106 protein-coding genes, 1 tRNA gene, 1 pseudogene and 1 riboswitch (2 of these 109 cut by a window edge) are annotated in these 110911 nt (G+C 71.7%); of the genes and pseudogenes, 51 read left to right on the plus strand and 57 right to left on the minus strand.

The features are described 5' to 3' along the window. Positions 1-1406, plus strand: the 3' portion of a protein-coding gene (locus tag ACFYPN_RS04315) for a tetratricopeptide repeat protein (protein WP_358762221.1). The gene continues 694 nt to the left of window position 1, outside the view; 1406 of the gene's 2100 nt are visible here — the last part of the coding sequence; the start codon falls outside the window, past its left edge; the stop codon is at positions 1404-1406. 95 nt (positions 1407-1501) lie between these two features. Next, positions 1502-1575: transfer RNA gene (locus ACFYPN_RS04320), tRNA-Met, on the plus strand. A 141-nt stretch (positions 1576-1716) separates the two neighbouring features. Here the strand turns inward: ACFYPN_RS04320 and ACFYPN_RS04325 are convergent. Continuing rightward, positions 1717-2139 carry a transcriptional repressor gene (locus tag ACFYPN_RS04325; RefSeq protein WP_358762223.1) on the minus strand — a complete coding sequence of 141 codons (423 nt, stop codon included), beginning with the start codon at positions 2137-2139 and terminating at the stop codon, positions 1717-1719. Between the two features lie 156 nt (positions 2140-2295). Here ACFYPN_RS04325 and ACFYPN_RS04330 point away from each other — a divergent pair, with 156 nt between their 5' ends. Continuing rightward, positions 2296-3765: a catalase gene (locus tag ACFYPN_RS04330; protein WP_358762279.1), complete on the plus strand. Its 1470-nt coding sequence runs from the start codon at positions 2296-2298 to the stop codon at positions 3763-3765. 85 nt (positions 3766-3850) lie between these two features. On the opposite strand, the gene ACFYPN_RS04335 is transcribed toward ACFYPN_RS04330, so the two are convergent. The 6 genes from ACFYPN_RS04335 to ACFYPN_RS04360 form a co-directional block, all read right to left on the minus strand. Next, positions 3851-4255, minus strand: a complete 405-nt coding sequence (locus tag ACFYPN_RS04335) for a CBS domain-containing protein (protein ID WP_358762225.1) — start codon at positions 4253-4255, stop codon at positions 3851-3853. Positions 4256-4461: 206 nt separating this feature from the next. Then, entirely contained in the window at positions 4462-5262 is an 801-nt protein-coding gene (gene hisN, locus ACFYPN_RS04340; protein ID WP_358762227.1) for a histidinol-phosphatase, read from the minus strand. Between the two features lie 98 nt (positions 5263-5360). Then, entirely contained in the window at positions 5361-5684 is a 324-nt protein-coding gene (locus ACFYPN_RS04345) for a multidrug efflux SMR transporter (RefSeq protein ID WP_358762229.1), read from the minus strand. A gap of 125 nt (positions 5685-5809) precedes the next feature. Beyond that, entirely contained in the window at positions 5810-6826 is a 1017-nt protein-coding gene (gene rsgA, locus ACFYPN_RS04350) for a ribosome small subunit-dependent GTPase A (RefSeq protein WP_358762231.1), read from the minus strand. Between the two features lie 3 nt (positions 6827-6829). Beyond that, entirely contained in the window at positions 6830-8161 is a 1332-nt protein-coding gene (gene aroA, locus ACFYPN_RS04355) for a 3-phosphoshikimate 1-carboxyvinyltransferase (protein WP_358762233.1), read from the minus strand. A gap of 140 nt (positions 8162-8301) precedes the next feature. Continuing rightward, positions 8302-9015 (minus strand): M50 family metallopeptidase, encoded by a 714-nt coding sequence (locus ACFYPN_RS04360; protein WP_358762235.1) that lies wholly within the window; start codon positions 9013-9015, stop codon positions 8302-8304. Positions 9016-9067: 52 nt separating this feature from the next. On the opposite strand from ACFYPN_RS04360, the gene ACFYPN_RS04365 reads away from it, so the two are divergent. The 9 genes from ACFYPN_RS04365 to ACFYPN_RS04405 all read left to right on the plus strand — a co-directional run bounded on the left by ACFYPN_RS04365 (position 9068) and on the right by ACFYPN_RS04405 (position 17612). Then, positions 9068-9883: an SOS response-associated peptidase gene (locus tag ACFYPN_RS04365; protein WP_358762237.1), complete on the plus strand. Its 816-nt coding sequence runs from the start codon at positions 9068-9070 to the stop codon at positions 9881-9883. A gap of 30 nt (positions 9884-9913) precedes the next feature. Then, positions 9914-10573 carry an alpha/beta family hydrolase gene (locus ACFYPN_RS04370; protein WP_358762239.1) on the plus strand — a complete coding sequence of 220 codons (660 nt, stop codon included), beginning with the start codon at positions 9914-9916 and terminating at the stop codon, positions 10571-10573. A gap of 371 nt (positions 10574-10944) precedes the next feature. Further along, positions 10945-11601: a sigma-70 family RNA polymerase sigma factor gene (locus ACFYPN_RS04375; RefSeq protein WP_358762241.1), complete on the plus strand. Its 657-nt coding sequence runs from the start codon at positions 10945-10947 to the stop codon at positions 11599-11601. Beyond that, a complete protein-coding gene (gene rsrA, locus ACFYPN_RS04380; RefSeq protein ID WP_266708917.1) occupies positions 11598-11918 on the plus strand; it encodes a mycothiol system anti-sigma-R factor in 321 nt (106 codons plus the stop codon). Before ACFYPN_RS04375 ends, rsrA begins: the two co-directional genes overlap by 4 nt. A gap of 186 nt (positions 11919-12104) precedes the next feature. Further along, positions 12105-13556 carry an HD-GYP domain-containing protein gene (locus ACFYPN_RS04385; RefSeq protein ID WP_389296648.1) on the plus strand — a complete coding sequence of 484 codons (1452 nt, stop codon included), beginning with the start codon at positions 12105-12107 and terminating at the stop codon, positions 13554-13556. 44 nt (positions 13557-13600) lie between these two features. Beyond that, the gene (locus tag ACFYPN_RS04390; RefSeq protein WP_389296944.1) at positions 13601-14818 is read left to right on the plus strand and encodes an HD-GYP domain-containing protein; all 1218 of its coding nucleotides are present in this window, start codon (positions 13601-13603) and stop codon (positions 14816-14818) included. Between the two features lie 81 nt (positions 14819-14899). Then, positions 14900-15892, plus strand: coding sequence for a hypothetical protein (locus ACFYPN_RS04395; RefSeq protein ID WP_358762245.1), 993 nt, complete (start codon positions 14900-14902; stop codon positions 15890-15892). Positions 15893-16011: 119 nt separating this feature from the next. Further along, entirely contained in the window at positions 16012-16650 is a 639-nt protein-coding gene (gene def / locus ACFYPN_RS04400) for a peptide deformylase (protein ID WP_358762247.1), read from the plus strand. A 224-nt stretch (positions 16651-16874) separates the two neighbouring features. Next, positions 16875-17612 carry a D-Ala-D-Ala carboxypeptidase family metallohydrolase gene (locus tag ACFYPN_RS04405; RefSeq protein WP_358762249.1) on the plus strand — a complete coding sequence of 246 codons (738 nt, stop codon included), beginning with the start codon at positions 16875-16877 and terminating at the stop codon, positions 17610-17612. 28 nt (positions 17613-17640) lie between these two features. Here the strand turns inward: ACFYPN_RS04405 and ACFYPN_RS04410 are convergent, their stop codons facing one another. Continuing rightward, positions 17641-18615, minus strand: coding sequence for a helix-turn-helix domain-containing protein (locus ACFYPN_RS04410; RefSeq protein WP_358762251.1), 975 nt, complete (start codon positions 18613-18615; stop codon positions 17641-17643). 81 nt (positions 18616-18696) lie between these two features. On the opposite strand from ACFYPN_RS04410, the gene ACFYPN_RS04415 reads away from it, so the two are divergent. Together ACFYPN_RS04415 and ACFYPN_RS04420 are read left to right on the plus strand one after the other, a co-directional pair. Next, positions 18697-18906, plus strand: a complete 210-nt coding sequence (locus ACFYPN_RS04415) for a hypothetical protein (RefSeq protein ID WP_358762253.1) — start codon at positions 18697-18699, stop codon at positions 18904-18906. A 96-nt stretch (positions 18907-19002) separates the two neighbouring features. After that, positions 19003-19677 (plus strand): 1,4-alpha-glucan branching protein, encoded by a 675-nt coding sequence (locus tag ACFYPN_RS04420; protein ID WP_389296649.1) that lies wholly within the window; start codon positions 19003-19005, stop codon positions 19675-19677. 66 nt (positions 19678-19743) lie between these two features. On the opposite strand, the gene ACFYPN_RS04425 is transcribed toward ACFYPN_RS04420, so the two are convergent. Next, positions 19744-20760 (minus strand): ribonucleotide-diphosphate reductase subunit beta, encoded by a 1017-nt coding sequence (locus ACFYPN_RS04425; protein WP_389296650.1) that lies wholly within the window; start codon positions 20758-20760, stop codon positions 19744-19746. Beyond that, positions 20760-23177: a ribonucleoside-diphosphate reductase subunit alpha gene (locus tag ACFYPN_RS04430; protein ID WP_358762259.1), complete on the minus strand. Its 2418-nt coding sequence runs from the start codon at positions 23175-23177 to the stop codon at positions 20760-20762. Before ACFYPN_RS04430 ends, ACFYPN_RS04425 begins: the two co-directional genes overlap by 1 nt. 140 nt (positions 23178-23317) lie before the next feature. Next, a riboswitch (cobalamin riboswitch) is annotated at positions 23318-23457 on the minus strand. Between the two features lie 317 nt (positions 23458-23774). Between ACFYPN_RS04430 and ACFYPN_RS04435 the strand changes: the two genes are divergently transcribed. Together ACFYPN_RS04435 and ACFYPN_RS04440 are read left to right on the plus strand one after the other, a co-directional pair. Then, the gene (locus ACFYPN_RS04435; RefSeq protein WP_389296651.1) at positions 23775-24005 is read left to right on the plus strand and encodes a hypothetical protein; all 231 of its coding nucleotides are present in this window, start codon (positions 23775-23777) and stop codon (positions 24003-24005) included. Between the two features lie 37 nt (positions 24006-24042). Further along, positions 24043-24549, plus strand: coding sequence for a hypothetical protein (locus tag ACFYPN_RS04440; protein WP_358762262.1), 507 nt, complete (start codon positions 24043-24045; stop codon positions 24547-24549). Positions 24550-24608: 59 nt separating this feature from the next. Here ACFYPN_RS04440 and ACFYPN_RS04445 read toward each other — a convergent pair whose 3' ends face one another. From ACFYPN_RS04445 to ACFYPN_RS04465, 5 genes are all read right to left on the minus strand, one after another. Then, a complete protein-coding gene (locus tag ACFYPN_RS04445; RefSeq protein ID WP_389296652.1) occupies positions 24609-25160 on the minus strand; it encodes a GNAT family N-acetyltransferase in 552 nt (183 codons plus the stop codon). A gap of 61 nt (positions 25161-25221) precedes the next feature. Further along, on the minus strand, positions 25222-25863 hold the full coding sequence (locus tag ACFYPN_RS04450) for a hypothetical protein (protein ID WP_389296653.1): 642 nt from the start codon (positions 25861-25863) through the stop codon (positions 25222-25224). Positions 25864-26002: 139 nt separating this feature from the next. Then, positions 26003-27637 carry a monocarboxylate uptake permease MctP gene (gene mctP, locus ACFYPN_RS04455; protein ID WP_358762268.1) on the minus strand — a complete coding sequence of 545 codons (1635 nt, stop codon included), beginning with the start codon at positions 27635-27637 and terminating at the stop codon, positions 26003-26005. Continuing rightward, positions 27634-27891, minus strand: a complete 258-nt coding sequence (locus tag ACFYPN_RS04460; protein WP_358762269.1) for a DUF3311 domain-containing protein — start codon at positions 27889-27891, stop codon at positions 27634-27636. Before ACFYPN_RS04460 ends, mctP begins: the two co-directional genes overlap by 4 nt. A 266-nt stretch (positions 27892-28157) precedes the next feature. Then, the gene (locus ACFYPN_RS04465; RefSeq protein WP_358762271.1) at positions 28158-28922 is read right to left on the minus strand and encodes a GntR family transcriptional regulator; all 765 of its coding nucleotides are present in this window, start codon (positions 28920-28922) and stop codon (positions 28158-28160) included. Positions 28923-29268: 346 nt separating this feature from the next. Between ACFYPN_RS04465 and ACFYPN_RS04470 the strand changes: the two genes are divergently transcribed. From ACFYPN_RS04470 to ACFYPN_RS04485, 4 genes are all read left to right on the plus strand, one after another. Beyond that, positions 29269-30555 carry an extracellular solute-binding protein gene (locus ACFYPN_RS04470; protein WP_358762273.1) on the plus strand — a complete coding sequence of 429 codons (1287 nt, stop codon included), beginning with the start codon at positions 29269-29271 and terminating at the stop codon, positions 30553-30555. A gap of 87 nt (positions 30556-30642) precedes the next feature. Further along, on the plus strand, positions 30643-31623 hold the full coding sequence (locus ACFYPN_RS04475; RefSeq protein ID WP_389296654.1) for a carbohydrate ABC transporter permease: 981 nt from the start codon (positions 30643-30645) through the stop codon (positions 31621-31623). 56 nt (positions 31624-31679) lie between these two features. Next, the gene (locus tag ACFYPN_RS04480) at positions 31680-32459 is read left to right on the plus strand and encodes a carbohydrate ABC transporter permease (protein WP_389296946.1); all 780 of its coding nucleotides are present in this window, start codon (positions 31680-31682) and stop codon (positions 32457-32459) included. Between the two features lie 10 nt (positions 32460-32469). Beyond that, positions 32470-34011, plus strand: a complete 1542-nt coding sequence (locus ACFYPN_RS04485) for a glycoside hydrolase family 3 protein (RefSeq protein ID WP_358766196.1) — start codon at positions 32470-32472, stop codon at positions 34009-34011. Between the two features lie 100 nt (positions 34012-34111). On the opposite strand, the gene nagB is transcribed toward ACFYPN_RS04485, so the two are convergent. Then, on the minus strand, positions 34112-34897 hold the full coding sequence (nagB, locus tag ACFYPN_RS04490) for a glucosamine-6-phosphate deaminase (RefSeq protein ID WP_358766201.1): 786 nt from the start codon (positions 34895-34897) through the stop codon (positions 34112-34114). 710 nt (positions 34898-35607) lie between these two features. Between nagB and ACFYPN_RS04495 the strand changes: the two genes are divergently transcribed. After that, the gene (locus tag ACFYPN_RS04495; protein ID WP_358766199.1) at positions 35608-37074 is read left to right on the plus strand and encodes a PAS domain-containing sensor histidine kinase; all 1467 of its coding nucleotides are present in this window, start codon (positions 35608-35610) and stop codon (positions 37072-37074) included. 236 nt (positions 37075-37310) lie between these two features. Here the strand turns inward: ACFYPN_RS04495 and ACFYPN_RS04500 are convergent, their stop codons facing one another. Both ACFYPN_RS04500 and ACFYPN_RS04505 read right to left on the minus strand, forming a co-directional pair. Then, positions 37311-37568 (minus strand): WhiB family transcriptional regulator, encoded by a 258-nt coding sequence (locus ACFYPN_RS04500; protein WP_003953983.1) that lies wholly within the window; start codon positions 37566-37568, stop codon positions 37311-37313. Between the two features lie 316 nt (positions 37569-37884). Then, a complete protein-coding gene (locus ACFYPN_RS04505; protein ID WP_358764467.1) occupies positions 37885-38850 on the minus strand; it encodes a diacylglycerol kinase family protein in 966 nt (321 codons plus the stop codon). Between the two features lie 168 nt (positions 38851-39018). Here ACFYPN_RS04505 and ACFYPN_RS04510 point away from each other — a divergent pair, with 168 nt between their 5' ends. After that, a complete protein-coding gene (locus tag ACFYPN_RS04510; RefSeq protein WP_358764469.1) occupies positions 39019-39516 on the plus strand; it encodes a hypothetical protein in 498 nt (165 codons plus the stop codon). Between the two features lie 88 nt (positions 39517-39604). Here ACFYPN_RS04510 and ACFYPN_RS04515 read toward each other — a convergent pair whose 3' ends face one another. The 3 genes from ACFYPN_RS04515 to ACFYPN_RS04525 form a co-directional block, all read right to left on the minus strand. Continuing rightward, on the minus strand, positions 39605-40561 hold the full coding sequence (locus ACFYPN_RS04515; RefSeq protein WP_389296655.1) for an RNA polymerase sigma factor SigF: 957 nt from the start codon (positions 40559-40561) through the stop codon (positions 39605-39607). After that, complete coding sequence (locus ACFYPN_RS04520) at positions 40558-40971, minus strand: anti-sigma regulatory factor (protein ID WP_266708962.1); 414 nt, start codon at positions 40969-40971, stop codon at positions 40558-40560. The genes ACFYPN_RS04515 and ACFYPN_RS04520 overlap by 4 nt, the downstream gene beginning before the upstream one ends. Before the next feature lie 290 nt (positions 40972-41261). After that, positions 41262-41522 (minus strand): UBP-type zinc finger domain-containing protein, encoded by a 261-nt coding sequence (locus ACFYPN_RS04525; RefSeq protein WP_358764473.1) that lies wholly within the window; start codon positions 41520-41522, stop codon positions 41262-41264. Between the two features lie 35 nt (positions 41523-41557). Between ACFYPN_RS04525 and ACFYPN_RS04530 the strand changes: the two genes are divergently transcribed. Then, positions 41558-43159, plus strand: a complete 1602-nt coding sequence (locus tag ACFYPN_RS04530) for a Na+/H+ antiporter (RefSeq protein ID WP_389296656.1) — start codon at positions 41558-41560, stop codon at positions 43157-43159. A 46-nt stretch (positions 43160-43205) separates the two neighbouring features. On the opposite strand, the gene ACFYPN_RS04535 is transcribed toward ACFYPN_RS04530, so the two are convergent. The 3 genes from ACFYPN_RS04535 to ACFYPN_RS04545 all read right to left on the minus strand — a co-directional run bounded on the left by ACFYPN_RS04535 (position 43206) and on the right by ACFYPN_RS04545 (position 46078). Continuing rightward, positions 43206-44105 carry a 1-aminocyclopropane-1-carboxylate deaminase/D-cysteine desulfhydrase gene (locus ACFYPN_RS04535; RefSeq protein WP_389296948.1) on the minus strand — a complete coding sequence of 300 codons (900 nt, stop codon included), beginning with the start codon at positions 44103-44105 and terminating at the stop codon, positions 43206-43208. A gap of 216 nt (positions 44106-44321) precedes the next feature. Further along, positions 44322-45530: a globin domain-containing protein gene (locus ACFYPN_RS04540; protein WP_389296657.1), complete on the minus strand. Its 1209-nt coding sequence runs from the start codon at positions 45528-45530 to the stop codon at positions 44322-44324. Positions 45531-45628: 98 nt separating this feature from the next. Further along, positions 45629-46078, minus strand: a complete 450-nt coding sequence (locus tag ACFYPN_RS04545) for an Rrf2 family transcriptional regulator (protein ID WP_389296658.1) — start codon at positions 46076-46078, stop codon at positions 45629-45631. Positions 46079-46259: 181 nt separating this feature from the next. Here ACFYPN_RS04545 and ACFYPN_RS04550 point away from each other — a divergent pair, with 181 nt between their 5' ends. Further along, positions 46260-47666: a family 2B encapsulin nanocompartment shell protein gene (locus ACFYPN_RS04550; RefSeq protein ID WP_358764481.1), complete on the plus strand. Its 1407-nt coding sequence runs from the start codon at positions 46260-46262 to the stop codon at positions 47664-47666. 282 nt (positions 47667-47948) lie between these two features. Beyond that, entirely contained in the window at positions 47949-49001 is a 1053-nt protein-coding gene (locus ACFYPN_RS04555) for a family 2 encapsulin nanocompartment cargo protein polyprenyl transferase (RefSeq protein WP_389296950.1), read from the plus strand. Positions 49002-49197: 196 nt separating this feature from the next. Here the strand turns inward: ACFYPN_RS04555 and ACFYPN_RS04560 are convergent, their stop codons facing one another. Continuing rightward, complete coding sequence (locus ACFYPN_RS04560; RefSeq protein ID WP_389296659.1) at positions 49198-50427, minus strand: NADP-dependent malic enzyme; 1230 nt, start codon at positions 50425-50427, stop codon at positions 49198-49200. A gap of 552 nt (positions 50428-50979) precedes the next feature. On the opposite strand from ACFYPN_RS04560, the gene ACFYPN_RS04565 reads away from it, so the two are divergent. Genes ACFYPN_RS04565 through ACFYPN_RS04575 form a run of 3 tightly spaced genes read left to right on the plus strand, consistent with a single transcriptional unit; the run spans position 50980 to position 53662 of the window. Beyond that, a complete protein-coding gene (locus ACFYPN_RS04565; protein ID WP_358764485.1) occupies positions 50980-51933 on the plus strand; it encodes an ABC transporter substrate-binding protein in 954 nt (317 codons plus the stop codon). A gap of 29 nt (positions 51934-51962) precedes the next feature. Further along, positions 51963-52904 (plus strand): amino acid ABC transporter permease, encoded by a 942-nt coding sequence (locus ACFYPN_RS04570; protein ID WP_358764486.1) that lies wholly within the window; start codon positions 51963-51965, stop codon positions 52902-52904. Beyond that, on the plus strand, positions 52901-53662 hold the full coding sequence (locus ACFYPN_RS04575) for an amino acid ABC transporter ATP-binding protein (RefSeq protein ID WP_358764488.1): 762 nt from the start codon (positions 52901-52903) through the stop codon (positions 53660-53662). The genes ACFYPN_RS04570 and ACFYPN_RS04575 overlap by 4 nt, the downstream gene beginning before the upstream one ends. A 149-nt stretch (positions 53663-53811) precedes the next feature. Here the strand turns inward: ACFYPN_RS04575 and ACFYPN_RS04580 are convergent, their stop codons facing one another. Next, entirely contained in the window at positions 53812-54594 is a 783-nt protein-coding gene (locus ACFYPN_RS04580; RefSeq protein WP_389296660.1) for a hypothetical protein, read from the minus strand. Then, on the minus strand, positions 54591-55079 hold the full coding sequence (locus tag ACFYPN_RS04585) for a SigE family RNA polymerase sigma factor (RefSeq protein ID WP_389296661.1): 489 nt from the start codon (positions 55077-55079) through the stop codon (positions 54591-54593). The genes ACFYPN_RS04580 and ACFYPN_RS04585 overlap by 4 nt, the downstream gene beginning before the upstream one ends. Positions 55080-55513: 434 nt before the next feature. On the opposite strand from ACFYPN_RS04585, the gene ACFYPN_RS04590 reads away from it, so the two are divergent. Then, positions 55514-56143 (plus strand): CGNR zinc finger domain-containing protein, encoded by a 630-nt coding sequence (locus ACFYPN_RS04590; RefSeq protein ID WP_389296662.1) that lies wholly within the window; start codon positions 55514-55516, stop codon positions 56141-56143. Here ACFYPN_RS04590 and sodX read toward each other — a convergent pair. After that, positions 56047-56484, minus strand: a complete 438-nt coding sequence (sodX, locus tag ACFYPN_RS04595) for a nickel-type superoxide dismutase maturation protease (protein WP_389296663.1) — start codon at positions 56482-56484, stop codon at positions 56047-56049. The genes ACFYPN_RS04590 and sodX overlap by 97 nt on opposite strands. Positions 56485-56673: 189 nt before the next feature. On the opposite strand from sodX, the gene sodN reads away from it, so the two are divergent. Then, positions 56674-57069, plus strand: coding sequence for a superoxide dismutase, Ni (sodN, locus tag ACFYPN_RS04600; RefSeq protein WP_275492127.1), 396 nt, complete (start codon positions 56674-56676; stop codon positions 57067-57069). Positions 57070-57449: 380 nt separating this feature from the next. Here the strand turns inward: sodN and ACFYPN_RS04605 are convergent, their stop codons facing one another. Continuing rightward, positions 57450-58286, minus strand: coding sequence for an SDR family oxidoreductase (locus tag ACFYPN_RS04605; RefSeq protein ID WP_358764498.1), 837 nt, complete (start codon positions 58284-58286; stop codon positions 57450-57452). 71 nt (positions 58287-58357) lie between these two features. Between ACFYPN_RS04605 and ACFYPN_RS04610 the strand changes: the two genes are divergently transcribed. Next, positions 58358-58984 (plus strand): TetR/AcrR family transcriptional regulator, encoded by a 627-nt coding sequence (locus tag ACFYPN_RS04610; RefSeq protein WP_358764500.1) that lies wholly within the window; start codon positions 58358-58360, stop codon positions 58982-58984. Here ACFYPN_RS04610 and ACFYPN_RS04615 read toward each other — a convergent pair. The 4 genes from ACFYPN_RS04615 to ACFYPN_RS04630 form a co-directional block, all read right to left on the minus strand. Beyond that, the gene (locus tag ACFYPN_RS04615) at positions 58976-59320 is read right to left on the minus strand and encodes a DUF952 domain-containing protein (protein WP_389296664.1); all 345 of its coding nucleotides are present in this window, start codon (positions 59318-59320) and stop codon (positions 58976-58978) included. The genes ACFYPN_RS04610 and ACFYPN_RS04615 overlap by 9 nt on opposite strands. A gap of 38 nt (positions 59321-59358) precedes the next feature. Further along, positions 59359-60354: an NAD-dependent epimerase/dehydratase family protein gene (locus ACFYPN_RS04620; RefSeq protein ID WP_389296666.1), complete on the minus strand. Its 996-nt coding sequence runs from the start codon at positions 60352-60354 to the stop codon at positions 59359-59361. Between the two features lie 165 nt (positions 60355-60519). Further along, positions 60520-60996 (minus strand): DUF6304 family protein, encoded by a 477-nt coding sequence (locus tag ACFYPN_RS04625; RefSeq protein ID WP_389296667.1) that lies wholly within the window; start codon positions 60994-60996, stop codon positions 60520-60522. Between the two features lie 65 nt (positions 60997-61061). Further along, positions 61062-62027: a zinc-binding dehydrogenase gene (locus tag ACFYPN_RS04630; RefSeq protein ID WP_389296669.1), complete on the minus strand. Its 966-nt coding sequence runs from the start codon at positions 62025-62027 to the stop codon at positions 61062-61064. Between the two features lie 148 nt (positions 62028-62175). Here ACFYPN_RS04630 and ACFYPN_RS04635 point away from each other — a divergent pair, with 148 nt between their 5' ends. Together ACFYPN_RS04635 and ACFYPN_RS04640 are read left to right on the plus strand one after the other, a co-directional pair. After that, complete coding sequence (locus tag ACFYPN_RS04635) at positions 62176-62385, plus strand: helix-turn-helix domain-containing protein (RefSeq protein ID WP_266709022.1); 210 nt, start codon at positions 62176-62178, stop codon at positions 62383-62385. Next, positions 62385-62972: a Clp protease N-terminal domain-containing protein gene (locus ACFYPN_RS04640; RefSeq protein ID WP_358764509.1), complete on the plus strand. Its 588-nt coding sequence runs from the start codon at positions 62385-62387 to the stop codon at positions 62970-62972. The genes ACFYPN_RS04635 and ACFYPN_RS04640 overlap by 1 nt, the downstream gene beginning before the upstream one ends. Before the next feature lie 119 nt (positions 62973-63091). On the opposite strand, the gene ACFYPN_RS04645 is transcribed toward ACFYPN_RS04640, so the two are convergent. Both ACFYPN_RS04645 and ACFYPN_RS04650 read right to left on the minus strand, forming a co-directional pair. Next, a complete protein-coding gene (locus ACFYPN_RS04645) occupies positions 63092-64216 on the minus strand; it encodes a helix-turn-helix transcriptional regulator (protein ID WP_389296671.1) in 1125 nt (374 codons plus the stop codon). Between the two features lies 1 nt (position 64217). Continuing rightward, positions 64218-65075, minus strand: coding sequence for a DUF4097 domain-containing protein (locus ACFYPN_RS04650; protein WP_389296673.1), 858 nt, complete (start codon positions 65073-65075; stop codon positions 64218-64220). A 160-nt stretch (positions 65076-65235) separates the two neighbouring features. Here ACFYPN_RS04650 and ACFYPN_RS04655 point away from each other — a divergent pair, with 160 nt between their 5' ends. Further along, the gene (locus tag ACFYPN_RS04655) at positions 65236-66123 is read left to right on the plus strand and encodes a hypothetical protein (protein ID WP_389296675.1); all 888 of its coding nucleotides are present in this window, start codon (positions 65236-65238) and stop codon (positions 66121-66123) included. Positions 66124-66245: 122 nt separating this feature from the next. Here the strand turns inward: ACFYPN_RS04655 and ACFYPN_RS04660 are convergent, their stop codons facing one another. The 5 genes from ACFYPN_RS04660 to ACFYPN_RS04680 all read right to left on the minus strand — a co-directional run bounded on the left by ACFYPN_RS04660 (position 66246) and on the right by ACFYPN_RS04680 (position 73419). After that, positions 66246-66428: a DUF6104 family protein gene (locus tag ACFYPN_RS04660; protein WP_358764517.1), complete on the minus strand. Its 183-nt coding sequence runs from the start codon at positions 66426-66428 to the stop codon at positions 66246-66248. Positions 66429-66604: 176 nt separating this feature from the next. Next, positions 66605-70423 carry a multifunctional oxoglutarate decarboxylase/oxoglutarate dehydrogenase thiamine pyrophosphate-binding subunit/dihydrolipoyllysine-residue succinyltransferase subunit gene (locus tag ACFYPN_RS04665; protein WP_389296677.1) on the minus strand — a complete coding sequence of 1273 codons (3819 nt, stop codon included), beginning with the start codon at positions 70421-70423 and terminating at the stop codon, positions 66605-66607. A gap of 258 nt (positions 70424-70681) precedes the next feature. Further along, entirely contained in the window at positions 70682-71758 is a 1077-nt protein-coding gene (locus ACFYPN_RS04670) for an ATP-binding protein (protein WP_358764521.1), read from the minus strand. After that, positions 71755-72492, minus strand: a complete 738-nt coding sequence (locus ACFYPN_RS04675; RefSeq protein WP_358764523.1) for a response regulator transcription factor — start codon at positions 72490-72492, stop codon at positions 71755-71757. Before ACFYPN_RS04675 ends, ACFYPN_RS04670 begins: the two co-directional genes overlap by 4 nt. A gap of 225 nt (positions 72493-72717) precedes the next feature. Then, on the minus strand, positions 72718-73419 hold the full coding sequence (locus tag ACFYPN_RS04680) for a spermidine synthase (RefSeq protein ID WP_389296679.1): 702 nt from the start codon (positions 73417-73419) through the stop codon (positions 72718-72720). A 501-nt stretch (positions 73420-73920) separates the two neighbouring features. On the opposite strand from ACFYPN_RS04680, the gene ACFYPN_RS04685 reads away from it, so the two are divergent. The 3 genes from ACFYPN_RS04685 to ACFYPN_RS04695 all read left to right on the plus strand — a co-directional run bounded on the left by ACFYPN_RS04685 (position 73921) and on the right by ACFYPN_RS04695 (position 75983). Further along, positions 73921-74682 (plus strand): SDR family NAD(P)-dependent oxidoreductase, encoded by a 762-nt coding sequence (locus ACFYPN_RS04685; RefSeq protein WP_389296681.1) that lies wholly within the window; start codon positions 73921-73923, stop codon positions 74680-74682. Positions 74683-74874: 192 nt separating this feature from the next. Further along, a complete protein-coding gene (locus ACFYPN_RS04690; RefSeq protein ID WP_389296683.1) occupies positions 74875-75474 on the plus strand; it encodes a TetR/AcrR family transcriptional regulator in 600 nt (199 codons plus the stop codon). A 17-nt stretch (positions 75475-75491) separates the two neighbouring features. Beyond that, entirely contained in the window at positions 75492-75983 is a 492-nt protein-coding gene (locus ACFYPN_RS04695) for a nucleotidyltransferase domain-containing protein (RefSeq protein WP_389296952.1), read from the plus strand. Between the two features lie 84 nt (positions 75984-76067). Here the strand turns inward: ACFYPN_RS04695 and ACFYPN_RS04700 are convergent, their stop codons facing one another. From ACFYPN_RS04700 to ACFYPN_RS04710, 3 genes and pseudogenes are all read right to left on the minus strand, one after another. After that, on the minus strand, positions 76068-76373 hold the full coding sequence (locus ACFYPN_RS04700; protein ID WP_358764322.1) for an SCO5918 family protein: 306 nt from the start codon (positions 76371-76373) through the stop codon (positions 76068-76070). Positions 76374-76469: 96 nt separating this feature from the next. Then, positions 76470-76691: pseudogene (locus ACFYPN_RS04705) on the minus strand (hypothetical protein); the annotation flags it as partial. A 325-nt stretch (positions 76692-77016) separates the two neighbouring features. Continuing rightward, a complete protein-coding gene (locus ACFYPN_RS04710; RefSeq protein ID WP_389296684.1) occupies positions 77017-77220 on the minus strand; it encodes a cold-shock protein in 204 nt (67 codons plus the stop codon). Positions 77221-78125: 905 nt separating this feature from the next. Between ACFYPN_RS04710 and ACFYPN_RS04715 the strand changes: the two genes are divergently transcribed. Next, a complete protein-coding gene (locus ACFYPN_RS04715; RefSeq protein WP_389296686.1) occupies positions 78126-78671 on the plus strand; it encodes a GNAT family N-acetyltransferase in 546 nt (181 codons plus the stop codon). A gap of 533 nt (positions 78672-79204) precedes the next feature. After that, the gene (gene lon, locus ACFYPN_RS04720) at positions 79205-81625 is read left to right on the plus strand and encodes an endopeptidase La (RefSeq protein WP_358764316.1); all 2421 of its coding nucleotides are present in this window, start codon (positions 79205-79207) and stop codon (positions 81623-81625) included. 113 nt (positions 81626-81738) lie between these two features. On the opposite strand, the gene ACFYPN_RS04725 is transcribed toward lon, so the two are convergent. Continuing rightward, positions 81739-82491, minus strand: a complete 753-nt coding sequence (locus tag ACFYPN_RS04725) for a polysaccharide deacetylase family protein (RefSeq protein ID WP_389296954.1) — start codon at positions 82489-82491, stop codon at positions 81739-81741. Between the two features lie 222 nt (positions 82492-82713). Next, on the minus strand, positions 82714-83538 hold the full coding sequence (locus tag ACFYPN_RS04730) for a lysozyme (RefSeq protein WP_389296688.1): 825 nt from the start codon (positions 83536-83538) through the stop codon (positions 82714-82716). Between the two features lie 235 nt (positions 83539-83773). Between ACFYPN_RS04730 and ACFYPN_RS04735 the strand changes: the two genes are divergently transcribed. Continuing rightward, positions 83774-84271 (plus strand): MarR family transcriptional regulator, encoded by a 498-nt coding sequence (locus ACFYPN_RS04735; RefSeq protein ID WP_358764310.1) that lies wholly within the window; start codon positions 83774-83776, stop codon positions 84269-84271. A gap of 41 nt (positions 84272-84312) precedes the next feature. On the opposite strand, the gene ACFYPN_RS04740 is transcribed toward ACFYPN_RS04735, so the two are convergent. Beyond that, entirely contained in the window at positions 84313-85098 is a 786-nt protein-coding gene (locus ACFYPN_RS04740) for a hypothetical protein (RefSeq protein WP_389296690.1), read from the minus strand. Positions 85099-85463: 365 nt separating this feature from the next. Between ACFYPN_RS04740 and ACFYPN_RS04745 the strand changes: the two genes are divergently transcribed. The 8 genes from ACFYPN_RS04745 to ACFYPN_RS04780 all read left to right on the plus strand — a co-directional run bounded on the left by ACFYPN_RS04745 (position 85464) and on the right by ACFYPN_RS04780 (position 93036). Continuing rightward, positions 85464-88490 (plus strand): nitrate- and nitrite sensing domain-containing protein, encoded by a 3027-nt coding sequence (locus ACFYPN_RS04745; RefSeq protein ID WP_389296692.1) that lies wholly within the window; start codon positions 85464-85466, stop codon positions 88488-88490. Beyond that, positions 88487-88966: a roadblock/LC7 domain-containing protein gene (locus ACFYPN_RS04750; RefSeq protein ID WP_358764306.1), complete on the plus strand. Its 480-nt coding sequence runs from the start codon at positions 88487-88489 to the stop codon at positions 88964-88966. Before ACFYPN_RS04745 ends, ACFYPN_RS04750 begins: the two co-directional genes overlap by 4 nt. Continuing rightward, positions 88963-89376 (plus strand): DUF742 domain-containing protein, encoded by a 414-nt coding sequence (locus ACFYPN_RS04755; RefSeq protein WP_328719442.1) that lies wholly within the window; start codon positions 88963-88965, stop codon positions 89374-89376. The genes ACFYPN_RS04750 and ACFYPN_RS04755 overlap by 4 nt, the downstream gene beginning before the upstream one ends. Further along, positions 89357-90094, plus strand: a complete 738-nt coding sequence (locus tag ACFYPN_RS04760) for an ATP/GTP-binding protein (protein ID WP_389296694.1) — start codon at positions 89357-89359, stop codon at positions 90092-90094. The genes ACFYPN_RS04755 and ACFYPN_RS04760 overlap by 20 nt, the downstream gene beginning before the upstream one ends. Before the next feature lie 45 nt (positions 90095-90139). Then, positions 90140-91375 (plus strand): styrene monooxygenase/indole monooxygenase family protein, encoded by a 1236-nt coding sequence (locus ACFYPN_RS04765; RefSeq protein ID WP_389296696.1) that lies wholly within the window; start codon positions 90140-90142, stop codon positions 91373-91375. Positions 91376-91640: 265 nt separating this feature from the next. Beyond that, entirely contained in the window at positions 91641-92234 is a 594-nt protein-coding gene (locus ACFYPN_RS04770) for a hypothetical protein (protein WP_389296698.1), read from the plus strand. A 48-nt stretch (positions 92235-92282) separates the two neighbouring features. Beyond that, positions 92283-92513 (plus strand): hypothetical protein, encoded by a 231-nt coding sequence (locus ACFYPN_RS04775; RefSeq protein ID WP_389296699.1) that lies wholly within the window; start codon positions 92283-92285, stop codon positions 92511-92513. A 1-nt stretch (position 92514) separates the two neighbouring features. Further along, on the plus strand, positions 92515-93036 hold the full coding sequence (locus tag ACFYPN_RS04780; protein ID WP_389296700.1) for a hypothetical protein: 522 nt from the start codon (positions 92515-92517) through the stop codon (positions 93034-93036). An 85-nt stretch (positions 93037-93121) separates the two neighbouring features. Here the strand turns inward: ACFYPN_RS04780 and ACFYPN_RS04785 are convergent, their stop codons facing one another. After that, complete coding sequence (locus ACFYPN_RS04785; protein WP_389296702.1) at positions 93122-94324, minus strand: NlpC/P60 family protein; 1203 nt, start codon at positions 94322-94324, stop codon at positions 93122-93124. Positions 94325-94988: 664 nt separating this feature from the next. On the opposite strand from ACFYPN_RS04785, the gene ACFYPN_RS04790 reads away from it, so the two are divergent. Then, the gene (locus ACFYPN_RS04790; RefSeq protein ID WP_389296703.1) at positions 94989-95285 is read left to right on the plus strand and encodes a hypothetical protein; all 297 of its coding nucleotides are present in this window, start codon (positions 94989-94991) and stop codon (positions 95283-95285) included. A gap of 97 nt (positions 95286-95382) precedes the next feature. Here the strand turns inward: ACFYPN_RS04790 and ACFYPN_RS04795 are convergent, their stop codons facing one another. The 3 genes from ACFYPN_RS04795 to ACFYPN_RS04805 form a co-directional block, all read right to left on the minus strand. Then, a complete protein-coding gene (locus tag ACFYPN_RS04795) occupies positions 95383-98133 on the minus strand; it encodes a PQQ-binding-like beta-propeller repeat protein (RefSeq protein ID WP_389296704.1) in 2751 nt (916 codons plus the stop codon). A gap of 99 nt (positions 98134-98232) precedes the next feature. Next, positions 98233-98508 (minus strand): hypothetical protein, encoded by a 276-nt coding sequence (locus ACFYPN_RS04800; RefSeq protein ID WP_358764291.1) that lies wholly within the window; start codon positions 98506-98508, stop codon positions 98233-98235. A gap of 119 nt (positions 98509-98627) precedes the next feature. Continuing rightward, a complete protein-coding gene (locus tag ACFYPN_RS04805) occupies positions 98628-99563 on the minus strand; it encodes a diiron oxygenase (protein ID WP_358764289.1) in 936 nt (311 codons plus the stop codon). 351 nt (positions 99564-99914) lie between these two features. On the opposite strand from ACFYPN_RS04805, the gene ACFYPN_RS04810 reads away from it, so the two are divergent. Then, a complete protein-coding gene (locus ACFYPN_RS04810) occupies positions 99915-100841 on the plus strand; it encodes a hypothetical protein (protein WP_389296706.1) in 927 nt (308 codons plus the stop codon). 108 nt (positions 100842-100949) lie between these two features. Here the strand turns inward: ACFYPN_RS04810 and ACFYPN_RS04815 are convergent, their stop codons facing one another. From ACFYPN_RS04815 to ligD, 7 genes are all read right to left on the minus strand, one after another. Then, positions 100950-102008, minus strand: coding sequence for an amidase family protein (locus ACFYPN_RS04815; protein ID WP_389296956.1), 1059 nt, complete (start codon positions 102006-102008; stop codon positions 100950-100952). 66 nt (positions 102009-102074) lie between these two features. Continuing rightward, positions 102075-103553, minus strand: a complete 1479-nt coding sequence (locus ACFYPN_RS04820; RefSeq protein WP_358764285.1) for a penicillin-binding transpeptidase domain-containing protein — start codon at positions 103551-103553, stop codon at positions 102075-102077. Further along, entirely contained in the window at positions 103550-104929 is a 1380-nt protein-coding gene (locus tag ACFYPN_RS04825) for an FtsW/RodA/SpoVE family cell cycle protein (RefSeq protein WP_358764283.1), read from the minus strand. The genes ACFYPN_RS04820 and ACFYPN_RS04825 overlap by 4 nt, the downstream gene beginning before the upstream one ends. Positions 104930-105175: 246 nt before the next feature. After that, positions 105176-105676, minus strand: coding sequence for an SH3 domain-containing protein (locus tag ACFYPN_RS04830; RefSeq protein ID WP_358764281.1), 501 nt, complete (start codon positions 105674-105676; stop codon positions 105176-105178). A 276-nt stretch (positions 105677-105952) separates the two neighbouring features. After that, positions 105953-106294: a zinc-ribbon domain-containing protein gene (locus ACFYPN_RS04835; RefSeq protein WP_358764279.1), complete on the minus strand. Its 342-nt coding sequence runs from the start codon at positions 106292-106294 to the stop codon at positions 105953-105955. Between the two features lie 133 nt (positions 106295-106427). Beyond that, positions 106428-108533 (minus strand): PBS lyase, encoded by a 2106-nt coding sequence (locus ACFYPN_RS04840; RefSeq protein ID WP_389296958.1) that lies wholly within the window; start codon positions 108531-108533, stop codon positions 106428-106430. A 254-nt stretch (positions 108534-108787) separates the two neighbouring features. Then, on the minus strand, positions 108788-109705 hold the full coding sequence (gene ligD, locus ACFYPN_RS04845) for a non-homologous end-joining DNA ligase (RefSeq protein WP_389296709.1): 918 nt from the start codon (positions 109703-109705) through the stop codon (positions 108788-108790). A gap of 127 nt (positions 109706-109832) precedes the next feature. Here ligD and ACFYPN_RS04850 point away from each other — a divergent pair, with 127 nt between their 5' ends. Further along, positions 109833-110911, plus strand: partial view of a Ku protein gene (locus ACFYPN_RS04850; protein ID WP_389296960.1) — the 5' portion only. Its footprint extends 190 nt past the window's final position; the window shows 1079 of its 1269 coding nt (coding positions 1-1079); it begins with the start codon at positions 109833-109835; the stop codon falls past the right edge of the window.

A 110911-nucleotide genomic window follows, 5' to 3' on the forward strand; every position in this document is an offset into this window, starting at 1 on the left:
AGCGCTGGCTGCGCGCCGCCGCCGAGCAGGGTCACCGGGAGGCCGCGTACCGGCTGGCCAGGACCATCGAACGCAACGCCGTCGAGGACCCGCACCAGGCATTCGGGCTCGGGCGGATGCCCGTCGAGCCCGTCGAGCCCGCGGTGAACGTCGTCGGCGCCCCCGGCGACGGCCCGGTCGCGGGCCCCGCCGAGGGCCGCGTCGGCGAGGCCGAGCAGTGGTACCGGCAGGCGGCGGCGCGAGGTCACGCCCGCGCCGCTCTGCACCTCGGCGCCATCCTGGAGCGGCGTGGCGAGCTCAAGGAGGCCGGCCGCTGGTACCTCACCTCGGCGCGGGCCGGTGAGGCGCGCGCTGCCTGCGCCCTCGCCTTCCTGCTGCGCGATGTCGGCGACGTGGAGAGCGCGGCCGTGTGGTGGCTCCGCGCCGCCCAGGACGGCGACGGCAACGCCGCCAACGCGCTCGGAGCCCTGCACGCCGACCGGGGCGAGCCGCAGACCGCCGAGCGCTGGTACCGGGCCGCCCTGGACGCGGGCGACGTGAACGGTGCGTACAACCTAGGGCTGCTCTGCGCCGCCCAGGACCGCACCCCGCAGGCCGAGCAGTGGTACCGCCGGGCCGCCTACGCGGGCCACCGCGAGGCGTCCAACGCGCTCGCGGTGCTCCTCCTCCAGGCCGGCGACGCGACCGGAGCCGAACCCTGGTTCTCCAAGGCGGCCGAGGCGGGCAGCGTGGACGCCGCCTTCAACCTCGGCATCCTGCACGCCGGCCGGGACGAGGAGCTGGCGGCCCTGGGCTGGTACAAGCGCGCCGCGTCCGCCGGGCACACCGACGCGGCGCTCCAGGTCGCCATGGCGCTGCTCCGGCAGGGTGAGGACCAGGAGGCCGAACGCCATCTGCGCACCGCCGCCGGCGGGGGCAGCGCCGAGGCCGCCTTCCGGCTGGCCGGGGTCCTCGACGCCCGCCGCCCGCCGCGTGCGACGCCGGTCCTCGGCGAGCCGATGCCGGAGAAGACGGAGTGCGAGGAGTGGTACGAGCGCGCCGCCGAGCAGGGACACCGCCGTGCCCAGGTCCGGGTCGGCATGCTCTGCGCCGCGCGGGGGGACGTGGAGAGCGCCGCGCGCTGGTACCGCGAGGCCGCCGAGGCGGGCAGCCGCAACGGTGCCTTCAACCTGGGACTGCTGCTCGCCCGCGAGGGCAGTGAGCGGGAGGCGGCCCTGTGGTGGAGCCGCGCCGCCAACGAGGGCCACGGCCGGGCGGCGCTCCGCCTCGCGCTGCTCGCCGCTCGCCGGGGCGAACTCACCGAGGGGCAGCGCTGGTGCGCCCGCGCGGTCGAGCTGGGCCCCGCCGAGGTCGCGGAGCGCGCCGCCCGTCTCCAGGAGGCGCTGCACCAGGAACTCACGGCGTGAGCGGATGCCTGCCGGGGCCCCCGGTGTGCCTCGGCGGGCACCCGCTGAATGGATTTGCCACGGCCGACCGGGTGACGTAATGTTGCATTCAACGGCGCGGGGTGGAGCAGCTCGGTAGCTCGCTGGGCTCATAACCCAGAGGTCGCAGGTTCAAATCCTGTCCCCGCTACTCAGTACGAAGGCCCGGATCCAATGGATCCGGGCCTTCGTCGTGTTCGCGCACGTGTGGCTCGTTCCGAGCGTCAGCGCACGTGACGCCAACGACCGGCCGGTGAGGAACCCCGGCCGGTCGTTGGCGCGTGCGGGTGGATCAGGCGGTCGTTGTCGCGCAGTTCGGGCAGATTCCGCGGTACGTCACCTCGACGCCCGAGACCGTGAAGCCAAAGCGCTCCTCGTCGGGCAGATCCGCCAGTGGGTTGCCGGTGGGGTGGACGTCCCGGATGGCTCCGCAGTTCGCGCAGACCAAGTGGTGGTGCGGCCGACGGGCGTTCGGGTCGTACCGCTTGGCGCGGCGGTCCGTGGAGACCTCCAGCACCTCGCCCAGCGACACCATTTCGCCCAGGGTGTTGTAGACGGTGGCCCGTGAGATCTCGGGCAGTCGGCCAACGGCCCGCGCGTGCACCTCGTCAGCCGTCAGGTGCACGTGTTCGCCGTCGAGGACCTCGGCCACCACGCGGCGCTGCGCCGTCATGCGCCAGCCGCGTCCCCGGAGTCGTTCCAGCAGGTCGCTCATGGCACCAGCTTAACAGTGAGTGTCACTAGTCTCGAACGAATGTGACTTTGGATGATCGCTTGACTTAGACAAAGTCCATTGTAGGATCGAGCTTGGCAGAAGCCGAGGGAACATCGGTCGTGCGCGCCGCCGGGAGACGGGGGGTGCGCGGCTCACATCACGCAGGAGGCGCACGTGACGCAGGGACCGCTCACCACGGAGGCCGGAGCGCCGGTCGCCGACAACCAGAACAGCGAGACGGCGGGCGTCGGCGGTCCGGTGCTCGTGCAGGATCAGGCGCTGCTGGAGAAGCTCGCCCACTTCAACCGGGAGCGCATCCCGGAGCGCGTGGTGCACGCCCGTGGCGCCGGCGCGTACGGCACCTTCACCCTGACCCGGGACGTCTCGCGGTGGACCCGCGCCGCGTTCCTCTCCGAGGTCGGCAAGGAGACGGAGACCTTCCTCCGCTTCTCGACCGTCGCCGGGAACCTCGGCTCCGCCGACGCCGTGCGCGACCCCCGCGGCTTCGCGTTGAAGTTCTACACCGAGGAGGGCAATTACGACCTCGTCGGCAACAACACCCCGGTGTTCTTCATCAGGGACGCCATCAAGTTCCCCGACTTCATCCACACCCAGAAGCGCGACCCGTACACCGGCTCGCAGGAGGCGGACAACGTCTGGGACTTCTGGGGTCTGTCACCCGAGTCGACCCACCAGGTCACCTGGCTCTTCGGCGACCGCGGCATCCCGGCCACCCTGCGCCACATGAACGGGTACGGCTCGCACACGTACCAGTGGAACAACGAGGCCGGCGAGGTCTTCTGGGTCAAGTACCACTTCAAGACCGACCAGGGCATCAAGAACCTCACCACCGACGAGGCCAACCGCCTCTCCGGTGTGGACCCGGACAGCCACCAGCGCGACCTGCGCGAGTCCATCGAGCGCGGTGACTTCCCGTCCTGGACCGTGCAGGTGCAGATCATGCCTGCGGCGGACGCGGCGACCTACCGCTTCAACCCGTTCGACCTGACCAAGGTGTGGCCGCACGCGGACTACCCGCCGGTCGAGATCGGGAAGCTGGAGCTCAACCGCAACCCCGAGAACATCTTCGCCGAAGTCGAGCAGTCCATCTTCAGCCCGGCGCACTTCGTGCCCGGCATCGGCCCGTCCCCGGACAAGATGCTCCAGGGCCGCCTCTTCGCGTACGGTGACGCGCACCGCTACCGCGTGGGCATCAACGCCGACCACCTGCCGGTGAACCGCCCGCACGCCACCGAGGCGCGGACCAACAGCCGCGACGGCCACCTCTACGACGGCCGTCACGCCGGCGCGAAGAACTACGAGCCGAACAGCTTCGGCGGTCCCGTCCAGACCGGCCGGCCGCTCTGGCAGCCGGCCCCGGTCGACGGTGCCACCGGCAACCACGTGACGCCGGTCCACGCCGAGGACGACGACTTCGTCCAGGCGGGAAACCTCTACCGCCTGCTCTCGGAGGACGAGAAGGGGCGTCTGGTCGAGAACCTCGCCCAGTTCATCGCCAAGGTCTCGCGTGACGCGATCGCCGAGCGCGCGGTGGACAACTTCCGTCAGGCCGACGGCGACTTCGGCAAGCGGCTGGAGGAGGCGGTCCGGGCCCTGCGCGCCTGATCGCCGGTCAGCCGTCACGAGGACGGGCCGGACGCCACGGGTGTGGTGTCCGGCCCGTCCCGCTGCTCCGGCGCCCCGGTCGGCGTCAGCCGGCGACTTCGGCCGGATGCCGGCGCCGCACCGGAGACCAGCAGCGGATGATGTCGCGAACCGAGACCAGGCCCACCGGGCCGTCGTCGTTCAGCACGATCAGGTGACGGAACCCGCCGTGCGTCATGGCCTCGGCGGCCTCTTCCAGGGTCCAGGCGGGGGCGGCGAAGACCACGTCCGTGGTGGTGTGGCCGGACACGGTCTCCTGGTCGGGATCCTGGCCGAGCCCGACCGCGTCGAGGATGTCGCGTTCGGTGATGATGCCGAATCCGCAGGTGTCCGGGTCGTGGACGACGGCGGCCCCGACGCGGCGGGCCGACATCAGTGCGGCTGCCTGACGGAGTGTGTGGGTGGGGCCGATGGTGAGCACCACAGTGGTCATGGCGTCTCTGACCAGCATGAAGGGGCACCTCCTTGGTGGACCGGCCGGAAGGCGAGCCGATTCACAAGTTCACAAGCGGGGCTTTCAGGATGGCACCCCCCTCCTGACCCGACAAGAGGTGCAGAGGGTGGCCACAGGGCGTGTACGCGCACGCCCCACGGCCCCCGGGCGCCCCTGGCGCTCCGCCGAACGGGGCGCAGGCGCCGAGGCGGGCGGCGCCGACGTCAGTAGCGCTGGTTGAGGTACCCCAGCAGTTCGTCGTGGAGCAGGCCGTTCGATGCCGCCGCGTTGCCGCCGCCCGGGCCGGGGACGCCGTCCAGGCCGGTGAAGCTGCCGCCGGCCTCCTGCACCACGATCGCGGTGGCGGCCATGTCCCAGAGCGAGAGTTCGGGCTCCGCGCACATGTCCACGGAGCCCTCGGCGACCATCATGTACGACCAGAAATCGCCGTATCCCCGCGTCCGCCAGCAGGCCCGCGACAGGTCGAGGAAGCCGTCCAGCCGCCCTTGCTCCTCCCAGCCGGTCAGCGAGGAGTAGGCGAAGGAGGCGTCCGCGATCCGGCCGACCCGCGAGACTCGGAGGGGGGTCGCGGAGGTGAGGCTGCGTCCCGAGTAGGCGCCCGAGCCCTTCGCCGCCCACCAGCGCCGGCTCAGCGCGGGGGCGGAGACCACCCCGACCACCGGCTGGAAGCCGTTCTCTCCCGCCTCCATCAGCGAGATCAGGGTCGCCCAGACCGGCACCCCGCGCACGTAGTTCTTCGTACCGTCGATGGGGTCGATCACCCAGCGCCGGGGACCGGTGCCCTCCAGCCCGTACTCCTCGCCGAGGATCGCGTCGCGCGGGCGGGCCCGGTGCAGGTGACCCCGGATCAGCTCCTCGGTGGCCGTGTCGGCCTCACTCACCGGAGTCATGTCCGGTTTGGTCTCCACCTTGAGGTCGAGGGCCTTGAACCGGTCCATCGTCGCCGCGTCGGCGGCGTCCGCCAGTACGTGGGCGAGACGCAGATCATCGTGGTAGTCGGACATGGCGTCACAGTATCCAGCCCGGTCCGCGCGGAGCCACACGCCCCGGCGCCACGGTCGGCGGGCGGCCTTCCGGTGATCCGGTCTCCGGGGTGGTCCGCTCAGTGCGAGGAACCGGACAGCTGGAGGCCGATCACGCCGATGATCACCAGCGAGATCGAGATGAGCTTCAGGGTGTTCACCACGTCGTCGAAGAAGACCATGCCGTAGATCGCCGTACCGGCGGCCCCGATGCCGGTCCACACCGCGTAGGCGGGGCCCACGTCGAGCTTCCGCAGGGACAGGGTCAGCAGGCCGAAACTCCCGAGGGCGAACGCCGCGAACGCGATCGTCGGCCAGAGCCGTGTGAAACCGTGCGACAGCTTCAGACACACGGCGAAGCCGGTCTCCAGCAGCCCCGCGACCACGACCAGCAGCCACGCCATCGTCCGTAGTCCTCCGCCTCGGTCACCGGTCCGCCTGCTCGCTGCGATTATGCCCCCACCACGGTCGCAGGGTCGCAAACGTGCGCGAGTCGCGGTGGACGGACCGGCCCCGTGCCGGGTCCCGGTCAGTCGCCCTCGCGCCGCTCGCGCGTCGCCAGCAGCCGGCGCAGGGAGTAGAGCCGCGCCGGATCGGCGTGTCCGCCGGCCACCCACGCGTCGAGCGCGCACTCCGGCGCGTTGTCGTCGTGGGTGCAACCGCGCGGGCACTCCTCGGTGCCGGGCTGGAGGTCGGGGAAGGCGTTGATGACCCGGGACGGGTCGATGTGGTGCAAGCCGAAGGAGCGCACGCCGGGGGTGTCGACCACCCAGCCCAAGCCGTCGGGCAACGGCAGCGCCAGCGCGGAGGTGGTGGTGTGCCGCCCCCGCCCGGTGACCGCGTTGACATGGCCCGTCGTGCGCCGGCGGTCTTCCGGCACCAGGGCGTTGACCAGCGTGGTCTTGCCGACCCCGGAGTGCCCGACGAAGGCGGTGATCTTCCCGTTCAACTGCTCGCGCACCCGGTCCGCCGCATCGCCGTTGGCCAGCTCGTCGCGATTGGTGACGATGAACGGCACGCCCAGCGGGGTGTACGCCTCCAGGAGCTTGTCCGGGGAAGCCAGGTCGGACTTGGTCAGCACCAGCAGCGGGGTCAGCCCGCCGTCGTACGCGGCGACGAGGCACCGGTCGATCATGCGCGGGCGCGGTTCCGGGTCGGCGAGAGCCGTGACGATGGCGAGCTGGTCGGCGTTGGCCACCACCACCCGCTCGAAGGGGTCGTCGTCGTCGGCGGTGCGCCGCAGCACCGAGCGGCGCTCGCCGATGCGGACGATGCGGGCCAGGGTGTCCTTGTCGCCGGAGAGGTCCCCGACGATCGACACGGTGTCGCCGACCACGGCGGCCTTGCGGCCCAGCTCGCGGGCCTTCATCGCGACGACCGTGCGCCCCTCGACGAGGCAGGTCAGCCGGCCGCGGTCGACCGTGAGGACCATGCCGTCCTCGGCGTCCTCGTGCTTGGGCCGGGTGTGGGTGCGAGGGCGGTTGCCCTTGCGGTTCGGACGGACGCGGATGTCGTCCTCGTCGGGGTTCTTTCCGTAACGGCGCATCTTCTAGGCTCCGAGCATCCCGGTCCACATGTCCGGGAAGTCCGGAAGGGTCTTCGCGGTCGTCCCCACGTTCTCGATCTCCACTCCGGGCACCGCCAGGCCGATGATCGCCCCCGCAGTCGCCATCCGGTGGTCGTCGTAGGTGTGGAAGACCCCGGCGCGCAGCGGCCGCGGCCGGATGTGCAGTCCGTCCGCCGTCTCCGTGACGTCACCGCCGAGTTCGTTGATCTCCTTGGTGAGCGCGGCCAGCCGGTCCGTCTCGTGCAACCGCAGATGGGCGACCCCGCTCAGCGTGGAGGGGGAGTCGGCGAGCGCCGCGACGGCCGCGATGCCCGGGGTCAGCTCGCCGACCTCGCTCAGGTCCGCGTCGATGCCGTGGATGCGGCCCGAACCGGTGAACGTGAGGCCCTGCGGCGTCAGCTCGCACGAACCGCCCATCGCCGTGAACAGCTCGCGCAGCGCGTCCCCGGGCTGCGTGGTGCGCTCCGGCCAGTCGCGTACGGTGACGCGCCCGCCGGTCACCAGCGCGGCGGCCAGGAACGGCTGGGCGTTGGAGAGGTCGGGCTCGATCGTCAGGTCCCGGCCGAGCAGCGCGGAGGGGGAGACCCGCCAGACGTCCGGCTCGCCGCCCGTCTCGGGCTCGTCCACCTGGGCGCCGACCGCGCGCAGCATCTCCACCGTCATCCGGATGTGCGGCATCGACGGCAGGGCCGAACCCACGTGCCGTACCTCCACGCCCTGGTTGAACCGGGGGGCGGAGAGCAGCAGCGCGGAGACGAACTGGGAGGAGGCGGAGGCGTCGATGCGTACCGGACCGCCCTCCAGCGCGCCCGCGCCGTGCACGGTCAGCGGGAGCGAGCCGCGCTCGCCGTCCTCGATCCGGGCGCCGAGCGCGCGCAGGGCGTCGATGACGCCGTGCAGCGGGCGCTCGTGGGAGCGCGGGTCGCCGTCGAAGTGGACCGGCCCGTCCGCGAGGGTCGCGACGGGGGGCAGGAAGCGCATGACCGTACCGGCGTTGCCGACGTCGACCGTGACCGGGCCGTGCAGCCCGGCCGGGATGACCCGCCACGCCTCGCCCGTGACGTCGGTGGCCGCCGAACTGGACGAGACCGTCTCCTCGATGCCGACGCCCATCGCGCGCAGCGCCTGGGCCATCAGCAAGGTGTCGCGCGAGCGCAACGGCCTGCGGAGCCAGCCCGGCTCGGCGGCGAGGGCGGCCAGGATCAGCGCACGGTTGGTGACCGACTTGGAACCGGGCACGGTGACGGTCGCGTCGACGGGGCCGCTCGCGTGGGGAGCGGGCCAGAGGGCGGGGCGCACGGGACTTTCGGTCATGCCCTCACTTTAGGGCCTTTCGTTCGACCCGGACGAAAGGCCCCGAGGGCCTCCGCGTCGCGCCGGGCCGGGCGCCGGGCCGTGTCTGCGCGGGGCACCCGCGGCACCCCGGGGACGCCTCAGCCCCTCGCGTGTGCCGGTCAGATCCCCAGCAGCCAGCGTCCACCGCCGATCAGTGAGCAGAGCGACACCGCGTGGAAGAGGAAGAGCCAGAGCCAGGCCGGGGCGTCCGTCAGCCGGGCCAGCTGGTCCGCGTCGGAGTCGGGAGCACCGCCGTGCCGCCGCTTGGACTGGAGCTCGAAGACCGGGCGCACCCCGCCCATCAGCAGGAACCAGACCACCGCGTAGGCGAAGGCCGACTGCACGGCGGCCGAGGTGAGCCAGGAGACCAGCAGGAAGAGGGAGCCCGTGAAGATCACGGTCAGCGCCCCGAACAGGTTGCGGATCATCACCAGCATCACCGCGAGCAGCCCGGTGGCCAGCCAGAGCAGCAGGGTGATGCGGCCGTCCGCCAGCAGCCAGGCGCCGCCGAGTCCGAGCAGGGAAGGCGCGGTGTAGCCGGCGGCCGCGGTGAGGATCATGCCCATCCCGGTCGGCTTGCCCCGGCTGACGGTGAGCCCGCTGGTGTCCGAGTGCAGCCGGATGCCGGAGAGCTGCCGACCGGTGAGCAGGGCGATCAGCCCGTGGCCGCCCTCGTGCGCGATGGTGATGGTGTTACGGGTCAGCCGCCACAGCATGTCGGGGACGACGGCGACGAGTGCGGCGGTCGCGGTCACCACCACCAGCCACTGCTCCGGCGCGGGCTGGGTGCCGAACACCCGGTCCCACAGGGCACCCAGTTCGGTGCTGTCCATTCGGCAGGAACTCCTTGCGGTGAGGGCGGGGTGCCGTGGCAGGCTGGCAGGCATGTGCGGACGTTATGCGGCGAGCCGGCGGCCCGAGGACCTCACCGGACTCTTCCAGGTGGAGCGGTGGGACCCGGACGAGACCCTGGCCCCTGACTGGAACGTGGCGCCGACCAAGGAGGTCTATGCCGTACTGGAACGTCCTGTGAGAGACGCCGCCGACCGCCGTCCGGTTCGCCAGCTCCGTACCCTCAAGTGGGGCCTCGTACCCTCCTGGTCCAAGACGCCGGAGGGTGCCGCGCGGATGATCAACGCCCGCGCCGAGACCGTCCACGAGAAGCCCTCCTTCCGCAAGGCATTCCTCCAGCGCCGCTGCATCCTGCCCGCCGACGGCTATTACGAGTGGGTGACGGGCGCCGACGAGCGGCAGCTGGAGGAGGCGGGCAGGAAGAAGCGGGCCCGCAAGCAGCCGTACTTCGTGACCCCCGCCGACGGGTCCGTCTTCGTGATGGCCGGGCTCTACGAGTTCTGGCGCGACGCCACCCTCCCGCCCGACCACCCGCAGGCGTGGTGGGCGACCTGCTCGGTGATCACCACCGAGGCGGAGACCACCCCGCTCGCCGTCGCCCCGGCCCAGGGCCCCTCCGCGCTCGCCGACATCCACCCCCGGATGCCCGTGATGCTGACGCCCGACCGCTGGGACGCCTGGCTCGACCCGGAGCGCACCGACAGCGAGGAGCTGCGCGCCCTGGTTGCCCCGCCCGAGGGCGGACTGATGCGCGCCTACCCCGTCGCCACCGCCGTCAGCAACGTCCGCAACAACGGGCCCGAACTCCAGGAGGAGCTGGCCGCGCCGGAGGAGACCACGCTGTTCTGACGGGGAGCCCGGCACGGGCAGGATGGGCCCATGAGCAGCGAGCGAAGCACCCCGGGCGGGCAGCCTGTCCGCGTCGACACCCCGGCGGGAGAGGCCAGGATCACCTGGTTCCCCGCCGCCGGCGCCCGGCTGGTGCTGGCGCTGGGCCACGGCGCGGGCGGCGGCATCGAGGCGCGGGACCTGGCGGCCCTGGCCGCCGCCGCACCCCGGCACCGGGTGAGCGTCGCCCTGGTGGAGCAGCCCTGGCGGGTCGCGGGGAAGAAGGTCGCGCCCGCCCCGAAGACCCTGGACACCGGCTGGCGCGGGCTCTGGCCCCAGCTGGCGGCGCCCGGCCTGCCGGTCGTCGCGGGCGGCCGCAGTGCCGGGGCGCGGGTCGCCTGCCGCACGGCCGGGGAGCTCGGCGCCCGTGCCGTCCTCGCCCTGAGCTTTCCGCTGCACCCGCCGGGCAGGCCCGAGAAGTCCCGCGTCGACGAGCTGCTGGGCACCGGGGTCCCCACCCTGGTGGTGCAGGGCGGCAACGACCCCTTCGGCCACCCCGCCGAATTCCCCTCCGGTACGTACGAGATGGCCGAGGTCCCGCACGGCGACCACGGTTTCGCGGTGCCCAAGCGGTCGGGCCTGACGGAGGCCCAGGCAATGGAGATCCTGACCGGCGCGGTCACCGGCTGGCTGGGCCGTCTCCCCTCCTGAGTCCCGGGCACCCCTGTCGGAGGTGGTCTCCCTCACACCCGCCGCGACCCCCACGGGCGGGGGAATGCGGGCCGCGGAGCCGCTGTTGTTCGGTACATCGGCGCCCGGTACGCCGACGCGATCGGTAGGCCGGCACCTCCGGTACACCGGCACAAGTCTCTGGCTGTGGAGAGGGAGTCCGTCGCATGGGTTCGACCATCTGCCCGCGTCGCTCGAGCGCCGCGGATCTGGAGTGGACGGTGCTGCATGCGCCGAAGATCACTCCTGAACGCGCGCCGGGCGGAAGCGGTCGACCGCACGCGCGTCACCAAGGTCGACTATTCTCCGAGGCGAGCGGGTCCGGTTTCGGCCCCGCAACAGCGTTGGAGGAGGTGGGTCCGGTCACTGGTAACGACACAGGGACCGACGACGGCCGCCCGGAGGAGACGACGGACGAGCGGAACACACGTTTCGAGCGGGACGCGCTCGTCTTTCTCGACCAGATGTACTCCGCGGCGCTGCGCATGACGCGCAACCCCGCGGACGCCGAGGACCTGGTCCAGGAGACCTACGCGAAGGCGTACGGCTCCTTCCACCAGTTCCGTGAGGGCACCAACCTCAAGGCGTGGATGTACCGCATTCTCACCAATACCTTCATCAACTCGTACCGCAAGAAGCAGCGCGAGCCCCAGCGGAGCGCCGCCGAGGAGATCGAGGACTGGCAGCTGGCACGGGCCGAGTCGCACATGTCGACCGGTCTGCGATCGGCGGAGTCCCAGGCCCTCGACCACCTGCCGGACTCCGACGTGAAGTCGGCGCTCCAGGCGATCCCCGAGGAATTCCGCATAGCGGTCTACCTCGCGGACGTCGAGGGGTTTGCCTACAAGGAGATCGCGGACATCATGGGGACTCCCATCGGTACGGTGATGTCCCGACTGCACCGCGGACGCCGTCAGTTGCGCGGCATGCTGGAGGACTACGCCCGCGAGCGCGGGCTCGTCCCCGCCGGCGCCGGTGAGTCGGACGATCGGAAAGGCTCGGCCTCATGAGCTGCGGAGAGCCGCACGAGACGGACTGCTCAGAGGTTCTCGACCATCTCTACGAGTTCCTCGACCACGAGATGCCCGAGGGCGACTGCACCAAGTTCGAGACGCACTTCGGCGAGTGCTCCCCGTGCCTGGAGAAGTACGGCCTGGAGCAGGCCGTGAAGAAGCTGGTGAAGCGTTGCTGCGGTCAGGACGACGTCCCGACCGACCTGCGCTCGAAGGTGATGGGACGGATCGACCTGATCCGTTCCGGCCAGGCCGTGCCGGACCAGGACGTGTCGCTGGGCGACACGGGCCGGCCGGCGGCCACGGCCGAGTAGGTCCGTAGCGACGGACCGGTTGCCGAACCGGCTGCCGACCGACAGAGAGGCGCACCGCGCGGGACGCGGTGTGCCTCTCTGCTGTCCGCATCACCCGAACGCGCTAATCGGGATCGTTGCGGCACCTGCGCTCCGACTACTCGCTAGCGTGACGCGTCCATCGATGACGCGGGGGCGGGTGCACACATGAGCAGAACACCGGTCGCGGCACGGACGTTCATCGCGGTGGTGGCGGTCTGCGCCGCCGGCTGTCTCGGCCCCCTGCTCGCGCAGGTCCCCTTGCGGGGGCCGGTCCGCCAGGCCACCGGCGGAGCCCCGGTGGCCTGGCACACCCTCGGCCTGCTGGCCGCGCTCTATCTGGTGGGCGAACTCCCCGGCCGCTGCCCCTTTTCCGGCGAGCGGGTGCCCGTCCGGGCTGGATCGTTCTTCCCGTTCCTGCTCGCCGCCGCCTTCCTGCTGCCGCCTTCGGCCGCCGCGCTCGTGGCCGTACCCGGCGCACTCGCCGGGCGGGTCGAGCACCGGCCGTCCGCAGCCCGCCGGATCTGGCGCACGGCGCAGCTCACGGTCACCGTCTGGGCCGCCTCCTCCGTCTACGGGGTGCTCGGCGGCCCGGCCGCGCTCAGCGGCCCGCACGGGCCGGGCGGGCGGCCGGGGGCCGTGCCCGACTTCCCGTACTTGCTGCTGCCCGCCTGCGCCGCGGGCGTCGTCTTCAGCCTCGTCCTCGCGCTGCTCGACGGCGCCATCCGGGTGCTGGCCGAACACCTGCCGGTGCGGAACGCCTGGCACGGACTCTTCGCCCCGTCGTTCGGGCCGCATCTCGTGCACGCGCTCGCGGGACTGATGATGGCGGTCCTGTGGCGCGGCCCGTACGGACCGCTCTCCTCGCTCTTCGTGCTGCTGCCGATGTACATCTCCTGCTGGGTCTTCGCGCAGTACCACCGGGAGCACGCCGCGCACCGGGCCACCATCCGCGCCCTCGTCCAGGCCGTCGACATCAAGGACACCTACACGCGCGGCCACAGTGAGCGCGTCGGCCGCGCCTCCGTCCTCATCGCCCGTGAGATCGGCATGGCGCCGGAGCGGGTGGAGGCCCTCCGGTTCGCCGGCATCCTCCACGACGTCGGCAAGCTCGGCGTACCGACCCGTGTCCTGCGCAAGGACGGACCGCTCACCCCGGAGGAGCGCCGGGTCATCGAACTCCATCCCGAGTACGGCCACGAGATCGTGCGCGGCATCGGCTTCCTCGACGAGGCCAGGGCAGCGATCCTCCACCACCACGAGCGGTTGGACGGCAGCGGCTATCCGCACGGGCTCCGGGGCGCCCACATCCCCGAGTCCGCCCGGGTGGTCGCCGTCGCCGACGCCTTCGACGCGATGACCTCGAACCGTTCCTACCGGCGCGGCCGTCCGGTGGCCGCCGCCGTGGAGGAGCTGCGCCGCTGCGCGGGCAGCCAGTTCGACCCCCGGATGGTGCGCGCGCTGGTCCGGGCCCTGGACCGGGTCGGCTGGTCGGCGGCGACGGTCGGCGTGACCGCGGACGAGGCCACGCTGCCGCCCCCGCGCGGGCAGGCGCCCGCCGCCGGGGGAGCGGCGGGAGCGGGCCGGAGCGCCGACGGGGACGGGCGGAGTGAGCGGTGAGCGGCCTCCACGGCGGCGACCGGCCCCCTCCGGTCGTCCACGTCCTGCACGCCGCCGCCGTCACCCTGACCGTCGTCGCCCTGATCCACACCCTCTGGTCCGGGCTCGACGAACCGGGCCACGCCCTCGCCTTCGGCGCGCTGGTCGCCGTCGGGGAACTCGCCCGCTGGGGCGCCCTGCCCGGCGAACGGGAACCCGCGCCGCTCGGCTCCGCCGGGGCCCTCGCGTACGCCCTGCTCGGGCGCAGCGCCGGGGAGCCGACCGGGCAGGGGGTGCTCCAGGTGATCGCCGTCGTCACCGTGGCCCAGCTGCTCGCCGCGGTGCCCCGTCTGGTGCGTGGCAGCGGTCCCGACCCCGACCGGGCGGCCCGCCGGGTGCTGACCGTGGCCTTCGCCGCCGTCTGCTTCCAGCCGCTGCGCGACGCGGAGCAGTTCACCGGGGTGCTGGGGGAGGGGCCCGCGTACGCCGCCTTCCTGGTGGGGCTGCTGGGGCTGACGGCGCTGTGCGACGCGGTGCTCGCCGCGTGCGTGCGGGCGGCGCGGACCCGCTACCCGTACGGCTCGCACCTGCGCGACGAAGTGCGCGGGCTGCCCGGCATCGGGTCGGCGGTCTGCGCGACCGGTGCGGTGATGGCACTCGGCGTCGCCGTGGCGGGGCTGTGGGCGCTGCCCGTGCTCTGCGTGCCGCTCCTCCTCACCCAGGTGTCCTTCCGGCGGTACGCGGCGGTCCGCGCGACCTACCGGCAGACCATCGCCTCGCTGGCCCGCGCCACCGAGGTCGCCGGGTACACCCCGCACGGCCACGCCCGCAGGGTCGCCGACCTCGCCACGGCGGTCGGCCGCGAGCTGGGGCTCGCGGGCCGCGAGCTGACCGTGCTGGAGTACGCGGCGCTCATGCACGACATCGGCCAGCTCTCCCTCGTCGATCCGCTGGCGGACGGGGCCACCGCCCGGCTGCCCGCCGCCGAGCAGCGCCGGATCGCACGGCTGGGCGGCGCGGTGGTCCGGCAGACCGGGGTCGACGCGAAGGTGGCGGTGGTGGTGGAACGGCAGGCGGATCCGTACCGGGAGCAGCCGCTCACCGCGCGGATCGTCCGTGCCGTCAACGCGTACGAAGACCTGTGCGGGGAAGGTGTGGGAGGGGCCCTGGGGGCTCTGGAGGAGTTGCGCATCGGCACCGGCCACGACTACCAGCCGCAGGTGGTCGAGGCGCTGGCCGGAGTCCTGGCGCGGGGCGGCCCGCCCCGGGTGGGGACGGGGTAACCCATGGGTAATGAGCGGGCGTCCGGCCGGGCATGGTTGGATGCGAAAGAAGAGGGTGTCCAGTCGGGACAGGCGGGAATCGTGAGGATCTTCGGGAAGGCACGGCATCGGCCGTCCGCCTCGTGGCGGCAGGCCACGGACCGCGCGTTCACGCTGATCGGCGACGGCCGGTACGAGGACGCGGGAGCGCTGCTGACGCGCGCGGCGGACCTGGAACCCTGGCTCTCCGAGTCCTGGTTCAACCTGGCGCTGCTCCACAAGTTCCGGCACGACTGGGAGCAGGCCCGTTCGGCGGGGCTGCGGGCCGTCGCGCTGCTGGACCGGGAGTCCGGCGCGCCGGACTGGTGGAACGTGGGCATCGCCGCGACGGCGCTCCAGGACTGGCCGCTGGCCCGCCGGGCCTGGCAGGCGTACGGCCTGAAGGTGCCCGGTACCGGGGCGCAGGGTGCCGTGGCGACCACCGAGCCGACCGGTATGGAGCTGGGCAGCGCCGCGGTGCGGCTGTCGCCCGAGGGCGAGGCCGAGGTGGTCTGGGGGCGCCGGCTCGACCCGGCCCGGATGGAGGTGCTGTCGATCCCGCTGCCGTCCTCCGGGCGGCGCTGGGGCGAGGTCGTGCTGCACGACGGGGTGCCCCACGGTGAGCGGGTGACCGCGGCGGGCCCCTCGTACCCGGTGTTCGACGAGATCGAGCTGTGGGCGCCGTCGCCCGTGCCGACCTGGGTGGTGCTGCTGGAGGCGGCCACCGAGGAGGACCGGGACGCGCTGGAGAAGCTCGCCTCGGACGCCGGGTTCGCCGCCGAGGACTGGTCCTCGTCGGTGCGGCTGCTCTGCCGGTCCTGTTCGGAGAGCAGGATGGAGAGCGACGAGGGCGACGGTGAGCACCTCGACCCGCACGACCACAGTGAGCCGGGTCACCCCGGCCCGCTGGGGCACCGCACGGCGGGTGGCCTCTGGGCTCCTGAACGCGAGTGCGGGCTCGCCGCCCCGGCCGGGCTGGTGCGGGGGCTGCTGGACGGCTGGGTCGCCGACAGCCCGGACAGCCGCGAGTGGCGGGATCTCGAAGAAGTCTGCTGACCGCGCTCCCGGGCTCCCTCTCCCCGTAGGCTGTACGGGCACCGATCCGGTGCGGATCTGCCCGGACTCGGGTTTCGGGTTTTCGGGGTACACGGTTTGCAGGAAGGCGTACGGCGGACATGTCGCAGCAGGAGACGGACGAGCGGATCGGCGTGGACGACGAGGGTTTCGTCGTGGACACGGAGGACTGCGAGGAGCGTGAGGCGGCGTACCGCGAGCGCGGGACCTCCCGTCCGATCACCGTCGTGGGCAACCCGGTCCTGCACCGGGAGTGCAGGGACGTCACGGAGTTCGGCGACGAGCTGGCGCGGCTGATCGACGACATGTTCGCGAGCCAGCGGACCGCCGAGGGCGTGGGCCTGGCCGCCAACCAGATCGGCGTGGACCAGAAGGTCTTCGTCTACGACTGCCCGGACGACGACGGGGTCCGCCACGTCGGCGTCGTCGTCAACCCGGTCCTGGAGGAACTGCCTCCGGAGGCCCGCGCGCTGGACGACTCCAACGAGGGCTGCCTGTCGGTCCCGACCGCCTACGCCGAGCTGGCCCGCCCCGACTACGCCGTGGTGAGCGGCCGGGACGCGCAGGGCAACCCGATCAGGGTGCGGGGCACCGGCTACTTCGCGCGCTGCCTCCAGCACGAGACGGACCACCTGTACGGCTACCTCTACATCGACCGGCTCTCGAAGCGGGACCGCAAGGACGCGCTGAAGCAGATGGCCGAGGGCACCCCGCGGTACGAGGTCGTCCCCAACGACTGATCCCGTCGCGGGCGCCGACAGGTGAGGGGTCCGCCCGCCGGAGAACACTTCGGCAGGCGGACCCCTTCTGTGTGCGGTGACCGTCATCCGGTGTTTTCCCGGAGGGAGTTGACGCGCGTCGACCGCTGCGACAGGCTCGCTTCCACGTTCCACCGCGAGTCACGTTCCACCGCGAGTTCACGTTCCACCGGGATCACATTCCACCGCGAGAGGGAGCACCCCACATGCTCAGGCGTACCGCGCGCGTCCTGCTCGGATTTGTCATGACCATCTCACTGGCGTGGAGCGGGGCCGTACTCACGGCCGGCACCGCCCACGCGGACGGCTGCTTCACCTTCACCCGCACCCTGTCCTCCGGCGCCACCGGCAACGACGTCACCCAGCTCCAGATACGGGTCGCCGGGTACCCCGGGTACAACTCGGTGCTCGCCGTCGACGGCTCGTACGGCCCCGCCACCACCGCCGCCGTCAAGCGCTTCCAGGCCGCCTACGGCCTGACCGCCGACGGCATCGCGGGACCGGCCACCCAGGCCAAGATCTACGCGCTCCAGGACGACGACTGCACCCCGGTCCACTTCACGTACCCGGAGCTGAACACCTGCAACAGCACCTGGGCCGGCGGGGCGGTCGCCGCCGGCACGGCGAAGGCCAACGCCCTCACCAGCATGTGGAAGCTGGAGGCGCTGCGGCACGCCCTCGGCGACCAGCCGATCCGCGTCACCAGCGGCTTCCGCTCCACCTCCTGCAACTCGGCGGTGGGCGGCGCGGCGGGCAGCCGCCACCTCTACGGTGACGCGGTCGACCTCGGGGCCGGGTCGCACTCGCTCTGCACCATGGCGCTCCAGGCCCGCAACCACGGCTTCAACGGAATCCTCGGCCCGGGCTACCCGGACCACGGCGACCACGTGCACGTCAACCAGGGGCCCAGCCACTTCTGGTCGGCCTCCAGCTGCGGCATCTGACCCCCCCCAGGGGCCGCGCCGGGACTCGTCAGACCCTTTCGGCGACCCCGGCCGGCCCCTGGAAGGTCCGCCGGTAGGCGTTCGGTGTCGTGCCCAGCGAGCGGACGAACTGGTGCCGCAGGGCCGCCGCGTTGCCGAAGCCGGCCCGTCCGGCGACGGCCTCCATGGTCTCGTCCGAGGTCTCCAGCAGGTGCTGCGCCAGCAGGACCCGCTGCCGCAGCAGCCAGCGGTAGGGGGTCGTACCCGTCTCCTGCTGGAAGCGGCGCGCGTAGGTGCGCGGCGACATGTGGGCCAGGGCCGCGAGCTGTTCGACGGTCATCTCCTGGTCGAGGTGGTTCTCCATCCACGCCAGGGTGTCCCCGACGGTGTCGCACGGGGTCCGTGGCAACGGCCGCCGCACGTACTGCGCCTGGCCGCCGTCGCGGTGCGGGGGGACCACCATGCGGCGGGCGATGGTGTTGGCGACCTCCTGGCCGTACTCCTGGCGTACCAGGTGCAGGCAGGCGTCGATACCGGCGGCGGTCCCGGCCGAGGTGATCACCTGGCCCTCGTCGACGTAGAGCACGTCCGGTTCCACGCGGGCCGACGGATGACGCCGGGCGAGTTCGGCGGAGTGCCGCCAGTGCGTGGTGCAGCGACGGCCGTCCAGCAGCCCGGCCGCACCGAGGACGAACGCCCCGGAGCAGACGCTCAGCACCCGCGCACCGCGCGCCACGGCCCGCCGCAGCGCGTCCAGGACCTCCGGCGGGTACTCCCGGACGAGGAAGCTGCTGCCGGCGGGCACGGCGACGAGGTCGGCCTCCTCCAGCCGGTCGAGGCCGTGCGAGGCGGTGAGGGTGAAGCCGGCGTGGGTGCGCAGCGCGGGGCCCTCCGCCGACACCACCGCGAAATCGTGCACCGGTAGTCCCTCGTCGCTGCGGTCGAGTCCGAACACCTCGCAGAGCACGCCCAGCTCGAAGGGGTGAACCTCGTCCATCAGGAGAACGGCGACGTTTTTCAGCATGACGCCAGTGTGGCAGTAATTCGATGGTCGATGACAGTCCTGCCACTGCCCGGATATGCTCCCGGCCGCCAGAGTGGAGGCGTGAACACACTCCTGAACCTCCTCGGCGTCACCGTCCTCGCCGCCCTCGTCCTCCTCCCCACCCTCTACGGATTCGCCCGGGAGCGCCGTATCTCCCGCGAACTGCGCGAGGCGGAACGCGTCCGCCGTGCCGACCCGCCGGACCCGGCCGCCGCCCGGCCGGAGGGAGCCGTGCGGCGCCCTTACCTCCGTGCTTGGGCGCGGATCTGACCGGGCCACGCCTCGGCCGCCTCGGGGCCTCGTGCGCGCGCGGGGCCGGTACGCGATCATGGAACGACCTGTTCACCCCAGCGGACGAAGTGAGACATGGCTGTCATCCACCGCACCACCATGACCCCCGGCAAGCTCGACATGCTGGCCTCCTGGCTGCCCTCCCAGCCCTGGTACGCCGGCAGCGAGCCCGAACTGGCGAAGGCCGGCGGCTTCCGGCTCGACGACCCGGAGGGCGAGGTGGGCATCGAGTTCATGGTGGTCACCGACACCTCGATGGGGCGCCCGCACCCCTACCACGTGCCCGTCACCTACCGGGGCGCCCCGCTGGAAGGCGCCGAGGCCGCACTGATCGGCACCACCGAACACGGGGTGCTGGGCACACGCTGGGTGTACGACGGCGTCCACGACCCGGTGCTGACCGAACGGCTCCTCGCCCTGCTGCACGGCCGCGCCGAGCCGCAGGCACAGAGCGAGTCGGACACCGCCGACCCGACCGTGCACAGCCGGGGCATGGGGGAGGACATCCCCGACGGAGCGGTCGTCGAGGGAGTGGAGAGCGGGATGTACGGCACCGACATCCGGCTGTCGGACCCCGCAGGGGCCGGGCACTGGACCCTGCGGGTGGTGCGCGCGCTGACGGGCGACGCGGAGGAGGCCAAGGGCGACGCGGGACCGCTGCTCGGCGAGGTCACCGCGCTCTGGGCACCGCCCGGCGCCGAACCGGCCCGTGCCCGTTTCGCCGAAGTGCGTCCCTCGACGGAGCGATGACCCACACGGCGGCGGGCTCCCCCGGAGCCGGGAGTGCCCGCCGCCGTGCGGACCGCCTCACTCACGTCAGAAGTCGTCGTCGAAGCCGACCGTGCCCTCCACCGCCACCTGGTACGCGGACGGGCGGCGCTCGAAGAAGTTCGTCAGCTCCTGCACGCCCTGGAGCTCCATGAACGAGAACGGGTTCTCGGAGCCGTACAGCGGTGGGAAGCCCAGCCGGGTCAGCCGCTGGTCCGCGACGCACTCCAGGTACTGGCGCATCGACTCGGTGTTCATGCCGGGCAGACCCTCACCGCACAGGTCGCGGCCGAACTGCAGCTCCGCCTCCACGGCCTCCTTCAGCATGTCGGTGACCTGCTGCCGGAGTTCCTCGTCGAAGAGGTCCGGCTCCTCCTTGCGGACGGTGTCCACGACCTCGAAGGCGAAGTTCATGTGCATCGTCTCGTCCCGGAACACCCAGTTGGTGCCGGTGGCGAGGCCGTGCAGCAGGCCGCGCGAGCGGAACCAGTAGACGTACGCGAACGCGCCGTAGAAGAACAACCCCTCGATGCAGGCCGCGAAGCAGATCAGGTTCAGCAGGAACCGGCGCCGGTCGGCCCTGGTCTCCAGCCGGTCGATCTTCTCCACCGAGTCCATCCAGCGGAAGCAGAACTGTGCCTTCTCCCGGATCGACGGGATCTCCTCCACCGCGTCGAACGCGGCGGCGCGGTCGTCCGGGTCGGGCAGATAGGTGTCGAGCAGCGTCAGATAGAACTGGACGTGCACGGCCTCCTCGAAGAGCTGCCGCGACAGGTACAGCCGGGCCTCGGGGGAGTTGATGTGCTTGTACAGGGTCAGCACGAGGTTGTTGGAGACGATCGAGTCGCCCGTGGCGAAGAACGCCACCAGCCGGCCGATCATGTGCTGCTCACCCGGGGAGAGCTTGGCGAGGTCGGCCACGTCGGAGTGGAGATCGACCTCCTCCACGGTCCAGGTGTTCTTGATCGCGTCCCGGTAGCGCTCGTAGAAGTCCGGGTAGCGCATGGGGCGCAGGGTCAGTTCGAAGCCCGGGTCGAGCAGGTTCTTGTTCGTGTCGGTGGTCATTACTGGCAGGCCTCGCAGGACTCGGGGTTTTCGAGGGAGCAGGCGAGGGCCTCCGCGTCGGAGACCGCCTGCTGGACGGGGAGGGCGGCGGGGGCCGGGGCGGGGGCGGCGGTGTTCGCCGTACCGGACGCGGCGCGGGCGATCCGGGTCGCCGGGCGCGAACGCAGGTAGTACGTCGTCTTCAGCCCCTGCTTCCAGGCGTACGCGTACATCGAGGAGAGCTTGCCGATGGTCGGCGTCTCCAGGAACAGATTGAGCGACTGGCTCTGGTCGAGGTAGGGCGTCCGGGCCGCCGCCATGTCGATCAGGCCGCGCTGCGGGATCTCCCACGCGGTGCGGTACAACGCCCGTACCTCCGCCGGGATCCAGCCGAAGCCCTGCACCGAACCGCTTGCGTCGCGCAGCGCCTCACGGGTCCGCGCGTCCCACACGCCGAGCCGCTTCAACTCGTCCACCAGATAGGCGTTGACCTGGAGGAACTCACCGCTGAGCGTCTCGCGCTTGAACAGGTTGGAGACCTGCGGCTCGATGCACTCGTACACCCCGGCGATCGACGCGATGGTGGCGGTCGGCGCGATGGCGAGCAGCAGCGAGTTGCGCATCCCGGTCCGCGCGATCCGGGCGCGCAGCGCCTCCCACCGCTCCGGCCAGGCCGGCGCGGTGTCGTAGTGGTCCGGGTGCAGCACCCCGCGCGCGGCACGGGTCTCGCTCCACGCGGGCAGCGGGCCGGCCTTCTCGGCCAGGTCGCAGGATGCCTCGTACGCGGCGAGCATGATCCGCTCGGAGATACGGGTGGAGAGCGCGCGGGCCTCGGGGGAGTCGAAGGGCAGCCGCAGCTGGAAGAAGACGTCCTGGAGGCCCATCGCGCCCAGACCCACCGGCCGCCAGCGGGCGTTGGACCGGCCGGACTGACCGGTCGGGTAGAAGTTGATGTCGACGACCCGGTCGAGGAAGGTCACCGCGGTACGGACGGTGGCGTCCAGCCGCTCCCAGTCGATCGTCCCGTCCGCGACGAAGGCGCCCAGGTTGACCGAACCGAGGTTGCAGACGGCCGTCTCGCCGTCGTCGGTCACCTCCAGGATCTCCGTGCAGAGGTTCGAGGAGTGGACGACCCGGCCCGGCTCGGCGGTCTGGTTGGCGGTGCGGTTGGAGGCGTCCTTGAAGGTCATCCAGCCCTGGCCGGTCTGTGCCAGGGTGCGCATCATCCGGCCGTACAGCTCGCGGGCGGGCATCGTCCGGCGGGCCAGGCCCTTCGCCTCGGCGGCCCGGTAGGCGGTGTCGAAGGCGTCGCCCCACAGGTCGACCAGCTCGGGGACGTCGGCGGGCGAGAACAGCGACCAGGCTCCGTCGGCGTCGACCCGGCGCATGAACTCGTCCGGGATCCAGTGCGCCAGGTTGAGGTTGTGCGTACGCCGCTGGTCCTCACCGGTGTTGTCGCGCAGCTCCAGGAACTCCTCGATGTCCGCGTGCCAGGTCTCCAGGTAGACCGCGGCGGCGCCCTTGCGCCGGCCGCCCTGGTTGACGGCCGCGACGGAGGCGTCCAGCGTCTTCATGAACGGCACGATGCCGTTCGACAGACCGTTGGTGCCCCGGATCAGGGAGCCGCGCGAACGGATGCGCGAGAACGACAGACCGATACCGCCCGCGTGCTTCGAGAGCCGCGCCACCTCGTGGTAGCGGCCGTAGATGGAGTCCAGCTCGTCCAGCGGGGAGTCCAGCAGATAGCAGGAGGACATCTGCGGGTGGCGGGTGCCCGAGTTGAAGAGGGTGGGGGAGGAGGGCAGGTAGTCCAGCCGGCTCATCAGGCCGTAGAGCGCCGCGACCTCGTCCACCGCCCGCGCGGAGTCGTCCTCGGCCAGCCCGGACGCGACCCGCAGCATGAAGTGCTGCGGAATCTCCAGCACCTGGCGGGTGATCGGGTGGCGCAGCAGGTAGCGGCTGTAGAGGGTGCGCAGGCCGAAGTAGCCGAAGCGGTCGTCGGCGCCGTCCGCGAGCGCCTCCTCGACCAGCGCGTCCAGCCGCTCGGCGTGCAGCTCCACGAACGCGGCGGTACGGTCCGCGATCAGGCCCTCGCGATGACCGGTGGCGACCGATGCGGAGAAGGACACCGCGCCCTCACCGGCCGCCTCGGCCGCGATGGTACGGGTGAGCAGCCGCGCGGCGAGCCGCGAGTAGGCGGGGTCCTCCGCGATCAGACCGGCGGCCGACTCGGTGGCCAGGGTCAGCAGCTCCGCCTCGTCGGCGTGGGCGCTCCGGCCCCGCAGCGCGGCGGCGGCGACCCTGCCCGGGTCGGTGTCCGGCAGGTCCGCGGTGAGGGCGGTCAGGGTGCGCAGCAGCGCGGCCCCGGGGCCGTCGACGGGCTCGGTCGCTGTGGTGGCCGCGGGCACGGACGCCGGATCGGCGGGCGCGATGGTCACGGTGGTGCTCTCCCTCGCTCGGCTCTGGGCCGGCGGGGGGAGGGAGGGCCGCGGGGCGCGCCACCTGGAGACCGGCAGCACCGCACACGGCGTCCACCGGCCCATCCGCGAGGCCCGGACGTACGGGCGTCCGGTTCGGGTGAGCCGGACGCGCTGTCGGCAGGTAGCCGGACTCGAAGGTGCGCGGAACGCGCAGTTCATACCGTTGCGGGACAGTTCCGGATTCGCACCGGATTCCCCTGCGACGACAGCGAGACGAGCATACATGTGGTGGCCGGGGAGCTGGAACGCCCCACATCTTGTGTCGGTGCGGGAGGGGCGCGGCACGCGTGGGGGTCGGACGCGGTACAGGCGGGGGCCGGGCGGGGCGCGCGGTGGCGGGGCGGGGGGCGCGGGACGGGCCGCTCGGCGCACCGGTGGAGGAACTCGTGCGGGACCGGCGCCGACCCGTACCGGGCGAGTGGCGGGCGCGCGGCGCGGGCCGCCCCTGAGCGGAACCCGGGGTTCAACTCTCCATGCCTCATTGCCGGTTGGTGCGCGGCGCCCCTACAGTACGCCTCAATCGCGCTCGTCACCCATGCACCAGGAGAGGGAGAGATGAACCCCAACCGTCGCGCTGCAGCGACCGCGTTGATCGCCGCGGGCCTGCTCGTCGCCGCCGCCCCGGCGGCATCCGCGGCCCCCGCGGCCCCCGCACAGGTCATTTCCGGGGCGTCCGCGCTCCAGGAGCACCTGCGCAAGGCCGTCGCACTGGAGGAAGCACGCCCCGACGCCTCCGCGGCCTCCTGTGTGACCACCGGCCCCGTCGGGTTCATCCAGCTCGACTGACAGCCCCGACCAACCGACCCTGAGGGAAGGATTGCGGATGGACGTCGAGAAGACCTCCGCCGGGCCGGTGGGCACCGAGCGGCTCTGGTGCCCGAGCGGCATGGCCGAAGCCCCCGAGGCGGTCGTGCTCGGCGTCCGGTCCGGGCCCGACGGCAGCGTCACGTACCTCGCCGAACCGGTCCCGGCCGCCGATCTCCTCCCGCTGATCCCGGAAGGGATGAAGCCCACCCGGGTGCTGCGCTTCGCCTCGCACTGCGAGAGCGCCTGTCTGCACCGCAGCGGCAACGACTGCACGCTGATCGAGAAGGTGCGGATCCTGCCGGAGGCGACGGGAACGGCCGTGCCCCGCTGCCATCTGCGCACCTCGTGCAAGTGGTGGGCCCAGGCGGGCCCGGACGCGTGCCGCCGCTGTCCGGCGGTCAGCACGGCGGCCGGCTCCGACGCGGGGATAGAGATCCTGCTCGCCGACCCCGGGGCGACTCCGGAGCAGGTCGAGGAATGGATGGCGGCGGACGAGGCGCAGGGAGCGTCCGGCCGCGGTTGAGATCCCGGGCGGGGGGCGCGATCCCGGGCGGGGGCCGCGATCCTGGGCGGGGGCGCGGTTCAGCCCCAGGCCGTGGTTCCTCGGTCGCCGCCCGGGCCGTCGCCCGTGTCGTCGCCCAGGTCCAGCCGGTAGGTGAGCAGCGTCAGGCCCGGAACAGGGGCCCAGTCGCGCTCCGGAGTGCGGGCGAATCCGAGCCGGTGGTAGATCCGGTGCGCCCCGACCATGGCGGTCTGGGTGGAGAGGGCGAGCCCGGTGACCCCGGCGGTGGCCCGGGCGCGCGCCACGCATGCCCGTACGAGCGCCTCTCCGGCTCCCCGGCCGCGGCCGGCCACGTCCACCGCCAGCATGCGGAACTCGGCCTCGTCCGCCGCCGCGACGTCGCACATGGGGCTGCCGGGCGGTGCGTAGGTGACCCCGCCGAGCACGGTGCCGGTGTCGTCCACGGCCACCAGCACCTCCGCGACGGCGGCCCGGCCGGGCACGTCCCGCAGTCTGGCCGCATAGGGGTCGTCCGCTCCGGGCAGCAGCCCGTCACCGAGGTACGCCCGGGCCGTGATCTCGCCGAGGAGGTCGTACTCCTCGGGCTCGGCCTCTCTGATCGTCAGATCCATGGCCGTATTCTGCGCGCTCCACGGGCCGGGTTTCACGCCGGGTGTGGGGCCGGGGGGCAGCTCAACCGCTCGCGCCCACCCCGTTGTCCGGGGCTCCGTCGCCCTCCGGCGGGAGGTCGCCGCGCTCGACGGGCTGCGATCCGGGCGCCCCGCCGAGTGGCGGGAGGATCGTGTCGAGCTCCGCGTCGTCTGCCAGGTGGGCCGCGTCGGCGGCCGTACGCAGGGTGGCGCGGTCCACGCCGGGGAGTGCGGCGCTGACCGTCACCACGAGGTCCCCCTCGGCACGGGCGTAGGCGTGACCGAGGGCGGTCGCCCTGTACCAGCTCTCGCCCTCGCGCTCGCAGACGGTGTAGTCGGCCGCCCCGTCGGTCGGCGGCTTCTTGCCGCAGTCCGCGGGGGAGTGGTCGGCGCGCTCGACGCCGAGCTGGATCACGTGGCCGTTCCTGTCCGTGTAGGAGCTGCCGAAGCCGTCGTCGCCGAGGACGCCCACCGACTGCGTGGCGAGGGTGTATCCCGCCACCTCGGTGACGTACACACGGTCGGTCCGGGTCTGGAGTGCCGTCGCCCGCGCCTCCAGCTCGGCGGAGTCCGGTACGTCCTCCGGGGCTCGGCTCCCGGTTCCGACGTGCTCGGTGCCGCAGCCGACGAGGGTGAGGACCAGCAGGGCGGGCCACAGGCCGCGCAGCCGTACGCGATATGTCATGAGCACATCCTTCCCTACCGGGTCCGGCGGCGGTCCGGCCCCGGGGCGGGAACGCCGCCGGGCCGCCACCCTCCCGCTGGGGGAGGACGCGACGGCCCGGCGGACGGTTCGTCCAGGGGCTCAGCATGGCCGGACCGGGTCAGTGGCCCCCCGGTGCCCCCACGGTGGCCGGCGGCAGCTTCGCCTGCACGCCCGCGTCTCCGACGTCCGCCGTGTAGTCCTCCGGCGAGGTCTCGTCGATGCCCTGGGGCGCCTTGAGCGCGTTGAGGACGAAGGTCACCACGACCACCACCACGACGTTCAGCACGAACGCGGTGAGGCCGATGTAGCCGATCTCGCCGATGCCCGGGATCTCCCTGGACGACCCGCCGAAGTGCTTCTGGGTCGGGGAGGCCACGCCGTACGCGGCGAGGGTGCCGTACAGCATGCCGACCGCCCAGCCCGCGATGAGCGCCCAGCGGTGGAACCACCGGGTGAAGAGCCCGCCGACCAGCGACGGCATGGTCTGCAGGATCCAGATGCCGCCCAGCAGCTGGAAGTTGATGGCCACGGTCTTGTCCATGGTGAGCACGAAGACCAGCGCGCCGACCTTCACCAGGAGCGAGACCAGCTTCGAGACCTTCGTCTCCTGGGCGGGCGTCGCGTCCGGTTTGATGAACTCCTTGTAGATGTTGCGGGTGAAGAGGTTCGCGGCGGCGATGGACATGATGGCCGCCGGTACCAGTGCCCCGATCCCGATCGCGGCGAAGGCGACCCCGGCGAACCAGCTGGGGAACATGTTCTCGAAGAGCTGCGGGATGGCCAGCTGGCCGTTGGCCACCTTGACGCCGGCCGCGATGGCCATGAAGCCGAGCAGGGCCAGCAGGCCGAGCATCAGCGAGTACAGCGGCAGGATCGTGGTGTTGCGGCGGATCACCTCACGGCTGCGGCTGGAGAGCGTCGCCGTGATCGAGTGCGGATACATGAACAGCGCCAGCGCCGAGCCCAACGCCAGCGTGGCGTAACCCCATTGGCCGGAGACCCCGGGCACGATCCCGGCGACCGGTTTGCCGGCCGCCTCGTTGGCGGCGGAGAACTTGGCGCCCGCCCCGGCGAAGATGTCGTCGAAGCCACCCAGCTTGATCGGGATGTAGATGATCGCCACCGCGATGACCAGGTAGATCAGCCCGTCCTTGACGAACGCGATCAGCGCGGGTGCGCGCAGGCCCGAGGAGTAGGTGTACGCGGCGAGCACCGCGAAGGCGATCAGCAGCGGCAGGTCCTTGAGGAACCAGTTGGTGTTCTCGCCGCCGCCGACCCCCATGACGTCCAGCACGGCCTGGATGCCGACGAGTTGCAGGGCGATGTACGGCATCGTGGCGAGGATGCCGGTGAGCGCGACCGCCAGCGACAGACCCCGTGAGCCGAAGCGGCCCCGGACGAAGTCGGAGGTGGTGACGTACCCGTGCTTGTGCGAGACGGACCAGAGCCGCGGCAGGAAGGTGAAGATCAGCGGGTACACCAGGATCGTGTACGGAACCGCGAAGAAGCCCGCGGCCCCCGCCCCGTAGATCGCCGCCGGGACGGCGACGAAGGTGTACGCGGTGTAGAGGTCGCCGCCGAGCAGGAACCAGGTCACCCAGGTTCCGAACGACCGTCCGCCCAGGCCCCATTCGTCCAGGGTCTGCTCGTTGTCCGCGCGCCGCCAGCGGGCGGCCATGAACCCGACGACGGTGACCGCCAGGAAGAAGAAGATGAAGACGCCGAGCGCCACACCGTTCACGCCGTCCTTCATGCGGAGACACCCCCCTTGCGGGAGCGCTGGTCACGCTTCCACAGCGTGTACGCGAGCATCGTCAGCCCGGTCGAGATGATCACCCAGAGCATCTGGTACCAGTAGAAGAACGGGATACCGATGAAGGCCGGGTCGACCTTGGCGTACGAGCCGACCCAGAGCAGCGCCACGAACGGAGCGGCGAGGCATATCGCGATGACCACCCGGGCCGGTGTCACCGTCGGGGGTGGGGTGGGCTCTGGCACTTCTGACATGGTCTGACTCCGTTCCTCGCTGACCGCCGGCAGGCCCGGCCGGTGCCCCGGCCGGGCGCACCGGCCGTATGACTTCCCGGCGACGGGACTTATTCCGTCAACGGCACGGAGAGAGAACGGATGTGGTTCATGCTTGGCTGGAAATGATCGCTACGGGTTCGATGCCGTGGCGCGTACGGGTGAGGGGGCGGCCCGCTCAGGTGGCGTCCGGTGGATCACGGCCGGGGTCGCCGCGCCCTGCCCGACCGTGATCCGCCGGACACCGCCTAGTCCATCGGCCGCTTGAGCCGCGCCACGAACTTGTACCGGTCGCCCCGGTAGACCGAGCGCACCCACTCCACCGGTTCGCCCTGTCCGTCGAGGGAGTGCCGGGAGAGCATCAGCATGGGAAGGCCCACGTCGGTGCCGAGCAGCCCGGCCTCGCGCGGAGTGGCGAGGGAGGTCTCGATCGTCTCCTCGGCCTCCGCGAGCCGGACGTCGTAGACCTCTGCCAGCGCCGTGTAGAGCGAGGTGTACTTCACCAGCGAACGGCGCAGCGCCGGAAAGCGCTTGGCCGAAAGGTGCGTGGTCTCGATCGCCATCGGCTCCCCGCTGGCGAGCCGCAGCCGCTCGATGCGCAGCACGCGTCCACCGGTCGTGATGTCCAGCAGCCCGGCCAGCGCCTGGTCCGCCGTCACGTACCCGATGTCCAGCAGCTGGGAGGCGGGTTCGAGGCCCTGCGCCCGCATGTCCTCGGTGTACGAAGTCAGTTGGAGCGTCTGGGAGACCTTCGGCTTGGCGACGAAGGTGCCCTTGCCCTGGATGCGTTCGAGCCGTCCCTCGACGACCAGCTCCTGCAGCGCCTGGCGCACCGTGGTGCGGGAGGTGTCGAACTCGGCCGCGAGGGTGCGCTCCGGCGGTACCGGAGTGCCGGGCGGCATGGTGTCCGTCATGTCGAGGAGATGTCGCTTGAGCCGGTAGTACTTGGGCACGCGCGCGGTGCGCGCTCCCGCCCCGGTCCCACCCGCGGGACTGACCTCACCGGCGTTCATGGTCCCTCTCCCCGACTGCTGTGCTGCCGTCACCGGCTCCTCCGTACTTCGCGGCTCACATGGTGGCACGGTCCGGCCGAAGGGGCGTCGCCCTCCCCTTCGGGTCGTGTCGTGGGCCCGCCGTCCCATGGGCGATCCAGGTGTGGGCTCTCTCGATCAAAAGCCTCTAGGTGTCGGTCCTATAACGGACGCGAGTGCACTTCTTATACACCCTTGACACCCCTAAAGGTCTAGGCCAAGCTCCCGTTGCTGGTCTAAACCATTTAAGACCAGGTCCAGCCCCAGCAGTACTCGTCGAATGTCTTCGCGGTGGGCGGGGTTGCAGCATCCCTGAGGAGGGTTTGGCGTGAAGCGCAAGCTCATCGCGGCCATTGGCGTCGCGGGCATGATGATCTCGATCGCAGCATGTGGTTCGGACGACAGCGACAAGGACACCGCCGCGAAGCCGGCGGGCCCCGACAGCTACAAGGGCCAGACGCTGACCGTCTGGGCCATGGACGGCTCGACGCCCGACCAGTGGCAGAAGGACCTGAGCGCGGCCTTCGAGAAGAAGACCGGCGCCACGGTCAAGTTCGAGGTCCAGAAGTGGGACGGTATCCAGCAGAAGCTGACGACCGCCCTCTCCGAGGAGAACCCCCCGGACGTCTTCGAGATCGGCAACACCCAGACCGCCGCCTACGCGAAGTCGGGCGGCCTCGCCGACCTCGGCGACGTGAAGTCCGCGATCGGTACCGACTGGGCCGAGAGCCTCAACAAGGCGTCGGTCGTGGACGGCACGCAGTACGCCGCCCCGTGGTACTTCGCCAACCGCGTGGTCATCTACAACAAGTCCGTCTTCGCGGACGCCGGGATCACCGAGGCGCCGAAGACCCGCACCGAGTTCTTCGCGGACCTGGACAAGATCAAGGCGAAGGGCAAGGCCGAACCCCTCTACCTGCCCGGCCAGAACTGGTACTTCTTCGACGGCCTCACCATCGGTCAGGGCGTGGACCTCGTGAAGAAGGACGGGGACAAGTGGGTCTCCAACCTCGCCGACCCGAAGATCGGCGCGGCGATGGACCTCTACAAGAAGTACCAGGCGTACTCCAAGGCCCCCAAGGACAAGGACGAGGCCACCCCGCAGCAGGCCGACGTCTTCGCCAAGGGCAAGACCGGCGCCTTCATCGGCATGGGCTGGGAGGCCGGCACGGCCATCGCCGCCAACCCGGCCATCGAGAAGGAGATCGGCTACTTCACCATCCCGGGTGAGACCGCCGACAAGCCCGAGGGCGTCTTCCTCGGCGGCTCCAACCTCGCCGTCGCCGAGGGCAGCAAGAAGAAGGATCTCGCCAAGGAGTTCCTGAAGCTCGCGCTCTCCGACCAGTTCGAGGGCCAGCTCGCCAAGCTCAACGGCGTCATCCCGAACAAGGAGTCGCTGAACAGCAACCTCACGGGCAACGCCGTCGCCGAGGCCGCCGCGCCGGCCGCCAAGCTCGGTGGCACCACGCCGCTGATCCCGGAGTGGGCCGCCGTCGAGAACGCGCCCAACCCGATCAAGACCTTCATGACCGCGGTCCTGAACGGCAAGTCGAACGAAGAGGCCGCCAAGCAGGTCGAGGCGGAGTTCAACAAGCGCCTCGCACAGCAGCAGTAAGGCCGAGCTGCCGGGTGCGGACTCCTCCGAGGAGTCCGCACCCGGCAGCCAGTTGTGTCCCATGGTGCCAAGGAAGAGATGGCGAGCATGACCGTGCAGACCGAACGGCCGCCCTCCGGTCCGGCGGAGGTTACGAAGCGGGCCGACCGCACACCGGCCGCGTCCGGTGGCCGCAGCAGATACACGCAGCTGGCTCCCTATCTGCTGCTGGCCCCTCCGGTGGCCGTGACCCTGGTGTTCCTCGGCTGGCCGCTGGTGAAGAACACCCTGCTGTCGTTCCAGAACCTCAACATGAGGCAGCTGATCCAGCACCTCTCCGAGTGGAACGGCGTCGACAACTACAAGGAGATCCTCGGCAACGCGGACTTCTGGCACGTCACCGGCCGGTCGATCGTCTTCGCGGGCACCAACGTCGTCCTGATCATGATCCTCGGCACGCTGACCGGTCTGCTGCTCGCCAAACTCGGCAAGCGCATGCGGGTCACGCTGCTCATCGGCCTGGTTCTCGCCTGGGCCATGCCCGTCATCGCGGCGACCACCGTCTACCAGTGGCTCTTCGCCTCGCGGTTCGGTGTCGTCAACTGGGTGCTGGACAAGGTCGGCTTCCACTCGATGGCCGACTACAACTGGACCGGCGGCCAGTTCTCCACCTTCTTCGTCATCACGGTGCTCATCGTGTGGCAGTCGATCCCGTTCGTGGCGATCAACCTGTACGCCGCCACCACGACGATCCCCAAGGAGCTCTACGAGGCAGCCTCGCTCGACGGCGCGGGCGCCTGGAAGGGCTTCACCTCGGTCACCATGCCGTTCCTGCGGCCCTTCCTCTTCGCGACCACGTTCCTCGAAGTCATCTGGGTCTTCAAGGCGTTCGCCCAGGTCTTCGCGATCAACGAGGGCGGCCCGGACCGGCTCACCGAGATCCTGCCCGTGTACGCCTACATCGAGGGCGTCGGCAACCAGCACTACGGCATGGGCTCGGCCATCGCGCTGCTCACCATCGTGATCCTGCTCCTGCTGACCTCCTCCTACCTCCGGATCGTTCTCAAGCAAGAGGAGGACGAGCTGTGAAGCGCTCGGCTTCGTCACGTTTCGGCCGTATCTGGCCCAACGCCACGGCCCTCGTCATGGTCGTCGGCTTCGTCTTCCCCGTGTACTGGATGTTCGCGACGGCCTTTAAGCCGACGCCGGACATCGTCTCGGACGACCCGGTGTGGTTCCCGACCCACGTCACGCTCGACCACTTCAGGACCGCGCTCGCCGCCGACAACTTCTGGACCATGGTCCGGAACTCCCTCACCGTCACCGTCGTCGCCGTGGCCCTCTCCCTCGTCCTCGCGCTGGCCGGCTCGTTCGCCCTGGCCCGGATGCGCTTCAGGGGACGCAAGGGGTTCATCATCGGCTTCATGGTCGCCCAGATGGCGCCCTGGGAAGTCATGGTCATCGCGATCTACTTCATCGTGCGCGACGCGGACATGCTCAACAGCCTGATACCGCTGACCCTGTTCTACATGGTCATGATCCTGCCCTTCACGCTCCTGACCCTGCGGGGCTTCGTCGCCTCCGTGCCGAGGGAGCTGGAGGAGTCCGCGATGGTGGACGGCTGTACCCGGCCGCAGGCGTTCCGCAAGGTGATCCTGCCGCTGCTCGCGCCCGGTCTGATGTCCACCTCGCTGTTCGGCTTCATCACCGCCTGGAACGAGTTCCCGCTCGTCCTGGTCCTGAACAAGCAGGCGGAAGCGCAGACCCTGCCGCTGTGGCTGTCGCAGTTCCAGACCCAGTTCGGCGACGACTGGGGCGCCACCATGGCGGCCTCCTCCGTCTTCGCGGTCCCGATCCTCGTCCTCTTCGTCTTCCTGCAGCGCAAGGCCGTGAGCGGTCTGACCGACGGCGCAGTGAAGGGATAGTGCGGCTCCCATGACCACTCTTGCTTCCCCCACCGACACCATCACCCGCGACGCGCTCGCCGTCCTCCAGCCCGGTTTCACCGGCACCGCCGCGCCCGACTGGCTGCTGCGCCGCGTCGGCGAAGGCCTGACCTCCGTCGGCCTGTTCGGCCGGAACATCGTCGCGCCCGAACAACTCGCCGCGCTCACCGCCCAGCTGCGGGCCGAGCGCGAGGACGTGCTGGTCGCCATCGACGAGGAGGGTGGCGACGTCACCCGCCTGGAGGTGCGCGGCGGCTCGTCCTTCCCCGGCAACCACGCCCTCGGCTCCGTGGACGACACGGCGCTGACCCGGGCCGTCGCCCACGAACTGGGCCGCCGGCTCATCGAGTGCGGCGTCAACCTCAACTGGGCGCCCTCCGCCGACGTCAACTCCAACCCGGACAACCCGGTCATCGGCGTACGCTCCTTCGGGGCCGATCCCGCCCTGGTGGCCCGGCACACCGCCGCCTACGTCGAGGGCATCCAGGCCGCCGGGGTCGCCGCCTGCACCAAGCACTTCCCCGGCCACGGCGACACCGCCGTCGACTCGCACCACGCGCTGCCCCGGATCGACGTCGATCTGGAGACCCTGCACGCCCGTGAACTGGTGCCGTTCAAGGCCGCCATCGCCGCGGGATCGAAATCGGTGATGAGCGCGCACATCCTGCTCCCCGCGCTCGACCCCGACCGGCCCGCGACGCTCAGCCCGCAGATCCTCACCGGTCTGCTCCGCGGCGAACTCGGGTACGAGGGACTCATCGTCACCGACGCGGTGGAGATGCAGGCCATCGCCGCGACGTACGGCATCGAGCGCGGCTCGGTCCTCGCGATCGCCGCCGGCGCCGACGCCCTGTGCGTCGGTGGCGGGCTGGAGGACGACGCCACGGTGGAGCGGTTGCGCGACGCGCTGGTCGCCGCTGTGCGCGGCGGGGAGCTGGCCGAGGAGCGGCTGGCCGACGCCGCCGCACGTGTACGGGCACTCGCGTCCTGGACGCGCGGTGCGAGGGGGGCGGTCCCGGAGCCGGGCGCGGCAGTGCAGGAGGGGATCGCGCCCGGCACCGCGACCTACGTGCCCGCCGGGTACGACACGAACATCGGTCTCGTCGCGGCCCGCCGCGCGGTGCGGGTGACCGGTGACGGCCCCCGGCTGGACGCTCCGGTCCACGTCGCGGCCTTCACCCCGGTCGCCAACATCGCCGTCGGCGACGAGACCCCCTGGGGGGTGGCCGCCGAGCTGACGCGCCTGCTGCCCGGCACCACCGGCGCGACCTGCGGGAGCGACAGCACGGACCCGGTGGCGGAGGTCCTCGGGGCCGCGGGGGAGCGGCGCGTCGTCGCGGTCGTCCGCGACGCCCACCGGCACCCGTGGATGGCCGCGGCGGTCGACGCCCTGCTCGCCCGGCGCCCCGACACGGTCGTCGTGGAGATGGGCCTGCCGTACTCCGCGCCGAGGGGCGCGCTGTACGTGGAGACGCACGGTGCCGCCCGCGTCTGCGGCCTCGCCGCGGCGGAGGCCCTCACCGGGGCGTGACGCCGCGCGCGACCCGCGCAGACATGAAGGAGGGGCCGGTCACCAGGTGACCGGCCCCTCCTTCATGTCTGCCCGTTGGCTCCGCGGGGGCCGCCGGGGCCTACAGGCCCTGCCAGGAGGGCTTGGAGGCGAAGGTGTGCCGGAAGTAGTCGGCGAGCTTCAGCTTGGAGGCGGCGGCCTCGTCCACCACGATCGTCGCGCGCGGGTGCAGCTGGAGCGCGGAGGCGGGCACCACCGAGGCGACCGGCCCCTCGACGGTCTGCGCGACCGCGTCGGCCTTGCCCTCGCCGGTGGCCAGCAGGATCGCGTGGCGCGACTCCAGGATGGTGCCGATGCCCTGGGTGATGACGTGGTGCGGCACCTGGTCGATGTCGTCGTCGAAGAAACGGGCGTTGTCCACCCGGGTCTGCTCGGTCAGCGTCTTGATACGGGTGCGCGAGGCGAGCGAGGAGCAGGGCTCGTTGAAGCCGATGTGCCCATCCGTGCCGATGCCGAGCAGCTGGAGGTCGACGCCGCCGGCCTCGGTCAGCGCCCTGTCGTACGCCTCGCAGGCGGCCTGGACGTCCTCGGCGGAGCCGTCCGGGCCCATGAAGGAGGACTCGGTCAGGCCGAGGGGCTCCACGACCTCGCGCAGCACGACCGAGCGGTAGGACTCCGGGTGCCCGGCGGGGAGGCCGACGTACTCGTCCAGCTGGCAGATCCGGGCGCGCGAGGCGTCCACCGCGCCGGAGCGCACCTTTTCGGCCAGCGACCGGTAGATGGGCAGCGGGGTCGAGCCGGTGGCGACGCCGAGCAGGGCGTAGGGCTTGCGCTTGAGCAGCGCGCCCATGGCCTCCGCGATGAGTTCGCCGCCTGCCGCTGCGTCCGGGACGATGACAACTTCCACGCTGTGCCTGCCGATCTGATCAATGACGACGTATGTGGTATAGACCAATCCGGTCCAAATTTAACAGAGTTACCCGCTTCCGGGACAGGTGCCTTCCGCTTTTGATCACCGTCTCGGGGCCGGTTCGCGAGAAGCGGCGCGACCGGGGGTGACTTGAGTCAATTGTCCGCGGATGCGGAAGGCGCGCGACCCGGGCGGAAGTCCTCGCGGCCGGGCGGGGCCGGAGTCCGGAGAGGTGACCTCGGGGGAGGGGAAGTGCGGGGGATGCCTCCGGGGCCGCGCCGTGCGGGCGCGGGGCCGGTCGTGCGCGCGGGACGCGGGGCGGCCGACGACCCGCGGGCCGCGGTACCGGGAGGGACCCTCGGCCCACCCGGCACCGCAGCCCGGAGCTGCTCGGCCGGCGGTGTGCGGTGCCTCCGGCCGTACGAGGCGCCGGCGCGGTCAGGGCAGAGAGCGCGGGTGCCTCGGTCCGTCCTCCTGTGCGGGGAGGGCGGAGGTTCTTGTTCCCGTATTGTGGACTAGACCATTTGTCGGTGTCCATGCGTCTGCGGTATCGATTCTGCTGACGCGCGGTAGCCGTGCTCGCGGTGCGGTACCGATGCTCGCGGTGCGGTGCCGATGCTCGCGGTGCGGTGCCGTTCTGTGCACGGGGTCCCCGCTCGGTTCGGAACCTCTCGGTATCCACGGGTACGCTCGCACATGTGCCCTCCATGAACGACCTCGTCCGCCAGCACACAGCCCTGAGCGACACCGATCTCGAATGGCTCCACCTGCTGGTCTCGGAGTGGCAGCTGCTCTCCGACCTGTCCTTCGCCGACCTCGTCCTCTGGGTTCCCACCCGGGACGGGACCCGGTACGTCTCCGTCGCGCAGATGCGCCCCAACACGGGCCCGACCTCCTACCAGGACGACATGGTCGGCCATCTGGTGCCGCGCGGTCGCCGCCCGCTGCTGGACGCCGCCCTGGACGAGGGCCGGATCGTGCGCGAGGGCGACCCGGAGTGGCGGGAGGAGGTGCCGGTACGGGTCGAGTCCATCCCGGTCCGCCGCGAAGGCCGCATCCTCGGCGTCATCGCGCGCAACACCAACTTGCTGACCGTGCGGACCCCTTCCCGGCTGGAACTCACCTACCTCCAGTCCGCCGCCGACCTCGCCCAGATGATCGCCGCCGGGGCCTTCCCCTTCCCCGGCCAGCAGGTCGACATGGACGCGTCCCCGCGCGTCGGTGACGGGCTCATCCGGCTCGACGCCGACGGGATCGTGCAGTACGCCAGCCCCAACGGCCTCTCCGCCTACCACCGGCTCGGTCTCGCCTCCGACATCGTCGGTCTCCACCTCGGCCACACCACCGCCGAACTCGCCCCGTCCCGTGGACCGGTGGACGAGGCCCTCGCCAAGGTGGCGAGCGGCTACGCGCCCCGCGAGTTCGAGGTGGAGTGCGCCAGCGGCGTGATCCAGTTCCGGGCGATCCCGCTCAAGCCCAAGGGGGTCCGGATCGGTTCGCTGGTGCTGCTCCGGGACGTCACGGAACTGCGCCGCCGTGAACGCGAGTTGATAACCAAGGACGCGACGATCCGGGAGATCCACCACCGGGTCAAGAACAACCTCCAGACGGTGGCCGCCCTGTTGCGCCTCCAGGCGCGACGGATGGACTCCGCACGGGGGCGCGAGGCCCTCAACGAGGCGGTGCGGCGGGTCGGCTCGATCGCCATCGTCCATGAGACGTTGTCCCAGAACCTGGACGAGCGCGTCGAGTTCGACGAGATCGCCGACCGGGTCATCTCCATGGTCGCCGAGATCTCGCCCGGCAAGGTCACCTGCCGGCGCACCGGACGCTTCGGCATCCTGGACGCGGATGTGGCCACACCGCTGTCGATGGTGCTCACCGAAGTGGTGCAGAACGCCCTGGAACACGCGTTCAGCGAGGGCGACAGCGGCACGGTCGAGGTCTCCGCGGTGCGGGGCGGCTCCTCCCGGGACGGCCGACTGCTCATCACCGTGCAGGACGACGGATGCGGTCTCCCCGAGGGCTTCGACCCCCGCAAGGCGGGCAACCTCGGACTCCAGATCGTACGGACGCTGGTCGAGGGCGAACTGGGCGGCAGCTTCGACATGGTCCCCGCCCCGGAGCGCGGCACCCAGGTGCTGCTCGACCTCCCGGTCAGCGCCGACCGGTAGTACCCCGTCGGTCCGGCCCCGTCGGTGCGGCCCCGCCTCCGGCAACCGGGAGGCGGAGGCGGGGGCGGTGGGCGTAACGGCACAGCGAGAGGCCCGGACCGTTGTAACGGTCCGGGCCTCTCACCTCAAGCAGGTTCTTCTGCGCTTCGGGGTACTGCGCGCTGCGACTCGAAGGCGGGGCTGTGCGTACGCTGCGTACGCGCCGCCGGGCTGGGGCTTGTCGCGGGGGCGTCGAATCAGGCGCTGGCGTTGCGCGCCCGGTTGCGAGCGGCGCGGCGCTTCATGGCGCGGCGCTCGTCCTCGCTGAGGCCACCCCAGACACCCGAGTCCTGACCGGACTCGAGCGCCCACTGCAGGCACTGCTCCATGACGGGGCAGCGACGGCAGACGGCCTTGGCTTCCTCGATCTGCAGCAGCGCAGGACCGGTGTTGCCGATGGGGAAGAACAGCTCGGGGTCTTCCTCACGACAAACGGCGTTGTGACGCCAGTCCATGGCTGCTACCTCTCCTTGGTTACATGCTTGTTGCTTGTGAATGTGAACGCTTTCACGAATCCCCCCGCAGGTGAAGGGCCTACGCCCAGATGAACTGGTCGCGTCCGCACGGTGGGGAGGGGTTCTTGCTCTCAGTGGAGGCCGATGCTGCGGGCCGTCCCGATCGCCATGTAGAGATTCGCAAACCTCGGCGGCGGATACAACCCCTTCTGGAAAGTTTTTTTTGATTCCTCGGTGTCGGCTCCGTCACAGCCGTACTTCTTAGGGGTGGGAACCAGCCCAAACGTTCGAGTTAAAGGACTTTGGGTCCTTCCACTCACACAATCACACGCAGTGCACGGCGTACGCCTGTGAACGTCACGCTCGTTCGCAGTCCCAAGTGGTCGCCGTCCATCTGGAAGGGGAGTGGGGCCTTTGAATGCAAGGTGAAGTCCGTGAGGTCATGCCGTGAAACCACGTGCTTGCCGCGTGGGCCCTTGTCGGGGCTGGAAGTGAGCAGCTGGGTGCCGTAGCGGGCCACCTGCGCGGTGGAGAGCCGCTTGAGGCCGAGGATGTCCAGGGCGGTGTCGAAGGACGCCTTCGGGGAGGCGTACATCGGGCGATTGCCCAGGTAGGTCCAGGGGGCGGTGTTGCAGATTATGGAGAGCGCCAGCTCGTGCACCGGCTCCTGGCCGGGCACCTCCAGGGTGATCACGCCCTGGCGGCGGTGCGGCTCGTCGACGAACTGGCGCAGCACCTGGCGCACGTAGAGGGCGTGGGTCGAACGCTTGCCGCCCTCGCGCTTCTGTTCGACCCGACCGATCACGCCGGCGTCGAAGCCGAGGCCCGCACAGAAAGTGAACCAACGTTCGGGTACCGCCTCGTCGGCGGAGCCCGGCGTGCCGAACGCCCGCCCCAGTCCCACCGTCCGTGAACTCTCCTCCGCCAGCGCCTGAAGGATCGCGCCGGTCGCCTCCACCGGGTCGTTGGGCAGTCCCAGCGCCCGCGCGAAGACGTTGGTGGAGCCGCCGGGGACCACGGCGAGACTCGGCAGTCCGTCGTCGGGCCCCCGGTGCAGCAGGCCGTTGACGACCTCGTTCACCGTGCCGTCACCCCCGAGGGCGACCACCAGGTCGAAGGCGCCGGAGTCCGCGGCCCGGCGTCCCAGGTCCCGGGCGTGGCCCCGGTACTCCGTGGTCACGGCCTCGATCTTCATCTCACTCGCCAGTGCGTGGATGAGCACGTCGCGCACGCGCGCACTGGTGGTGGTGGCGGCGGGGTTGACCACGAGGAGAGCGCGCATGACTGCCAGCCTACCTACCGGACGGTACCGGCCCGCAGTCACTCCCCCGCACTCTTACGCTCCGTGACGTTCTGTAGTGCGATCACGCGCGGTGACCGGGTGTGCCGGGTTGCGGCGCACCGGCCCCCGGCTTCGCTTTCCGGCCCCGGGGATGCCAACCTGGCTCGCGTGAGTACTCAAGCGAACACGCCCTCCCCGTCGCCCGCGTCGTCGTCCGCGGACTCGTCCGTGCCGTCGTCCGCGTCCGGGAAGCGGACCGGGAAGCCGGGGCGTATCGAGGCCCTCGCCGCGCTCACCGCCCTCGAAGGGGCGGCCCTCGTCGTCGGCGGGATCTACATGCTGGTGATGGGGCTGCTCGGCCACCCGCAGAGCCCCCAGCAGGCAGTGACGGGCGGAGTCACCCTGATCGCGCTCGGCCTCATCCCGCTCGCCGGTGTCCGGGGTCTGCTGCTGCGCCGGGCCTGGGGCCGGGGCCCCACGGTCATCACGCAGATCATGGGGGCGCCCGTCGCCTACACGCTGCTGAAGTCCCAGGGCGCGCTGATCCCCACCGGGATCGTGCTCGCCGCCGTCGTGATCACCGCGCTGGTCCTGCTCTTCAACCCGGCGACCACACGGGAGCTGGGCATCGGGCGGGGTCCCCGCCCGGCCTCCGACGACCGGTAGCGCGGCGCGTTCCGGGCGGCTCCCGGCAGGGCGAAGGCCCCCGCCCCCGGCATCAGCCGGGAACGGGGGCCTCCGAGCGCTTCACTCCTCACTCCTCCACGAGGAGCCGCTCGCGCAGCTGGGCCAGCGTGCGGGCCAGCAGCCGGGAAACGTGCATCTGCGAGATGCCCACCTCCTGCGCGATCTGCGACTGGGTCATGTTGCCGAAGAAGCGCAGCAGCAGAATGCGCTTCTCGCGCGGCGGCAGCCCCTCCAGCAGCGGCTTCAGGGACTCGCGGTACTCGACGCCCTCCAGCGCCTCGTCCTCCGAGCCGAGGGTGTCCGCCACGGCCGGCGACTCGTCGTCGGTGTCCGGCACGTCCAGCGAGAGGGTGCTGTAGGCATTGGCCGATTCCAGCCCCTCCAGCACCTCCTCCTCGGAGATGCCGAGCCGCTCCGCCAGCTCGTGCACGGTCGGCGAGCGGCCGTGCTGCTGGGAGAGCTCGGCGGTCGCCGTGGTCAGCGAGAGCCGCAGCTCCTGAAGGCGGCGCGGCACCCGCACCGCCCAGCCCTTGTCGCGGAAGTGCCGCTTGATCTCTCCTACGACGGTCGGGGTCGCATAGGTGGAGAACTCCACGCCGCGGTCCGGATCGAACCGGTCCACCGACTTGATCAGACCGATCGTGGCGACCTGCGTGAGGTCGTCCAGCGGCTCGCCCCGGTTGCGGAACCTGCGGGCCAGATGCTCCACCAGCGGCAGATGCATCCGGACCAGCCGGTTGCGCAGCTCGGCCTTCTCCGGCGACCCGTCCGGCAGTTCCCGGAGCACTATGAAGAGCGCCCGCGCACCGCTGCGGTCGTTGGGATCGTGATGCCCGTGCTCGCTCATCTGGCCCGCCCGCTCCGCCTGCTCCGCCGCGACCGTGAGCCCCGTGGGCCCGTCCGTCCCGTCCGCCCCGTCCTCCGGGTGCGGCCGGGCCTGCTGCTCGGGGACGGCGGTAGGGTGCGCCGCCCCCGATCGGATCGAATCGTCCCGCACAGCACCTTCCCCGTTCCCGTCGCTCACGCCGGCCCGGGTCCCGCGCCGCGTTGTTTGTGGAGGCTGATGCTGACCGTCCGGTCGTCGGCGACCGTGGACTCGACCTTGCCCGCCAGCGCGGCGAGCACCGTCCACGCGAAGGTGTCGCGTTCGGGTGCCCGGCCGTCCGTGGTCGGGGCCGACACGGTCACTTCGAGGGAGTCGTCCACGAGCCGGAACACGCAACTGAGGACGGATCCCGGCACGGCCTGCTGGAGCAGGATCGCGCAGGCCTCGTCGACCGCGATGCGGAGGTCCTCGATCTCGTCGAGAGTGAAGTCCAAGCGCGCCGCGAGGCCGGCCGTGGCCGTACGCAGCACCGACAGGTAGGCACCCGCAGCGGGCAGCCGGACCTCCACGAAGTCCTGGTTCCCGGGTTCGCCTGCGATCTGGGACACCCTCACCTCCAAAGTGGCACAAACTCGTTCGAGGTTCCGGAACATGTCCGCAACCGCTCGGTCGGTCGTCGGTTCTCGGTCGGGGCGACGCTATCGCGATCCATGATGCCGTGTCGCCGCGAGCCCCACCGGTGGGGGTCACACATGGTAAGCATGCCCGTACGGAAAGTGGCTAGCCCCGCGACCGGCATTGTTCGTCCCGGACGGGGACGGACCGTGCCTGCAGAGGGCTTTCGGTTCCGGCGGCGCGCAATTGCGAAGAACCGGCGCCGATTTGACGTACCCAGGCCTCAGACGATCGAACCGTCCACGTAGCACCAGCGCCAGCTCTCGCCCGGCTCGAAACTCCGCATCACGGGGTGCCCGCTCTCCCGGGCGTGTCCCGTTCCGTGCCTGAGCGGTGACGAATCGCAGCAGCCGACATGCCCACAGGTGAGGCAGAGCCGTAGTTGCACGGGGTGCGCCCCGGCGTCCCTGCACTCCAGGCAGGTGTCACTGAGCGGGGTCGGCTCGGGGCGGGGCAATTCGGATACGTGCGCGCATTCGACCATGATGGCCAGGTTACGACGGATGCGAGGACCGACTGATGGACGCATTGCCCCTGGTCGCACTGGTCGCGGCCAGCGCGGCGGTGGCCGGCGCCGCGCGGCGCACTCCCGTGCCCGCGCCGCTGCTGCTGGTCGCCGTGGGACTGCTGGCCGCCTACCTGCCGGGCGTGCCCCCGTACACGCTCGACGCCCACATCGTGCTGCCGCTGCTGCTGCCGCCCCTGCTGTACACCGCCGCCGTGGACAGCTCCTACCTCGACCTGCGGGCCAACGCCCGGCCGGTGGCGCTGCTGTCGGTGGGGTACGTCCTCTTCGCGACGCTCGCGGTCGGCTGGCTCGCCTATCTCCTGGTACCGGACCTGCCGTTGCCCGCCGCGCTGGTGCTCGGCGCGGTCGTCGCCCCGCCCGACGCCGTGACCGCGGCCGCCATCGCCCGCCGGGTCGGCCTCCCCGCCAGGGTCACCACCATCCTCCAGGGCGAGTCCCTGGTGAACGACGCCACCGCGATCACCGCCTACAAGGTGGCCCTGGCCGCCGCCGTGGGCGCGGGGATGAGCTGGGGCGAGGGCGTGGAGGAGTTCCTGCTCGCCTCGGTCGGCGGCGTCCTCGTCGGCCTCCTGCTGATGGTCCCGCTGCACTGGCTGCGCACCCACCTCAAGGAGGCGCTGCTCCAGAACACCCTCTCCCTGCTGATCCCCTTCGTGGCGTACGCGGCCGCCGAGCGGGTGCACGCTTCCGGAGTGCTCGCGGTGGTCGTCGTCGCCCTGTACCTGGGACACCGCTCCTGGCAGGTCGACTTCGCCACCCGGCTCCAGGAGGCCGCCGTCTGGAAGATGGTCGCCTTCGTGCTGGAGTCCGCCGTCTTCGCCCTCATCGGACTCCAGATGCCGTTCGTGCTGAAGGGGCTGGGCACCTACGCCGTGTGGGACGCCCTCCGGTACGCGGTCGCCGTCTTCGTCGCCGTCGTCGTGGTCCGCTTCCTCTGGGTCTACCCCTCCACCTACCTGCCCCGCTGGCTCTCCTCCCGCATCCGCGCCCGGGAACCCGAGACCAACTGGACCTCCCCGCTGATCGTCGGCTGGGCCGGGATGCGCGGAGTGGTCTCGCTCGCCATCGCCTTCTCCATCCCGATGGCCATGAACGACGGCGAGCCCTTCCCCGCCCGCAACCTGGTGCTCTTCCTGACCTTCACCACCGTCATCGGCACCCTGGTCATCCAGGGACTCTCCCTGCCGCTGCTGGTACGCCTCCTGAAGCTGCCGGGCCCCGACCCGCAGACCCAGACCCTCGCCGAGGCCCAGGCCCAGAACGAGGCGTCCACAGCGGCCGAACAACGGCTGGAAGAGCTGCTCTCGGACGAGCGCAACAGCCTCCCCGAACCCCTCGCCGACCGGCTGCGCACCGTCATGGAACGCCGCCGCAACGCCGTCTGGGAACGCCTCGGCGCCCCCAACCCGCTCACCGGCGAGTCGGCCGACGACACCTACCGCAGGCTCTCCCGGGACATGATCGAGGCCGAGCGCGAGGTGTTCGTGCGCCTCCGGGACGACCGCCGCATCGACGACGAGATGCTGCGCACCCTGCTGCGCCGCCTCGACCTGGAAGAGGCCGCCGCCTACCGGGAGTCCGACGCCGACTGACCGTGGCGGAGTGCTCGCGGGGGAGGGCTCACCGGCGGCGGCCCTCTCAGGAGCGGGGCGGGTGCCGAGCGGCCTCCGGCTCCGGGCGCCCGGTGATCACTGCGGTCACCCGGGTCCCCGGGGCGAACGCGCCCTCCCGGGCCAGCGCGGTCAGCGCGTAGAGCAGCTTCGCCACGTAGATCCGCTCGACCGGCAGCCCGTGCCGGTCCTCGAAGTCCTCGGCGAACGCGTGGAGTTCCGGCGTCGTCCGGGCGTAGCCGCCGAAGGAGAACCGGTCCTCCACCGACCACCGCCCGGCCGGGCCGCCGAACGCCTCGCGCTGGAGGTCGCGCACGGCGTCGGCCAGGAAGCCGCCGCGCAGCACCGCGACGCCGAGGGCCGCCTGCGCGGGGTCCAGGCCGGCCGCCAGACCCGCCAGGGTGCCTCCGGTGCCGCAGGCGACGGCCGCGACCTCGGTGTGCCCCCGCAGCTCGCGCCCGAGCTCCGTACAGCCGTGTGCGGCCCGCGCGTTGCTGCCGCCCTCCGGGATGACCCGCGCGTCCCCGAAACGTTCCAGCAGTGCCGCCAGGACCCGCGGATCGTCCTTCGCGCGGTACGTTCCCCGGTCCACGAAGTGCAGCCGCATCCCGTCGGCCGCGCACCGGGCCAGCGAGGGGTTCAGCGGACGGTCGGCCAGCTCGTCGCCGCGGACGACCCCGACGGTGGGGAAACCCAGCAGCCGCCCGGCGGCGGCGGTCGCCCGCAGATGGTTCGAGTACGCCCCGCCGAAGGTCAGCACCGGACGCCCGTCGCCCTCCGCGAGGTTGGGCGCCAGCTTGCGCCACTTGTTGCCCGGCAGGTCCGGGTGGATCAGGTCGTCCCGCTTGAGCAGCAGCGCGACCCCGTGCCGCCCGAACCGCTCGTCGCGCACCTGCGCCAGCGGGGAGGGCAGTCGGGGGCCGAGCACGGTCGCGGGGTCCTGGGCGGTCGGGTCCTGGCCGGTGGAATCCGGGGCGGTGTATTCCGGGCCGGTGGAATCCGGGGTGGCGGCGTCTGTCGGGCTCACCCCTCCAGTGTCGCCGCCCGCGGGCCGGGCGTCGCCGGGGGAGGGGGCGGAGGGGCACCCCGCGGTCCGGGACCGCGCTCCTGCCGGGCCGGAGTCCGCTGCGCCCTCCCGCGGCCGTCAGTCCTGGGCGAGCCAGAGGTCCGGGCCGAACACCTCGTAGTGGATGTCCGCCGCCGGTACGCCCTTGGCCAGCAGCTGCGTACGCACGGCGCGCATGAAGGGCAGCGGGCCGCAGAGGTAGGCGTGGGTGCCGGGAGCGACGGTCAGGCCGTTCAGGTCGACCAGCCCGGTGCGCCCGGCGGGGTACCCGGCGCCGGGGTGCTCGTACCAGAAGTGGGCCGAGCCGTTCTTGAGGTCGCCGGTCAGCCGCGCGTGGTCGAGCCGCAGGGCGTGGTCGGCGGGGGAGCGGTCGCCGTGCACCACGGTGACGGGGGCGTGGTGGCCGGTGGCCGCAAGATGCTCCAGGAGCGACAGCATCGGGGTGCAGCCGATCCCCGCCGACGCCAGCAGCAGCGGTGTCGCGGTGTCCGTGCCGGCGGAGCCGAGGGTCAGGTCGCCGTACGGCAGCGACACGCGGAGCCGGTCGCCGGGGCGGACGTGCGCGTGCAGGTGCGCCGAGACCTCCCCGTCCGGCCCGTCGCCGCCGTGCACCCGCTTGACGGTGATCGAGCGCAGCGGGGAGTCCGGTGCGCCGGAGAGGCTGTACTGGCGTATCTGGTGGGCCCCGTCCGGGAGTTCGACCTGTACGGAGACGTACTGGCCGGGCCGGAACGCCGGGGCCGGGGTGCCGTCCGCGGGGCGGAGCCGGAAGGTGGTGACGTCGGCGGTCTCCTCGGTGCGCTCGGCCACCTCCCACGCGCGCCAGACGTCTCCGGCGGCGACGCCCCGCTCCGCGTACAGCCGGTCCTCGACGGCGATCAGGGCATTGGCCATCAGCCAGTAGACCTCGTCCCAGGCGGCGGCGACCTCCGGGGTCACCGCGTCACCCAGCACCTGGGCGATGGCGGCGAAGAGGTGGGTGTGCACCACCTCGTACTGCGCGGCCGTGACACCGAGGGAGGCGTGTTTGTGGGCGATCCGGCTCAGCATCACATCGGGGCGCTTGTCCGGGTGTTCGACCAGCATCGTCGCGAAGGCCGCGACCGAGCCGGCGAGGGCGCGCTGCTGGGTTGCGGCGGCCTGGTTGCCGCGGTTGAAGAGGTCCCTCAGCAGCTCGGGGTGGGCGGCGAAGAGCTTCTGGTAGAAGAGATCGGCGATCTCCCCGATGGCGGCCCCGACGGCGGGAAGGGTGGCGCGGACGGTGGCGGTCGACGGCTCGGAGAGCATCGGGACTCCTCGGATGTTGAATTGGTATCTGACATGCGTATTTATTTTTGTGCGCGGACCAGGTGGGGCCCGTCGGCCGTACGTGGGGTGGGTCCGGGTCAGCCGGTGTCCGGGCGGGTGGCGCTGAGGCCGACGAGCAGGGACCCGGTGGGGGAGGCGACGAGCCCGACGACGGTGAGCGGGTCCAGTTCGGCGAAGAAGGCTTCCTGGGCCCGGCGCAGGGCGCCCCGCAGCCGGCAGGCGGCGAGCAGGGGGCAGGGGGTGTCCCCCTCGCACTCCACGACGTCACCGGCGCCTTCGAGCTCGCGGACGATCCCGCCGACCGACGCGGTGCGGCCGGCGCCGGTGAGGGCGAGCCCACCGCCGCGCCCCCGGCGCGCCTCGACCAGGCCGAGGTGCTGGAGCCGGGCGACCACCTTGGCGGTGTGGGTGTACGGCACGCGCATGGTCGCCGCCACCTCCCGGGTGGTCGGCGCCTCGCCGTTCTCCACGACGGCGAGGCGCATCAGCACCCGCAGCGCCACGTCGGTGAATCTCGTCAGCCGCATGGAGGCACCCTAGGTAATTTGGTATTTCAGATGCAAATTATGGGCCTCGCTGGTCACCGCGGGGTCTTACTGCCCCACTCGAACCCCTTTTAGTCGCACTCTTTTGTGTAATGGCGTAGCGACACTCCGTGCTGAAAGGCTTCTTCACGCAGCTCAGCCCATGATCGAGAGGACCCGTCAGATGTCCGTTGGTGAAGAGGTTCGCGACACGCAGGGCACGCCGCAGCAGAGTCTCGGCACGGCCGCTGCGAGGAACCTCGCGACGACCACCAAGTCCGCGCCGCAGATGCAGGAGATCACCTCCCGGTGGCTGCTGAAGATGCTGCCGTGGGTGCAGGTACAGGGCGGTACGTACCGGGTGAACCGTCGGCTCAGTTACTCGGTCGGAGACGGCCGGGTGACGTTCGTGCAGACCGGCGACCGGGTCGCCGTCATCCCCGCCGAACTCGGCGAACTGCCCGCGCTCCGCGAGTACGCCGACGAGGAGGCGCTCGCCGAACTCGCCCGCCGCTGCGAACAGCGCAACGTGGCCGCGGGGGAGGTCATCGCCGCCTCGGGGGACGCGGCGGACCGGGTCTACCTGCTGGCCCACGGCCGGGTGGAGAAGATCGGCACGGGCCCCTACGGCGACGAGACGGTGCTCGGCGTCCTCGCGGACGGCTCGTACTTCGGGGACCACTCCCTGGTGGAGGGCGACGCGCAGTGGGAGTACACCGCCCGCGCTGCCACCGCCTGCACCCTGCTGACACTGAGCCGCGCCGACGTGTTCAACCTCGCCGAGCGGGTCGACACCCTCCGCGACCACCTCACCCGGCTGCTCGCCATCCCGCAGCAGCGGACGAACAAGTACGGCGAGGCGGCGATCGATCTCTCCGCCGGCCACGTCGGCGAAGCCGTCGTCCCGCACACCTTCGTGGACTACGACGCGGCGCCCCGCGAGTACGAACTCAGCGTCGCCCAGACCGTGCTGAAGGTGCACAGCCGCGTCGCGGACCTGTACAACCAGCCGATGAACCAGACCGAGCAGCAGTTGCGGCTCACGGTCGAGGCGCTCCGCGAGCGCCAGGAGCACGAGCTGATCAACAACCGGGAGTTCGGACTCCTCAACAACTGCGACTACGGCCAGCGGCTCCAGCCGCATGCCGGGGTGCCCAGCCCCGACGACATGGACGAACTCCTCTCCCGGCGGCGCGGATCGAAGCTCTTCCTCGCCCACCCCCGTGCCATCGCCGCCTTCGGCCGCGAGTGCAACCGGCTCGGACTCGTCCCGGAGAGCGTGGACGTCGGCGGCCACCACGTACCGGCCTGGCGCGGGGTGCCGATCTTCCCGTCGAACAAGATCCCGATCACCGAGGCCCGCACCACCTCGATCATCTGCATGAGGACCGGCGAGTCCGAGCAGGGCGTCATCGGCCTCCAGCAGACCGGCATCCCGGACGAGATCGAGCCGAGCCTCTCGGTCCGCTTCATGGGCATCGACGAGCAGGCGATCATCTCCTACCTGGTCACGGCCTACTACTCCGCCGCCGTCCTCGTCCCGGACGCCCTCGGGGTCCTGGAGAACGTCGAGGTCAGCCGCTGGCACTGACGTCTACGGAGGAGTGACATGACGGAGGACTGAACCGCGGAGGGGCGACGGTCCCGGGGCGGGGACCGGGTGCGGGGTTGGGCACGGGGCGGCGGGCATGTGCCCGGCACCCCACCTCACCCGGCACCCCACCTCACCCGGCACCCGCCGCCCGCTGGGGCCCGCCGCCCCGCCGTACCGAGCCCTCCGCCGTACCACCGCATCGCCCGTACGACCCGTGCCCCCGGCCCACGACGCATCGGACCGGGGGTTCACCGGCGACAGAGGGAGTTGACCGTGACCATGACGAGTACGGACGCCGCGACCGAGGGCCACGAGGCCGCGGCGCTCCTGGAGCGGACCCGGGCCGTCGTCGACCCGCACCTGCGTGCCGCGGTGGCGTCGTTGCCCGGCGGAATGCGCCGGGTGGCGATGTACCACTTCGGCTGGGCGGACGCCGGGGGCGAGGAGGGGGGCGCCGCCTCGGGCCCGGCCGGCAAGGCCATCAGGCCCGCCCTGGTGCTGGCGGCGGTCCGCGCGCTCGGCGGTGACCCGGAACGCGCGGTGCGTGCCGCCGTGGCCGTCGAACTCGTGCACAACTTCACCCTGCTCCACGACGACGTCATCGACGAGGACGCCACCCGCCGCCACCGGCCCACCGCCTGGGCCGTCTTCGGTGTCCCGGACGCCGTCATCACCGGCGACGCCATGCTCGCGCTCGCGCTGCGTCTGCTCGCCGACGACGACCACCCCGCCTCGGCCGCCGCCTCGGCCCGGCTCACTGCCTGCGTCATCGAACTCTGCGCCGGCCAGCAGGCCGACTGCGCCTTCGAGGACCGCGGCCCCCGGGAGGTCACCCTCGACGAGTGCCTCACCATGGCCATGGCCAAGACAGGAGCGCTGCTCGGCTGCGCCTGTGCCGTGGGCGCCCTCTACGCCGGGGCCTCCGACCGGTCGGTCGGTGCGATGGACGGCTTCGGCCGGGAGTCCGGGCTCTCCTTCCAGCTCATCGACGACCTCATCGGCATCTGGGGCGATCCGGCGCGCACCGGCAAACCGGTCGGCGCCGACCTCACCGCCCACAAGAAGTCCCTGCCCGTGGTGGCCGCGCTCACCTCGGGCACCCCGGCCGCCGCCGACCTCGCCGCGCTCTACGAAGGCCCCCTCGGCACACCGGAGGAGGTGGGCAGGGCCGCCGACGCCGTGGAGCGGGCCGGCGGACGCGACTGGGCGCAGGTCACCGCGGCCGACCGGATGGCCCGGGCGGTCCACCACCTCTCCCGGGCGGTGCCCGACCTGGCGGCGGCCGGGGACCTGCTCTCGCTGGCGGAGTTCGTCACCCGCCGCAGCCACTGAGCGGTGCTCCGGAAGTAGCGCCGTGTTGCGGAAGCAGCGCCGTCCGCCCGCCGGGCGGCCGGGGATTCTCGGCACACGGCCCCGGTCCGCCGGACGGCCCCCGGACGCACGGACCCCGCTCCTCCGCACGGCGGGGAGCGGGGTTCTCGGTGTCGCGTCTGCCGGACCGGAAGGAGCCCGCCCGCGGCGCGGCGGGTCAGCGCCGGGCGACGCCCTCGGCCCGTGCGGCGGCGGCGACCGCGGCCGTCACCGCCGGGGCCACCCGCTCGTCGAACGGGGACGGGATGACGTAGTCCGCGGCCAGCTCGTCGCCGACCACGTCGGCCAGCGCGTTCGCCGCGGCGATCTTCATGCCCTCGGTGATCCGGGAGGCCCGGACCTGGAGCGCGCCCGCGAAGATACCGGGGAACGCCAGCACGTTGTTGATCTGGTTCGGGTAGTCCGAACGCCCGGTGGCCACGACCGCCGCGTACTTGTGCGCGATGTCCGGGTGGACCTCGGGGTTCGGATTGGCCATGGCGAAGACGTACGCGCCCGGGGCCATCGAGGCGACGGCAGGCTCGGGGACCGTACCGCCGGAAACGCCGATGAAGAGGTCGGCGCCGTCCAACGCGGCCTCCAACGGGCCCGAGAGCCCGGCCTTGTTGGTGATGGCGGCGAGCTCCCGCTTGACGTCCGTCAGGTCCTCGCGGTCCCGGCTGACGATGCCCTTGCGGTCGGCGACCGCGATGTCACCGATGCCCGCCGCCAGCAGGAACTTCGCGATGGCGACACCGGCCGCGCCCGCACCCGAGATGACGCCGCGCAGGTCGCCCAGGGTCCGGCCGGACAGCTTCGCCGCGTTCCGCAGCGCCGCCAGCGTCACCACGGCGGTGCCGTGCTGGTCGTCGTGGAAGACCGGGATGTCCAGCCGCTCCTGGAGCTTGCGCTCGATCTCGAAGCAGCGGGGCGCCGAGATGTCCTCCAGGTTGACCCCGCCGAACGAGGGTGCGAGCCGGACCACGGTCTCCACGATCTCGTCCGCGTCGGTGGTGGCGAGCGCGATCGGCACCGCGTCCACACCGCCGAACTGCTTGAAGAGGATGGCCTTGCCCTCCATCACCGGGAGGGACGCCTCGGGGCCGATGTCCCCGAGGCCGAGCACGGCGGTGCCGTCCGTGACGACGGCCACGACCTGCGACTTCCAGGTGTAGTCGTGGACGAGCTCCGGGTTCTCCGCGATGGCGCTGCACACCTTGGCGACACCGGGCGTGTAGGCGAGGGACAGGTCGTCCTTGTCGCGGATCGGAACGGTGGCCTGCACGGCCATCTTTCCGCCGCGGTGGAGCGCGAAGGCCGGATCGAAGGGCTCGTCGGCCACGTTCGATTCTCCGGCCCGGCTGCCGGTGGTGCTGTGGTCGAGAGGATTGACGATCTCCGCTGCCATGCTGTCTGACCCCTTAAGTCTTCATCGTCTGAGGGTTGCCGCTCCTGGTCGAGGAGGGGTGGGTGGGCACCGCGCACGTCCCCGCGCCGGCGGTTGGACCGCCTCGGCAGGGAGGGTTCGTACGCGCGGACGCGCCGCACACGCGTCCTGGTCCCCGGATGAGGGGTGTAAAGGTCTTTCTTACCGGACCGACCCGCCGTGGACGAGCCTCTTTCGACCAGGTGACATGACTCATGGGCGAATGGCGTGACAAGTCCGCCCGGCGGAGGCCGCTCGACGGCAGGACGTCTGTACGGCACACGAGTCGTCGCTCTGATCCGGTCGTCCCGGAGATTCTCCGGTCGAAAGGTGAGATTCCCGCAGATGGTCCGGTTCGGCCCTGTCGGCCTCTGGGATTCGGGGGTGGCCCGTTACCCGATTTTGACATGGCTGGACCCCTGAATGGGCTATTCCGGATGGCAAGATGCCCTAATCGCTCGGGGTGTCGAGAATCGAAGATGCGTTCGCGCGCCCCTTTTTTTGACACTCCCTCACCGCCGGAGGACTCCGACCATGACCGCTCGCACCATCCGCTGTACGCCCGCCATGTCCCGTCTGGCAGCGGTGAGCTCCCTCGCGGTGGCCGGCGCGCTGATCCTGACCGGCTGCGGCGACCAGACCGACAGCGCCAAGCCGGCGGAGTCGAGCACCTCCGCTTCCGCCCCGCTCGCCGACCTCCTGCCCCAGGCGATCCGCGACAAGGGCGAGATCAAGGTCGGATCGGACATCGCCTACCCGCCGGTCGAGTTCAAGGGCAAGGACGGCAAGACGATCGGCATCGACCCGGACCTCGGTGACGCACTGGGCAAGCAGCTCGGCGTGAAGTTCGTCTTCGAGAACGGCACCTTCGACACCCTGCTCACGGGCCTGCGCTCGGACCGCTACGACCTGGCCATGTCGGCCATGACCGACACCAAGAACCGCCAGGACGGCATCGACCCCGAAACGAAGAAGAAGGTCGGCGAGGGCGTCGACTTCATCGACTACTTCACCGCCGGCGTCTCCATCTACACCAGGAAGGGGGACGACAAGGCCATCACCACCTGGGCGGACCTCTGCGGCAAGAAGATGGTCGTCCAGCGCGGCACGGTCTCCCACGACCTCGCCAAGGCCGAGAGCGCGAAGTGCGGCAGCAAGGGCAAGATCTCCATCGAGGCGTTCGACAACGACCTGGAGGCCCAGACCCGGCTGCGCGGGGGTGGCGCGGACGCCGGCTCCTCCGACTTCCCGGTCGCCGCGTACGCGGTCAAGACCTCCGGCGGCGGCAAGGACTTCCAGCTGGTCGGCGAGCAGGTCGAGGCGGCCCCGTACGGCATCGCCGTCGCCAAGGGCAACGACCAGCTCACCAAGGCCGTCCAAGCGGCCCTGGACGCGATCATCAAGAACGGCGAGTACCAGAAGGTCATCACCAAGTGGGGCGTCGACGCGGGCGCGGTCACCGAGGCCAAGATCAACGGCGGGGTCTGACGGGAATCCGGCGCTGAAAGGCATCACCAGTGACTGACATCGACACCACCGGGCCGGCGGAGACCCCGCCGGCCCCGGCTGCCGGGCCCGAGCCGATCAGGGCCGTCCCGGTACGCCACTACGGCCGGTACGTCGCCGCGATCGTGGTCCTCGGCCTGCTCGCCTCCCTCGTCTACGCGTTCTCCCAGGGCGACATCAACTGGGGCGCGATACCGGACTACTTCTTCAACGACCAGATCCTCGACGGCGTCCGGAACACCGTCGTCATCACGCTGCTGGCCATGGCGATCGGCATCGTCCTCGGCGTCGTGCTCGCGGTGATGCGGCTCTCCAAGAACCCGGTGACCTCGTCCGTCGCCTGGGGCTACATCTGGTTCTTCCGGGGCACCCCGGTCTACGTACAACTGCTCGTCTGGTTCAACCTCGGTCTCGTCTTCAAGTACATCGACCTCGGGCCGATCTACAAGGACGAGTGGTCGAACTTCATGACCCCGTTCCTCTGCGCCCTGCTCGGGCTCGGGCTCAACGAGGCCGCCTACATGGCCGAGATCTGCCGGGCCGGCCTCCAGTCCGTGGACGAGGGCCAGACCGAAGCGGCGCACGCCCTGGGCATGACCCACGGCAAAACGCTGCGCCGGATCGTCGTCCCGCAGGCGATGCGCGTCATCGTGCCGCCCACGGGCAACGAGGTCATCAACATGCTCAAGACCTCCTCGCTGGCGGTCGCCGTCCAGTACGGCGAACTGCTGCGCTCCACCCAGAACGTCTCCCAGACCTCCGGCGCGACCGTGGAGATGCTCTTCCTGGCAGCGGTCTGGTACATGGTGGCGACCTCGGTCCTGAGCGTCGGCCAGTACTACCTGGAGCGCCACTTCGCACGCGGGTCGAGCCGCAGCCTTCCCCCCACTCCGTTCCAGAGGATCAGGGCCAACATGCTGTCGCTGAGCCGTCCCAAGGGAGGCGTCGCATGACCGCCATGGTGAAGGCCGAGGGCGTCCACAAGTCCTTCGGCGCCGCACACGTCCTCAAGGGCATCGACCTGGAGGTCGCCCCCGGAGAGGTCTTCTGCCTGATCGGCCCCTCCGGTTCCGGCAAGTCGACGTTCCTGCGGTGCATCAACCACCTGGAGAAGGTCAACGCCGGACGGCTCTCCGTCGACGGCGAGCTCGTCGGCTACCGCGAGCACGGCGGCAAGCTGTACGAGCTCAAGGACAGCGAAGTCGCTCTGCGGCGCCGGGACATCGGCATGGTCTTCCAGCGCTTCAACCTGTTCCCCCACATGACGGCCCTCGAGAACGTCATGGAGGCCCCGGTCCAGGTCCTGCGCCTCTCCCGGGCCGTCGCCCGTGAGCGCGCGGAACGGCTGCTGGACCGGGTCGGCCTCTCCGACAAGGCGGGCAACTTCCCCTCGCAGCTCTCCGGCGGACAGCAGCAGCGCGTCGCCATCGCCCGCGCCCTCGCCATGGAACCGAAGCTGATGCTCTTCGACGAGCCCACCTCGGCACTCGACCCGGAGCTGGTCGGTGACGTCCTGGACGTCATGCGCGGACTGGCCGAGGACGGTATGACGATGATCGTCGTCACCCACGAGATGGGCTTCGCCCGCGAGGTCGGCGATGCCCTCGTCTTCATGGACGACGGCGCCGTCGTCGAGTCCGGCCACCCGAGGGACGTACTGACGAACCCGCGGCACGAGCGGACGCAGGCGTTCCTCTCCAAGGTGCTGTAGGCATCACGGCGCAACCCGGTCACCCGGGGGCGGCGGGACCCTCCGTCCCGCCGCCCCTCCGGCGTTTCCCGGCCCCGCACGGGCGCTCGGCCGACCCCGCTCGCCGGGCGCCGGCCGAGCGCCCGCCACCCGCTCCGAGGACGGCGCCGTCACCGGCGCAGCATCAGCTCCGGCCGCAGCATCAGCTCACGGACCTGGGCGGCCGTCAGCGGCGGGGCCTTCAGCAGTGGGCCCTGCGACCCCTCCGCGCGGAAACCGGTGCTGGAACGCAGCATCAGCACGTCTCCGTTCGCCTGGACGAGCTCGCCGTCGACCTCCGGACCCCACCCGTGCGTGGTTCTCTCCTCGTCGTCCATCGTGTCGGTCCAGGTGGTGAGGGTCCGCCCGTCGGGCAGCACCTCGCGCACGCAGTGCGCCCACCCTTCGAGGGGGACGCGGCAGCGGTCCCTCCCACGGGCCGGCTCGTCCTCGTCCAGGGCCCTCGCGACGGCGCTGTCGGCGCTCAGGGTCCCGAAACTCAGGTATCCCACCCCGCCGTCCTCGCGGACCGCGTAATCCCCGTCGAGCGGACCGCTGAAGTACTGGGTCGCCAAAGGGGGCTTGCTCTCCTCGATGAGTTCCGACAGCTCGACCTCCGCCACGTCGCCCACGCCCGGGGGGAGCAGCGCGGACAGCCGGCTCGCCCTGTCCGCCCCTTCGCCGGTGGTCACCGCAGCCACCGAGGCCCGGTGGACCGGGGACGCGGACCCCTGCGACAGCCGGGGCACCGCGACCACCCCGGCGGCGACGACCGCGAGCGTCGCACAGGAGAGAGCCGCACGCCGGCGGAAGCGCACCCGGGCCGCGCCCGCGTAGACCGCCTCCATCGACAGGGCCGGCCGGCCGGCGTCCGCCGCGGCCCGTTCCAGCAGGTTCTTCACGTCGCCGCTCACACCAGTTCCTCCGTCATCCCGGCGCGCAGCGCCGCCAATCCCCGAGCCGTGTGACTCTTGACCGTGTTCTGCCGCATTCCGAGCAGGTCCGCCGTGGCCCCGACGCTCAGGTCCTCCCAGTAGCGAAGGACCAGGACGGCGCGCTGCTTGGCCGTGAGGCGTGCGAGCGCCGCCCGTACCTGGAGCCCGGTGTCGTTGTCGGCGTCGCCGCCCGCGCGGTCCGGCACTTCGCCGAAGGGCTGCTCCCGCCGCCAGAACCTGCGGCGGGAGGCGATGAAGGTGTTGACCAGCGTCTTGCGCGCGTACGCCTCGATGTTGTCGATGCCCCCGTGCCGCCGCCCGCCGACCACCACCTTCACCAGCGCCGACTGGACCAGGTCCTCGGCCTCGTGCCGGTCGCCGCACAGCAGATAGGCGCTGCGGAACAGCGCGGTGCGCCGGCTCTCCACGAAGGAGTGCAGCGCGGCATCCTCGTCGGTCCGCATTCCCCGCCCCTCTCCGGGCCCGCGGGTGCGGACCGTCCCACCCCTGTCAGTGCGCCGGACCGCGACGGAGGTTGCGGCCCGGTACCGGCGACTTCCGGGAACCGTCCCGACAGCCGGTCCGTGATACTTCCGCGCACCGCGGGCGAGGTCGGGTACGTTCGGCTGGGGCGGACCAGGTCCTCGACCATGCCGGGCATGATCCGGAGGTGTGCTCCTCGCGGCCAGGCACGCACCATGCACCGTCCCTGCCACATCTGCCGACGACGACCCCTGCTCTCCTTCCGGGAACGCCGGTCGGTGCCCGCCGCCCCCCTGGGGCCAGGGGGGTGAGCCAGCCTTCCGGTGTAATAGTCATCTTCATGATGTGACCGTTACGCTGTTTCCCGTACGCTGCTGACGCAGGAACCGCAGACCCACGCTGTGAGGACGACAAGTTGGAACTGGCTTATTACTCGGAGTACGCCGTGCGTCTGGTGAACACCGAGGAGCCGGCCCGGAACAGGGACGCGCTCACCTCGGTCGACGCCGTCCGCGAGCTCTTCGCGGGCAACTCCCAGGCGGCCCGTCGGGCGACCGACGCCGACGTGACCCGCTTCCGTTCCGTACGGGCCCGGCTGCGCGCGGTCTTCGAGGCGGCGGACAGGGGCGACGAGACCCTCGCGGTCGACCTGCTGAACTCCCTGCTGCTGGAGTTCCCCGTCAGCCCGCAGATCTCCGGCCACGACACCCTGGACGGGAGCGGGAAGCCGGACTGGCACATGCACCTGGCGGACCACCCGTCCAACGCCACCGCCGGGTACGCGGCCATCGCCGCGATGGGGCTCGCCTTCCACCTCACCACCCACGGCGTGGACCGGCTGGGCCTCTGCGAGGCGCCGCCGTGCCGCAACGCCTACCTCGACACCTCCACCAACCGGTCGCGGCGCTACTGCTCCGACCGCTGCGCGACCCGCGCCAACGTCGCCGCCTACCGCGCCCGCAAGCGTCTGGAGGCCGGTCGGTCCGCCGACAACGGCCGTACCGCCGAAGCCGCCCAGCCGAGCACCGCCAGCGGCGAGCGCTGATCCTTCCTCAGCGGCCGGAAACGCACATGCGCCCGGGCCAGTACGAGATCCTCCGGGACGGTCCCGTACACCGTGCTGTCCCCGCCCGCGAAGGTGTTGTCGGCCAGCACCCACCAGCCGCCCGGGCGGCGTTCGGTGGCCCGCTTCACCACCAGCAGATCCTGCTGGAAGGGGTGGCGGAGGATCACCACGTCCCCCGGACGCACCGGCGCCCCGTACTGCACGAGGAGCCGGTCACCGTGATAGAGCGTCGGCACCATCGACGGCCCCGTCACCTCGACCACCTGAAACCGCACCCCTGCCGCCCGCCCGTCCCCGGGCCTTTGCGTTGGTTCCGCCATCTCCGCCACCTCCCCGGTCCGTTCGTCCGCCCCCAGTACATCGTCCCGGGCGCCTCTCCTGCATTCGGCCCCCGAAGGCCCGTACGCACCCCGGACTTTTGGCCTAAGCCCATGGGGGCACTCGATGAAACAGGTGCTCCACGGAGTAATGTCCCACCTGAGAAGACGATCACGAGGAAGGACAGCTCCATGCTCTCCCGCCTGTTTGCCCCCAAGGTGAAGGTCAGCGCCCACTGCGACCTGCCCTGCGGTGTGTACGACCCGGCCCAGGCCCGCATCGAGGCGGAGTCCGTCAAGGCCGTCCAGGAGAAGTACCAGGCCAACGAAGACGCGGACTTCCGCACCCGGTCGGTCCTGATCAAGGAACAGCGTGCGGAGCTCGCGAAGCACCACGTCTCCGTGCTCTGGAGCGACTACTTCAAGGCCCCGCACTTCGAGAAGTACCCCCAGCTGCACCAGCTGGTCAACGACACCCTGAAGGCGCTCTCCGCCGCCAAGGCGTCGAACGACCCGGCCACGGGCCAGAAGGCCCTGGACCTGATCGGCGAGATCGACAAGATCTTCTGGGAGACCAAGAAGGCCTGATCTCTGGTGAGGTGCTCTGGCCTGCGGTTTCGCTGGTCATGTCACCAAACTGTCCGCACCCGGTCCACAGGACGCTGCTCTCGGCGTCCATCGGACCGGGTGCGGTTTTTTCTCCGCTCAACCTGACGGAGCGGCCTCCCGGCACGACACGCTGGATACGGCCCTGCGGCGAGGTAGTTGGCTCGCGCAGGCCGCGAGCGGCATCACGGTCTACGAGCATGTCGTCCCCCCTCGCAGAGGCAGGCTCCTACGCGGGCCCCCGGCCGAGGTGGACGACTCCTGCCGGATCGGGGCCCGATGACCAGGGGCCAGGGACGAGGCCGCCTCCTCCCCCGCAGGCGATCCCGTCCCTCTTCTGCCCTGAGACCGCTCGCCCTGCCTCACTCCCCCCTGGTGAGGTGCCCGGAGCGGAGTGCGGCGATCACGCCCCCGTCGACGAGCAGGTCGTTTCCGGTGACGAAGCTCGCGTCCGGCCCCAGGAGGAATGCCGCGGCGGCCGCGATGTCGTCGGCGGTGCCGAGGCGGCCGGTGCCGGATGCCTCGACCATCGCCCGCATGTACCGGCCGCTCTCGCCGTCGAGCTCCTGCCGTCCCATGGGTGTGGAAATGACGCCGGGGCTGATGGAGTTGACGCGTGCCCCGCGGGCGCCCCAGCCGGTGGACGCGGCCTGTACCCGCAGCCGGTTGGCGTACTTGGACAGGGGATAGGCGCCCTGCGGGCCGAGGGTGCCGGGGTCGAGGAAGGGCAGGGCGAGCAGATCGTCGGCGGGGGTGTGCGCCAGCGCCTGCTCCTGTTCGGGGGTGAGCGCGGACGGCGCGACCATGTGCCCCGCCATGCTGGCTATCACCACACCGGCGCCGCCGGGGGCGACGACCCTGGCGAATTCCTCCAGGACCAGAGCGGTGCCGAGCAGGTCCACCGCGAGGATCGCGGCGGCCGGTGCCTGTGCGGGGGAGAGGCCGGCCGTGTGGACGACCTGGTGGACCGGGCCGAGGGCTGCGGCGGCGTCCGCCAGGGAGGCGACCGACGGGCGTGAGGAGACGTCGACGGGCTTCGTGTGCACGCGGTGGCCGTGCCCCCGCAGGTCTTCCGCGACGGTGTCCAGGAGGCCCTCGTCGAAGTCCGCGACCAGCAGGGTGCTGCCCGCGCCCTGGCGACGGGCGATCGCCTGCCCCATGCCGCCGGCACCGATGACGACCACTACGTTCGATTGCATCTGCTCTCCTGTCAACGGCTCAACGTTACGGAACGTACCGTATTTGAATACGAGTCACCTAGACTCCCGGCATGGCAGAGGCGCGGCGACCTGGCAGACCCAGGGATACGGAAACGGACCGGGCGATCCTGGACGCCGCGCAGGAACTGCTGCTCCGGGACGGGTACGCGGGCCTCTCGATGGAACGGGTCGCCGCACGGGCGGGTGTCGGGAAGCCGACCGTGTACCGCCGTTGGCCGTCCCGGACGGCACTGGTGGGGGACGTCACCCGGCGCGCGTACCTTGCCGCCGCTCCGGGTGGGGAGATCCCCGCCCCGAAGGCCGGGAATGTCGCCCGAGCCGTTGCCGCATGGTTCCGCGCCCACGCGGAGGCCGTCACCGATCCGCACAACTCCGCGCTGGTCCTTGCCCTGACCGCAGCCGCTGCGGAGAGCCCGCAGGACGCGGAATCGCTCTACCGCCACCACACCCGCGATCAGCACGACGCCCTGGCCGCCCTTCTGCGCGCGGGCGTGGAGGCGGGCGAGTTCCGCCCGGGCACCGATGTGGACGCGGTGGTGGACGCCCTCATCGGGTCCACGCTCTACCTGCTGCTCACCGGCCGGTCCAACGAGGCGCCGGCACGGGCGAAAGGTCTGGTCGGCGCCTTGCTGGACGGCATCAGCACCTCCCCGGGCGCGGCCGGCGCGTCAGCGTGAGGTGGTGGTCCCCTCCGCCTCCGGCCACCTCCGTACCTCCACCACCGCTTCCACCGGCAGCGGCCCGTACAGGTGGGGGAACTCCTCGCCGCCCTCGGTCATGGCCTCGTGGCGCAGGGGTGCGGTGAGGCGGGCCGGGTCGATGACCAGGACGATCAGGTCCACCTCCTCGGAGCCGTACAGCATGCGGGCCACGGCGGGCAGTTGGTGGGGGAGGGAGAGGTGGATGAAGCCCTCCTGCCGGAGGGTGCGACCCCGGGTGGACCAGGTGTAGGCGCCGTCGTGCAGGGCCGCTGCCCACAGGGCGGGTTCGGTGAGGTGGAGGAGTTCGGTCATGGCGCCACCGTAAGGGGCGGGTGGGGGCGGCGGTGTCCTCAGCCGGTCGCCAGCAGGCGGGCCTCCACCTCCGGAGCGAGGCCGACCGGGGGCCGGTCGGGGCGCTGGGGGGCGATGCCGCCCAGCGACTCCAGCCAGGTCCAGGTGTCGGCGACGGTCTCGCCGACCGGTCGGCAGCGCAGCCCGGCGGCGAGGGCCTTGCCGACATCCCCGCGGTGGAGGGTGTCGTGCATCTCTCCGGCGGGCAGCCAGACGGGGAGGTCGGTCCAGGGCTCCACGCCCGCCGCGAGGATGGTGTCCGGGTCGGTCCAGCGCAGTTCGGCGCCGGAACCGGTGACCTGGACACAGGTGTCCAGCAGCTCGCCCATGGTGGTGTGACCGGACTCGCTGACGGTGTTGTACGGGCCGTGGAGGTGCCGCTCCCCAGCGTCCAGCACCCATGCGGCGAGGTCCCGGGCGTCGATGTACTGGAGCGGGCTGTCACGCGGGCCGGGCGCCAGGACCGGACCTCCCCGGGCGATCCTGTTCAGCCACCACGGCAGCCGGCCGATGTTCTCGTACGGACCGAGGATCAGTCCGGGGCGCGCCAGCAGGGCCCGGTCGCCGAAGGCGTCGACGGCCGCCAGCTCGCCACCCAGCTTGGCCTGCGGGTACGGGACGTCTCCCGCCTCGTCCGGCGAGGCTCCGGACACCAGGGGGCCGTCCTCCGGGAGCCCGGCGGCCGCCGGGTAGGCGTACACCGAGCGGGTGGAGACGTACGTGTAGTGGCCGGCCCGCTCCGCGAGGAGCCGGGCCGCGTCCCGGACCGCCGTGGGTGGGCCGGTCCAGGTGTCGACCACGGCGTCCCACTCACCGCTCTCCAGCGCCGCGAGGCCGGCCCTCCCCGCGGACCGGTCACCGCGCAGCGCCACTGCCCCGGGGGAGGGCTGCCGGTGGCCCCGGTTGAAGACGGAGACCTCCCAGCCGCGCCCGAGCGCAGCCTCGGTGACGGATCGTCCGACGAACTCCGTGCCGCCCAGAATCAGGATCTTCATGGTTCGACTCTGCCCCCGTCCGGAGGGGAAGGGAACACGGGCACGCTGTTGGCAGATCGGGGAACGAAGCCCGGCTCCCGGGAGTTCGGCGCCCGCATTCGGCCCGGCCGGAGGCGGGCGGGCGGCCGCCGGGCGGCGGGCAGGCCCGGCGGCGGGCAGGCCGGGTCAGAGGGCCGGCACCCGCAGCTGGACGTCCTGCGGCAGGACGCCGCGTATCGCGGAGAGGGCCGCCGCGAAGTCGCGCTCGGCACGCGCCGATTCGTAGAGCGCGCCGTCCAGGTGCAGGGCGAGGTGCACGTCCGGGTCGGATCTGCGCAGGGAGAACAGGCAGCTCATCGTCGCGGGCCGTTCGGTCCCCCCGGCGGCTCCGGTTCCGGCTCCGGTTCCGTCTCCGGCGTCTCCGGTGACGATGGTCACCGGCTGGTCCCACTCCAGGACGCAGTCGGTCAGGGCGCCGTCCGCGAGAGCGAACGGCGCCCCGTCCGGGAGGGGTTCCACCACCGGGCGGAGATCGTTGAGGTGTTTGCCCTCGAAGTCGACACCCCGGATGCGCAGCTTGATCACTCCGCCGCCCGCGAAGACGGTGGCCGCGTCGGAACCCAAGTGGTCCCGGTACCAGCCTGCCCACGACTCATTTGTCATGAGCAGGGACTGTAGCCCCTGCTCACGCCGCGATTCGTGCCGCCCTCCCCTTTGTGGCGACGGGGTCAGGAGGCGGTCAGTACGATCTTGCCGAACTGCTCGCCCGTGAGCATGCGTTCAAAGCCTTCGCGGGCGCGGTCCAGCGGGAGGACCGCGTCGATCACGGGCCGCACACCGGTCGCCGCGCAGAAGGAGAGCAGGTCCTCCAACTCGTCCTTGGAGCCCATCGTGGAGCCGACGACCTTGAGTTCCAGGAAGAAGATCCTGGTCAGCTCCGCGTGCGACGGCCGATCGCCGCTGGTGGCGCCGGAGATGACGAGCGTGCCGCCGGGGCGCAGCGACTTCACCGAGTGGGACCAGGTCGCGGCCCCGACCGTCTCGATGACGGCGTCCACGCGTTCGGGCAGCCGGGCGCCGGACTCGAAGGCGTCGACGGCTCCCAGCTCCACGGCACGCTTCCGCTTCGCCTCGTCCCGGCTGGTCGCGTAGACCCGGAGACCCGCGGCGCGGCCGAGGACGATGGCGGCGGTGGCCACCCCGCCGCCCGCACCCTGCACGAGGACGGAGTCGCCCGGGCGGACACCGGCGTTGGTGAAGAGCATCCGGTACGCGGTGAGCCAGGCGGTCGGCAGGCAGGCGGCCTGCTCGAAGCTCAGTTCCTTCGGCTTGGGCAGCACGTTCCAGGAGGGCACGGCGACCCGTTCGGCGAAGGTGCCCTGGTAGCGCTCGGTCAGGATGGAGCGCGGCTCATTCGGTCCGACACCGTGACCGGTCTGGCCGATCACCGAGTGGACCACGACCTCGTTCCCGTCCTCGTCGATGCCGGCCGCGTCGCAGCCGAGGATCATCGGTAGCCGGTCCTCGGTGATGCCCACTCCGCGCAGCGACCAGAGGTCGTGGTGGTTGAGCGAGGCGGCGCGGACCTCGACGCTGGTCCAGCCGGGCCGGGCCTCCGGGGCGGGGCGTTCGCCCAGCTCCAGGCCGGACAGGGGGTTCTCGCGGTCGATTCGGGCTGCGTAGGCGGCGAACATGACCCGACCCTAGGCCCGGTCGGCGCCCGATCCAACCGGCTGCCGGTGTGACACGCGCCGCGCCTCCCGGCCCCTTGCGCGAACCGTCCGTCCCCCTCTCTTGTCAATCAAGGTTGACGTTCGATCCGTGTCAACTTACGTTGACATCATGACCGAAGCAACGGACCTGGCCGCACGTGCCGGGGATCGCGATCCGCGCGTCGGGCTGCGGGCCGTCGCCGCACTGCGGCGGCTGCTGGAGCAGCTCGAAGCCGTACAAGTCAGAAGTGCCCGCGCCAAGGGCTGGTCGTGGCAGGAGATCGCCGCCGAACTCGGGGTCAGCAGGCAGGCCGTCCACAAGAAGTACGGGAGGAACTGATGTTTGAGCGATTCACCAAGGAAGCCCGGGCCGCCGTGGCCGGGGCAGTCACCTTCGCCCAGAGTGCGGGGGCGGAGAGCGTCACCGAGGAGCATCTGCTCCTCTCCCTCCTGGACCAGGACTCCGGCCGCGCCGCGTCCGCCCTCACCGTGCTCGGGGTGACCGGTCGCCGGGCCTCCCTGGAGGCGGCCCTCGGCAAGGCCCGCCGCCTGGGCGGCCTGACGAACGCCGACACGGAGGCGCTGGCCGGGCTGGGCATCGACGTCGGCGAGATCGTGGCCCGGATCGAGGAGGAGCACGGCGAGGGCGCGCTGGCGGAGGAGGGCCTGGGGCGCCGCCGCCGGTCCGGACGCCGGCCGCTCACCTCCGGTGCCAAAGGGGTGCTGGAGGGCTCCCTGCGGATCGCGTTGGGCCGGGGGGACCGCTTCATCGGCGGGGAGCACCTGCTGCTGGCGCTCGTCGCGCGGCCCGGGGTGGTGGGGGACGTACTCGCGGAGCACGGCGCCTCCTACGCCGCCGTGGAGCGCGCGCTCCACGGAGCGGGGCGGGAGGGCGGGGGAGAGGCGGAGCCCGCGGCCGTCGGCTGACGCGTCCCGACTGCGAGGCCGCCACCCGCGCGCAGCGAGGGCGTCCCGAGCGGAGGGCGTCCCGACGCGGTGAGGCCGCCGCCCGGACGGGGTGGCGGCCTCACCCGCGTGACGGACCCTCAGGCCCTACGGAGATCCTTCGGATCGCCCGCGGCAGGCTGGGGGCCCCTCCCCGCGTCCGTCCGCAGCAGCGCGTCGATGCGCGAGGCCGCCGTCGCGAGGTGTACGCGGGCCGCGGCCACCTGCCCGTCCGTGACGCCCCGGTCGCGGGCGGCGTCGCGGATGTCGTCGCGGAAACGGTCCAGCAGCCGGTCCAGGTCGCGGGCCGGAGCGCCGGTGGCCGGCACGTCCGCGGCCCAGTCGGGCACCGGGCCGGGTTCCGCACGCTCCGGACTCTCCGCACCGTCCGCGCGCTCCGCACCATCCGTACGATCCGCGCGGGTGTGCTCGGTGCGGTCGGCCGGCGGCCAGGTGCCGGCCTTGGCGAGACCGGCGAGGTGGCCGGTGATCTCGGCCAGGCCGTCGCGCACCCCGGCGGGCCAGTCGCCCCGCGCGAAGTGCTCCTGCACCTGGCGGGCGGCGTTCCGCATCTGCTCGCGGGCCCGCTCGTCGGCCTCCTTCGCCTGGCGGCGGGCCTGCTGGGCATCCTCGCGGGCGCGCCGCGACTCGTCCTTCGCCCGGCGGGCCTGCTCCTTCCACTCCTGCTTGGCCTGGCGCAGCTCCTCCTTGGCCTTGCGCCAGGCGTCCCTCTCCGTGAGGTCGCCCAGATTTCCCACCTTGGTGAGGTCGCCCAGGTCGCCGATGAGGGATTCCCACTCGCTCCTCGCGCCGCCGGGCTCGCCGGAGCCCGGCCGGTGGCGGGAGGCGGACGCGGCCGCACGCATGTCGCTGCGCAGCTTTCCGGCCGCGCCCCGGACGTCGTCGCGGATCTCGGCGGCCAGTTCGGAGACGGATTCCCGGATCTCCAGCTCCAGATCGGCGAGTTCGCCGGTGCGGCCGGCGAGTTCGGCGCGGCCCGCGTCGGTGATCGAGTACACCTTCCGGCCGCCCTCCGTCGCGTGGGTGACGAGCCCTTCCGCCTCCAGCTTGGCCAGCCGGGGGTAGACCGTACCGGCGGACGGGGCGTACAGGCCCTGGAAGCGCTCCTCCAGCAGCCGGATCACCTCGTAACCGTGGCGCGGGGCCTCGTCGAGCAGTTTCAGCAGGTACAGACGGAGGCGGCCGTGGGCGAATACGGGGGGCATGTCAGAGCGCCTTTCCGGTCGGCTCGGCAACGTACGGTTCGTCCTCGGACGCCGGGCGGCGCAGCAGGGCGATCGAGCCGGACACGGTCGTCGCCCTGAGCCTCCCCGTGCCGGCGCCCAGCGTTCCGGTGACCTTCTTCGCGCCCCACTGGCCGCCGACCCGCAGGTCCTCGAAGGCGTTGGAGACGGCCCCGCTCGCGGTGTTCGCCTCGACCCGGGCGTCCGCCGGGTGGGGCAGCCGGATCGCGATGGCGCCGGAGACCGTGGTGAGCCGGATGTCGGTCGGTGCCTCGGAGGCGTCGAGGTCGAGCACCATCTCGCCGCTGACGGATTCGGCGCGTACCGAGGTGCCCGCGCCCTCCACCACGGTGAGGTCGCCGGACACCGACGTGAACCGCAGGTCGCCGGTGACGGCCTGCGCCTCCAGACCGCCGGAGACCGTTTCGCCGCGCACCTGTCCGGAGAGTGCGACGAGGGTGGTGTCGCCGGTGACGCCGCGTACGTCGGTACGGCCCCGGATGCCCGAGACGAACGCCCCGGCGCCGACGACACCGAGCTCGACGGACGCGGAGGCGGGTACCGCGAGGGTGACGGTCGCGCTGCGGGAACGGCCGTTGCGGTCGAGCCACTTGAGGAAGCTCTTCCAGGGAAGGTCCTCGTAGGTCACCGACAGGACTCCGTCCTCGAGGGTGACGATCAGCGGGGGCCCGTCGATGGCGGAGACCTCCAGCCGGGCCTCGGGCTCCTCGGAGCCGACCACGTTGACGGCGCCGTCGACGATCCGCACCCTGAGCGCGGTCACCTGCTCGGCGAAGGCGAGTTTCAGTGGCTCGGCGACGGTCCACGTCGAGACGGGCATGGGTGTGACCTCCAGAGAGCGTGGCATGACGCAACATATCGCGTCTCTGTTCAACACGATATATCGCGGATCGTTGGAGTCAAGAGCGAGCGGCTCTCCGTGCCTTCGTTCACGCGACAAAAGGGCTCATACCGGAATGAATTGCCCTAGCGTGTGAGGCATGGACGCGACACCCGTGGGGGCACTGCTGCTGTGCCGGGCGGACCCCGAGACCGTGCGGCCCCTGGCCCACCTCCTGCGCGAGGGCATGCTGCTCGTCCCGGCCGGTGAGGAGTGGAGTGTGCTGGTGCCGGAGGGACGGCCCTGGCGGGAAACGCCCTCCGGACCCGCCGGACACCCCGAACCCGCCGGACACTCCGCACTCTCCGGAATCCCCGAGCCCGCCGAACCGGTGGACCGGGTGGTGGCGGGCTGGGCGGCGGCTCTCGCGGTCGCGTCCACCTGGCCGGTCGTCGCGCTCTGGTGGGAAGCCACCCGGGCCGGCTGCGTCCTCGCGTCGGGCTTCCGCCGCCCGGTCGGGTACGTCTGGCTGGCGGACGGCACGCCGGCCGGGGAGGACGAGGCGATGACCACGTTCGCGGCACGGCTGGATCTCGACCCGGTACTCGACGTACAGGCGCTGCAGGCCCTCACCCGCCCCGACCCGCACGCGGACGGCCCCGCGCGGCTGCGCACGCTGCTCGGCCTGCTCACCCGTACGGGAGTGGAGCTGCGGCCGGGACTGGAGCCGGGGCGGAGCACCGAGGCGCTGCGGGAGGCCGCCCAGGCGCTGCCGGGTGCCGGACAGATCGAGTGGGCGGGCTGGCGCGACGCCGTACGCGTGGAACTCGACGCCGTGGAGAGCAGCGGCCTCGGCCCCTGGATGCTCGGCCCCCGCGCGCGGACGGTGGCCACCGCGCAGGTGCTCGTCGGTGCTCCCCTGGCCCTCTGGGGGGCGTTCCGCCGCAGCGGCGGGTGGACGGCGGCCGGCGCGCTCCTGCTCACGCAGGGGGTGCTGGGTCTCGCGTACAACGAGGTCAGGGACCGGGCGGCGCCGGGCCGTGGCTGACCGTTCCCGACGGGCGCGAATCAGCGGACCCGGCCCGGTGGGAGAGGCGCCACCGGGCCGATGTCACCGGCCGGGAGCAGGAAACCGGTCCGTGCCCCCACCTCGCCCGGCCGCAGGCGGCCCTACGCCTCGTCCTCGTCGTCGTCCAGACGCGCCAGCCAGGTCGCCAGCCGCTCGACCGGCACCTCGAAGTCGGGGTTGAGGTCGACGAAGGTACGCAGCTGCTCGGCCAGCCACTCGAAGGTGACCTCCTCCTCGCCGCGCCGCTTCTCCAGTTCCTCGATGCCACGGTCGGTGAAATACACAACGTGCTCCTGATTCCTGCGGATGTTCTGCCCTCAGGGTAGGGCGCACCGGGCCGCCGCCCCACAGCAGCACGGGAACAGGGACCGGCCCCCACCGTGGTGCTGGTGGGGGCCGGTCCCTGTCGTCGAGCGGGTACCGCAGGCGGTCGGGCTTCGAAGCCCCGGACCTCGAAGCCTCAGGCCTCGAAGACCTCGGCGACCAGCTGAGCCTGCTCCGCCTGGTGGCGCTTGGCCGAACCGACGGCCGGCGACGAGCTGTGCGACCGCGAGATGCGGCGCAGACGCTCGCTGTGCGGGACGTCGGCGCCGACGGCCAGGTCCAGGTGGTCGATCAGGTTGAGCGCGATGAACGGCCATGCGCCCTGGTTCGCCGGCTCCTCCTGCGCCCAGAGGTACTTCGCCGCGTTCGGGTACTTGGCGATCTCGGCCTGGAGCTCCGCACCCGGCAGCGGGTACAGGCGCTCCAGCCGGATGATCGCGGTCTCCGTGTCGCCACGCTTCTGGCGCTCGGCGTCGAGGTCGTAGTACAGCTTGCCGGCGCAGAAGACGACCTTGCGGACGTTCTCGGGCGTCACCGACGCGTCGCCGATCACCGGACGGAAGCCGCCGGTGGTGAACTCCTCCACCGAGGAGGCCGCCGCCTTGAGGCGGAGCATCGACTTCGGGGTGAAGACGATCAGCGGCTTGTGGTGCGGGTTGTGCACCTGCCACCGCAGGAGGTGGAAGTAGTTCGACGGCAGCGTCGGCATGGCGACCGTCATGTTGTCCTGGCCGCACATCTGGAGGAAGCGCTCCGGGCGGGCGGACGAGTGGTCCGGGCCCTGGCCCTCGTAACCGTGCGGCAGCAGCAGGGTGACGCCGGACGTCTGGCCCCACTTCTGCTCGGCCGAGGAGATGAACTCGTCCACGACGGTCTGCGCGCCGTTGACGAAGTCACCGAACTGCGCTTCCCAGACGACCAGCGACTCCGGGCGGGCCAGCGAGTAGCCGTACTCGAAGCCCATCGCCGCGTACTCGCTGAGCAGCGAGTCGTAGACGTTGTAACGGGCCTGGTCCTCGGTCAGGTAGAGCAGCGGGGTGTAGTCCTCGCCGGTCACCTGGTCGACCAGCACCGCGTGGCGCTGACCGAACGTGCCGCGGCGGGTGTCCTGGCCGGCGAGCCGGACCGGGGTGCCCTCCATCAGCAGCGAACCGATGGCGAGGGTCTCGCCCATGCCCCAGTCGATGGTGCCGTTCTCCACCGAGGCGGCACGGCGCTGCATCTGCGGCATCAGGCGCGGGTGCACCGTGATGTGCTCCGGGATGTTGACCTGCGACTCGGCGATCCGCTTGACGACCTCGGTGGAGACCGAGGTGTCCACGGCGACCGGGAAGGCCGCCTGCGGTTCGCGGACGTGCGGGGCCGCCGACTGCGAGGTGGCCTCGCGGACCTCCGCGAAGACCTTCTCCAGCTGGCCCTGGAAGTCCTGGAGCGCCTGCTCGGCCTCTTCCAGCGTGATGTCGCCGCGACCGATGAGCGACTCGGTGTAGAGCTTGCGCACCGAGCGCTTCTTGTCGATCAGGGTGTACATCTGCGGGTTGGTGAACTCCGGGTTGTCGCCCTCGTTGTGACCGCGGCGGCGGTAGCAGATGAGGTCGATCACGACGTCCTTGTTGAACGCCTGACGGAACTCGAAGGCGAGCCGCGCGACACGGACCACGGCCTCCGGGTCGTCACCGTTGACGTGGATGATCGGCGCCTCGATCATGCGCGCCACGTCGGTGGCGTACATCGAGGAGCGCGAGGACTCCGGGGCGGCGGTGAAGCCGACCTGGTTGTTGATCACCACGTGCACGGTGCCACCGGTGCGGTAGCCGCGCAGCTGCGACATGTTGAGCGTCTCGGCGACGACACCCTGGCCCGCGAAGGCCGCGTCACCGTGCAGGGCGATGGGCAGGACCGTGAAGTCGGTGCCGCCCTTGTTGATGATGTCCTGCTTGGCGCGGGCGATGCCCTCCAGGACCGGGTCGACCGCCTCCAGGTGCGAGGGGTTCGCGGCGAGCGAGACCTTGATCTGCTCACCGTCCAGACCGGTGAAGGTGCCCTCGGCGCCCAGGTGGTACTTGACGTCGCCGGAGCCGTGCATCGAACGCGGGTCGAGGTTGCCCTCGAACTCGCGGAAGATCTGCGCGTACGACTTGCCGACGATGTTCGCCAGGACGTTCAGACGGCCGCGGTGGGCCATGCCGATGACGACCTCGTCGAGGCGGGCCTCGGCGGCGGAGTCGATGACGGCGTCGAGCAGCGGGATGACGGACTCGCCGCCCTCCAGCGAGAACCGCTTCTGGCCGACGTACTTCGTCTGCAGGAAGGTCTCGAAGGCCTCGGCCGCGTTGAGGCGGCGGAGGATGCGCAGCTGCTCCTCGCGCTCGGGCTGCGAGCGCGGACGCTCGACCCGGTCCTGGAGCCACTTGCGCTGCTTCGGGTCCTGGATGTGCATGAACTCGATGCCGGTGGTGCGGCAGTACGACTCACGGAGCACACCGAGGATGTCGCGGAGCTTCATCATCGACTTGCCGGCGAAACCGCCGACCGCGAAGTCCCGCTCCAGGTCCCACAGGGTGAGGCCGTGCTCGGTGATGTCGAGGTCGGGGTGCTTGCGCTGGCGGTACTCCAGCGGGTCGGTGTCGGCCATGACGTGGCCGCGGACCCGGTAGGAGTGGATCAGCTCGAAGACCCGCGCGGCCTTGGTGACGTCGTCGTCGTGCGAGGCGTCGATGTCCTTGAGCCAGCGGACCGGCTCGTAGGGGATGCGCAGCGCTTCGAAGATCTCGTCGTAGAAGCCGTTCTCGCCGAGCAGCAGCTGCGCGAGCACGCGCAGGAACTCGCCGGAGGCGGCGCCCTGGATGACCCGGTGGTCGTAGGTCGAGGTCAGCGTCATGACCTTCGAGATGCCGAGCTTGTTCAGGGTGTCCTGGGAGGTGCCCTGGAACTCCGCCGGGTAGTCCATCGCGCCGACGCCCATGATGAGGCCCTGTCCGGGCATCAGGCGGGGCACCGAGTGGACGGTGCCGATGCCGCCGGGGTTGGTCAGCGAGGCGGTGACCCCGGTGAAGTCGTCCATGCCCAGCTTGCCGATGCGGGCACGCCGGACGATGTCCTCGTACGCCTGCCAGAACTCGAAGAAGTTGAGCGTCTCGGCCTTCTTGATGGCCGCGACCACGAGCTGCCGGTCACCGTTCGGCTTGACCAGGTCGATGGCCAGGCCGAGGTTGACGTGCTCGGGCTTGACCAGGGTCGGCTTGCCGTCCTTCTGGGTGAAGGAGTAGTTCATCGACGGCATGGCCTTGAGGGCCTGCACCATCGCGTACCCGATGAGGTGCGTGAAGGAGATCTTCCCGCCGCGGGCGCGCTTGAGGTGGTTGTTGATGACGATGCGGTTGTCGAAGAGCAGCTTCACCGGGACGGCGCGGACGGACGTGGCCGTCGGCAGCTCCAGCGAGGCGTTCATGTTCTTCGCGACGGCGGCCGAGGGGCCGCGCAGCGTCACGTACTCCGGGCCGCCGGCGGACTCGGTCGCCGGAGCGGCCTTGGCGGGCGCCTTCGCGACCGGCGCCGGAGCGGCGGCGGGCTGGGCGGGGGCGGGCTGGGCGGGCGCCTCCGGGGCGGCAGGCGCGACGGGGGCGGCCGGAGCTGCGGCGGCGGGCGCGGCGGGAGCTGCCGGGGCGGCCTGCGCGGGCGCGGCCTTCTCGGTGGCGGGCGCGGCCGGCGTCACGGGGGCGGCAGGAGCCGCAGGGGCTGCGGCTCCGGGCTTGTCCGCCGTGCCGGCGGAACCCGGCTTGTAGTCGGCGAAGAAGTCCCACCAGGCACGGTCGACCGAGTTCGGATCCTGGAGGTACTGCTGGTAGATCTCGTCGACGAGCCATTCATTGGCACCGAAAGCAGCGGCCGGGTTGATCCCCGGGCCTGCTTGGTCGGTCGAGATGGTCGAGTTACTGGGGGACTGAGACGACACGGCGGCAACCGCCCTCTTCCGCTTCACAAGGTGATGGACAGCGGGAATCAAGGCTACGCCTCCCGCGCCGTTCCTTGCAGACCGGGCCGCTCATCGTCGTGCACATCACATCTGAAGGCGGGTTTCGGAGCTCGGAATGGCGGGAAACAAGCGGGGTTCCGCTGCGCTTCGGGTAGTCAGGGACACGGCCACGGCCCCTCCGGCCGAGCCCCTGGTGGCGAGGGACCAAGATCACGTCCCTTTCGTTCGAACCATATGTCAACTACGAGCCGGTGACATCCCCGGAAGAGTGATCTGAATCCGGCAGCCCTGTGTGGATTCGGCCACTCTGATGCGGCCACCGTGCAGATCCACCGCCCAGTGGGCGATGGCGAGTCCCAGCCCGGTACCACCGTCGCTGCCGGGGCCGTGCGGGGACGGGTTCTGGCCCCGGTTGAACCGCTCGAAGACGCGGTGGCGCTCCGCCTCCGGGATGCCGGGGCCCTCGTCGATCACTTCCAGTTCCAACGACTCAGCATGCGCACCCCGTCGTGCCAACACCGTCACCCGCCCGTGCGGCGGACTGTGCTTCACGGCGTTGTCGATGAGATTCGCCACGACCTGGTGCAGACGCTCGGTGTCCGCGTACGCCGTCATGTCCGCCGGGGAGACGTCGAGGTGCAGATGGACGTCCGTACGGGAGTGGTTCCCGGAACCGGAGGAGAGCCGACGGCGCGAAGCCGCGAGGTTCGCCTCCTTCAGTACCCCGGCGAGATAGGGCCACACCTCGAAACGGCCCGCCTTGAGGGGGACGACACCGTTGTCCAGCCGCGACAGGTCCAGCAGCGTCTCCACCAGCCGACCGAGCCGCTCCGTCTGCTGGAGCGCCGTCCGCATGGTCTCGGGGTCCGCGGCCGACACCCCGTCCACCACGTTCTCCAGCACGGCACGGAGCGCCGCAATGGGGGTGCGCAGCTCGTGCGACACGTTGGCCACCAGCGCCTTGCGGTGCCGGTCGACCGCCTCCAGGTCGTCCGCCATGCGGTTGATCGTCTGCGCGAGGTCGCCGAGCTCGTCCCGGCGCCCGGCCCCGCTGACCCGGCCGGTGTAGTCCCCGTGCGAGATCGACCGGGCCACCGCCCGCATCTCGTCCAGCGGCGCGGTCAGGCCGTGCGCCACGAACTGGGTGATCAGAAGCGTGGCGATCACCGAGAAGACGGTGATGAACTGGAACTCGGTCCGGGTTCGCAGCGCCACCACGAGCAGCCCCGTGGTGATGAACACGGACACCACCACGAGCGTGCCCAGCTTGGCTTTGATCGAGAACGGGCGCAGGCCGGGCCCGGATCGGGTCATGCTGCCGGGGTCTCCAGCGCGTAGCCCACCCCGTGCACCGTACGGATGCGCTCCGCGCCGATCTTCCGGCGGAGCGCCTTGATGTGGCTGTCGACCGTGCGCGTGCCCGAGGCGTCCGCCCAGTCCCAGACCTCCGCGAGCAGCTGCTCGCGGGAGAGCACCGCCCGCGGGGTGTTGGCCAGGCAGACCAGGAGGTCGAACTCCGTGGGCGTCAGGTGCACGTCGTCGGTGCGCACCCGGACCCTGCGCTGGGCGTGATCGATCTCCAGTTCGCCCAGCCGGAGGATGCCGCTGCGCGGTGTCACCGCGGCGAGCGCGGCCCGTTCGACCCGGCGGAGCAGCACGTGCACCCGGGCCGCCAGCTCCCGCATCGAGAACGGCTTGGTCATGTAGTCGTCCGCGCCGACCCCGAGTCCGACCAGCATGTCGGTCTCGTCGTCCCGCGCGGTCAGCATCAGCACCGGCACCGGGCGCTGCGCCTGCACCCGTCGGCACACCTCCAGGCCGTCGAAGCCCGGGAGCATGATGTCGAGCACCATGAGATCGGGCTGCCACGCCTCGGCCGCGTCCACGGCGGCCGGGCCGTCCAGCGCGGTCTGCACCAGGAAGCCCTCCGCCCGCAGGCGCGCGGCGATGGCGTCGATGATCGTGGCGTCGTCTTCGACCACCAGCACCCGGCGTTGAGCTCCGGGGGTGGCCGCGACGCCGCTGTGGTTGGTGTGTGTCTGTTCCATCGCCCCGCCCCTGCCCGCTCCTGCGGAGATCATTCCTCCGGAGGTCGCGGTCTCTGCTCGTTTTCTTGCGTGAATGGTCCGTCTGCCGGGCAGCAGCGTAGATGCAGCGGATGCCTTCCGGCTACGCAGGGTGTTGCCCGGTCCGAAAGGGATACCCCGGTGGGGGTGGAGGAAAGCGTGCCTTGTCCGGGTATCCCCGCCGGGGCGCATACCCCGACGGGGTTTTCAGGCCGTCCGAAGTGCGAGATGAACCACGTCGGGCACACCTCGGGCAACGGGCGTCTCTTCGGTCCGCACTCCCTCGAAACCGGCACTCCGCAAGGACCGTTCGAACGATTCGGACGGTTGTGCGGACCAGATGGCGAGCACCCCTCCCGGGGCCAGCCGCTCCCGGCAGGTGGCGAGGCCCGAAGGGGAATAGAGGCTTCCGTTGTCGTCGGTCACGGTCCACTCCGGGCCGTTGTCGATGTCCAGACAGAGTGCGTCATAACGCTCCGTAGTCGTGCGAAGATGTTCGACGAGGTCCATAACCAGAACGGAGACCCTGGGGTCGGTCAAAGCGTCGCCGGAGATCCGGCCCAGCGGACCCCGCAGGTGCCACTCGACGATCGCCGGCTCCCGCTCGATCACGACGATCCGCCCCCAGCGCTCCTGCGCGGCGGCCCGGACCAGGGAGAACCCCACTCCGAGCCCGCCGACGAGCACCGAGGGGGTCGGTCGGGAGGGCGGCAGCGCCGCGAGCGCCGCGTCGATCAGGAGCCGCTCGGACCGGCCGTCCGAGGTGTCCATCAGGAAGCATCCGTTGGCGATGATCTCGAAGTGCTCGCCCCGCTCGCGCAGCACCACCTCTCCGAAGGGGCCGTCCCGGCGGTCGAGGGTGACGGGGGCCGAGCCGGTGTGGTGACTGATGCTGGGGCTGGCGGGCATGCTGACTGCTCTCCGGTCTCCGATGGTGGCGGACGGGTGCGAGGCCGTCCATCCTGGCCCGGCGCGCGCCCGGGGTGCCAACTCTTTTGTGCTGCGCGGGCGGTGGGGGCTTCGCGGCGTTCGTCGCCGGGGTCTCGCGGGGCTGCTCGTCGGCCCCGCGCCGCCGACCGGGTTTTTCTGCGACGCGTCGGTGGGCCGTGACCGGGTGTCCGGCGCCCCGTCTCTCCGGTAACGACGCGAGCTTCCGCGAGGACACCGCCCCGGCTCGTACCGCTGCTCGACCGGTAGGCGTGCGCCCCGGTCCCGCCTGTCGGCCCGGCTGAACGGTCCGGTCGTGGACGGCGGCATCGCCGCGGAAGCGGAGGACGACGGCCCCCGGCCGACGCGGGGCGAGCCCGCGCGCGGCGACTCCACGCTCCGAAGAATGGACTGGACGGTCCATTAGGGTTAACTTTGAACCGACCGGTCCAATCTGGGATGACGAGAGGGAGATGCGGAGCCATGACGGCACGACTGGACAAGAGGACGGCGCTGGTCACCGGCGCGACCAGCAACATCGGACGGGCCATCGCGCGGGCCCTCGGTGCGGAGGGCGCCCACGTCGTGGTGTCCGGCCGCGACGCCGGACGCGGAGAGCGGGTGGTCGCCGAGATCCGGGCCGCCGGAGGCCGGGCCGACTTCGTCGCCGCAGACCTGGACGGCACCGCCGCCGCGTCCCGGGGGCTCGCCGAACGGAGCACCGAGGTGCTCGGCGGCCGGATCGACATCCTGGTGAACAACGCGGGCATCTACCCGCCCTCCACCACGACCACCGCGGACGAGGCCACCTTCGACCGGGTGTACGGAGTCAACGTGAAGGCCCCGTTCTTCCTCACCGCGGCCGTGGCCCCGGCCATGGTGGAGGCCGGCGGCGGCGTCATCGTGAACCTCGGCTCCTGGATCACCCGCCTCGGCGTCGCCTCCAACGCGCTCTACAGCTCCACCAAGGGTGCCGTCGAAACCCTCACCCGCGCCTGGGCCGCGGAGTTCGGGCCGTCCGGAGTCCGGGTGAACGCGGTCTCGCCCGGTGTGGTCCACGGGCCCTCCGACGAGCCGATGCCCGGTGACGTGATGATGAACGGCACCCCGGCAGGGACGTACGGCAGGCCCGAGGACATCGCCCGAGCCGTCGTCTACCTGGCGAGCGACGACTCCTCCTTCGTGCAGGGCATCGTCCTCGACGTGGACGGCGGCCGGACCTCCACCGCGGTGATCGCGGCCTGACCGGGTCGCCCCCGGGGCAGCGACCCGCCCCGGGGCGTCGCCGGTGGCCCGTACGTTCCCGGGCGGCGGGCCCAAGAGCCTGGCCGGTGGCCCGTTGCCCGGCTATACGATGGGCCGACCAGGCGGAATCCGGTACGCGCACCCTCGGGGGCCGCACCGCCGGGCACCCCCGCACTCCCAGGAAGCGGACCCGTGGCACAAGGCCTGACCAGCAAGGGCGCCGCAACGCGTCAGCGGATTGTCGACGGCGCCGCCCAGCTGATGCGGCAGCGCGGGCCGGAGGTCTCCCTCGACGAGATCCGCGCCGCGACCGGCACCAGCAAGAGCCAGCTGTTCCACTACTTCCCCGAGGGCCGGGCCGCCCTCCTCGTCGCCGTCGCCCGGCACGAGGCCGAGGCGATCCTCGCCGACCAGCAGCCCCATCTCGGCGGACTCACCAGCTGGACCGCCTGGAACGCCTGGCGGAACGCGGTGCTCGACCACTACCGCCGCCAGGGCCGCAACTGCCCGCTGAACGTCCTCACCGGCCAGCTCGCCGGGGACAACCCCGAGGTGCGTGCCGTGGCCGAGGACCTGATGGACCGCTGGCAGGCCCATCTGACCGCCGGAGTACGGGAGATGCAGCGCCAGGGGCTGATGTCGGCCATGCCGGAGGCGGAGCGCGCGGGGGAGTCGATCCTCGCCGCCGTCCAGGGAGGCGCCTTCACCATGATCGCCACCGGACGTCTCGGTCCGCTGGAATCCGCCCTCGACCTGGCCCTCGACCACCTCCGGGTGCGGGACACCGCCTGAGGGAGGGCTTCCCCGTGATGACGGCGGAAGAGGTGCTGTCCGTCCTGACCCTGTTGGGGCGGGCGGAGACCGACGTCTGGATCGGCGGCGGCTGGGGGATCGACGCGCTGATCGGCGAGCAGTCCCGGGAGCACCGCGACCTCGACCTGATGTACCGCCACGACCAGGAAAGGGCGGTGGTGTCCGCGCTGACCGGGGCGGGCTTCGCGGAGAGCCTGGACCAGCGCCCCGTACGGCTCGTCCTCGCGACCTCGACCGGCCGGGAACTCGATCTCCACCCGCTGGTCTTCGCCGCCGACGGCTTCGCCGTACAGGCGTCGTTCGCGCCGGACCACCCCTTCCGGTACCCCGCCTCCTGCTTCGTGACGGGCCTCGTCGGAGGGGTTCGTGTCCCGTGCCTCTCGGTCGAGCAGCAGGTCTACTTCCACCAGGGGTACGAACCCGCGGCCCGCGACCTGCACGACATGGCCCAGCTGCGCCGCGCCTTCGGGATCGCCACGCACTTCTGAGCCGCAAAGGCCCGGGACGCGGCATGCCGCATCCCGGGCCTTTGCGGGCCGGACCTCCAGCGGAGTCAGGCTTCCCGCAGCGGGTCAGGCGGCGGCGGGGGCGCCCAGCAGCTCGGAGGCGTGCTGAAAGCTGTCGGTCACGGGCGGGGCGGCCTGGGGCGGGGTGGGGCAGGTGAAGCCGAGCTGGGCCATGGCCCGGAGGACCTCACCGGCGCTGAAGTCCCGGCGGTCCTGGCGGGTGATGACCTGGCCGACCTGCTTGACCGGGTAGGTGCGGCGGCCGATGATCACGCACTCGCCGACGGCCGGCTCCGGCTTGATGCCCTTCATGGCTTCCAGGACTCCGTTCTTGGTGAGCTCGAACGGGAAGCGGGCGATGACGCAGCGCATGATGCCTCACAAAGAAACGAAGGGGTTGGGTGCTTTCGCGGTGAGCGAGTCGGTTCAGTGAACCAGGGCCAGAAGATCTGGGGCGCCGTCCCGGCCGTCGGCGAGGATGTCGCGCAACTGGATGCGGTCCGTGTACCCGGCACCGTCACGGACGGCGGCGAGTACGGCCATGGTGACCATCCCGGTGCGCAGACCGTCGTTGTCGCAGACGAGCAGGTGCTCCACGCGAGCACTGGCCATGACCGACAGGGCGACCTCGACGGTCATGTCGTCACCGACCCGCGGACCGGCGGTCTCCGACGCCTCGGACTCCACCAGGGGGAAAACGTGAACGGCGCCGCCGGTACGACTGCGGGAGAAGCGGTGGTGCGTACGTACGGAGTCCAAGGAGAACCTTCCTCGATACAGCGCCGATCAAGGAATTCCAGCAGCGGGCGAATGCCGTGGGGAATACCGAGAATGCGCCGGACGGAATGCGTGATCGGAGCCGGCCCACGTGAATCAAGTGTGGCGGTAAAACGGTGGTGCCCCGCGTCGGCGGAATTTGGTACGCGGGCGGGAGGAGCGAAAACGCTCGTGGCCGACGCCGCGCCCAGCGGGGCCCGGCCACGTTCTGCGCGTCACCACGTTCTGCGCGTCACCGTCAGGCAGGAACGATGTTCTCGGCCGTCGGGCCCTTCTGGGTCGGCGCGAGGTCGAAGGTGACCTTCTGGCCTTCCAGCAACTCGCGGAAGCCGCCGGCGGCGATGTTCGAGAAGTGGGCGAACACGTCCGGGCCGCCGCCCTCCTGCTCGATGAAGCCGAAACCCTTGGCCGGGTTGAACCATTTCACGGTACCGGACGCCATGTCATATCTCCCTGGGGCATTACGCCGGAAACCGCAGTGCGTGGAGGCCGGGTCGCCGCGGTGATGCCCCGTGTGAAGGACGGGAAACGCGAAAGGCGTCCTACTGTCGGAAATGTCGACGAGTGTGCTCGAAATCTTAGTACCACGGCAACTGGACTCGACGATAGCATGGGGTAGCGGCCGGTGGGCCATGCGTTTATCGCGTTCCCTCTGCCCGGATAAAAACACTTCGTGCGCGGTGTACCTAAAACTCGTCTCGCGGACACAGATATTGCTCCACCGGGGGCGCAGCTCTTCCGAGGTGCCGTCCGGCGCCTGGCTCGATGTCCCGGGAGGCGCTCCGGGAAAGAGGCCGGCCGGCCTCGTCGCTGCGCGGTCACTGTTCCGCATTCCGCACAGGCTCGCGGCGCACGGCCGCAGCGGGTGCGTGTGCGGGGATCGCGTGGGCTTGCTGAACTGCGTACCGCTGGTGTCCTCCTCCGCTCGGTGGCCCTGTACTGCGCCACCCGCAGACAGTCGGCCCTCCCGGTGCACGTCCGCAGCCGACGCCTCAACCCGCGTACGGATACCGCCTCGCGGCCTCTCGACGGCGGCCCCTGATGACCGCGGGCCGCCCGGTCCGGTCGTCAGCCCCGTCGCCTTCCTGCGCCACCCGTGGCTCCGGAACTCCACCACCGCACCGTCGGGCCCAGCTGTCTCTCTGACTGTGAGAGAAACCCTAGCCACGCCATGCATAGATATCTGCTGCGGTCGCGGGAGATTTCTCGGGCTGATCGAGGAGGCGGGGGCGTCGAGCTCAGGAGGCGCATGGGCGGAAGAGGACCCTTCGGGGCGGGGTCCGGGCCGGTGGCCGGATCGGACCGTGAGCCTTGAACGCGGCCGGCCCCGCTGATTGGCTGGGTGACATGAATGAGCTCGGAACCCTCGCCTGGCCACCTGTCCCGATCAGGGCCGAGAGGCTCGTGCTGCGGGCGCCCGAGGCTCGCGACCGCGCCGCGTTCATCGACCTGCTGGCGTCGCCGGACGTGCACACCTATCTCGGTGGCCCCCGCCCGCGGGACGAGCTGGACCGCGAGTTGCCGACGGTGCCCGAGCGGTGGCCCGGCAGTTTCGTCGTCGATCTCGACGGGGTGATGATCGGCCAGATCCTGCTCAGAAGGGCCACGGAGCACCGTCGCCCGGCAGCCGTGGGAATGGTCGACCTCGGTTACCTGTTCCTGCCTCGGGCGTGGGGGTCCGGGTACGCCGCCGAAGCGTGCGCGGCGGCACTCGACTGGTTCGACGGCGCCCTTCCCGGGGAGCCGGTGGTGCTCGCCACCCAGACCGCCAACGTGGGTTCGATGCGCCTCGCGGCGAAGCTCGGGTTCGCCGAGGTGGAGCGGTTCCACGCCTGGGGCGCCGAGCAGTGGCTCGGTATGCGGCCTCCGGTCGCCCCGTCCGACGACCGGTGATTCCACCCGCTCCGAGGCGGTCGCTCCTGTGGGCAGCCCGAGGTTGTCTCTGCCCCAGGCGCTGACCAGCGAGATGGAGAGTCAGTGTCTGCACAGCAGACCTGCAGATCCACCTTGCATTTTCGACGGTCAGTGGGGGGCCGTGCGGTGCTCCGCAGACGGAACCGCACGCACTCGCGAACTTGACTGTGGTGTGCTGCCGGACGTCGCACCCGCCCAAGGCTGTGCAGAGTTGGTTACGCCCAGGCGTAACCAACTCTGCGAGCCCACGGAGGTCGGCTGTAACCAACTCTGCAGAACTCATGGGAAATGTGGCTCGGTGCGGTCGGACAGCCCGATCGGGCGGCCCGGCCGCGGTGGGCGTAGCGGTAACCGTGGTAGTCGGAGTCGAGGCCGGGCGGAGGATGAGCGAAGGGGCCCACGTCGAAGGACGCAGCTCCCTGATCGCTCACAGCGAACACGCCATGGGGAACATTCATCGGCTCACAAGCATTGAGCCTGCATAGCTCAACTTGACTGCCGAAGGGAAGATCATGGCTACCGACACCAAGGCGTCCACCCCGTTCGACCTGCCTGTGCTGCCGCTCGACGACGAAGTCGTGCTGCCCGGCATGGTGGTTCCTCTCGATCTTTCCGACAGCGAGGCGCGGGCCGCCGTGGAGGCGGCGCAGGCCGCCGCCGAGGAGGGCAGCAAGCCCGAGGTGCTGCTGGTGCCGCGCATCGACGGCAGGTACACGGGGACGGGTGTCCTCGGTACGGTCGAGCAGATCGGGCGGCTCTCCGACGGGGACCCCGGCGCGATCGTGCGGGCCCGTTCGCGGGTACGCATCGGCACCGGTACGAGCGGTCCCGGGCGTGCCCTGTGGGTCGAGGCGACCCGGATCGACGAGAACGTGCCCGACCCGCTGCCGGGTGCCGTCACCGAGCTGGTCAAGGAGTACAAGGCGCTCGCCACCAGCTGGCTGAAGAAGCGGGGGGCCTGGCAGGTCGTCGACCGGGTGCAGCAGATCGAGGGCGTCTCCGCGCTCGCCGACAACTCCGGGTACTCGCCCTTCCTGACCACGGCGCAGAAGGTGGAGCTGCTGGAGACCGCGGACGCGGTCGCCCGGCTGAAGCTCGCCGTGCGGTGGCTCGGTGAGCACCTCGCCGAGCAGGACGTGGCCGAGTCCATCGCGAAGGACGTCCAGGAGGGCGTCGACAAGCAGCAGCGCGAGTTCCTGCTGCGGCGCCAGCTCGACGCCGTACGCAAGGAGCTGTCCGAGCTCAACGGCGACCCGGGGGACGAGTCCGACGACTACCGCGCCCGTGTCGAGGCCGCCGACCTGCCCGAGCACGTCCGCGAGGCCGCGCTCAAGGAGGTCGAGAAGCTGGAGCGGTCCTCGGACCAGAGCCCCGAGGGCTCCTGGATCCGGACCTGGCTGGACACCGTCCTCGAGCTGCCGTGGAACGAGCGGACCGAGGACGCGTACGACATCCGGGGCGCGCAGGCGACCCTGGACGCCGAGCACGCCGGTCTGCAGGACGTCAAGGAGCGCATCACCGAGTACCTCGCGGTCCGCAAGCGCCGGGCCGACCGGGGCCTCGGTGTCGTCGGCGGACGGCGCGGCGGAGCGGTGCTGGCGCTCGTCGGGCCCCCCGGCGTGGGAAAGACCTCGCTCGGCGAGTCCGTGGCGCACGCCATGGGCCGCAAGTTCGTCAGGGTCGCGCTCGGCGGAGTCCGGGACGAGGCGGAGATCCGGGGCCACCGGCGTACGTACGTCGGCGCGCTGCCGGGGCGTATCGTCCGGGCGATCAAGGAGGCCGGCTCGATGAACCCGGTCGTCCTGCTCGACGAGATCGACAAGGTGGGCTCCGACTTCCGGGGCGACCCGGCCGCCGCGCTCCTCGAAGTGCTGGACCCGGCGCAGAACCACACCTTCCGCGACCACTATCTGGAGGTCGAACTCGACCTCAGCGACGTGGTCTTCCTCGCCACCGCGAATGTCCTGGAGGCCATCCCGGAGGCGCTGCTCGACCGCATGGAGCTCGTCCGGCTCGACGGGTACACCGAGGACGAGAAGGTCGTCATCGCCCGCGACCACCTGCTCCCGCGCCAGCTGGAGCGGGCCGGTCTGGAGAAGGACGAGGTCGCGCTGGAGGAGTCGGCGCTGCGCAAGCTGGCCGGCGAGTACACCCGTGAGGCCGGCGTACGGACCCTGGAGCGGGCCATCGCCCGGCTGTTGCGGAAGGTCGCGGCCCAGCACGAACTGGGCGACCGGGAGTTGCCGTTCACGGTCGCCGACGCCGATCTGCGGGGGCTGATCGGCCGGCCGCACCACGTGCCCGAGTCCGCGCAGGACCCGGCCGAGCGCCGTACCGCGGTCCCCGGCGTGGCCACCGGCCTCGCGGTGACCGGTGCGGGCGGCGACGTCCTCTTCGTCGAGGCATCGCTGGCCGACCCGGAGACCGGGGCGTCCGGTCTGACCCTGACCGGTCAGCTCGGCGACGTGATGAAGGAGTCCGCGCAGATCGCGCTGAGCTTCCTGCGGTCGCACGGGGCGGAGCTGGAGCTGCCGGTCGCCGACCTCAAGGACCGGGGTATCCACATCCACTTCCCGGCGGGCGCGGTCCCGAAGGACGGTCCGAGCGCCGGCATCACCATGACGACCGCGCTGGCCTCGCTGCTCTCCGGACGGCTGGTCCGTACGGACGTGGCGATGACCGGTGAGGTCTCGCTGACCGGGCGGGTCCTGCCGATCGGCGGTCTGAAGCAGAAGCTGCTGGCGGCGCACCGGGCCGGGATCACCACGGTGGTGATCCCCAAGCGGAACGAAGCCGATCTGGACGACGTCCCGGCCGAGGTCCTGGAGAAGCTGGAGGTGCACCCGGTGACCGATGTCCGCCAGGTGCTGGAGATCGCCCTCGCTCCGGCCACCGCCGCCGCGGAGGAGAAGAAGGTCCCGGCCGCGGCGTGAGCGGCGCGGCGTGACGGACGTGCCGCCACGGACGTGACCGGTACGGACGGCCCGTCGCCCCGGAGACCCCGGGGAGGCGGGCCGTTCCGGTGTCCGGACGGCGCGCGGCCGGATCAGGGGCGGTAGACCGTGCCCGGTTCGGGCTCGGCGGGGGCCATCAACTCGGGGACGGTCACGAGCGTGTAGCCGCGTTCCCGCAGGGCGTCGATGATGCCCGGCACGGCGGGCACGGTCCCCTTGTATATGTCGTGGAGAAGGATGATGCCGTCCCGGCTCGCCTGGTCCAGGATGCGCTTCTCTATGAGCGCCGAGTCGGTGGTCGAGTAGTCCTTCGCGGTCGCGCTCCAGAGGATCTGGGAGAGCCCGAGGTCCTTGCTGATCTCCGAGACGGTGTCGTCGGTACGGCCCTGGGGCGGACGCATCAGCCGGGGCTTCTTCCCGGTGATCTTCGCTATGGCGTCCTGCGTCTTCTCCAGCTCGGCCCGTATCTCGTCCGGCTCCTTGTCCGTCAGGATCTCGTGCGACCAGGTGTGGTTGCCCACCTCATGGCCCTCGTCCGCGATGCGCCGCACGGTGTCCGGGTGCTTGAGGACGTGGTTCTCGCCCAGCAGGAAGAAGGTCGCGTGCACCTTCTTCTCCTTGAGCACGTCCAGCAGGTGCGGGGTGTCCTTGCCGGGTCCGGCGTCGAAGGTGAGGGCGATGCACTTCGCGACGCGGCAGTCCACCGGGCCGAGTTCGCCCTTCGCCTCGGAGGCCGCCTCCTCGCGCGCCGAGGCGGGTGCCGTGGTCGCCATGGAGCAGCCACCCAGGGTGAGTGTGAGTGCGGTCACCAGGGCGGCGGGCAACCAGGTGCGCGGCTTCGGCATCCTTCTGGGCAAGGCGGGTCCATCCATGGGTCGGCACGGCGGGCGCGGTACGGCCGTACGTCCGGTACGGCTGCCCGGACCATACATAGCGTGTACACCGTCGACGGATAGTGGGCCCCGGTGTCCTGCGGAACGCCGCGGCCCCGGCGACGAGGTGCGTCACCGGGGCCACGGTCGGCCGTCCGCCGGACACTGCTCAGGTGGACCGGACGTGTCGCCGTGTCAGCCGGTCGCCAGGGCCTGCACGCGGTCGAGTGCCCCGTTGAACTTGTCGTGGTCCCCGACCGTGGGGCCGGTCGAGGTGTACTGCCAGATCGTGTAGTACCCCCAGCCGGCCGGCAGTTCACCCACCGTGGTGTTGTAGCGGGCCACCCAGAGCGGGTTGGTCGCGCCGAAGCCGGCGTTGTTGCCGGTGCACGTCGTCCACCAGCTGGTCGCCGTGTAGATCACCGCGTCCCGCCCGGTGCGCGCCTTGTAGGTGTTCACGAAGTCGCGTATCCAGGCGACCATCGCCGACTGCGTCTTGCCGTAGCACTGGTCCCCGTACGGGTTCCACTCGATGTCCAGCACGCCCGGGAGCGTCCGGCCGTCCCGGGACCAGCCGCCGCCGTTGTCCGCGAAGTAGTTCGCCTGCACGGCTCCGGAGGTCGTGTCCGGAGTGGCGAAGTGGTACGAACCCCGGATCATCCCGACGTCGTACGAGCCCGAGTACTGCTGCGAGAACGAGGTGTTCTTGTAGTACGTCCCCTCGGTCGCCTTCACGTACGCCCACCGGACGCCACTGTTCCACAGCGTCGACCAGGCGACGTTGCCCTGGTGGCCGCTGACGTCGACGCCTTCGGTCTGGGTCGCCGTCGTGCCGGCGGGCAGGGAGCCCCGGCCGTCGTGGGCGACGACGCCCATGCCGAGCGAGGCCGTGCCCCGGGCCGGGACGTCGGCGGCCGAGGCGGCGCCGGGCAGGGTGAGGAGGAGCGAGAGTGCGGCGAGCAGGGTGCCGGCCGGAGCGAGCAGACGGGCCGTTCGGGAACCGGATCTGTGGGCGGACATGGACGTGCCTCCGTGGCTCGGTGGGGGACGGTGGGAGGAACCGCGAACCGGGGCACGGGAGGGGCCGGACCCCGGTACGGCGTGCCCGTCATGGACACGACAGGTATGAAGCTACGCGCGTTGACCCGCCCTCCGGAAGGGGGCCCGGGAGCCGCCTGTGGTCTACTCCTGCGAAATACTGACCCAGCTGCGGAGATGGCCGACGGCGGGGAGAAGTTTCAGAAGTGGAAAGCGCATGAGGGGTGCCGTGGTGGAGGAGAGCGACAGCGGGACCGGTCCCGAGACCGCCGTCGGGGTCCCGGCGGATCAGGCGTTCCTCGCCCTGGAACACGAACTGGCCGTGATCCTGCGGCGTGCGCGCGCCACCTCCGGCGAGATGGCGCGCGAGGTCCACCCCGAACTGGAATCCGCCGCCTACGGGCTGCTCGTACGTCTGGAGTCCGCCGGGCAGCAGCGGGCCACCGAGCTGGCGGCCTGGTTCGGGGTCGGCAAGGCCACCATGAGCCGTCAACTGCGCGCCCTGGAGGATCTCGGTCTGGTGAACCGTGTGCCGGACCCCGAGGACGGCCGCGCCTCGCTCGTCCACCTCACCGAGGAGGGGCTCGTCCGCTTCCGTCACGTCCGGGACGCCCGGCGGGCCCGCTACGTCCGCAAGCTCGCCGACTGGGACCGCGCCGAGGTCGCGGAACTCGCCCGGCTGCTCCACCAGTTCAACGAACGCGCCGAGGGCTGACGGTGGCGGGCCCGACGCGGCGGCCGCCACCCGGTGAGCACTCAGAGCTCCACCAGGACCACCGTGGCGTCGTCGTGGCGCTTGCCCCGGCCCAGGTGGACCCGGTCGGTGTCGGCCCGCTCGCGTTCCCGTACGCGATCGATGAGGTGCTGGGGGCCCGCCGAGCGCAGCACTCCCAGGGCGGCGTGCCAGTCGCCCTCCTGGAACACCTCGGTCCAGCGGCTCGCCCCGTCCGTCAGGGCGGCCAGCGCCCGTACCTCTCCGAGCGGCAGCCCGCCCGTCACCGCCCGGGACGCGACGGCCGGATCGGCGGCGGCGGTGAAGAATCCGCCCTCCTTGTTCCGGGCCAGCGTGTCCGTCAGCTCCATGGACGAGAGGGTTCCCGGCGGAAGTCGGTCGAGCCGGTCGTCGATCACCGCGCGTACGCTCCCGTCCGGGGACTCCAGCAGCAGCACCGAATCGGACAGCACCAGGTACTCGACCGCCGCTCCGTTCCAGCGGACCAGGACGACGGTTGCCTGAGGCGTCCTCACGTGAGAAAGGTCACAGGAGATGCGATGGGCGTCCGCGGTGCGTCGAATGGACTCCGCCAACACCTCCTCCAGGGTCAGATCCGGTCGTGAAGCGGACAGTTCGGCCAGCGCTCCGCCCAGTCGCGAGGTGAACCAGGGCACCGAGTGCACACAACCGTCGTCGCCCGGAGGGGGAGTCACCCCGTCCAGCAGGACCAGGCACCCGCCCTGGCCGGACGCGGGGAGGGCAGTCATGGCCCAGTCCTCGTTGGGGCGTTCGGGGTTGCCGGGCGCGCCGGCGAGTTCGATGCGCATGGCAATCAGTCTGCACGACGCCTTCACATCGTCTGCATGCCGCGTGTATTGCCGCGTACCAGCAGGTCAGACCGGCCCGCCGGGCCGTGGTGGCGGCTTCGCCGGGGTGCGGGCGGGCATCCTGCCAAAGCCCGCGCGGAAGGTCCACCCGGCGTGTGGCGCATGGGGCGTGGCCGCGCTGGGGAGACTTGTTCGCCCGCTCACGAGTGATGTTCACTCGTTCGGGTGGCGGAGCGGTCGTTGTACGCCTCCCTCCCAAAAGGGCTGGAATGGTCAGAAGCCGGACCAGAGGCGGGAGGAGCGCGTGCGGGTGACGGCGCGTCACCTCTGCTTCATGGGTGGACGAGTCAAGAATGCGAGCACCGGTGCAGAAGAAGCGGCCGCGGAGCAAGGTCAGCACGCAGGACGTTCCCGGGGCGACCGCTCCGGTGGCGGGTGGCGGTAAGCGCAAGGTGCGCGTGCGCAGCCGACTGGTGGCGGGCGTCGCCGTCGTCGGGATCACCGTCGTGGCGGCAGGCGCCCCGGCGGCCCTCGGCGCCTCCACCGACCTCAACGAGTCGCAGAACCTGGTGACCCTGGCCGAACTCGACCAGCAGGCCATCACCCTCGCCCACTCCCTCGCCGACGAACGGGACGCGATCACCGCGTACATCGCGAGCGGCCGCAAGACCTACGGCGACGGTGAGGGCGACGGCGGCGGCGACGCGAAGCCGGGCGCCGACAGCCTCAGCGCCCGGGTCGACCAGCAGATCGACGAGATCCGCGAGGCCGCCCCGACCGGGCTCCGCCGCGACCTCTCCACCGTCCCGTCGCTGCGCCGCGACGCGGTCAGCGGCAAGGGTTCGGCCCTCGCCGCCCACCAGGCGTACTCCGAGGTCATCGCCAAGCTCCACGACCTCGCCGCCGAACTGGCCGAGACGGCCCCGCCGCGCGCCGCCGCGGCCACCCGTGCGCCCCTCGCCCTCTCCACCGCCGTCGAACAGGCCTCCGCCACCCGGGGCCTGCTGCTCGCGGCCCTCGCCGTGCCCAGCCCCGAGCCGGTACAGAGTTACGACCCCTACACCGGTCTCCCCGTGGAGAACACCGACGACGAGAAGACGGCCGACGACCGCGCCCGGGACGAGCTGAGCGCCGCCGCCCAGCAGGCCCGGGTCCGCGAACTCGCCGCCCTCGCCGACTTCGACCAGGCGGCCGGCGCGAGCGCCCGTGACAAGCTCTCCTCCACCGTCACCGGTCCCGAGGTCAACAGCGCCGAAAAGTACCTCGCCGCACTGACCGACAACCCCGAACTCTCCGACTCCGAGCGGGAGACCAGCTCCAAGAAGCTCTCCGCCGCGCTCTCCGCGCGCATCGACCGGATGCGCGGCGTCGAGTCGGCGCTCGGCACCGCGCAGGTGCGGCGGCTGAAGGAGCTGCGCGACGACGACGTCACCGCCCTCGAACTCTCGATCGCCCTGCTCGGCGGCTGCTTCCTGATCGCGGTCGGCGTCTCCACCGCCGTCGCCCGCACCCTCACCCAGCCGCTCGCCGTCCTGCGCATCGGGTCCGGCCGGCTGGCCGCCGAACCGGAGACCGCGGAAGCCATCGCGTACCGGGGCCGCAACGACGAGTTCGCCCAAGTGGTCCGCTCGATCAACGCGCTGCACGAACGACTGCTCGCCCTGCACGGCGAGTTCGCCGGACAGACCGGCGGCCTGGGGACCGAGCACGCCGAACTGCTCGCAGGACGCGAGGCACTCACCCTCCAGCGCGCCGAACTCCAGGGCCAGGTCACCGAGCTCACCGCCGAACTCCAGCGGCTGCGCAACACCGTGCACCACACCTTCGTCAACCTCTCGCTGCGCAGCCTCGGCCTCGTCGAGCGCCAGTTGGGCGTGATCGAGAACCTGGAGGAGCGCGAGCAGGACCCGGAGCGGCTCGCCACCCTCTTCAAGCTCGACCACCTCGCCACCGTGATGCGCCGCCACGGAGAGAACATGCTGGTCCTCGCGGGCGCCGATCACGGCCAGGGCCACCCCGGACCGATCCCGCTGGTCGACGTGGCCCGTGCCGCGGTCAGCGAGATCGAGCGGTACGAACGCGTCACGATCCAGTCCCTGCCGCCGCACGCGCAGATCGCGGGCTTCGCCGCCGACGACCTGAGCCACCTGGTCGCCGAACTCCTGGAGAACGCGACCGCGTTCTCCCCGCCCGACTCGCGCGTCGAGCTCTCCGGCTGGCTGCTGGAGACCGGCGAGGTGATGCTCTCCGTGCAGGACGAGGGCATCGGGATGTCGGCGGCGCGGATGGAGGAGATCAACCTCCGCCTCGCCGACCCGGCCTCCTTCCGGGTCGGGGAGCCGGGTGACGACGGCGCCGGCCTCGGCCTCCAGGTCTCCTCGTTGCTGGCCGCGCGCCACGGCGTACAGGTGCGTCTGCAGGCGCAGAAGACCGGCGGTGGTGTGACGGCGGTCGTCGTACTGCCGCAGGCACTGCTGCCCAAGGCGCCGCCGGCCGCGTCGCCGCCACCGGTGAACGTGGCGGGTGGCACGCCGACGCTGAACCTCCCGGGTTCGGTGGCCGAGGCGAACTCCAACACCCTGCAGGGCCGCTCATTGGTCCTCCCCGCCGACGACCCGCTGATCGCCGCCGCCGAGCAGACCGTCCGGGACGCGGGCCCGGAGGCGGCCCCGGCCGCGGTTCCCGCCGCGCACGAGGAATCGGCCTCGGCTCCCGCCCCGCACGGGGGACCGGCCGCGGCTGAGTCCCCGGCCGAGACCACCATGCAGTTCCGCCTTCCGACGGTTCCTGAGACAGGCCCGCAGGCCGGCCGGGACAGGGCTCCGGAAGCGGCCCAGGAGGCGGCCCGGGCAGCCGCTCCCGAGACGGCTCCGGAAGCGTCCGGCAACCCGTACGCCATCGGACCCGACCGGCACGAGCGGGCCGCCGACACCGCCGGTACGCACGACCCGGCCGCCCACGACCCGTACGGCGCCCCGGCGCCCCGGCCCTTCCCGCTGCCCGGGAACGCGGGGCACGCGTACTCCCAGGCCCCGCCGGTCCCGGAGCCCGACACGCTTCCCTCCGGGGAGACCGCGTCCGGCGAGCACACCGAGTCCGTCCCCGCTCCCCGGCAGCCCGAGCGGATCACCGACAAGGGACTGCCCAAGCGCACCCCCAGGGTGGTCAAGCCCGCCGAAGCATCTTCCGGGGAGCGCACGGGCAGTCTGGACAAGGAAGCGCTCCGCCGCCGGCTCGGCGGATTCCAGCGAGGAGCGCGCGAGGGCCGCCGGGACGTGGAGGCGGAGATCGCGGAAGGCGTCGAACCGGAAACGCCGGCCGCACGCACCGACCTGGCCGGCCGCCCGGACGGCCAGGAGACGGGGGACACTGTCGAGGAGGCACGCAGTTGACTGCGCCCAGCACGCTCGGGCTGAGCACCGAAGCCCGGAACCTGCACTGGTTGCTGAGCAATCTGGTGGAGGAGGTGCCAGGGGTCCACTCGGTCACGGTCGTCTCGTCCGACGGGCTCATGCTGCTCTCCTCCGACCCCGATCACCAGGCCGCCCCGGCGGCGGGGAACCAGCAGAGCCCCCGGGGCTCCAGCGCCGACCTCGCCACCATCGTCTCCGGCATCGGGTCCCTCACCATGGGGGCCGCGAAGCTGATGGACGGCGGCGGCGTCAAGCAGACGATGGTCGCGATGGAGGAAGGCAGCGTCTTCGTCATGTCGATCAGTGACGGCTCGCTCCTCGGCGTCCACGCCACCCCCGACTGCGACATGGGCGTCATCGCTTACCACATGGCGCTCTTCGTCGGCCGGGCCGGACACGTTCTCACCCCCGAACTCCGCAATGAGCTGCGCCAATCGATGGAGAGCGCCCAGTGACGTCCGCCGCCGAACCCGCCCGCAGGCTCCCCGTGCGGGGGTCCGACCGGAAGCCCGCACGGGTCCGCCCGTACTCCCTCACGGGAGGGCGCACCCGCTTCGGGCACGTACTGCTCGTCGAGACCTTCGTCGCCGCCCTGGAAGCCCCCGAAGAGCGCCGCGAACTCACCAATGGCAACCTCAACACCCGGGTCATGCCGGAGCTCCTGGCGATCGTCGAACTCTGCCGCCGCATGCGTACGGTCGCCGAGATCTCCGCTCTGCTGAAGATGCCGCTCGGTGTGGTCCGGGTGCTGCTCAGCGACCTGGCGGACCAGGGAAAGATCCGCGTGTACGGAACCGGCCACGGCGCCGGTCAGCCCGACCGCGCACTGCTCGAAAGGGTGCTCAATGGACTCCGTCGTCTCTGAGCCGAAGCTCTCCGCGCCGACGCTCACCGAGCCCGCGCCCGCCGGACAGGCGTCCTCCGGGGCGACGCTGTTCACTCCGCGCCAGCCGGGCCCCCAGGACCGGGCCGAACGGGCGGAACGGGCGGAACGGGCCGAGGATCCGGTGCAGCCGTGGCAGCTGGACCACACCCGGGCGCCCACCGCGACCAAGATCGTGGTGGCCGGCGGCTTCGGCGTGGGCAAGACGACCTTCGTGAGCGCGGTCTCCGAGATCACCCCGCTGAAGACCGAAGCGGTCATGACCCGGGCCAGCGAGGAGACCGACGACCTCACCGCGACCCCGGACAAGGCCACCACCACCGTGGCCATGGACTTCGGCCGCCTCACGCTCGACGACGACCTCGTCCTCTACGTCTTCGGCACGCCCGGCCAGCAGCGGTTCTGGTTCATGTGGGACGACCTGGTACGCGGTGCCATCGGGGCGATCGTCATGGCCGACACCCGCCGCCTCGCCGACTGCTTCCCGGCGCTCGACTACTTCGAGAGCTGCGGGCTCCCGTACATCGTGGCGGTCAACCACTTCGAGGGCTCCGACCTCTACGAATCGGTCGACGTCAGGGAGGCCCTGAGTGTCCCTCAGCACGTGCCTGTGGTGATCATGGATGCGCGTAACAGGGTCACCGTCGTCGAGTCGCTGCTCACCCTGGTGGGCCATGCTCTCGACGCCACCCCTGTCTGAGAAGCGCCCCCCGATCGTCGTACCACGTAAACGGAGAAGCCTCCCATGCGGAAGATACTCATAGTCGGAGCCGGCCAGTCCGGTCTTCAGCTCGCCCTCGGCCTGCAGTCGCGCGGGTACGAAGTGACCCTCATGTCGAACCGTACGGCCGACGAGATCCGGACCGGCCGGGTCATGTCCACGCAGTGCATGTTCGACACCGCCCTCCAGTACGAGCGTGACTACCAGCTCAACTTCTGGGAGTCCCAGGCCCCGAAGATCGAGGGCCTCGGGGTTTCGGTCGCCGGTCCCGACTCCTCGCGGGTCATCGACTGGGTCGGCAAGCTGGACGGCTATGCCCAGTCGGTGGACCAGCGGGTGAAGATGGCCGGCTGGATGGAGACCTTCGCCCAGCGCGGCGGCCAGCTCGTCATCCATGGTGCGGCCGTCTCGGACCTGGACTACTTCTCCCGCACGTACGACCTGGTGATGGTCTCGGCCGGCAAGGGCGAGCTGGTCTCGATGTTCGGCCGGGACGCCTCGCGTTCGCCGTTCGACGCCCCGCAGCGGGCCCTGGCCGTCGCCTACGTCCACGGCCTGGGCCCCCGTCCGGAGCACCCGGACTTCGACGCGGTCCGCTGCAACCTGGTGCCCGGCGTCGGCGAGCTGTTCGTGATGCCGACCCTGACGACCTCTGGACGCGCCGACATCCTGTTCTGGGAGGGCGTCCCGGGCGGCCCGCTCGACGTCTTCCAGGGCATCAAGGACCCTTCGGAGCACCTGGCGAAGACGCTGGAGCTCATGGAGCGGTTCACGCCGTGGGAGTACGCCCGCGCCACCAAGGTCGAGCTGACCGACGCCAACGGCACTCTGGCGGGCCGTTACGCGCCGACCGTGCGCAACCCGATCGGCCGGCTCCCCGGCGGCGGACTGGTGCTCGGTGTCGCCGACGTGGTCGTCGCCAACGACCCCATCACCGGACAGGGCTCCAACTCGGCCTCCAAGTGCGCCCACGCGTACCTGGAGTCGATCATCGAGCACGGCGACCGCGCGTTCGACGCCGAGTGGATGCAGGCCACCTTCGACCGCTACTGGGACACCGCCCAGCACGTGGTGAAGTGGACGAACGCCATGCTCGGCGTCCCGCCGGAGCACGTGCTGAACCTGATCGGCGCCGCCGGCCAGATGCAGCCGGTCGCCGACCGCTTCGCCAACGGCTTCAACGACCCGGCCGACTTCGACAACTTCTTCTTCGAGCCGGAGAAGACGAACGCGTACCTGGCCTCCGTCGCGGGCGCCTGACCCCGCTCGGCCCTCTCCTGGCGCCGCCCACCGGTAACCCACCGGTGGGCGGCGCCTTTTGCATGTCCCGCTTCGGGTGGCCCTGGTCGTCGCGGGCGGAGAGCCGATGTTGAACACGTTCAAATTTGCTGGCAGGATGAGCGGAGACGCAGTCGCCCACCGGGTGTTCCGCGCTTTCCCGGTGTGCGGCCGTCGTGCTTTTCCGGCGTGCCGCTCGCCCGTCACGAGGGGGCTCTCCATGGGGCAAAAACGTTCTTTCGATGACATGCTGCAGATTTCACTGCTCGTGGTGACCCTGGAGGCGGTGACCGCCCTCATCCTCTTCACGGTTCAGGGGCGGACGCAGGAGACCCCGAGTGCCCAGTCCCTCGGCCTGGGCGTGTTGTTCCTGCTGCCCTTCCTCGTGCTGGAGGGCTCCTTCGTCGGAGCAGTGCTGTCCCTGGTCCTCGTGATCCCCGCCGTGCAACTGAGTGCGGTGCTGGGGCACAGGTTCGGCGGCCGTGAGGCGTGGTGGTGGGTGCCGGTGGTGATGGCGACGGGGCTCGCGCCACTGGGGGTGGTCGCGGCCCTGGCCGGATACCTCGGGCCGATCGAGGCGGTGATGGCGTGGTGTGCGGCGACGGTCATGCTCACCGTGGCCGGCCTCGTCACCCGGGCCGCGCGCAGGGAACTCTGCGGCCCGATCGCGCTGTGGGGCACCCTGGCCGTGCTGACCACCGGCGTTCTCGGGCTCATGGCCCTCGACTTCGGCCTCGTCGACACGTACACCCCGCCGGTCGTCACCCGCGCCGCCCTGGTGGGCGACTGGACGGACGGGGAGGGCGGGACCCTGACCCTCTCGGCGGACGGTGGCGCGTAGGCCACGGTCGTCGGGGACCCGGCCTACGACGCCGAGGAGACCGAGGGGATGGAGAGGTGCACCGGCCGGGGCACCTGGAGCTACGACCGGGGCGAGGGCCCCTGGGGGCAGACGGTCGTCGTCACCGTCCCGGAGTGCGACTGGGAGCCGTGGGAGGTGGGCGGCACTGGGAGCCGTGCCACCGTCTACCACTACGTCGGCGACCCGGACGCCTGGGTTCTCTACACCCTGACCAAAGTCCGCGGCTCCGGCGGGCGGGGTGCGGGTGCGGGTGCGTGAGATGTCGTCAGGGGAGTGGAAGCTGCACTACCGGCGCATGACGCGGGTGTCCCTGCTCGTGCTCTTCCTGGAGACGCCGGTCATCCTCGCCCCGAACGTGCTCCGAGACCCGGCTGCGGAGTCCGTCGATTCCATGGTCGTGCCGTTGGTCGTCCTTCTGCCCTTCGACGTGATCCTCGGGGCTCTCCCGGGGGCGCTGCTGACCTACTTCGTCGTGCTTCCCGCCGTGGGGCTGAGCGAGGTGCTGGGGCACAGGTTCGGCGGCCGTGAGGCGTGGTGGTGGGTCCCGGTGGTGATGGCCGGGGGACTCGCGCCGCTGGGTGCGCTCGCGGCCCTCGCCGGGCTCGCGGCACCGCTCACGGCACTCCTGACCTGGTGCGTGTCCGTGATCCTCCTCGGCGTGGCCGCGCTCTTCGCCCGGATCGCACGGCACGGGCTCCTCGTCGACATCGCCCTGTGGGGCACGTTGATGTGGCTGAGCGTCGGCACGCTCTGCCTCGCCGTCCTCCACTTCGCGGAGTGAGGGCCGGGGCCTCGCGGGGGCCGGGACATGAGGCCGGAGTCACGAGACGCAGAGCCCGAGACGCGAGCCCCGCGCCGCCGCACGCCTACTCCGGTCCGGTCGGCGCGCTGTACCCCGTGTCCGAACCCTCCGACGCTCCCTCCGGCAGTTCCGGCCGGGTGTACGCGTCGAGCGGTACGCCCTCCGGATCGGGACGTACGGCGCCCAGCATCGGGTTCGACGCCAGCGGCGACACCTTCACCACGGCGCCCGGCCTCGGCGCCTGCACCACCAGGCCGTCGCCGATGTACAGCGCCACATGGGTGGCCTCCGGGTAGTACACGACGAGGTCGCCCGGCCGCAGTGCGGAGACCGGGACGCGGGGCAGCTCGGCCCACTGCTCCTGGGAGGTCCGGGGAACGGCCAACCCGGCGTGCTCCCAGGCCCGCATGGTCAGCCCGGAGCAGTCGAAGGTGTCCGGCCCCTCGGCCCCCCATTCGTACTCCTTGCCGATCTGCTCGATCGCGTACGCCACGGCCTCGGCGCCCCGCCGGGTCGGCGCGCGCGTCGAGCTGAGGGCACCGGAGGCGACGAGGTCCTGCTGGGCCGCGTCCACGTGGTCGTCCTCCAGGGCCGAGACCGCGCCGAGTTGGGCGGGCGTGAGGCCGGCCAGACGCGCCTCCACGTCATCCAGCGCCGCGCGTACGGTGTCACGCTGCTTCCGCTGGTCCGCCGCGAGCGCCCGCTGCTGGGCGATTGCCTTCCGGGCGGCGGTAGCGAGGGCAACGGCGCGCTTCTCGGCCTTCGCCAGGCGCTCCACGGTGGCCGCGCGCCCGACCATCGCACGGGCGATCACATGGCTCTGGTCGAACATGCCTGACGGTCCGTCCGCGAGCAGCAGACGGAGGCAGGCGGAGAAGTCGGACCGGTTCCGGTACTGCTCCCGGGCCAGCCGGCCGACATCCGCCCGCCCGGCGCCGAGGGTCCGCCGGGCCTTCGTCAGCTCGTCGTTCACCCTGCGGGTGGCGGCCGTCTGCCGCGCCAGCTTCTCGTTTGCGGCGTTGTACTTCTCGGTGGCCTGCTCCATCCGCCGGAAGAGGGTCTGGAGCTCGGTGAGCAGGGCAGGGGCGGCGTTCGGGGCGAGTGCCGCGGGGGCCTTCGCCGTCGCTCCGGTCTCGGCGACTTCGTCGGTGCCGGTGACGTCCGTGCCGGTCACGTCGGCACCTGCCGCGTCGGTGCCGGCCGCGCTGGGGGTGGCCCTCGGGGACGGCGTGCGGCCCGCGAGGGCCTCGGAGGCGTCCACGGTCACGCCGGGGGACGGGGACGGGGAGGGGGCCGGGGCGTCGGTCGCACGGGGAGTCGCACCTGTGGTCCCTCTGGCGGTCGCTCCGGGAGTGGCACCGGTGGTCGAACGTCGAGGCGCGTCGGCTCTCGTGGTTGCGGTCGGGGCTGTGGTGGCCCGGCCGGTCGGGGCGTCGTCGCGGGGGCGCGGGGAGGACCCCTTCGCGGAGACCTTGGGAACCGTTGACGCCCTGGAGGCCGCGGGGGGCCCGGGTGCCGGTCGCGGCCCCGGGGCGGCGCCTGCCGGGGCGCGGGCGGCGACGGCGGCCAGGACCGCCGCCGCGCAGACCGCTCGCAGAAGCCTGCGTGACACGTCATCACCTCCGGTGATGCTGCGGGGCTCGTCCGTGGACCGGACCGGGCCGGGCCGAACCCCTTAAAAGTGTGCGAATCATATTTATCCGCTCACTTGGGGCCGATGGTGCAAGCACCGCCCGGCGTGGCGCCCCGCATCACCCCGTACGGCGGGGTAGGCGCCCGGGGTATCCGGCTCTGTTCGCGATCGAGGGCGGGGAGCTGATGTCCACCCCTCCGGGAGGACCGAGGGCATCGCGGCCGCGCTCGGCGCCGCCCAGGACGCCTTCGTCGAATCTCCGTCCCTGGTGGCCCCGTTGGGCGGTACGGTGCGCGCCGTGGACATACCCGACTGGTTCTACTGGATCTTCCTCGGCTTGGCCTTCTTGCAGGTCGTCGCCCTCGTCCCCATCATCCGCCGGCTGCGCGGACCCGACCCGGCGGTGCGGGCCAAGGCGCGTGTGGACCTGGTGGACGCGGCCGGCAGCATTCTGCTCTTCTGTGGTCTGCTCCTGAGCCAGAAGGTCGCGGACTCCTGGCTCTGGCTCGCTCTCGTCGGCTTCCTGCTCATGGGCGCCGGCTATGCCGGGAAGGGAGTCCAGATGCTCCGTGCCCGACGTCGCCCGGCGGCCTGATCCAGCGGGAACGAGAGCCGTCGCGCCCTCTCGGGACGCGTCAATCGTTCCACTCGCTGGGGACTCACTCAGGTGAGGCCCGAAGCCTGTCGCCCCTTCAGGCCACCGGGAACGCGTAGACGGCCCGGCCCCGCAGGACGACGGCGGTCTGCCCGGCCGTCAGTGTCCGGTACGGGCCGGTGACGGCCGCACCCTTGGGCTCGGCCACGCCGATGTCCTGGAACTTCCACAGCCGCCGCCCGTCCCGTGCGTCGAAAGCCGTCACCTGCGTGGAGTCCGAGGCGAGGACCGTGTCGCCGGACGCGGTGACCGTGAGGGCGGGTGCGGCGCCGCCTACCGGCACCTCGGTGGAGCGCAGCCAGAGCAGCTTGCCGGTCTCGCGCTCGACCATGCCGACCTCCTGGCTGCGGTTGGTGGTGACGATCAGATCGCCGGACTCCACCGGAACACCGAACTCCGAGGACTTGGCCGTCCCGTCGAGCCGCCACAGCGGTTTTCCGGACTCCGTGTCCCACGTCTGCAGATCGTCGCCCACCGCCCCGAAGAGCCGTCCCTCCTCGTCACCGGCCGCCGCGCCCCACGCGGTGACCGCGCCGAACCGCTTGGTCCAGAGCAGCTTTCCGGTCGTCCGGTCGAAGCAGCGGAAGGAGCCCTTTCCCTTCGCCGCGTGCACATCGGCGGGGGTGAGGGTGGAGGCGTCCTGCCGCACCACGATGTCGTTGAGCCGGGTAGCGGTCAGCCGGTACTCCGGGCCTGCCGCGTCCCGGCCCGCCGGCACCTGGACCCGCCACAGCTCCTCGCGGCTCACCACGTCGTACGCGAAGAAGTACGCCTGGGTGACCTGCTTGTCCTTGCCGGGCTTCTTGCCCTTGGCCGGCTTCGGGGCCTTCACGGTCACGGTCCGCGCGCCGGAGAACCACACGACGGACCCGGACTGTCCGGTGAGCGTGCCGACCCGGAGCCCGGGCAGGCCCGCGAACCCGTCCGCGTACCGCACCCGGTGCTTCACCTCGCCGTTCCCCGGCGAGAGCCAGAGGAACGCGGTCGGGCTCGCGACGAAGACGAGGCCGTCCCCGGCGGCGAGCGCGGCCTGGCCCTCCGCGGCGTCCGCGCGCTGCCACACCCGCTTGCCCGTACGGAGATCGACCGCCGTCGCCTGGACCTTGCTCGTCAGCACCAGCAGCCGGTCCTGCCAGAGCGCGGCGGTGAGGGGCTCCGCCTCGGACGCGGGGTGCGCGTACGTCCAGGTGGGGGCGGGCGGCCGGCCGGGCAGGGCCGGGGCCCTGCTCGGCTCGGGCTGGTCGTCGGCCGCGGCGGCGGACCTGCCGTCGGTCCCGAGGGCGCCGACCGCGACGCCGCCGGCCAGGAGACCCAGCGCACCCGCGGCGATCGTGGCCAGCAAGGACCTGCGGGTGGGGAAGAGGGCGTTCCGGTCCGGCCCGGAGGGCGACTGCCGCACCGGCGCCGCTCCGGATCCCGTGGGCAGGGAGCCGCCGCCGGGCAGGGAGGTGCCCGTGTACGGCACGGGGTACGCCGGAGCGGGCTGCGCCCGGGCGGAGAGCGGACCACCGGCCGGTGACTCCGGGGAGCGGCGTGCCGGAAGCAGCGTGCCGGGGGAGGGGGCGCCCGGTGGGACGGCGAGGGCTGTCGTGGCGGCCGGTGCGGGCTGCCGGGTCGCCACGGTCCGACCTGGGGAGTGCGCACGGGGTACGGCGAGCCGCGTGGTGGGGTGATCCGGTTCCCCGTTGTCGGTATCACGGGCGTCGTCGGTATCGCGGGCGTCGCGGACACTGCGGGTGTCGCTGGACGCAAGCGTGTGGAGGGGCCGGGTGGCCGTCTCCCCGTCCGGTGCCGCGGAGTCGGCGGGGCCGGACGGGGGCTCCTCCGGGATCTCCAGCGCCCGCACCCGGGCCTCCTGGTCGGCCACCGCCGCCGACAGCGGTTCCGGCAGCCAGCCGCTCCGGGCGAGTGCCGCCGCGCCCTCCAGCGCCAGCGACGCCGCGACGGACGCGGCGCTCGGGCGGCTCCGCGGGTCCTTCGCCAGGCATTGGGCGACCAGTCCCCTCAACTCGGCCGGTACGCCGTCGAGTCCGGGCTCCCCGCGGGCGATCCGGTCCGCCGTCAGCCCGGCCGGGCCGTCGGCGAACGGGGTGGCGCCGGTCGCGGCGTACGCCAGCAGCAGCCCGAGCACGAAGAGGTCGGACGCGGCGCCCACCTCCTGGCCGACGAGCTGCTCCGGGGTGAGGTAGCCGAGCCGTACGGAGAGCTGCCCACCCGGCAGCGCCTCGGCGGTGGCGGCACCGCCCAGCGGGCCGAAGGCGGTCAGCCGGGGGCCGTCGGCGGCCAGCAGCACCGTGCCCGGCGAGAGGCCCTGGAGGGCGGAACCGGTGGCGTGCACCCGGGCCAGCACCTCGGCGATACCCGCGCCCAGTATCCGTACGGCGCGCTCGGGCAGTGGCCCCGCGACGGCGATGGCCTCGGCGAGCGTCAGAGCGGGGAGGTAACGGGTGGCGGTCCAGAGCCGCTCCGTGCCGGAGGACGGGCCGTCACCGTCGCCGGGGACCTCGATCGGTGGCTGCACCCAGCCGCCGGCCAGCCGTTCGGCCGTGCGGACCTCGGCCCGGAAGCGGCGCCGGAAGGCGGGCACCGCCGCGAGGGCCGGCCGGGCGGCGGTGATCAGCACGAGGTCCGCAGTGCCCGCAGGGTCCGCAGTGTCCCCGGTGCCCGCGCTGTCGCAAGTGGCCGTGCCGCGCGCCACGTAGCTCACCGCGCTCGCCGTCTCGCGGTGACGGGCCAGCACGGTGTACGGGCCGAAGCGGCGTGGATCGTCCTGACGCAGCGCCTCCATGGCGCACCCCCTCGTGACCGTCTCTCGGCACCTGACCGACGATCCTAGGGGACGACCCCGAGGGGGCGGGCGGCGGCACGAGTGGGCCGCCCCCCGCGCTCAGTCGGCCCTGTTCGGCTTCGTCCAGGGCCACTTGGGGCGGAAGCGCTCGCGGCCTTCGGGGGCGTACTCGTACAGCCAGCCGCGCTGGATGTGCAGCCGGGGGGTGTGACCGGCCGGGACGCGGCGGTACGCGTGGACGGTCGGCGGGCCGCCGTCCTCGGCCGGCACCGGCACCACGTACCACTTGGGCGGGTGGCCGGTGGGGCCGGTGAGGACGGGCAGGACCCGGCCGTCCAGGGGACCGCCCTCGAAGGGGGTGTTCTCGCTTCTCACCCGGACAGTCTTGCTCACCGGGAGCCGGCGGCCACCCGGGGCGGTCCGCCGGGCGCCATCCCGCAGGGGGAGAACCGTCGGACACCGCCCGGCGCCCCGGTGCCGGGGTGGCACCCCCCTCAGGCCAGCAGGCCCGACTTCTGCCACAGCTTGCGGCTCACCCCGTTCATCACGCCGATGTCGTCGAAGAAGTCGGTGAGCCGCTTGGCTCCCGACTGCATGACCTCCCTGCGGTGCCCGCTCGCCTTGACCTGGGCGATCGCCTCGCCGCGGTCGAGGCCCACGTTCTCGTACACCTGCGGGTTGATGAAGCAGACGGAGAACACCCGGGCCGCCTCGCCCGATGTCAGCCGGGTCAGCTGCCGCTCCCAGCGCGGGGCGGTGACCATCTGGCGGCGGAGCTCCTCGCGGGCGTAGCGGACGTGCCGGGCCTCCTCGACGACGTGGATGCGGGTGACCCCGCGCACCAGGGTCTGGACGCGCTCGTCCGGGAAGGTCAGCCGCTGCATCCAGTCGAGGATCTCCTCGCCGAGCAGGGTCGCGGCGAACGAACCCGGGGTGGTGGAGATGGTCTTCAGGACCCGGGCCGCGTTGTGGTAGCCGCGCGGGACCGGGTACGAGGGGGCCTGGCCCCACTGGATCATCTTGCCGAACATCATCGAGTGACGGCACTCGTCGGCTATCTCGGTGAGCGCGTACCGCACGTGGTTGCTGGTCACCGGCTTGTCGTAGATGTGCCGGACCAGCAGCTGCATCAGGATGATCTCGAACCAGATGCCCAGCGAGGCGAGCGAAGCGGCCTCGTGCCGGGCGAGGTCCATCCGCTGCTCCTCGGACATCTTCCGCCAGAGCGGGGTGTCGTAGAGGGAGACCAGCTCGGGCGGCCAGAACCACTTGCCGTCCTCGATCGCCGAGCTCCAGTCGATCTCGGTCTCGGGGTCGAAGGAGTGCTTGGCCGAGGATTCGAGCAGGCGCTCGGCGATCTGCTCGCGGTCCCGGAGCGGGCCGAGCGCGTCGCGGAGGACCTGGACGTCGTGTTCGCTCACTGTCGTCATGACTGGGGTACCTCGCACGTGGGTTACCTGGGGTCACCTCTTATTGGACTGCTTGTCAGCAAGGCCGTCAATCCCCCCGGTCCTACTTGTCGTCCGTCTCTCCCATGTCGTGCGTCACGTCAACTGCACCGCTGTGATGCCCTGTTGCGCGGCGGGCGGCCGGGGCTCGCGTGACGGGGAGGTCGCTCCACCTCTGCCATCGCCGGCGGAGTGGTCGGCGCCGCCACCGGCAGCGGCCGGGTTCCCGGCGAACGGCTGCGGAAGCGGCAGCCGTTGGCGGGCTTCCCGCAGTCCTCAGGCCGGTCCGCCGCTGGGCGAGGGCCTGTCACTCGGGCGGCGTAGCGTGGACGCATGACCACGCCACCCCCGCCGCCCGGCCCCTTCGGCCCTCCCGTACCCCCGTCCCAGCCGTCGCCGCAGGGCCTTCCGCACCCCGGTGCCGCCCAGCAGCCCGGCGCGTACCCGCAGCAGCCGGGGTACGGGTACCCGGGCGCCCCGCAGCAGCCGCACCCGGGGTACGGCTATCCGGGACCTCCGCAGCAACCGGTCCACGGCTACCCGAACGGGCCCCAGCAGCAAGCGGGTTGGGGTGACCCCGGGATACCGGGGCAGTCGATGGTGCCGGGTTGGCCGCCGGAGCCGCCGCGGAAGAAGCCGGTCAAGCTGATCGTCGGCATCGTCGTCGGCGCCCTGGTGGTGGCCGGGGGCGTCGTCTTCGGCGTCTCACACCTCATCGACAAGGGCACCGACGCCGTCTACCCGGAGGCCAAGAACAAGCTGGTGGTGCAGAAGACCCTGCTGGACGGCGAGTTCACCCTGTCCCAGGACAGGTCCGCAACCGAGGGCAAGGACATCGAGGACACCCCGGACCTCAGCATCCGCGATGCCAAGGCCGTTGTCGTCCAGTACGACTCCGAGGGCGGGAACGTCCTCATCGTCTCCGGGATGTACGGCCGCATCGCCGACCCCGAGTTCACCCGCGACTCCATCATGAAGGGGGCCGGAGGGACCAGTACGGGGAGCACCGTCGTGGTGCCGGCCCAGGAGTTCACCCCCGACGGCTACGACGTCACGATCGCGTGCCAGGTGCAGCAGACGGGCACCGGCGGCGACAAGGGGGTCATCCCCACGTGCGCCTGGGGCGACGACAACACCGGGGCGATGGTCGCGATCCTGCGGATGGAGGACGCTCTGGGGGACGCCCAGGACGTGGATCTGGAGAAGGCGGCGGAGGAGACGGCGAAGGTGCGCGAGGAGATGCTGAAGCCGATCGGCTGATCCCTGGGCCGTGAGCCGTGAGCCGTGAGCCGTGAGCCGTGGCGCCCGGCCGTCGGTGCCCGGTCCAGCCCTGCCGCCGGGTGGCCGGGGCGCGTGTCGTGCCACTGGTCAGGGGATCGCCGGGCCCATCCGGGGGAGCGCCCCCTCCGCCGCACGGACCGCCGCGAGCAGCCACGCGTCCGCGCCCCGGTCGGCCACCCACTGGAGGCCGACCGGGCAGCCGTCTCCCGTGAACCCGGCCGGAACGCTCGCCGCCGGATGTCCGCTCAGGTTGAATGCCCAGGTCAGCGCGGTCGAGTAGACCTCGCCCGGCCCCTCGTGCCCGTGCGGCCGGTTGGGGGTGGTGGGCGTCAGGAGCAGGGGCGTACGGGAGAACAAGCCGTCCAGAACCAGGTCGTTGGCACGCCGTGTTGCCGGCGCCCCGGGGTCGGGCGTGCCGCCCCGGACGGCCAGCCAGGCGCGGGCCGGGTCCCGCAGCGCGCAGCCGTCGGGCACCAGGGTCACCACGCCCGCCGCCACCAGCCGGTCCACGGCCGTCCGCACCACCTCGGCCACCTCCGGATCGACGTCCGCGAAGCCCAGGTCGATGCTGAGCACGGCGGGTACGGGGAGCCGCACCGTCACGGGGACGTACCCGTCCAGTACATGGCGCAGATACGGTTCCGCGGCGGTCGCTGACCGGGCCAGTACCCCGGCCGACGCGAGCCCCGTCCGGTCGGGCGAGGGCAGCAGCCCGTTCGTCGTCTTCAGCCCGAACACCCCGCACCACGCGGCCGGCAGCCGCACCGACCCGGCACCGTCGCTCCCCGTCGCGAGCGGGACCATCCCCGCCGCGACCGCCACCGCCGACCCGGCCGACGAGCCGCCCGGAGTGCGGTCCGCCCGCCAGGGGTTGCGGGTACGGCCGTGCGCGCCCTGCCCCCACGTCTGCCAGTACGTGCCGGGACCCGGCACCGCCGTCGAGCCGACCGGCACCCCGCCCGCCCCGATCAGCCGCCGCGCCGCGTAGGAGCGGAGCCCGGCCGGACCCTTCACCGCGAACGGCAGCCCGCCCAGCGGCAGCCGGGCCGCAGCCGGTTCCCGGGCGAGCGCCTCGTGATGCCACACCTCGGTGAAAGCGCCGAGCCACGGGTCGAGCGCGTCGATCCGCCCCAACGCCCGTGCCACCGCTCCGGTCCCGCCCACCGCACCAGTGTCACAGGCGCCGCCGACAGGGGGGACCGGTCGCCGGAGTCACTCCTGCGGGAGTGCCGCCTCCATCACCGCCCGCGCGATCGGTGCCGCGCTGCCGCCGCCGCTGATGTCCGCGCGGTCCGCCGCCGCGTCCTCCACCACCACGGCGACCGCCACCTCGGGCCGCGCCGAACCGGCCGACTGCGCCCAGGAGATGAACCAGGCGTAGGGCGCCCCCGTGTTGTCCACCCCGTGCTGCGCCGTACCCGTCTTGCCGCCGACCGTGACGCCGTCGATCGCCGCGTTGGTCCCGGTGCCGTTCTCCACGACGTCGACCATCATCCGCCGCAGTCGGCCGGCGGTGGACGGACTCATTGCCTGCCGGTAGGAGCGGGTGGAGGTCTGCGACACCGTGTCGCCGTCGTGCCGGGTCGTACGGTCCACCAGCCGCGGGTGGGTGATCTCGCCGTCGTTCGCCACGGCGGCGGCGACCATCGCCATCTGGAGCGGGGTGGCCGTCGTGTCGAACTGCCCGATCGAGGACTGTGCCAGCTGGTCGTCGCTCATCTCCGTGTCGAAGTTGCTCATCGCCACGCCCGAGGGAATCCGCAGCCCCCCGTCGTTGAAGCCGAATTTCCCGGCCGCCTCCACCATCCCGTCCAGACCCACCTCCACCCCGAGATGCGCCATCACGGTGTTGCAGGAGACCCGGATCGCCTCCGCCAGCGACGCCTTCTCGCAGCCGCTCGACTCGTTGGGCAGCACGGTGGACGTGCCCGGGAGGATGTACGGGGACGGAGTGTCGGTCTCCTCGTCGGGGTCGTCCACCACCCCGGCGTCCAGCGCCGCCGCGGCCGTCACGATCTTGAAGGCCGAGCCGGGCGGATAGGTCTGCCGGATGGCCCGGTTGAGCATCGGCCGACTCTCCGAGGTGTTGAGCCGTGTCCACGCGTCGGTCACCGCCGATCCGGTTCCGGAGAGCAGCTCGGGGTCGTACGAGGGCGAGGAGACCAGGGCCAGGATCTTCCCGGTCGACGGTTCCACCGCGGCCACCGCGCCCTTGCGCCCGGCGAGGCCCTCGTACGCGGCGTGCTGCACCGCGTCCCTGATGGTGGTGACCACGTCACCGCCGGGCTGCCGGCCGTGCGTGAGGTCGTTCCAGAGCGGCAGGGGGGCGAGCAGCGAGCTGGTCCCGGACAGGATGCCGTCCTCGGCGTTCTCGATCAGAGTCGTGCCGTAGGTCTGCGAGGCGTAGCCGGTGACGGGCGCGTACAACGGGCCGTGGCGGTAGGTGCGTTCCCAGGCGAGCTGCTCGCCGGTGTCCTTGGATCCGGTGACGGTGGCCGTCGCCTCACCGCTGCCGGTGTGCACCAGGATGTTGCCGCGCGGCTGGTCGTAACGGGCGATCGTGTTGCGGCGGTTGGCGGAGTTGCCGGTCAGCTCGTCGGCCTCGAAGACCTGCACGCGCGCCGCGTTCACCAGCAGCGCCGCCAGCAGCAGCAGGCAGAACGCGGCGGCCCGCCGGATGTACCGGATCACTGCTCGTCCTCCACGATCGGGGCGATGGCGCCGGTCTCCGGACCACCCGGGCGGGGAGTGCGGGCCTGGTCGCTGAGCCGGATCAGCAGCGCCACGATGATCCAGTTGGTGACGACGGAGGAACCGCCCTGCGCCAGGAACGGCATGGCCATGCCCGTCAACGGGATCAGCCCCATCACCCCGCCGGCGATCACGAAGACCTGGAGCGCCAGGATCGAGGCGAGCCCGACGGCGAGCAACTGCCCGAACGGATCGCGCAGCGCCAGCCCCGCCCGGTAACCGCGCGCCACCATCAGCGCGTACAGCAGGAAGACGGCGGTCAGCCCGGCCAGGCCCAGCTCCTCGCCGGCCGTCGCCAGGATGAAGTCCGACTTCGCCGCGAAGCCGATCAGGACGGAGTGCCCGAGCCCCAGGCCCGTACCGAGCATCCCGCCCTCGGCGAACGCGAAGAGCGACTGCGCCAGCTGGCTCGGTCCCTGCCCCGCGTCGATGGTGGCGAAGGGGTCCAGCCAGTCCTGCACCCGGCTGTGCACATGCGGTTCGAACGAACCGACGACGAAGGCCCCGACCGCCGCGAGCAGCAGCCCGACCGCGATCCAGCCGATGCGCCCGGTCGCCACGTACAGCAGGATCACGAAGAGGCCGAAGAAGAGGAGCGAGGTGCCCAGGTCCCGTTCGAGGACGAGGACGCCGACGCTCAGCAGCCAGATCGCCACGATGGGACCGAGCACCCGGCCGGTGGGCAGCTGGAGTTTCCACACCGTGCGGCCCGAGTACGCGAGGGCGTTGCGGTTGGCCGCGAGGTACGCCGCGAAGAACACCGCCAGCAGGATCTTCGCGAACTCGCCCGGCTGGAACGAGAACCCGCCGGCCCTGATCCAGATGCGGGCACCGTTCACGGCCGGGAAGAAGATCGGCACGATCATCAGCACCAGCGCGGTCGCGACCGACAGATAGGCGTACCGCTGGAGCACCCGGTGGTCGCGGAGCAGGAGCACCACCACGATGAAGAGCGCCACCCCCAGCGTCGACCAGATGAGTTGGGTGGGCGCCGCCTCGTCCGAGGGCGTCTCCAGGTCGAGCCGGTAGATCAGCACCAGGCCCAGCCCGTTGAGCAGCACGGCGATGGGGAGCAGCAGCGGATCGGCGTACGGGGCGCGGAAGCGGACCGCGAGGTGGGCGAGGAGCGCCAGCAGCCCGAGCCCCCCGCCGTAGCGGGCGACGTCGGGCGGCACCGCGTCGTCGTGGGCGAGGCCGACCGCCGCGTAACCGTAGACGGAGATGAGGACGGCGCCGACCAGGAGGGAGAGCTCCACGCCGCGCCGTCTGGGCAGCCGGAGCGGGGGCGGGGGAGAGTCCACCGTCGGAGCGGTCATGCCAGGAACGTAGCAAGTACGGGAGGTTATTTCCCTTATGTCATAGTGCGGCGGTCGCGCGGATGTCCAGGCCCGTGCCGGCTCCCGGGGGGACGCGCCACCACCCGGGAGCTCGCGGGGCGAGCGGCCCGGGTGGTGGTGTCGGCCGTGGTGGGTCCCGAGGCGTCAAGAGCGGGGCTGAGGCGTCAGGGGTGGTGCGGAGGCATCAGGGGTGATGCCGGGGCGTCACTCTGCGGTGCCGAGGTGTCAGCACCACTCGGGGGCGGCGCCGATGTTCTCGATGTAGCGCGCCGAGCCCCACGCCCAGGTGCCGTCGGTCAGCAGGTACCAGCGGTCGTTGCCGTCCACGCTGTCGCCCCGGGTCTTGCAGAAGATGTCGACGACCGTGCCGTACGGCACCTCGCCCACGACGCGGCTGCTGCGGGTCGGGCGGTCGCGGAGCAGCAGGCTCGGCCGCGCGACGACCCGCCCCCGGTACGCGGCCCGGGCCGCGTCCGGCTCCGCCTGGGGCTCGGTGGCGGGCTTCCCGTGGGTGGCGGGCCCCACCTGGGGCTCCACGGACGGCCTTCCGTGGTCGGCCGGGTGCCCGTGGTCGGGCGCCGGGTCGGCGGCGGCGATGACGTGGTGGTGGGGGTGGTCCACGGGCTGCGGGAGGGGACCGGCGAAGGTGGGCGCGGCGGCCGTCAGTGCGGCGAGGACGCCGGCGGCGACTCCGAGACCGATGCGGCGGAGGGACGGAGAGGACATGCTGTCTCCAGAGAACGTGGGCGAGGTGCGGGCCGCGACCGGTGGGGCCGCTCCCCGCACGCTAGGTTCGCCACGTTCCGTGTGCCTAGGCTCGCTCTGGGTGGTGTACGCGGACGGGGGACGCCCGATGGGCCGTCCGGGTGTACCCGCCCGTCCGCCCGCTCCCGTCGGCCCTCGGGCTCGACGCACCCGCCGTCCGGTGCGCCGCAGGGCCGGTGACGGCGCCTCCGCCGGGGTTCCGCGCCGGACGCGCGGCGCCCCGGTGGCGTGCGCGCCTCAGCTGTTGTACGGGTTCTGGCCCTGGGCGTGACCCTGCTGCGGCGCCTGGGCGGGGTGGCCCGGCTGACCGGCCTGGCCGAAGGGGTTGGCGCCGTCCGGGCCCGCCGCGTGCTGGGCCAGCAGGGCTTCCGCCTGCTCCTTGGCTATCTTCTGCTCCCCGCCGCAGAAGGTGCACTGCGTCGCGTACTTGACGGAGATCGGGAAGAGCGGGACGAAGAACAGGGTGAACTTGGTGACCCGCTTGCGGAGGGTGTGTGCGGCGGGGTTTCCGCACCAGCCGCACACCATCGTCAGGACGGCCAGCTGATAGAGGTAGCCCCGCGTACCGAAAATGATCATTTCGTGCCTCTCCTTGTTGCCTTCTGTACGGGGCCGCCGCGGGCCCGACGGCCCCGCCTCCCCGCTCTGCGGCGTACCGGCCGATCCGGCACCCCTGATGGTCCGCCCGCTCCACAACCGGTGTGCGCCCGGCTCAGCCCCGGTCGTCTCCGTCGCGCAACGCCTGCCGGCACAGCGTCAGCAGGCTTTCGTCCGCGGCGATGTCGGTGGTGCCGAATCCGGCGTCCCGGGCGTTGTGACGGCGTACGGAGGACAGCTCCGCGCGCAGGGCGTGCGCCGCCCCGGACCCTGCCGCAGCCGCCCCCGTCCGCGCCAGAGTGTCCGCCACCCGGACGCGGACGTGCGCGTTCTCCGTCCACGCGGCCAGCAGGACCGGCCACGTTTCGGTGAACCGACCCGAAACCTCGCACAGTGCGAGCGCCGCGTCCACCCGTACCCAGAGATCGTCGTGGTGGAGCAGTGCCCGCAGCCGGGGACCGGCCGCAGCGGCCCGGGTGCCGAGCCGGCCCACCACACCCGCCGCCGCGCGTATGCCGAGGGGCTCCTCCGCCGTCAGCGCCTCGATCAGCACCGGCAGGACCGCGTCGACGTCGCCGGAGACCGAGTAGAGCGCGTCCGCCGCTTCGATCGCCCCGCGCGTCCGCGAACGGTGCATCAGCGCCTCCAGCTCCCCGACCGCGCCACGCGCCCCCGGCCCGAAGGCGCCGAGGGTCCGCAGCGCCGAGGAGCGCAGATACGGTGCGGAGGCCTCCGGCACGCCCCGTAGGATGCGCAGCACCTCGGGCATCGCCTCGTCCGCCCGCAACGAGGCGAGGGCGTCCATCAGCGGGGCCGCGCCGCCGTTCGCGGACGGCTCCAGAGGGACTTCCGCCAGTCTGTGGCGCACTGCCCCGGCCAGCGGCGACGCGGCCGGTCCGAGCGCGGCAACGGCGTGTCCGAGATCCCACGGCACACCGGGCCGCTCCAGAACGGAGCGCAGCACCGGCAGCGCCCGGGGGTCGCCGATGTTGGCCAGCGCCCGCAGCGCCGGGTCGAGGCTCGTCCGTCCGTCCTCCCACTGCCGGACCCAGGTCTCGGAGGTGACCGCCACCCGCGCCGCCAGCGTGTCCACGGCCGGTGCGGCCAGCAGGCGGATCTCCGCCAGCAGATGCGCGGCGGCGTCGCGGAGCCGGGGATCGGGCTCGGCGAGCTGTTCCCCCACCAGCCGGACCACCTCGTCGTACGGTCCCCGCCACACCCGGATCAGCCCGCCGCTCATCCGGACCGCGTCCAGCCGCTGACCGTCGTCCGGGCTGCACAACTGGTCGGCCAGGAGCGCCACCCGGTCCTCCACCCGGTCGCCGAGCGCCCCGTGCAGGGTGCGCAGCAGATCGGCCGCCCAGGGGGTGCTCCGCCCGGCCTCCTCCGCCGCCTGCATGGCGCGCAACTGGCCGATCAGCGTCGGCGACTGCGCGGCCTCCCGGGAGGCCGCCACCGCGGCGGCGCGGGTGGCCGTGCCGGACGGCGGGTGCGTGGCGCGCAGGGCGCGCAGCAGATCCGCGACTCTGGGCACGATGTCGACGGGCAGCGCGGCGGGCGCGCACCGCGCCAACTGTGCGAGCGCCGCGAGCCGGAGGCCCGGCGCGTACTCCTGCATCGCGAGCCGGCTCAGCCAGTGGGCCGCCGTGTCGGCCACCGTCTCGTGGCGCAGGGCAAGCCGCCCCGCCGCTTCCACCAGGGCGAGCCGGACCTCTTCGTCCGGCTCCACCGGCAGCCGCTTCCGCAGCAGGGCCAGGACGCGCGGCGGTTCGGCGTGGAGGGTGGCGAGCGCCAGTGGAGCCGTGAGCCGTACCCCGCGATCGGCGTCGGCGAGCAGCCCGACGAAGACTTCGGCACCGGCGCAGACGGCCGCGGCGGCCATGGCGTAGTTGGCGGCGCCCTCGATCTCGTCCTCGTCGAGCTCCTCTTCGTCGTCCTCGTCCAGTTCGATGCCGCCGATGCTCGTCAGCAGCTCGACGATGCTGCCGCGTTCCGCCACCGAAGGATCGGCGACCAGCTCGAAGAGGAACGGGATGCACGCGAGCGTGCAGGCGTACACGTCGCCCTGGTGGTGGACGGCGCCGTACATCCCGTCCAGCGCGCGTTCCCGTTGCACAGGGTCTGCGGAGGCCAGCCCCGTCAGCAGCGCCGGAACGTCGTCGGCCGGCCCGTAGGCATGCTCCATCGAGGCCCAGTCCACCTCGTCGATCCCCGCGAACACTCCGGCCATCCCCTCCGCGCCGACGACGCTCAACCGCTGCGACGGCACGTGACCGGAGTTGGTTCCCCGAACACCCGCGCCGCCCTCGCAGGGAGTCTGCCCCAGGTCCGCGGTGACCCGCCCGCGGGACGGGGCTTTCCCGCCGCGGTACCCCGAGGCAGTGGAAGACCTGTGGGACGGGTGGTCCCGGAGACGGCCCGTGGGGGCGGCCGGGAGGCGCCGGTGAGCGCGTGGCCGGCCGGGCGGGCACGCCGTCACGCGCCGGAGTGGCGTCCGCGTCGGGTGGCCGGCAGCGGACGGGCCCGGTTCGGGTTGATGAGTGGCCCGAGCAGATCTCCGTACCGCTCCAGCCGCGCGGCCATGTCGCCCGCGAGGAACACCAGCTCGTCCGGGGTACGGCACCCGTCGATCTCCTCCCAGGTGACGGGAGCGGAGACGGCCGGTTCGGGCCGGGCGCGGAGCGTGTAGGGGGTGGCGGTGGTCTTGGCGGCGGCGTTCTGGCTGAAATCGACGAACACCTTCCCCGGGCGCAGGTCCCGCCTCATCCGGTGGACGACCAGATCCGGCAGCGCCGCCTCCGCCTCGACCGCGAGCTTCTTCGCGTACGCCGTCACCTTGTCGGAGGGGGTCGGCTCCAGGGGGACGAGCAGGTGCAGGCCCTTGGAGCCGGAGGTCTTCCCGTACGCGAGCAGACCGTCCGCCGCCAGCCGCTCGCGCAGCCACCCGGCGACCGCGCAGCACTCGACCACGCTCGCCGGGGCACCCGGGTCCAGGTCGAAGACCATCCGGTCGGCGACCGCCGGGGTGTCCGCCTGCCACTGCGGGGTGTGGAACTCGACCATGAGGTTGGCCGCCCACATCAGCGAGGCCAGGTCCTGGACCATGACCTGGGCCGCCTCCCGCTCCTCCCGGTGCGGGACGCGCGCCGTACGCACCCAGGCGGGCGTACCGGGCGGCGGGTTCTTGGAGAAGAAGTGCTGGCCCTCCGCGCCGTCCGGATACCGCAGGAAGGAGACCGGCCGGTTGTACAGATGGGCGAGCAGGGCACCCGCGACCGTGGCGGCGTAGTAGTGGAGCACCTCGCCCTTGGTCGTACCGGTGGCCGGGTACACCACCTTGTCCAGGTTGCTGAGGGCCAGCCGCCGCCCCTCCACCTCCGTGATCGGCGTCATACGATAAGAATCACACGAATCGCCTGAAATGTGCTCAATGGTCCGCGGTCCGCACCGTCCCGCCGGAAGCGCGGGTGGCACCGGAGCACCGAAGCACGGTCCTCGGAAGGAGTGGCGAGTGAGTTCCATGAGGTCCATCTGGAACGGCGCGATCTCGTTCGGGCTGGTCAGCATCCCGGTGAAACTGATCAACGCCACCGAGAACCACTCCGTCTCCTTCCGCCAGGTCCACCTCACCGACGGAGGCCGCATCCGCTACCGCAAGGTCTGCGAGGTCGACGAGGAGGAGGTGACCTCCGCCGAGACCGGCAAGGCGTACGAGGACGCGGACGGCACCCTCGTGCCGATCACCGACGAGGACCTCGCCTCGCTCCCGCTCCCCACGAACAAGACGATCGAGATCCTCGGCTTCGTGCCGGCCTCCCGGATCGACCCGCTCCAGATGGAAACCGCCTACTACCTCTCGGCGAACGGGGGCCCGGCGGCGAAGCCGTACACCCTGCTGCGCGAGGCGCTGAAGCGCAGCGAGAAGGTGGCGGTCGCCAAGTTCGCGCTGCGCGGGCGCGAACGGCTCGGGATGCTGCGGGTGGCCGAGGACGTGATCGTGATGCACGGGCTCCTCTGGCCGGACGAACTCAGGTCGCCCGAGGACGTCGTACCGGAGACTGGAACCACAGTGCGCGACGCCGAACTCGACCTGGCCGACGCCCTGATGGACACCCTCGGCGGGGTGGACCTGGACACGCTCCACGACGACTACCGCGAGGCGGTGGAGGAGCTGGTCGCCGCGAAGGCCGCCGGGGAACCGCTGGAACCCGCCCGGGAAGCGGACACGGGGGGCAAGGTCATCGACCTGGTCGCCGCGCTGGAGAGGAGCGTCCGCGCGGCGAAGGAGGCGCGGGGAGACGGCGGGGACGGGGACGGCGGGGACGGGGACGCCGGTGGTGCGGACGCCGGCAAGGAGGCCGATGTCCACCACATCGGGCGGTCCGCGCGCCGCACGCCGACCGGCAAGACGGTCTCCCGCTCGGCAGGCCAGGACTCCGGGAAGCCGCGGCCCAAGGGGAGCGGTGCGAAGAAGTCCACCAGCAGGGCGGAGCCGGAGGGCGGCCGGGCCGGAAGCGGGAGCGCGGCCGCGACGAAGACGACTGCGAAGAAGACGCCCGCGAAGAAGACGCCCGCGAAGAAGGCGACTGCGAAGAAGAC

It is taken from the genome of Streptomyces sp. NPDC005576 (assembly GCF_042871745.1).
In the GTDB taxonomy this organism is placed as follows: domain Bacteria; phylum Actinomycetota; class Actinomycetes; order Streptomycetales; family Streptomycetaceae; genus Streptomyces.

Bases quoted from the DNA above. Each gene is read 5' to 3' on its own strand.
- ACFYPN_RS04775 (WP_389296699.1), top strand. From the start codon at position 92,283: ATGGAGAGGTGCACCGGCCGGGGCACCTGGAGCTACGACCGGGGCGAG.
- ACFYPN_RS04525 (WP_358764473.1), bottom strand. From the start codon at position 41,522: ATGGTCGAATGCGCGCACGTATCCGAATTGCCCCGCCCCGAGCCGACC.
- ACFYPN_RS04365 (WP_358762237.1), top strand. From the start codon at position 9,068: ATGTGCGGACGTTATGCGGCGAGCCGGCGGCCCGAGGACCTCACCGGA.
- ligD (WP_389296709.1), bottom strand. From the start codon at position 109,705: ATGACGCCGATCACGGAGGTGGAGGGGCGGCGGCTGGCCCTCAGCAAC.
- ACFYPN_RS04480 (WP_389296946.1), top strand. From the start codon at position 31,680: ATGGTCGTCGGCTTCGTCTTCCCCGTGTACTGGATGTTCGCGACGGCC.
- ACFYPN_RS04765 (WP_389296696.1), top strand. From the start codon at position 90,140: ATGCGGAAGATACTCATAGTCGGAGCCGGCCAGTCCGGTCTTCAGCTC.
- ACFYPN_RS04460 (WP_358762269.1), bottom strand. From the start codon at position 27,891: ATGTCAGAAGTGCCAGAGCCCACCCCACCCCCGACGGTGACACCGGCC.
- ACFYPN_RS04410 (WP_358762251.1), bottom strand. From the start codon at position 18,615: ATGCTGAAAAACGTCGCCGTTCTCCTGATGGACGAGGTTCACCCCTTC.
- ACFYPN_RS04445 (WP_389296652.1), bottom strand. From the start codon at position 25,160: ATGGATCTGACGATCAGAGAGGCCGAGCCCGAGGAGTACGACCTCCTC.
- ACFYPN_RS04625 (WP_389296667.1), bottom strand. From the start codon at position 60,996: ATGACAAATGAGTCGTGGGCAGGCTGGTACCGGGACCACTTGGGTTCC.
- hisN (WP_358762227.1), bottom strand. From the start codon at position 5,262: ATGTCCGACTACCACGATGATCTGCGTCTCGCCCACGTACTGGCGGAC.
- ACFYPN_RS04710 (WP_389296684.1), bottom strand. From the start codon at position 77,220: ATGGCGTCCGGTACCGTGAAATGGTTCAACCCGGCCAAGGGTTTCGGC.
- ACFYPN_RS04485 (WP_358766196.1), top strand. From the start codon at position 32,470: ATGACCACTCTTGCTTCCCCCACCGACACCATCACCCGCGACGCGCTC.
- sodX (WP_389296663.1), bottom strand. From the start codon at position 56,484: ATGGCGGAACCAACGCAAAGGCCCGGGGACGGGCGGGCGGCAGGGGTG.
- ACFYPN_RS04585 (WP_389296661.1), bottom strand. From the start codon at position 55,079: ATGCGGACCGACGAGGATGCCGCGCTGCACTCCTTCGTGGAGAGCCGG.
- ACFYPN_RS04825 (WP_358764283.1), bottom strand. From the start codon at position 104,929: ATGACCGCTCCGACGGTGGACTCTCCCCCGCCCCCGCTCCGGCTGCCC.
- ACFYPN_RS04565 (WP_358764485.1), top strand. From the start codon at position 50,980: ATGACCGCTCGCACCATCCGCTGTACGCCCGCCATGTCCCGTCTGGCA.
- aroA (WP_358762233.1), bottom strand. From the start codon at position 8,161: ATGACCGAAAGTCCCGTGCGCCCCGCCCTCTGGCCCGCTCCCCACGCG.
- ACFYPN_RS04530 (WP_389296656.1), top strand. From the start codon at position 41,558: ATGGACGCATTGCCCCTGGTCGCACTGGTCGCGGCCAGCGCGGCGGTG.
- ACFYPN_RS04715 (WP_389296686.1), top strand. From the start codon at position 78,126: ATGAATGAGCTCGGAACCCTCGCCTGGCCACCTGTCCCGATCAGGGCC.
- ACFYPN_RS04560 (WP_389296659.1), bottom strand. From the start codon at position 50,427: ATGGCAGCGGAGATCGTCAATCCTCTCGACCACAGCACCACCGGCAGC.
- ACFYPN_RS04650 (WP_389296673.1), bottom strand. From the start codon at position 65,075: ATGCCCGTCTCGACGTGGACCGTCGCCGAGCCACTGAAACTCGCCTTC.
- rsrA (WP_266708917.1), top strand. From the start codon at position 11,598: ATGAGCTGCGGAGAGCCGCACGAGACGGACTGCTCAGAGGTTCTCGAC.
- ACFYPN_RS04735 (WP_358764310.1), top strand. From the start codon at position 83,774: ATGAGGGGTGCCGTGGTGGAGGAGAGCGACAGCGGGACCGGTCCCGAG.
- ACFYPN_RS04805 (WP_358764289.1), bottom strand. From the start codon at position 99,563: ATGACGACAGTGAGCGAACACGACGTCCAGGTCCTCCGCGACGCGCTC.
- ACFYPN_RS04370 (WP_358762239.1), top strand. From the start codon at position 9,914: ATGAGCAGCGAGCGAAGCACCCCGGGCGGGCAGCCTGTCCGCGTCGAC.
- ACFYPN_RS04810 (WP_389296706.1), top strand. From the start codon at position 99,915: ATGACCACGCCACCCCCGCCGCCCGGCCCCTTCGGCCCTCCCGTACCC.
- ACFYPN_RS04450 (WP_389296653.1), bottom strand. From the start codon at position 25,863: ATGACATATCGCGTACGGCTGCGCGGCCTGTGGCCCGCCCTGCTGGTC.
- ACFYPN_RS04630 (WP_389296669.1), bottom strand. From the start codon at position 62,027: ATGTTCGCCGCCTACGCAGCCCGAATCGACCGCGAGAACCCCCTGTCC.
- lon (WP_358764316.1), top strand. From the start codon at position 79,205: ATGGCTACCGACACCAAGGCGTCCACCCCGTTCGACCTGCCTGTGCTG.
- ACFYPN_RS04360 (WP_358762235.1), bottom strand. From the start codon at position 9,015: ATGGACAGCACCGAACTGGGTGCCCTGTGGGACCGGGTGTTCGGCACC.
- ACFYPN_RS04740 (WP_389296690.1), bottom strand. From the start codon at position 85,098: ATGCGCATCGAACTCGCCGGCGCGCCCGGCAACCCCGAACGCCCCAAC.
- ACFYPN_RS04635 (WP_266709022.1), top strand. From the start codon at position 62,176: ATGACCGAAGCAACGGACCTGGCCGCACGTGCCGGGGATCGCGATCCG.
- ACFYPN_RS04435 (WP_389296651.1), top strand. From the start codon at position 23,775: ATGAACCCCAACCGTCGCGCTGCAGCGACCGCGTTGATCGCCGCGGGC.
- ACFYPN_RS04760 (WP_389296694.1), top strand. From the start codon at position 89,357: ATGGACTCCGTCGTCTCTGAGCCGAAGCTCTCCGCGCCGACGCTCACC.
- ACFYPN_RS04465 (WP_358762271.1), bottom strand. From the start codon at position 28,922: ATGAACGCCGGTGAGGTCAGTCCCGCGGGTGGGACCGGGGCGGGAGCG.
- ACFYPN_RS04385 (WP_389296648.1), top strand. From the start codon at position 12,105: ATGAGCAGAACACCGGTCGCGGCACGGACGTTCATCGCGGTGGTGGCG.
- ACFYPN_RS04670 (WP_358764521.1), bottom strand. From the start codon at position 71,758: ATGACCCGATCCGGGCCCGGCCTGCGCCCGTTCTCGATCAAAGCCAAG.
- ACFYPN_RS04605 (WP_358764498.1), bottom strand. From the start codon at position 58,286: ATGCAATCGAACGTAGTGGTCGTCATCGGTGCCGGCGGCATGGGGCAG.
- ACFYPN_RS04695 (WP_389296952.1), top strand. From the start codon at position 75,492: ATGACGGCGGAAGAGGTGCTGTCCGTCCTGACCCTGTTGGGGCGGGCG.
- ACFYPN_RS04730 (WP_389296688.1), bottom strand. From the start codon at position 83,538: ATGTCCGCCCACAGATCCGGTTCCCGAACGGCCCGTCTGCTCGCTCCG.
- ACFYPN_RS04540 (WP_389296657.1), bottom strand. From the start codon at position 45,530: ATGCTCTCCGAGCCGTCGACCGCCACCGTCCGCGCCACCCTTCCCGCC.
- ACFYPN_RS04780 (WP_389296700.1), top strand. From the start codon at position 92,515: ATGTCGTCAGGGGAGTGGAAGCTGCACTACCGGCGCATGACGCGGGTG.
- ACFYPN_RS04680 (WP_389296679.1), bottom strand. From the start codon at position 73,419: ATGCCCGCCAGCCCCAGCATCAGTCACCACACCGGCTCGGCCCCCGTC.
- ACFYPN_RS04405 (WP_358762249.1), top strand. From the start codon at position 16,875: ATGCTCAGGCGTACCGCGCGCGTCCTGCTCGGATTTGTCATGACCATC.
- ACFYPN_RS04475 (WP_389296654.1), top strand. From the start codon at position 30,643: ATGACCGTGCAGACCGAACGGCCGCCCTCCGGTCCGGCGGAGGTTACG.
- ACFYPN_RS04700 (WP_358764322.1), bottom strand. From the start codon at position 76,373: ATGCGCTGCGTCATCGCCCGCTTCCCGTTCGAGCTCACCAAGAACGGA.
- ACFYPN_RS04325 (WP_358762223.1), bottom strand. From the start codon at position 2,139: ATGAGCGACCTGCTGGAACGACTCCGGGGACGCGGCTGGCGCATGACG.
- mctP (WP_358762268.1), bottom strand. From the start codon at position 27,637: ATGAAGGACGGCGTGAACGGTGTGGCGCTCGGCGTCTTCATCTTCTTC.
- sodN (WP_275492127.1), top strand. From the start codon at position 56,674: ATGCTCTCCCGCCTGTTTGCCCCCAAGGTGAAGGTCAGCGCCCACTGC.
- ACFYPN_RS04500 (WP_003953983.1), bottom strand. From the start codon at position 37,568: ATGGACTGGCGTCACAACGCCGTTTGTCGTGAGGAAGACCCCGAGCTG.
- ACFYPN_RS04835 (WP_358764279.1), bottom strand. From the start codon at position 106,294: ATGATCATTTTCGGTACGCGGGGCTACCTCTATCAGCTGGCCGTCCTG.
- ACFYPN_RS04420 (WP_389296649.1), top strand. From the start codon at position 19,003: ATGGCTGTCATCCACCGCACCACCATGACCCCCGGCAAGCTCGACATG.
- ACFYPN_RS04550 (WP_358764481.1), top strand. From the start codon at position 46,260: ATGTCCGTTGGTGAAGAGGTTCGCGACACGCAGGGCACGCCGCAGCAG.
- ACFYPN_RS04575 (WP_358764488.1), top strand. From the start codon at position 52,901: ATGACCGCCATGGTGAAGGCCGAGGGCGTCCACAAGTCCTTCGGCGCC.
- ACFYPN_RS04615 (WP_389296664.1), bottom strand. From the start codon at position 59,320: ATGACCGAACTCCTCCACCTCACCGAACCCGCCCTGTGGGCAGCGGCC.
- ACFYPN_RS04655 (WP_389296675.1), top strand. From the start codon at position 65,236: ATGGACGCGACACCCGTGGGGGCACTGCTGCTGTGCCGGGCGGACCCC.
- ACFYPN_RS04505 (WP_358764467.1), bottom strand. From the start codon at position 38,850: ATGCGCGCTCTCCTCGTGGTCAACCCCGCCGCCACCACCACCAGTGCG.
- rsgA (WP_358762231.1), bottom strand. From the start codon at position 6,826: ATGCGCCGTTACGGAAAGAACCCCGACGAGGACGACATCCGCGTCCGT.
- ACFYPN_RS04495 (WP_358766199.1), top strand. From the start codon at position 35,608: ATGAACGACCTCGTCCGCCAGCACACAGCCCTGAGCGACACCGATCTC.
- ACFYPN_RS04620 (WP_389296666.1), bottom strand. From the start codon at position 60,354: ATGAAGATCCTGATTCTGGGCGGCACGGAGTTCGTCGGACGATCCGTC.
- ACFYPN_RS04440 (WP_358762262.1), top strand. From the start codon at position 24,043: ATGGACGTCGAGAAGACCTCCGCCGGGCCGGTGGGCACCGAGCGGCTC.
- ACFYPN_RS04830 (WP_358764281.1), bottom strand. From the start codon at position 105,676: ATGTCCTCTCCGTCCCTCCGCCGCATCGGTCTCGGAGTCGCCGCCGGC.
- ACFYPN_RS04425 (WP_389296650.1), bottom strand. From the start codon at position 20,760: ATGACCACCGACACGAACAAGAACCTGCTCGACCCGGGCTTCGAACTG.
- ACFYPN_RS04770 (WP_389296698.1), top strand. From the start codon at position 91,641: ATGCTGCAGATTTCACTGCTCGTGGTGACCCTGGAGGCGGTGACCGCC.
- ACFYPN_RS04645 (WP_389296671.1), bottom strand. From the start codon at position 64,216: ATGCCCCCCGTATTCGCCCACGGCCGCCTCCGTCTGTACCTGCTGAAA.
- ACFYPN_RS04345 (WP_358762229.1), bottom strand. From the start codon at position 5,684: ATGGCGTGGCTGCTGGTCGTGGTCGCGGGGCTGCTGGAGACCGGCTTC.
- def (WP_358762247.1), top strand. From the start codon at position 16,012: ATGTCGCAGCAGGAGACGGACGAGCGGATCGGCGTGGACGACGAGGGT.
- ACFYPN_RS04545 (WP_389296658.1), bottom strand. From the start codon at position 46,078: ATGCGGCTGACGAGATTCACCGACGTGGCGCTGCGGGTGCTGATGCGC.
- ACFYPN_RS04610 (WP_358764500.1), top strand. From the start codon at position 58,358: ATGGCAGAGGCGCGGCGACCTGGCAGACCCAGGGATACGGAAACGGAC.
- ACFYPN_RS04335 (WP_358762225.1), bottom strand. From the start codon at position 4,255: ATGCTGGTCAGAGACGCCATGACCACTGTGGTGCTCACCATCGGCCCC.
- ACFYPN_RS04640 (WP_358764509.1), top strand. From the start codon at position 62,385: ATGTTTGAGCGATTCACCAAGGAAGCCCGGGCCGCCGTGGCCGGGGCA.
- ACFYPN_RS04555 (WP_389296950.1), top strand. From the start codon at position 47,949: ATGACGAGTACGGACGCCGCGACCGAGGGCCACGAGGCCGCGGCGCTC.
- ACFYPN_RS04685 (WP_389296681.1), top strand. From the start codon at position 73,921: ATGACGGCACGACTGGACAAGAGGACGGCGCTGGTCACCGGCGCGACC.
- ACFYPN_RS04725 (WP_389296954.1), bottom strand. From the start codon at position 82,491: ATGCCGAAGCCGCGCACCTGGTTGCCCGCCGCCCTGGTGACCGCACTC.
- ACFYPN_RS04675 (WP_358764523.1), bottom strand. From the start codon at position 72,492: ATGGAACAGACACACACCAACCACAGCGGCGTCGCGGCCACCCCCGGA.
- ACFYPN_RS04795 (WP_389296704.1), bottom strand. From the start codon at position 98,133: ATGGAGGCGCTGCGTCAGGACGATCCACGCCGCTTCGGCCCGTACACC.